Source organism: Falsiroseomonas stagni DSM 19981 (assembly GCF_900114315.1).
GTDB classification, from domain to species: Bacteria; Pseudomonadota; Alphaproteobacteria; order Acetobacterales; family Acetobacteraceae; genus Falsiroseomonas; species Falsiroseomonas stagni.
The window spans coordinates 1-113,069 of record NZ_FOSQ01000001.1 but is presented as its reverse complement, the minus strand read 5'-3'; the positions used below and the strand labels follow the sequence as shown (position 1 = coordinate 113,069).

General features: G+C 71.7%; 100 protein-coding genes and 1 riboswitch (1 of these 101 running past the window's edge). Of the genes, 50 read left to right on the top strand and 50 right to left on the bottom strand.

What is annotated here, in order from left to right; genetic code table 11:
- The 7 genes from BM041_RS00490 to BM041_RS00460 form a co-directional block, all read left to right on the top strand.
- Positions 1 to 1,152: the 3' end of a hypothetical protein gene (locus BM041_RS00490; RefSeq protein WP_092953891.1), read on the top strand. 1,503 nt of this gene lie to the left of the window's left edge; the window shows 1,152 of its 2,655 coding nt (coding positions 1,504–2,655); its start codon lies beyond the left edge, outside the window; the stop codon is at positions 1,150 to 1,152.
- Positions 1,153 to 1,223: 71 nt separating this feature from the next.
- A complete protein-coding gene (locus tag BM041_RS00485; RefSeq protein WP_092953888.1) occupies positions 1,224 to 1,610 on the top strand; it encodes a flagellar basal body rod protein FlgB in 387 nt (128 codons plus the stop codon).
- Between the two features lie 14 nt (positions 1,611 to 1,624).
- Positions 1,625 to 2,035 carry a flagellar basal body rod protein FlgC gene (gene flgC / locus BM041_RS00480; RefSeq protein ID WP_092953885.1) on the top strand — a complete coding sequence of 137 codons (411 nt, stop codon included), beginning with the start codon at positions 1,625 to 1,627 and terminating at the stop codon, positions 2,033 to 2,035.
- Positions 2,032 to 2,343: a flagellar hook-basal body complex protein FliE gene (locus tag BM041_RS00475; RefSeq protein ID WP_092953882.1), complete on the top strand. Its 312-nt coding sequence runs from the start codon at positions 2,032 to 2,034 to the stop codon at positions 2,341 to 2,343. The genes flgC and BM041_RS00475 overlap by 4 nt, the downstream gene beginning before the upstream one ends.
- 44 nt (positions 2,344 to 2,387) lie before the next feature.
- Positions 2,388 to 2,666 (top strand): flagellar biosynthetic protein FliQ, encoded by a 279-nt coding sequence (locus BM041_RS00470; protein WP_092953879.1) that lies wholly within the window; start codon positions 2,388 to 2,390, stop codon positions 2,664 to 2,666.
- 22 nt (positions 2,667 to 2,688) lie between these two features.
- Complete coding sequence (locus BM041_RS00465) at positions 2,689 to 3,456, top strand: flagellar biosynthetic protein FliR (protein WP_092953876.1); 768 nt, start codon at positions 2,689 to 2,691, stop codon at positions 3,454 to 3,456.
- Between the two features lie 3 nt (positions 3,457 to 3,459).
- Positions 3,460 to 4,512: an EscU/YscU/HrcU family type III secretion system export apparatus switch protein gene (locus tag BM041_RS00460; RefSeq protein ID WP_092953873.1), complete on the top strand. Its 1,053-nt coding sequence runs from the start codon at positions 3,460 to 3,462 to the stop codon at positions 4,510 to 4,512.
- A 4-nt stretch (positions 4,513 to 4,516) separates the two neighbouring features.
- Here BM041_RS00460 and BM041_RS00455 read toward each other — a convergent pair whose 3' ends face one another.
- From BM041_RS00455 to BM041_RS00430, 6 genes are read right to left on the bottom strand one after another with little or no spacing between them, the layout of a single operon-like run.
- Positions 4,517 to 4,933 carry a flagellar FliJ family protein gene (locus BM041_RS00455; RefSeq protein WP_092953870.1) on the bottom strand — a complete coding sequence of 139 codons (417 nt, stop codon included), beginning with the start codon at positions 4,931 to 4,933 and terminating at the stop codon, positions 4,517 to 4,519.
- On the bottom strand, positions 4,933 to 6,264 hold the full coding sequence (locus BM041_RS00450; protein WP_092957258.1) for a FliI/YscN family ATPase: 1,332 nt from the start codon (positions 6,262 to 6,264) through the stop codon (positions 4,933 to 4,935). Before BM041_RS00450 ends, BM041_RS00455 begins: the two co-directional genes overlap by 1 nt.
- Positions 6,261 to 7,061 (bottom strand): CheR family methyltransferase, encoded by an 801-nt coding sequence (locus tag BM041_RS00445; RefSeq protein ID WP_092953867.1) that lies wholly within the window; start codon positions 7,059 to 7,061, stop codon positions 6,261 to 6,263. The genes BM041_RS00450 and BM041_RS00445 overlap by 4 nt, the downstream gene beginning before the upstream one ends.
- Positions 7,058 to 8,101, bottom strand: a complete 1,044-nt coding sequence (gene cheB / locus BM041_RS00440) for a chemotaxis-specific protein-glutamate methyltransferase CheB (RefSeq protein WP_092953864.1) — start codon at positions 8,099 to 8,101, stop codon at positions 7,058 to 7,060. Before cheB ends, BM041_RS00445 begins: the two co-directional genes overlap by 4 nt.
- Positions 8,098 to 8,568, bottom strand: a complete 471-nt coding sequence (locus tag BM041_RS00435) for a chemotaxis protein CheW (RefSeq protein ID WP_092953861.1) — start codon at positions 8,566 to 8,568, stop codon at positions 8,098 to 8,100. The genes cheB and BM041_RS00435 overlap by 4 nt, the downstream gene beginning before the upstream one ends.
- Positions 8,565 to 11,090 (bottom strand): hybrid sensor histidine kinase/response regulator, encoded by a 2,526-nt coding sequence (locus tag BM041_RS00430; protein WP_092953858.1) that lies wholly within the window; start codon positions 11,088 to 11,090, stop codon positions 8,565 to 8,567. Before BM041_RS00430 ends, BM041_RS00435 begins: the two co-directional genes overlap by 4 nt.
- A gap of 298 nt (positions 11,091 to 11,388) precedes the next feature.
- Here BM041_RS00430 and BM041_RS00425 point away from each other — a divergent pair, with 298 nt between their 5' ends.
- The 4 genes from BM041_RS00425 to BM041_RS00415 all read left to right on the top strand — a co-directional run bounded on the left by BM041_RS00425 (position 11,389) and on the right by BM041_RS00415 (position 13,976).
- Positions 11,389 to 12,273 (top strand): flagellin, encoded by an 885-nt coding sequence (locus BM041_RS00425; RefSeq protein ID WP_092953855.1) that lies wholly within the window; start codon positions 11,389 to 11,391, stop codon positions 12,271 to 12,273.
- Between the two features lie 103 nt (positions 12,274 to 12,376).
- Complete coding sequence (locus BM041_RS29695) at positions 12,377 to 12,766, top strand: flagellar biosynthesis regulator FlaF (RefSeq protein ID WP_139225917.1); 390 nt, start codon at positions 12,377 to 12,379, stop codon at positions 12,764 to 12,766.
- Complete coding sequence (locus BM041_RS29690; protein WP_139225916.1) at positions 12,763 to 13,197, top strand: flagellar biosynthesis repressor FlbT; 435 nt, start codon at positions 12,763 to 12,765, stop codon at positions 13,195 to 13,197. The genes BM041_RS29695 and BM041_RS29690 overlap by 4 nt, the downstream gene beginning before the upstream one ends.
- A gap of 5 nt (positions 13,198 to 13,202) precedes the next feature.
- Entirely contained in the window at positions 13,203 to 13,976 is a 774-nt protein-coding gene (locus BM041_RS00415; RefSeq protein ID WP_092953850.1) for a DUF1217 domain-containing protein, read from the top strand.
- A gap of 102 nt (positions 13,977 to 14,078) precedes the next feature.
- Here the strand turns inward: BM041_RS00415 and BM041_RS00410 are convergent, their stop codons facing one another.
- The 10 genes from BM041_RS00410 to BM041_RS00365 all read right to left on the bottom strand — a co-directional run bounded on the left by BM041_RS00410 (position 14,079) and on the right by BM041_RS00365 (position 25,242).
- Complete coding sequence (locus BM041_RS00410) at positions 14,079 to 14,822, bottom strand: nucleotide-binding protein (protein ID WP_092953847.1); 744 nt, start codon at positions 14,820 to 14,822, stop codon at positions 14,079 to 14,081.
- Entirely contained in the window at positions 14,819 to 15,787 is a 969-nt protein-coding gene (locus BM041_RS00405; RefSeq protein ID WP_092953844.1) for a flagellar biosynthesis protein FlhF, read from the bottom strand. The genes BM041_RS00410 and BM041_RS00405 overlap by 4 nt, the downstream gene beginning before the upstream one ends.
- Before the next feature lie 4 nt (positions 15,788 to 15,791).
- Positions 15,792 to 17,882 carry a flagellar biosynthesis protein FlhA gene (gene flhA / locus BM041_RS00400; RefSeq protein WP_092953841.1) on the bottom strand — a complete coding sequence of 697 codons (2,091 nt, stop codon included), beginning with the start codon at positions 17,880 to 17,882 and terminating at the stop codon, positions 15,792 to 15,794.
- A 3-nt stretch (positions 17,883 to 17,885) separates the two neighbouring features.
- On the bottom strand, positions 17,886 to 19,226 hold the full coding sequence (locus tag BM041_RS00395) for a sigma-54 interaction domain-containing protein (protein WP_092953837.1): 1,341 nt from the start codon (positions 19,224 to 19,226) through the stop codon (positions 17,886 to 17,888).
- Positions 19,227 to 19,230: 4 nt separating this feature from the next.
- Positions 19,231 to 19,560: a flagellar motor switch protein FliN gene (gene fliN / locus BM041_RS00390; protein ID WP_092953834.1), complete on the bottom strand. Its 330-nt coding sequence runs from the start codon at positions 19,558 to 19,560 to the stop codon at positions 19,231 to 19,233.
- 108 nt (positions 19,561 to 19,668) lie between these two features.
- Entirely contained in the window at positions 19,669 to 20,349 is a 681-nt protein-coding gene (locus BM041_RS00385; RefSeq protein WP_092953831.1) for a FliH/SctL family protein, read from the bottom strand.
- Positions 20,346 to 21,362 (bottom strand): flagellar motor switch protein FliG, encoded by a 1,017-nt coding sequence (fliG, locus tag BM041_RS00380; protein ID WP_092953828.1) that lies wholly within the window; start codon positions 21,360 to 21,362, stop codon positions 20,346 to 20,348. The genes BM041_RS00385 and fliG overlap by 4 nt, the downstream gene beginning before the upstream one ends.
- Before the next feature lie 2 nt (positions 21,363 to 21,364).
- Positions 21,365 to 23,035, bottom strand: a complete 1,671-nt coding sequence (gene fliF / locus BM041_RS00375) for a flagellar basal-body MS-ring/collar protein FliF (protein WP_092953825.1) — start codon at positions 23,033 to 23,035, stop codon at positions 21,365 to 21,367.
- Between the two features lie 235 nt (positions 23,036 to 23,270).
- The gene (locus tag BM041_RS00370; RefSeq protein ID WP_175533643.1) at positions 23,271 to 23,993 is read right to left on the bottom strand and encodes a flagellar hook assembly protein FlgD; all 723 of its coding nucleotides are present in this window, start codon (positions 23,991 to 23,993) and stop codon (positions 23,271 to 23,273) included.
- A gap of 13 nt (positions 23,994 to 24,006) precedes the next feature.
- Complete coding sequence (locus BM041_RS00365; RefSeq protein WP_092953819.1) at positions 24,007 to 25,242, bottom strand: flagellar hook-length control protein FliK; 1,236 nt, start codon at positions 25,240 to 25,242, stop codon at positions 24,007 to 24,009.
- A 317-nt stretch (positions 25,243 to 25,559) separates the two neighbouring features.
- Here BM041_RS00365 and flgE point away from each other — a divergent pair, with 317 nt between their 5' ends.
- The 3 genes from flgE (at position 25,560) to BM041_RS00350 (ending at position 30,576) form a co-directional block, all read left to right on the top strand.
- On the top strand, positions 25,560 to 26,867 hold the full coding sequence (gene flgE, locus BM041_RS00360; RefSeq protein ID WP_092953816.1) for a flagellar hook protein FlgE: 1,308 nt from the start codon (positions 25,560 to 25,562) through the stop codon (positions 26,865 to 26,867).
- A 259-nt stretch (positions 26,868 to 27,126) separates the two neighbouring features.
- Positions 27,127 to 28,728 carry an ABC transporter substrate-binding protein gene (locus tag BM041_RS00355; protein WP_092953813.1) on the top strand — a complete coding sequence of 534 codons (1,602 nt, stop codon included), beginning with the start codon at positions 27,127 to 27,129 and terminating at the stop codon, positions 28,726 to 28,728.
- Between the two features lie 48 nt (positions 28,729 to 28,776).
- Complete coding sequence (locus BM041_RS00350) at positions 28,777 to 30,576, top strand: CocE/NonD family hydrolase (RefSeq protein WP_245761863.1); 1,800 nt, start codon at positions 28,777 to 28,779, stop codon at positions 30,574 to 30,576.
- 11 nt (positions 30,577 to 30,587) lie between these two features.
- On the opposite strand, the gene BM041_RS00345 is transcribed toward BM041_RS00350, so the two are convergent.
- The 4 genes from BM041_RS00345 to BM041_RS00330 all read right to left on the bottom strand — a co-directional run bounded on the left by BM041_RS00345 (position 30,588) and on the right by BM041_RS00330 (position 38,175).
- On the bottom strand, positions 30,588 to 31,556 hold the full coding sequence (locus BM041_RS00345; RefSeq protein WP_092953810.1) for a Bug family tripartite tricarboxylate transporter substrate binding protein: 969 nt from the start codon (positions 31,554 to 31,556) through the stop codon (positions 30,588 to 30,590).
- 53 nt (positions 31,557 to 31,609) lie between these two features.
- Entirely contained in the window at positions 31,610 to 32,890 is a 1,281-nt protein-coding gene (locus BM041_RS00340) for an MFS transporter (RefSeq protein WP_092953807.1), read from the bottom strand.
- On the bottom strand, positions 32,887 to 33,393 hold the full coding sequence (locus BM041_RS00335) for a mismatch-specific DNA-glycosylase (protein WP_092953804.1): 507 nt from the start codon (positions 33,391 to 33,393) through the stop codon (positions 32,887 to 32,889). The genes BM041_RS00340 and BM041_RS00335 overlap by 4 nt, the downstream gene beginning before the upstream one ends.
- Before the next feature lie 93 nt (positions 33,394 to 33,486).
- Positions 33,487 to 38,175 carry an NAD-glutamate dehydrogenase domain-containing protein gene (locus tag BM041_RS00330; RefSeq protein WP_139225914.1) on the bottom strand — a complete coding sequence of 1,563 codons (4,689 nt, stop codon included), beginning with the start codon at positions 38,173 to 38,175 and terminating at the stop codon, positions 33,487 to 33,489.
- A 144-nt stretch (positions 38,176 to 38,319) separates the two neighbouring features.
- On the opposite strand from BM041_RS00330, the gene BM041_RS00325 reads away from it, so the two are divergent.
- The 3 genes from BM041_RS00325 to BM041_RS00315 all read left to right on the top strand — a co-directional run bounded on the left by BM041_RS00325 (position 38,320) and on the right by BM041_RS00315 (position 40,779).
- Complete coding sequence (locus BM041_RS00325) at positions 38,320 to 39,540, top strand: cupin domain-containing protein (protein WP_092953801.1); 1,221 nt, start codon at positions 38,320 to 38,322, stop codon at positions 39,538 to 39,540.
- Positions 39,540 to 39,962 (top strand): OmpA family protein, encoded by a 423-nt coding sequence (locus BM041_RS00320; RefSeq protein WP_092953798.1) that lies wholly within the window; start codon positions 39,540 to 39,542, stop codon positions 39,960 to 39,962. Before BM041_RS00325 ends, BM041_RS00320 begins: the two co-directional genes overlap by 1 nt.
- Before the next feature lie 247 nt (positions 39,963 to 40,209).
- Positions 40,210 to 40,779: a hypothetical protein gene (locus tag BM041_RS00315; protein ID WP_092953795.1), complete on the top strand. Its 570-nt coding sequence runs from the start codon at positions 40,210 to 40,212 to the stop codon at positions 40,777 to 40,779.
- A 73-nt stretch (positions 40,780 to 40,852) separates the two neighbouring features.
- Here the strand turns inward: BM041_RS00315 and BM041_RS00310 are convergent, their stop codons facing one another.
- Complete coding sequence (locus tag BM041_RS00310; protein WP_245761862.1) at positions 40,853 to 41,551, bottom strand: CBS domain-containing protein; 699 nt, start codon at positions 41,549 to 41,551, stop codon at positions 40,853 to 40,855.
- Positions 41,552 to 41,720: 169 nt separating this feature from the next.
- On the opposite strand from BM041_RS00310, the gene BM041_RS00305 reads away from it, so the two are divergent.
- From BM041_RS00305 to BM041_RS00295, 3 genes are all read left to right on the top strand, one after another.
- A complete protein-coding gene (locus tag BM041_RS00305; protein ID WP_245761861.1) occupies positions 41,721 to 42,716 on the top strand; it encodes a TAXI family TRAP transporter solute-binding subunit in 996 nt (331 codons plus the stop codon).
- A 273-nt stretch (positions 42,717 to 42,989) separates the two neighbouring features.
- A complete protein-coding gene (locus tag BM041_RS00300; protein ID WP_092953789.1) occupies positions 42,990 to 45,014 on the top strand; it encodes a TRAP transporter permease in 2,025 nt (674 codons plus the stop codon).
- The gene (locus tag BM041_RS00295; protein ID WP_092953786.1) at positions 45,014 to 45,619 is read left to right on the top strand and encodes a YjbF family lipoprotein; all 606 of its coding nucleotides are present in this window, start codon (positions 45,014 to 45,016) and stop codon (positions 45,617 to 45,619) included. The genes BM041_RS00300 and BM041_RS00295 overlap by 1 nt, the downstream gene beginning before the upstream one ends.
- A 3-nt stretch (positions 45,620 to 45,622) precedes the next feature.
- Here the strand turns inward: BM041_RS00295 and BM041_RS00290 are convergent, their stop codons facing one another.
- From BM041_RS00290 to BM041_RS00270, 5 genes are all read right to left on the bottom strand, one after another.
- A complete protein-coding gene (locus BM041_RS00290) occupies positions 45,623 to 46,675 on the bottom strand; it encodes a glycosyltransferase family 4 protein (RefSeq protein ID WP_092957249.1) in 1,053 nt (350 codons plus the stop codon).
- A gap of 61 nt (positions 46,676 to 46,736) precedes the next feature.
- The gene (locus tag BM041_RS00285) at positions 46,737 to 47,267 is read right to left on the bottom strand and encodes a M23 family metallopeptidase (RefSeq protein ID WP_175533642.1); all 531 of its coding nucleotides are present in this window, start codon (positions 47,265 to 47,267) and stop codon (positions 46,737 to 46,739) included.
- Positions 47,268 to 47,353: 86 nt separating this feature from the next.
- A complete protein-coding gene (locus BM041_RS00280) occupies positions 47,354 to 48,106 on the bottom strand; it encodes an FkbM family methyltransferase (RefSeq protein WP_092953780.1) in 753 nt (250 codons plus the stop codon).
- Positions 48,103 to 48,987, bottom strand: coding sequence for a VOC family protein (locus tag BM041_RS00275; RefSeq protein WP_092953777.1), 885 nt, complete (start codon positions 48,985 to 48,987; stop codon positions 48,103 to 48,105). Before BM041_RS00275 ends, BM041_RS00280 begins: the two co-directional genes overlap by 4 nt.
- Positions 48,987 to 49,646 (bottom strand): glutathione S-transferase family protein, encoded by a 660-nt coding sequence (locus BM041_RS00270; RefSeq protein ID WP_092957246.1) that lies wholly within the window; start codon positions 49,644 to 49,646, stop codon positions 48,987 to 48,989. The genes BM041_RS00275 and BM041_RS00270 overlap by 1 nt, the downstream gene beginning before the upstream one ends.
- Positions 49,647 to 49,952: 306 nt before the next feature.
- On the opposite strand from BM041_RS00270, the gene BM041_RS00265 reads away from it, so the two are divergent.
- Positions 49,953 to 51,890: a polysaccharide biosynthesis protein gene (locus BM041_RS00265; protein WP_092953774.1), complete on the top strand. Its 1,938-nt coding sequence runs from the start codon at positions 49,953 to 49,955 to the stop codon at positions 51,888 to 51,890.
- Positions 51,891 to 51,924: 34 nt separating this feature from the next.
- On the opposite strand, the gene BM041_RS00260 is transcribed toward BM041_RS00265, so the two are convergent.
- The 3 genes from BM041_RS00260 to BM041_RS00250 all read right to left on the bottom strand — a co-directional run bounded on the left by BM041_RS00260 (position 51,925) and on the right by BM041_RS00250 (position 56,508).
- The gene (locus BM041_RS00260; RefSeq protein ID WP_092953771.1) at positions 51,925 to 53,991 is read right to left on the bottom strand and encodes a methyl-accepting chemotaxis protein; all 2,067 of its coding nucleotides are present in this window, start codon (positions 53,989 to 53,991) and stop codon (positions 51,925 to 51,927) included.
- Between the two features lie 60 nt (positions 53,992 to 54,051).
- On the bottom strand, positions 54,052 to 56,121 hold the full coding sequence (locus BM041_RS31710; RefSeq protein WP_092953768.1) for a methyl-accepting chemotaxis protein: 2,070 nt from the start codon (positions 56,119 to 56,121) through the stop codon (positions 54,052 to 54,054).
- A 75-nt stretch (positions 56,122 to 56,196) separates the two neighbouring features.
- Positions 56,197 to 56,508 carry a hypothetical protein gene (locus BM041_RS00250; RefSeq protein ID WP_092953765.1) on the bottom strand — a complete coding sequence of 104 codons (312 nt, stop codon included), beginning with the start codon at positions 56,506 to 56,508 and terminating at the stop codon, positions 56,197 to 56,199.
- Positions 56,509 to 56,768: 260 nt separating this feature from the next.
- On the opposite strand from BM041_RS00250, the gene BM041_RS00245 reads away from it, so the two are divergent.
- Together BM041_RS00245 and BM041_RS00240 are read left to right on the top strand one after the other, a co-directional pair.
- The gene (locus BM041_RS00245; RefSeq protein ID WP_092953762.1) at positions 56,769 to 57,926 is read left to right on the top strand and encodes a DegT/DnrJ/EryC1/StrS family aminotransferase; all 1,158 of its coding nucleotides are present in this window, start codon (positions 56,769 to 56,771) and stop codon (positions 57,924 to 57,926) included.
- 90 nt (positions 57,927 to 58,016) lie between these two features.
- Entirely contained in the window at positions 58,017 to 58,742 is a 726-nt protein-coding gene (locus BM041_RS00240; protein ID WP_092953759.1) for a DUF1194 domain-containing protein, read from the top strand.
- Between the two features lie 69 nt (positions 58,743 to 58,811).
- On the opposite strand, the gene BM041_RS00235 is transcribed toward BM041_RS00240, so the two are convergent.
- A complete protein-coding gene (locus BM041_RS00235) occupies positions 58,812 to 59,225 on the bottom strand; it encodes a DUF3775 domain-containing protein (RefSeq protein WP_092953756.1) in 414 nt (137 codons plus the stop codon).
- Positions 59,226 to 59,361: 136 nt separating this feature from the next.
- Here BM041_RS00235 and BM041_RS00230 point away from each other — a divergent pair, with 136 nt between their 5' ends.
- Positions 59,362 to 59,604, top strand: coding sequence for a hypothetical protein (locus tag BM041_RS00230; protein WP_092953753.1), 243 nt, complete (start codon positions 59,362 to 59,364; stop codon positions 59,602 to 59,604).
- A 7-nt stretch (positions 59,605 to 59,611) separates the two neighbouring features.
- On the opposite strand, the gene BM041_RS00225 is transcribed toward BM041_RS00230, so the two are convergent.
- The 5 genes from BM041_RS00225 to BM041_RS00205 all read right to left on the bottom strand — a co-directional run bounded on the left by BM041_RS00225 (position 59,612) and on the right by BM041_RS00205 (position 65,324).
- Positions 59,612 to 60,433: an aldo/keto reductase gene (locus BM041_RS00225; RefSeq protein ID WP_092953750.1), complete on the bottom strand. Its 822-nt coding sequence runs from the start codon at positions 60,431 to 60,433 to the stop codon at positions 59,612 to 59,614.
- A gap of 14 nt (positions 60,434 to 60,447) precedes the next feature.
- On the bottom strand, positions 60,448 to 61,482 hold the full coding sequence (locus tag BM041_RS00220; protein WP_092953747.1) for a WD40 repeat domain-containing protein: 1,035 nt from the start codon (positions 61,480 to 61,482) through the stop codon (positions 60,448 to 60,450).
- A 68-nt stretch (positions 61,483 to 61,550) separates the two neighbouring features.
- Complete coding sequence (locus tag BM041_RS00215; protein ID WP_092953744.1) at positions 61,551 to 62,534, bottom strand: CobW family GTP-binding protein; 984 nt, start codon at positions 62,532 to 62,534, stop codon at positions 61,551 to 61,553.
- 88 nt (positions 62,535 to 62,622) lie between these two features.
- A complete protein-coding gene (locus BM041_RS00210) occupies positions 62,623 to 63,942 on the bottom strand; it encodes an ATP-binding protein (protein ID WP_092953741.1) in 1,320 nt (439 codons plus the stop codon).
- A gap of 53 nt (positions 63,943 to 63,995) precedes the next feature.
- Positions 63,996 to 65,324, bottom strand: a complete 1,329-nt coding sequence (locus BM041_RS00205; protein WP_092953738.1) for an aspartate aminotransferase family protein — start codon at positions 65,322 to 65,324, stop codon at positions 63,996 to 63,998.
- 99 nt (positions 65,325 to 65,423) lie between these two features.
- Here BM041_RS00205 and tsaB point away from each other — a divergent pair, with 99 nt between their 5' ends.
- Positions 65,424 to 66,077, top strand: a complete 654-nt coding sequence (gene tsaB / locus BM041_RS00200) for a tRNA (adenosine(37)-N6)-threonylcarbamoyltransferase complex dimerization subunit type 1 TsaB (RefSeq protein ID WP_245761860.1) — start codon at positions 65,424 to 65,426, stop codon at positions 66,075 to 66,077.
- Entirely contained in the window at positions 66,074 to 66,502 is a 429-nt protein-coding gene (locus BM041_RS00195; RefSeq protein ID WP_092953732.1) for a GNAT family N-acetyltransferase, read from the top strand. Before tsaB ends, BM041_RS00195 begins: the two co-directional genes overlap by 4 nt.
- Before the next feature lie 6 nt (positions 66,503 to 66,508).
- Here the strand turns inward: BM041_RS00195 and BM041_RS00190 are convergent, their stop codons facing one another.
- A complete protein-coding gene (locus BM041_RS00190) occupies positions 66,509 to 66,694 on the bottom strand; it encodes a sulfurtransferase TusA family protein (protein ID WP_408735391.1) in 186 nt (61 codons plus the stop codon).
- A gap of 36 nt (positions 66,695 to 66,730) precedes the next feature.
- Here BM041_RS00190 and BM041_RS30910 point away from each other — a divergent pair, with 36 nt between their 5' ends.
- The 4 genes from BM041_RS30910 to BM041_RS00175 all read left to right on the top strand — a co-directional run bounded on the left by BM041_RS30910 (position 66,731) and on the right by BM041_RS00175 (position 68,873).
- Positions 66,731 to 66,877, top strand: a complete 147-nt coding sequence (locus BM041_RS30910; protein WP_217648646.1) for a hypothetical protein — start codon at positions 66,731 to 66,733, stop codon at positions 66,875 to 66,877.
- Between the two features lie 54 nt (positions 66,878 to 66,931).
- Entirely contained in the window at positions 66,932 to 67,396 is a 465-nt protein-coding gene (locus BM041_RS00185; protein ID WP_092953729.1) for a MucR family transcriptional regulator, read from the top strand.
- A gap of 113 nt (positions 67,397 to 67,509) precedes the next feature.
- Positions 67,510 to 67,995 (top strand): Fur family transcriptional regulator, encoded by a 486-nt coding sequence (locus BM041_RS00180; RefSeq protein ID WP_092953726.1) that lies wholly within the window; start codon positions 67,510 to 67,512, stop codon positions 67,993 to 67,995.
- A gap of 20 nt (positions 67,996 to 68,015) precedes the next feature.
- Positions 68,016 to 68,873, top strand: a complete 858-nt coding sequence (locus BM041_RS00175; RefSeq protein ID WP_092953723.1) for a GNAT family N-acetyltransferase — start codon at positions 68,016 to 68,018, stop codon at positions 68,871 to 68,873.
- On the opposite strand, the gene BM041_RS00170 is transcribed toward BM041_RS00175, so the two are convergent.
- The gene (locus tag BM041_RS00170) at positions 68,874 to 70,037 is read right to left on the bottom strand and encodes an MFS transporter (RefSeq protein ID WP_092953720.1); all 1,164 of its coding nucleotides are present in this window, start codon (positions 70,035 to 70,037) and stop codon (positions 68,874 to 68,876) included. It abuts the gene before it with no gap.
- A gap of 7 nt (positions 70,038 to 70,044) precedes the next feature.
- Complete coding sequence (locus BM041_RS00165; RefSeq protein ID WP_092953718.1) at positions 70,045 to 71,163, bottom strand: THUMP domain-containing class I SAM-dependent RNA methyltransferase; 1,119 nt, start codon at positions 71,161 to 71,163, stop codon at positions 70,045 to 70,047.
- A 101-nt stretch (positions 71,164 to 71,264) separates the two neighbouring features.
- Positions 71,265 to 71,495: riboswitch (cobalamin riboswitch) on the top strand.
- A gap of 63 nt (positions 71,496 to 71,558) precedes the next feature.
- Here BM041_RS00165 and metE point away from each other — a divergent pair.
- Both metE and BM041_RS00155 read left to right on the top strand, forming a co-directional pair.
- Positions 71,559 to 73,874, top strand: coding sequence for a 5-methyltetrahydropteroyltriglutamate--homocysteine S-methyltransferase (gene metE / locus BM041_RS00160; RefSeq protein ID WP_092953715.1), 2,316 nt, complete (start codon positions 71,559 to 71,561; stop codon positions 73,872 to 73,874).
- A gap of 99 nt (positions 73,875 to 73,973) precedes the next feature.
- The gene (locus BM041_RS00155; protein ID WP_092953712.1) at positions 73,974 to 76,061 is read left to right on the top strand and encodes a xanthine dehydrogenase family protein molybdopterin-binding subunit; all 2,088 of its coding nucleotides are present in this window, start codon (positions 73,974 to 73,976) and stop codon (positions 76,059 to 76,061) included.
- Here the strand turns inward: BM041_RS00155 and BM041_RS00150 are convergent.
- The 8 genes from BM041_RS00150 to BM041_RS00115 form a co-directional block, all read right to left on the bottom strand.
- Positions 76,058 to 77,032 carry a Bug family tripartite tricarboxylate transporter substrate binding protein gene (locus BM041_RS00150; protein WP_175533641.1) on the bottom strand — a complete coding sequence of 325 codons (975 nt, stop codon included), beginning with the start codon at positions 77,030 to 77,032 and terminating at the stop codon, positions 76,058 to 76,060. The two genes, BM041_RS00155 and BM041_RS00150, sit on opposite strands and share 4 nt — an antisense overlap.
- A gap of 4 nt (positions 77,033 to 77,036) precedes the next feature.
- Positions 77,037 to 77,837: an enoyl-CoA hydratase gene (locus tag BM041_RS00145; RefSeq protein WP_092953706.1), complete on the bottom strand. Its 801-nt coding sequence runs from the start codon at positions 77,835 to 77,837 to the stop codon at positions 77,037 to 77,039.
- Entirely contained in the window at positions 77,834 to 79,018 is a 1,185-nt protein-coding gene (locus BM041_RS00140; protein ID WP_092953703.1) for a CaiB/BaiF CoA transferase family protein, read from the bottom strand. The genes BM041_RS00145 and BM041_RS00140 overlap by 4 nt, the downstream gene beginning before the upstream one ends.
- A gap of 10 nt (positions 79,019 to 79,028) precedes the next feature.
- A complete protein-coding gene (locus BM041_RS00135; RefSeq protein ID WP_092953700.1) occupies positions 79,029 to 80,003 on the bottom strand; it encodes a Bug family tripartite tricarboxylate transporter substrate binding protein in 975 nt (324 codons plus the stop codon).
- Positions 80,004 to 80,121: 118 nt separating this feature from the next.
- A complete protein-coding gene (locus BM041_RS00130; protein ID WP_092953697.1) occupies positions 80,122 to 80,541 on the bottom strand; it encodes a helix-turn-helix domain-containing protein in 420 nt (139 codons plus the stop codon).
- Between the two features lie 29 nt (positions 80,542 to 80,570).
- The gene (locus tag BM041_RS00125) at positions 80,571 to 81,299 is read right to left on the bottom strand and encodes a winged helix-turn-helix transcriptional regulator (RefSeq protein WP_092953694.1); all 729 of its coding nucleotides are present in this window, start codon (positions 81,297 to 81,299) and stop codon (positions 80,571 to 80,573) included.
- A 160-nt stretch (positions 81,300 to 81,459) separates the two neighbouring features.
- On the bottom strand, positions 81,460 to 83,241 hold the full coding sequence (locus BM041_RS00120; RefSeq protein WP_092953691.1) for a putative bifunctional diguanylate cyclase/phosphodiesterase: 1,782 nt from the start codon (positions 83,239 to 83,241) through the stop codon (positions 81,460 to 81,462).
- A gap of 204 nt (positions 83,242 to 83,445) precedes the next feature.
- Positions 83,446 to 83,895, bottom strand: a complete 450-nt coding sequence (locus BM041_RS00115; protein ID WP_175533640.1) for a response regulator — start codon at positions 83,893 to 83,895, stop codon at positions 83,446 to 83,448.
- A 264-nt stretch (positions 83,896 to 84,159) separates the two neighbouring features.
- On the opposite strand from BM041_RS00115, the gene BM041_RS00110 reads away from it, so the two are divergent.
- From BM041_RS00110 to BM041_RS00080, 7 genes are all read left to right on the top strand, one after another.
- The gene (locus tag BM041_RS00110; RefSeq protein ID WP_245761948.1) at positions 84,160 to 84,921 is read left to right on the top strand and encodes a response regulator transcription factor; all 762 of its coding nucleotides are present in this window, start codon (positions 84,160 to 84,162) and stop codon (positions 84,919 to 84,921) included.
- Positions 84,922 to 85,102: 181 nt separating this feature from the next.
- Entirely contained in the window at positions 85,103 to 87,262 is a 2,160-nt protein-coding gene (locus BM041_RS00105; RefSeq protein ID WP_175533638.1) for an ATP-binding protein, read from the top strand.
- 299 nt (positions 87,263 to 87,561) lie between these two features.
- The gene (locus tag BM041_RS00100) at positions 87,562 to 88,338 is read left to right on the top strand and encodes a winged helix-turn-helix domain-containing protein (RefSeq protein WP_092953679.1); all 777 of its coding nucleotides are present in this window, start codon (positions 87,562 to 87,564) and stop codon (positions 88,336 to 88,338) included.
- Positions 88,339 to 88,597: 259 nt separating this feature from the next.
- Complete coding sequence (locus BM041_RS00095; RefSeq protein ID WP_245761859.1) at positions 88,598 to 89,818, top strand: glycosyl hydrolase family 8; 1,221 nt, start codon at positions 88,598 to 88,600, stop codon at positions 89,816 to 89,818.
- A 50-nt stretch (positions 89,819 to 89,868) separates the two neighbouring features.
- Entirely contained in the window at positions 89,869 to 92,352 is a 2,484-nt protein-coding gene (locus BM041_RS00090; protein WP_092953673.1) for an ATP-binding protein, read from the top strand.
- 152 nt (positions 92,353 to 92,504) lie between these two features.
- On the top strand, positions 92,505 to 93,989 hold the full coding sequence (locus BM041_RS00085) for a flagellar hook-associated protein FlgK (protein WP_092953670.1): 1,485 nt from the start codon (positions 92,505 to 92,507) through the stop codon (positions 93,987 to 93,989).
- 13 nt (positions 93,990 to 94,002) lie between these two features.
- Positions 94,003 to 95,076 carry a flagellin gene (locus BM041_RS00080; protein WP_175533637.1) on the top strand — a complete coding sequence of 358 codons (1,074 nt, stop codon included), beginning with the start codon at positions 94,003 to 94,005 and terminating at the stop codon, positions 95,074 to 95,076.
- A 233-nt stretch (positions 95,077 to 95,309) separates the two neighbouring features.
- Here the strand turns inward: BM041_RS00080 and BM041_RS00075 are convergent, their stop codons facing one another.
- Positions 95,310 to 96,125: a lytic transglycosylase domain-containing protein gene (locus tag BM041_RS00075; protein ID WP_092953664.1), complete on the bottom strand. Its 816-nt coding sequence runs from the start codon at positions 96,123 to 96,125 to the stop codon at positions 95,310 to 95,312.
- Positions 96,126 to 96,314: 189 nt separating this feature from the next.
- Between BM041_RS00075 and BM041_RS00070 the strand changes: the two genes are divergently transcribed.
- The 5 genes from BM041_RS00070 (at position 96,315) to BM041_RS00050 (ending at position 100,786) form a co-directional block, all read left to right on the top strand.
- Complete coding sequence (locus tag BM041_RS00070; protein ID WP_092953661.1) at positions 96,315 to 96,764, top strand: flagellar assembly protein FliX; 450 nt, start codon at positions 96,315 to 96,317, stop codon at positions 96,762 to 96,764.
- Between the two features lie 78 nt (positions 96,765 to 96,842).
- A complete protein-coding gene (locus BM041_RS00065; RefSeq protein WP_139225912.1) occupies positions 96,843 to 97,619 on the top strand; it encodes a response regulator transcription factor in 777 nt (258 codons plus the stop codon).
- A 26-nt stretch (positions 97,620 to 97,645) separates the two neighbouring features.
- Positions 97,646 to 98,686 (top strand): flagellar motor protein MotB, encoded by a 1,041-nt coding sequence (locus BM041_RS00060; RefSeq protein WP_092953655.1) that lies wholly within the window; start codon positions 97,646 to 97,648, stop codon positions 98,684 to 98,686.
- Complete coding sequence (gene motA, locus BM041_RS00055; protein WP_092953652.1) at positions 98,683 to 99,543, top strand: flagellar motor stator protein MotA; 861 nt, start codon at positions 98,683 to 98,685, stop codon at positions 99,541 to 99,543. Before BM041_RS00060 ends, motA begins: the two co-directional genes overlap by 4 nt.
- Positions 99,544 to 99,610: 67 nt before the next feature.
- Positions 99,611 to 100,786, top strand: a complete 1,176-nt coding sequence (locus tag BM041_RS00050; protein WP_175533636.1) for a cupin domain-containing protein — start codon at positions 99,611 to 99,613, stop codon at positions 100,784 to 100,786.
- A gap of 21 nt (positions 100,787 to 100,807) precedes the next feature.
- Here the strand turns inward: BM041_RS00050 and BM041_RS00045 are convergent, their stop codons facing one another.
- Positions 100,808 to 101,467, bottom strand: a complete 660-nt coding sequence (locus tag BM041_RS00045; RefSeq protein WP_092953646.1) for a LolA family protein — start codon at positions 101,465 to 101,467, stop codon at positions 100,808 to 100,810.
- Positions 101,468 to 101,646: 179 nt separating this feature from the next.
- Between BM041_RS00045 and BM041_RS00040 the strand changes: the two genes are divergently transcribed.
- The 5 genes from BM041_RS00040 to BM041_RS00020 all read left to right on the top strand — a co-directional run bounded on the left by BM041_RS00040 (position 101,647) and on the right by BM041_RS00020 (position 108,201).
- Entirely contained in the window at positions 101,647 to 101,931 is a 285-nt protein-coding gene (locus tag BM041_RS00040; RefSeq protein ID WP_092953643.1) for a hypothetical protein, read from the top strand.
- 80 nt (positions 101,932 to 102,011) lie between these two features.
- Entirely contained in the window at positions 102,012 to 102,800 is a 789-nt protein-coding gene (locus tag BM041_RS00035) for a fumarylacetoacetate hydrolase family protein (RefSeq protein WP_092953640.1), read from the top strand.
- Positions 102,801 to 102,940: 140 nt separating this feature from the next.
- A complete protein-coding gene (locus BM041_RS00030; RefSeq protein WP_092953637.1) occupies positions 102,941 to 105,076 on the top strand; it encodes a peptidase domain-containing ABC transporter in 2,136 nt (711 codons plus the stop codon).
- Positions 105,077 to 105,138: 62 nt separating this feature from the next.
- Positions 105,139 to 106,464, top strand: a complete 1,326-nt coding sequence (locus BM041_RS00025) for an HlyD family type I secretion periplasmic adaptor subunit (RefSeq protein WP_175533635.1) — start codon at positions 105,139 to 105,141, stop codon at positions 106,462 to 106,464.
- Positions 106,465 to 106,494: 30 nt separating this feature from the next.
- Positions 106,495 to 108,201 carry a methyltransferase domain-containing protein gene (locus tag BM041_RS00020; protein WP_092953631.1) on the top strand — a complete coding sequence of 569 codons (1,707 nt, stop codon included), beginning with the start codon at positions 106,495 to 106,497 and terminating at the stop codon, positions 108,199 to 108,201.
- 134 nt (positions 108,202 to 108,335) lie between these two features.
- Here BM041_RS00020 and BM041_RS00015 read toward each other — a convergent pair whose 3' ends face one another.
- Positions 108,336 to 110,156: an O-linked N-acetylglucosamine transferase, SPINDLY family protein gene (locus tag BM041_RS00015; RefSeq protein WP_217648570.1), complete on the bottom strand. Its 1,821-nt coding sequence runs from the start codon at positions 110,154 to 110,156 to the stop codon at positions 108,336 to 108,338.
- Between the two features lie 4 nt (positions 110,157 to 110,160).
- On the bottom strand, positions 110,161 to 112,134 hold the full coding sequence (locus BM041_RS00010; RefSeq protein ID WP_092953628.1) for an O-linked N-acetylglucosamine transferase, SPINDLY family protein: 1,974 nt from the start codon (positions 112,132 to 112,134) through the stop codon (positions 110,161 to 110,163).
- A gap of 239 nt (positions 112,135 to 112,373) precedes the next feature.
- Here BM041_RS00010 and BM041_RS00005 point away from each other — a divergent pair.
- On the top strand, positions 112,374 to 113,069 hold a 696-nt coding region (locus BM041_RS00005), incomplete at its 3' end, for a hypothetical protein (RefSeq protein WP_456303949.1).

Sequence of the window (113,069 nt, the reverse complement as noted above, 5' to 3'; positions counted from 1 at the left end):
CGTGACGCGGCCGCGCTGGTGGAAGCGGGCGGGGAGGCGTCGAACCATCCCCTGGCGCGATTCGCCTGGGCCCGCGTCCTGGAAGCGCGGAACGAGGTGGAGCCCGCGCTGCTCGCCTATTCCATGCTGGCGGACAGCCGGGACCGCGATGCGCGCGCGCGTGCCCTCGGCCGGCTGGCGGAGCTACGCCTGGCAACCGGGCGGATCGATGCGGGCGCGGCGGCGGAGGCGCTGGAAGCCTCCATCCCGGCCTGGCGCGGCGACCGGCGGGAATTGCAGCGCCGCCAGCGGGCGGCCGAGTTGCGCAGCCGCGCCGGGCAGCACGCCCAGGCGCTGGCGCTGATGCAGGATACCGCGGGCGCCTTCCCGGAAGCGGCGGACAGCCTGCGCGCCGCCATGCGTGGCGCCACGGTGGCCGCGCTGGCGGATGCGAACACCGCGCCGCTGGACGCAACCCGCCTGCTGGCGGAACAGCGCGCCAACCTCGTCCCCGATCCCGCGCTGGATGCCGCGGTTGCGCGCATCGCCGAACGGCTGATGGCGATGGAGCTTCCCGCCCAGGCGGCGACGCTGCTGCGGGAAGCCGTGCCGACCAGCACCGATCCCGGCGGGCTTTCCGTGCGCCTGGCGGAGGCACGGCTGGCAGAGGGCGATGCGACGGCGGCGCTGGAGGCGCTGCGGAACAGCGGCGGTGCCGCGCTGCCCGGTGAGATCGGCCTACGCCGCGCCCTTGCCGAAGCCAATGCCCGCCGCCAGACCGGCGACCGCGCCGGCGCGATCGGCGTGCTGCGGGTCCTCGGCCCCGATGGCGCCGCGCCGCTGTCGGAGTTGCTGGCGGAGGCGCAGGACTGGACCGGCGCCGCCACCGCCCTGGCCAGCCACATGGAACGCTCCATGCCGGCAGAAGGCCCGCTGGACGATGCCGCGCGCCGCTACCTGCTGCGCATGGCCGCCTTCCTGGCCCTGGCGGGTGACCAGACGGGCCTTGATGCGCTGCGCGACCGCTACGCCCCGCGGCTGCCCGCCGGCGCCTTCACGGAAGCCTTCGCCGCGCTGGCAACACGCAGCACCGGCGCGCTGAACCTGCCGCGACTGCGGGAGGAGATTGCCGGCGCCCGCGCGCTGCAGAACCAGGCCCGCGCCCTCCGCTGATGCGCCGCCCGGCGGCGCTGATACGCCGCCTGGTTAACAACGCTGAATCACCCAAGCGCGAAGGTCACGGCATGGACAGCAACCGCACATCGCCCATGGCGCTGGCAGAACGGCGCCTGCACTGGCTGGAACAGCGCCAGCGGGTGCTGGCGCACAACATCGCCAATGCCGACACGCCGGGCTTCCGCCCGCGGGACCTGACGCCCTTCGCCCAGGCCGTGAACACGGCACAGCAGGCGCTGGCGCAGACATCGCCGCGCCATCTGACGGGGCCGAATGGCGATGGCCGCGCGCGCCCGGACCGGCGCGCGGTGGAGACCAGCCCGGATGGCAACGGCGTCTCCCTCGACCGGGAAGCGCTGAAGGTCGCCGAGACCGACCAGGCCCATGCGATGGCGCTGGCGCTCCATCGCCGCTGGGCCGGCATGTACCGCACCGCGCTCGGCCGCGGCAGCTGAAGGAACGGGACCGCATGGATCTTGACCGCGCCCTCTCCATCTCCGCCGCCGGCATGGCCGCGCAATCCACGCGGCTGCGCGTGGTGGCGGAGAATCTGGCGAACCGCGACAGCACGGGGCAGACGCCCGGCGCCGATCCCTATCGCCGCCGCACCGTCACCTTCACCAACAACATGGACCGGGCACTCGGCGCGCCGACCCTGCGCGCATCCCGCATCGGCACGGAGCCCGGGGCCTTCCCCGAACGCTACGAACCGCAGCACCCCGCGGCGGATGAGCGCGGCTACGTCAAGACGCCGAACGTCAACAGCCTCATGGAGGTGATGGACATGCGCGAAGCCCAGCGCAGCTACGGCGCCAACCTCTCCGTCATCGAAACCACGCGCGGCATGCTGATGCGCACGATCGAGGCCCTCCGCGGATGATAATCTCCCCGAACAACACGCCGGCGGTTGCCGCCTATCGCGCCACGGCCGGCCTTGGCGGCCCGGAGGCGCCCGGTGGCGCCGGCATCGGCGAAGGCTTCGAAGCGGTGCTCGGCCAGGTGATGCAGCAGGCCGTGGGCAAGGCCCGCGCGGCGGACCAGGCCACGCAGGCGGGGCTGACCGGCCAGATGGGCACCACGGAAGTCGTGATGGCCGTCGGCCGCGCCGAACTGGCCCTGCAGACCGCGGTGGCGGTGCGCGACCGCATGGTCACGGCCTACCAGGATGTGATGCGCATGGCGGTGTAACCCCGCCAAGCGATCCGAACTGAACCGCAGGAGGCGGTTGCACCATGGGTGATGGCGATACCATCGCGCTTGCCGGCCAGCAGGCGCTGTGGACGGCGCTGCTGCTGGGCGGGCCATTGCTGGTCCTGCTGCTCGTCATCGGCATGGCCATCGCGGTGGTGCAGGCGCTGACGCAGATCCAGGAAGCGGCGCTGGCCTTCGTGCCGAAGATGCTCGCTCTCGGCATCGCGCTGCTGCTGGGCGGTTCCGCCGCCGCGGGCATCATGCGCGGCTTCACCACCACGCTGTTCGACCGCATCGTCGCGGTGGGCGGCGCGGGGTGACCATCCACCTCCTCCGCGTGGCATGACCGGCACGCCCGAACTGGCGGAGATCGCTTTCGCCGCCATGCTGCTCGTCGCGCGCCTCGGCGCCTGCGGGTTGCTGCTGCCGGGGCTGGGGGAGATGGACATCCCCGCCCCCTTCCGCCTGGCGCTGGTGCTGGCCCTGGTGCCGCTGCTGCTGCCCGGCCTGATGCCCGGACTGCCGCGCGCCCCGGACGATATCGGCGCCTATGCGCTGCTGATGGGGGGCGAGGTCGCGATCGGCCTCTGGATCGGCATGCTGGCGCGGCTGGTGGCGCTGGCGCTGGTCATGGCGGGGCAGCTCGCCGGCAGCTTCATCGGCCTGTCCAGCATCTTCGCGCCCGACCCCACCATGGGCGCGGGCAGCACCGCGCTGTCCCGCTTCATGGGCCTGGCCGCGGCGGCACTCGTGCTGTGCACCGGCCTCTATGCGCTGCCGCTGCGGGCGCTGGCGGAAAGCTATGCCGTGCTGCCGGCCGGCGCCGTGCTGGATGGCGGCTTCGCGGCCCATGCGATGGTGGAGACCAGCGCGGCCTGCCTCGCGCTCGCCATGCGTCTCGCGGCGCCCCTGCTGCTGCTGGCCGTCATCGCCCAGGCGGCGACCGGCCTGCTGGCCCGCGTCGCCCCGCAGGCGCAGGTCTTCGTCCTTGCCGCGCCGGCGCAGGTGCTGGCGGGCCTCGCCCTCTTCGCGCTGCTGCTGCCGGCGATCTTCGCGCAGTGGACGGATAGCGTCCGTGCCGCCTGGTCGCTCCTCCCGGGTCTCGGCTGAGCCATGTCCGGGGACGACAAGGACGCCGACGACAAGACCGAGGAAGCCACACCGCAGAGGCTGGAAAAGGCGCGGCGCGAAGGCGATGTCCCCCTGTCCCGCGAAACCGTCCACGCCGCCTCCCTCGGCGGTGCGGCCCTCGGCCTCGCGATGATGGGGCCGGAATCCGGGCGCGCGATGATGGAATCCGCCAGCGCCCTTTTCGCCAATGCGCACCAGTTGCAGGCGCGGGAGGCGGCGATCGACCTGCTTCTCGCGGCGGCGCCCGCCATGCTGGGCGTCGGCGGCCTGGCCGCCATCGGCGCCGTCGCCGCGACGCTGCTGCAGACGCAGTTCCTGGTCTCCGGCAAGAGCATGATGCCCCAGTTCTCCCGCATCAACTCGATCGCCGGGGCGAAGCGCATGCTGGGGATGCATGCGCTGGAGGAATTCGCCCGCACGCTGGTGAAGCTCGGCGCCGTCGGCGTCGCGCTCTACTGGCAGGTCGAGGATATCGGATCGCTCGTCGCCGCGCTGGCGGAGGGGCCGGGCGCGCTGACGGGCGTCATCTCCACCCGCCTCGGCAGCCTGTTGTCGGCCACCCTCGTCTCCCTCTGCGGCATCGCCGCGGTGGATCTCCTCTGGGTCCGCATCCGCCACGGCCGCAAGAATCGCATGACGCGGGAGGAGATGAAGGACGAATTCAAGGAAAGCGAGGGCGACCCGCATTTCCGCGCCCACCGCATGGCCAAGATGCGCAGCCGCGGCCGCCGGCGCCAGGTGGCGGAGGTGGCGAACGCCACCGTGCTGGTCACGAACCCCACGCACTACGCCGTGGCGCTGGCCTATGAGCGTGGCAAGGACGCCGCGCCCCGCATCATCGCCCGCGGCGTGGATGAGCTGGCGGCCAAGATGCGCGCGGCGGCGGACAAGCACGGCGTGCCGATCATCCCGAGCCCGCCGCTGGCGCGCGCGCTCTACAAGCTGCCGGAGGATGCGCAGATCCCGGAGGAGCATTTCCGGGCGGTGGCGGAGATCATCGCCCTGGTGTGGCGCCTGAAGCAGCCGCGCCAATAGGCGGCTACAGTGCCCGCAGGCCGCGGCGCTGCGCGGCCTCATCCAGCGCGTTCTGCTCCGCCCGCATCGCCTTGTCCCGCGCATCCTGGGCGCGGCGGTCCAGCAGCCATTCCACGGCGCGTTCCCGTGCACGCTGCTGGGCCAGGGCGGCGCGCGCGGCCTCCACGGCCTGGGCCGCCAGCGCGGCCTCGCCCGCCGCCCTTTCGCGCGCGGCGTGGGCCATGGGCAGCCAGGCGGCCAGGCTGTCGGCGAATTCCCCGGCACCGGCGGCCAGTTCCAGGTCCAGCGCGCTTCGTGCCGCGGCCTCACGCTCCGCCGCCGCGGCGGCGCCGGCCTGGCGGGCCACCAGGTCACGCCGCGCCGTGGCCACTTCCAGCCCGCGCAGCTTCAGCAGGGCGGAAAGCGGATCGCGCCGCGCCATCAGCGCATCGTCTCCGCCAGGCGGGTGAAGGCGTCATCGACGCCGATCCGCGCCTCATCCTTCCGCTGCGCCAGGAAACCCTCGATGCGCGGCGCCAGGCGCAGCGCCTCATCCACCGCGGGGTCGGTGCCGGCGCGATAGGCGCCCAGCCGCACGAGGTCCGCCATCTCCGCCGCGATGGACAGGATGGCGCGCGCGCGCAGCACGACGGGACGCTCCGCTTCCGTCAGGCAGCCCGGCACGGTACGGGACAGGCTGCGCAGCACGTCGATGGCGGGCCAGCGGCCGCGCTCGCCGATTTTGCGGTCCAGCACCACATGCCCGTCGAGGATGCCGCGGACGGCATCGGCCACCGGTTCGTCATGATCGTCGCCCTCCACCAGCACGGTGAAAAGGCCGGTGATGTGCCCACCCTGGTGTTCCAGGCACGGCCCCGCGCGTTCCAGCAGCCGCGGCAGCTCCGCGAAGACGCCCGGCGTGTAGCCGCGCGTGGCCGGAACCTCCCCGGCCGCAAGGCCGATCTCGCGGCAGGCCAGCGCGAAGCGCGTGACGCTGTCCATCATCAGCAACACATGCTTGCCTTCGCGGGCCAGGGATTCCGCGATGGTCATGGCCGCGAAGGCGGCTTCCCGCCGCATCGGCGCCGGCGCGTCGGAGGTCGCGCAGACCACGACGCTGCGCGCCAGGCCTTCCGGGCCCAGATCATCCTCGATGAATTCGCGCAGCTCGCGCCCGCGTTCGCCGACCAGGCAGATCACCGCCGCGTCGCAATCCGCGCCGCGCGCCAGCATCGACATCAGCGTGGACTTGCCGACGCCCGAGGCGGCGAAAAGGCCAAGGCGCTGTCCGCGCCGCATGGTGCAGAACCCGTCCAGCGCCCGCACGCCGAGGTCGAGCCGCGGGCCGAGCCGCGCGCGCAGCGCCGCCTCCGGCGCCTTCACCCGCACCGGCAGCGCCACGGGCCCCTTCGGCAGGGGCCCCTTGCCATCCACCGGGCGCCCCAGCGGATCCACCACGCGGCCGAGCCAGCCGGGCCCCGGGGAGAGGGTCGCCGTGCCCGCGAGGGCCACCGGCGCGCCGAGCCGGATGCCGTCCAGCGGCGCGAAGGCCACCGCCCGCGCGCCCCGCGCGGAAATCGCCACGACCTCCGCCGGCACCTCGCCATCGGGCGAGGCGAGGGACAGGCGCGACCCGACGGCGACGAAGCCGCTCAGCCCCGTCACCTCGACCGACAGCGCATCGATGGAAGCGACCGCGCCCGCGATCCGCTCGCCCGATCCGACGACCCGCAGCGCATCGGCGGCGCGGCGGGCGGATAGCGCGATGCTCATGCGCGCCGCCACACGCCCCGAAGCCCGGGCACCGCCACGAGCGGCGCCTGAAGGCCGAGCAGCGTTTCCGTGGCGCCCAGGCAGATCACACCATCCGGCGCCAGATGCGCGGCGCAGGCGGCGACCACGCGTTCCTTCGTCGGCGGATCGAAGTAGATCAGGACATTGCGCAGCAGCACCACGTCGAAGGTGCCCAAACTGCGCAGATCGCCCAGCAGGTTCAGCACCTCGAACCGGCAAGCGCGGCGCAGCGACTCCGCGATCCGCCAGCCATCGGGTTCCTGCCGGAACCAGCGTGTGCGCTGCACCGCCGACAGCCCGCGCTCCATCTCGAAGGAGGTGTAGAGCCCTGCCCGCGCCCGGTCGACCATCGCGGCCGAGAGGTCCGTGCCGAAGATGTCGAGGCGCCGGCGGAAGCCCGCTTCCTCCGCCGCCATGGCGACGGAATAGGCTTCCTGGCCGGAGGAGCAGGCCGCGGACCAGATGCGGATCGGCGCGCCGGCGGGGCGCGCCGCATCCAGCTCCGGCAGCACCGAATCCGCGATCTGGCGGATCGGCAGCACGTCGCGGAAGAAGCTCGTCTCGTTGGTCGTCGTGGCTTCCGCCATCTCCCGCAACAGGGCAGGCCCGTCCGCCGTCGGCAGGCGGTTCGCCAGGTCCGTCAGGGAGGACAGGCCGCGCTGCTTCATCATCGGCGCGAGGCGCGCCTTCAGCAGGTAGCCCTTGTCGGCGGAGAGGGCGAGGCCGGAGACGGCGCGGATGGCCCGCGCGATCTCCGTGAATCCGGCATCGGTCATGCGGCACCTGCGATTTCGGCAACGCGCCGGGCGAGTTCCTGGATGGGCAGCACTTCCCGCGCCGCCCCGCGTTCGACCACCGCGCCCGGCATGCCCCAGACCACGCTGCTCGCCTGGTCCTGCGCGAGCACGAGGCCACCCGCGCCATTCACTGCCACGGCGCCGGCCCCGCCATCGGAGCCCATGCCCGTGAGCACCACCGCCGCGGCGCGGGCGCCAAAGATGGCGGCGACGCTGCGCAGCATCGGGTCCACCGCCGGGCGGCAGTAATGCTCCGGCGGCGTGGTCGCCAGCGTAACTTCCGGCCCCGCCGCCACCAGCAGATGCGAACCGCCCGGCGCCAGGATCGCCGTGCCGGGCTCCAGCCCCGCATGGTCCCGCGCCACGGTCACCGGCACGGGGCCGAGGCGGGAGAGATGCTCCGCCAGCATCGGGATGAAGGCATCGGGCATGTGCTGCGTCAGCAGGATCGGGATCCGCGGCCTGACGCGAAAGGCGCGGAAGATGGTGGCCAGTGCTTCCGGACCGCCCGTGGAGGCGCCGATGGCCAGCACGGCCGGCCCGCACCCCGGCGCGATCGGCGCGCGCCGCACCGGCGCGGCCGGCGCAGGCGCGGGCTGCGGCGGCACGCCGCGACGGCGCAGCGCGCCATTGCCCTTGATGCGGGCGATCAGTTCCTCCGCAAAGGTCGCATCCTGGCCCGGCGCGGGCTTGCCGAGGCAATCGACCGCGCCCAGCCGCATCGCCTTCATCGCGACTCCCGCACCCTGCGCGCTGAGCGAGGAGACGACCAGCACGCGCAGCCCGGGATCGGCCTGCAGCAGCAGCGGCAGCGCCGTGAGGCCGTCCATCACCGGCATCTCGAGGTCGAGCAGCGCGACATCGATCCCGCCCGCCCGCACGGCCTCCACCGCCTCCCGCCCGTTGCGGGCGCGGGAGACGACGCGGATGCCGGCCTCCCCGTCCAGGATGCGCACCACGGCGGCGCGTGCCACGGCGCTGTCGTCACAGACCAGGACGCGCAGCGGCTCGATGCTCATCGCCGCATGTCGCCACCGCTGCGCGCGCCGAAGGCAAGGATGCGATCGGCATCCAGTTCGATCAGCAGGCCGCCATCCAGCCGGTGGACGGCCACGGCGTGTTCGCGCCAGGGGCCGCGCAGCGTATGCGGCACGTCGTCGCGCGATTCGGGATTCACCGACAGTACCTCCCCGACACCATCGGCGAGCAGGCTGTAGAGTTCGCCGCGTTCCTCCACCACCACGTTCATGCGGGCGGCGTCGGGCGCGGCGGGCGGCAGGCCGAGGCGGTCGCGCAGGTCGACCGCCGTCACGATGCGGCCGCGCAGGTTCAGCAGCCCCGCCACGCCAGGCGGCGCCAGCGGCACCCGGGCGATCCTCTCGCAGCGGATCACGTCACGGATGCGGGAGACGGGAAGGCCGCAGAGCCGGCCGCCGACCTGCAGCGTGAGCAGCAGTTCGGTCCCATGCGAAGCGGTGGCGGTCATGCCCGGTTTTCCTGCCCAATGGCCGCGGACAGCGCGCTCAGCACGCGGTCACGGTCGAATTTCGCGACGAAGTCATGGAAGCCGGCGGCACGGCCCCGGGCCACCTCGGTGGGGCCCGCGCGGCCGGTCAGCGCCACCATCGGCGTGCGCTTCCAGGGACCGTCGCGGCGCACCTCCGCCAGCAATTCGAAGCCGTCCATGCCCGGCATCTCGATGTCGGTCAGCACGGCGTCGAACATGGCACCTTCCGCCCGCAGCTGCAGCGCCTGCACGGCATCCGCCTTGGCGGTCACGTCGTAGCCGGCGGAGGTCAGCGCGGGCACGACGATCTGCCGGAAGAAGCCGCTGTCTTCCACGAGCAGCAGGCGCGGCACCGTCGCATCCGGCTTGCCGAACCAGCTGGGATCGCCCTGGCGCAGCCAGTAGGCGCAGTCCAGCACATCGGTGACGCGGCCGCAGACGATGGCGGAGCCGAGGAAGCCCGCCTGTTCCGCGGAAGGGCGCAGCGCCAGCGATTCCTCGACGACGTCCACGATCTCATCCACCACGAGGCCGAGCTGCCGCGTGCCATCCTGGAAGACCAGCACGGGCTGCATCGCATCCGGCGCCGGGGGCATCCAATGGCCGATCGGCACCAGCGGCATCAGCTGGCCGCGATACTGCGCGGCATGCTTGCCGCCCGCGATCTCGATGCTCTTGCCCGGCAGCGATTCGAGGCGCGCGATGACGCCGAGCGGCACCGCGATGGGCGTCGGCGATCCGCCGGCGCGGAACACCAGCACCTGCGTCAGGTCCACCTCCTCCACCAGGCTGTCATCCACCACGGCGCTGCCGGCACCGACGCCGGCCATCCGGGCGATGCCGGCGGGATCGAGGATCATGATCACGCTGCCGTCGCCGAGGATGGTGTTGCCGGAGAAGCCGGCAAGGTCACGCAGGATCGGCGCGACGGGCTTCACCACGATCTCCTCCGTATCGAAGACGGTATCGACCAGCAGGCCGTAGCGGCCGGCATCGCCCTGCAGGACGGCGACGAAGCCGCCAACCGGCGCACCGCCATCCCGCGCCGCTTCCAGGCCGAGCAGCGGGCCCAGCGCCACCAGGGGCAGCAGCTGGCCCCGCAGCCGCAGCACCGGCGCCGCATCCAGCCATTCCACCGTGGCACCGCCACCGCCGAGGCCCACCAGCTCCACCACCGTCGCCTGCGGCACCGCGAAGCGTTCGCCCGCGGCCTGCACGACGAGGGCCGAGACGATGGCAAGGGTCAGCGGGATGCGGATGGTCAGCGTCGTGCCGCGGCCCGAGAAGGTCTGCAGGTCCACCGTGCCGCCGATGCGTTCGATGTTGCTGCGCACGACATCCATGCCGACGCCCCGGCCCGACACCGCCGTGATCGCCTCGGCGGTCGAGAAACCGGCGTGGAAGACGAAGCGGGCGACATCCTCGTCCCGCATCGCCGCCAGTTCCGCCTCCGTCGCGAGGCCGCGCTGCAAGGCACGGGCGCGGACGCGCACGAGGTCGAGGCCGCGGCCGTCATCCGCGATCTCGATGACGATCCGTCCGCCCTCCTGCCGGGCGGTCAGCGCGATGCGCCCCGTCTCCGGCTTGCCAGCGGCGCGGCGCGCTTCCGGCCCTTCCAGGCCGTGATCGCAGCTGTTGCGCACAATATGGGTCAGCGGATCGCGGATCAGTTCCAGGACCTGGCGATCGAGTTCCGTATCGCCACCGGACATCACCAGGTCGATCCGCTTGCCGAGTTCGGTACCGAGGTCGCGCACGATACGCGGCAGCGGCCCCCAGGCGGCGGAAACCGGCTGCATGCGGGTCTTCATCACCCCCTCCTGCATGTCAGAGGTGATGCGCGACAGGCGGGAGAGCGGCGCGGCGAAGGGGGAGGCTTCCGCCCCGCGCGCGATCTGCAGCAACTGGTTGCGGACCAGCACCAGTTCCGAGGCCAGCGTCATCAATTCATCCAGCACGCCGAGGGAGACGCGGATGCTCTGCGTGGGCAGGGCTGCCGCGGGCGCTGCGACGGCTTCCACCGCCGCGGCGACAGGCGGTTCGGGCGCGCTGGCGACCGGCGCCACCGCTTCCAAGACGGGTTCCGGCTTCTCCGCCACCACGGGAAGGGACACGGGCGGCGCCTCCCCGGTCTGGGCGGCTTCGAGTGCCGCCACCAGCGCCGCATCGTCGCCCGCGGGCTCGGCGCCCGTCTCGGCCAGGCCGGACAGGATCGTGCGGATGGCATCCACCGCGCCGAGGACGGCGGTGACGCCGGCGGGGCTGACGGAGGCCGCGCCATCACGATAAAGGCCGAGCAGATTCTCCGCCGCATGGGCCACGGCACCCAGGCGATGCAGGCCGAGAAAGCCTGCTGCACCCTTCACGCTGTGAACGGTGCGGAAGATCTGGGCAAGCGTCTCCTTGTCCCCGCCCTGGCGCTCCAAGGCGACCAGGGCGGTATCGAGATCCGCGAGAGCTTCGCTTGTCTCTGCGAGAAACTCGGCGAGCAGGTCTTCCATCGCACATCCAGACAATTATGGCAGCGCCTGGATCGCAGGCATTTGGTGCTGCGGTGTTAATCAGGCCCCGTTCCGACCGGCGGCGGACCGGCGACAGGAACGGCGCGTTTCGTCAACACCTGGGCAATAGGTGTGCATCAGTTTCCCCTCACCGCCGCTCCATGAACGAGCGGACCGGATGGTGCCGGGGATGATCCCGTAGGCGACCGTCTTTCCCCAAGGTGCCATGCCCCAGAGTGGGCCGCTGGCACCACGCCCCCGGAAGAGCCGGGGGCGATGTCGCAAGAGGATGACAACCATGGCTGCCAACTCCGTCATGACGAACTACGGCGCGATGGTCGCGCTGCAGTCCCTCAACCGGACAGCCGACGAAATGGCCACGACGCAGAAGCGCGTCTCCACCGGCCTGCGCGTCGCCGACGCGAAGGATGATGGTGCCGCTTTCGCCGTGGCGCAGAAGGTGCGTGGCGACGTGGCGGGCGTGACCAGCGCGAACGAGCAGCTTGGCAATGCCAAGGGCCTGCTCGACACGACGCTGGCGGGTCTGACGCAGATCGGCTCCGCGCTCAAGGACGTGAAGAGCGTCATGATCAAGCTGGCTGACGACAACGTCACCGGCGACGATCGCCTGAACTACATGAAGCAGTACGACCAGCTCGCCAAGCAGATCGGCCAGTATGTCAACGACGCGACGTACAACGGCAAGACCCTGCTGGGCACCTCGGCGAATGCGGACGGCGCCACCGTCGGTGCCGGCACCGACTTCAACGTCGTGCGCAACGAGAAGGGCGACACCTACAGCTTCAGCGGTCAGGCATCCGGCGCGTTCGACCTGACGCTGGCTGACGACGTGGATGCGAACCCGACGGATGCCGCGGCGGCCGCCGCGCTCTGGAAGACCGCTCTCGCCGGCACCGGCGCTGGTGACTTCGGCGGCATCGAGGCGCAGACGAACCTGGCGATGGCGACGTACGGTAACGACAGCCGTGCGATCGACAGCCAGATCGCCTACAACAAGGACAAGCTCGACGCGCTCAGCGGTGGCCTCGGCGCCCTGATCGATGCGGACCTGGCCAAGGAAAGCGCCCGCATGCAGTCCCTGCAGATCCGTCAGCAGCTGGGCACCCAGTCGCTCAGCACGGCGAACCAGGCGCCGCAGGCCCTGATGAAGCTCTTCCAGTAAGCCTAGACGGATATGGGCCGGGGGAAACCCCGGCCCATGACCACCCATCCTTCCTTCTCCCTTCCAGGCGCCCCGCGCGCCCTCGCCGAGGAAGACACCGGCCATGCTGTCCGAGGCCCAAGATGTGCCGCGTACCCACGCCGCCCTGGCCTTCCGTGCCTATGGGGTCGCCAAATCCGGCCGGTCCCAGCGCGAACAGGAGGCGGAGGTCTTCGCGATCCTGGCCGCCCGACTGCGCGCCGCGATCCGCGACCCGGCGCCCATGGCGACGATCCGCGCCGCCGCCGACGCGCACCGCGTCTTCGTCACGGTCGAATCGATCGTGCTCGACCCCGTCTCCACCCTGCCGCGCGACCTGCGCCTGAACATCGCGAGCGTTGCCCGGCGTGCCGTGAAGGAAGCGAACTCGGACAAGCCCGATCTCGACTTCCTGGCGGCGATTGCCGAGGATTTCGCCGCGGGGCTCGGCGCCCGCCTGAGGACCGACCGATGAGCGCCGCGATGAATACCCCAGGCCGCAATAGCCGCCTGGTGCTCGAATTCCGCGCGGGCGACAAGATGCTGGTCAACGGCGCCGCGCTGCAGTTCCAGACGCGCGCTTCCGTCGTCCTGTCGAACCGCGTGCGGTTCCTGTTCGGCAAGCAGATCCTGGCTCCAAACGATGCGAACACCCCCGCGCGCCGGCTCTACTTCGCCATCCAGGCCGCCTATATCTGCGACGATGCGGAGCGTCCGCAGTTCCTGGAACTGGCCCGCGGCCTGGCCGCGGATTACGCGGAGGCCAGCACCTCCCCCACCGTCAAGCGCCTGATCGAACGTGCGACGGAGGAGCTGGAGGAAGGCAAGTGCTGGGAGGCGATGCGCCGCGTCCGGGAATTGTTCCCGCATGACGACGCGATGCTCTCGGCGCCCCCGCAGGAGTAGGCGCCATGCTCTCGGGGTCGCAGCTTTCCACGCTGTTCGGGGCCAATAGCCAGACGGTCACGCTCTCCGCCCCCGAACGCTTCACCTTCTACAAGACCAGCCTCTCCTCGGCGGAGAAGGAGACGGCGCGGCTGAAGAAGGATCCCGCCATCATGCGGGACATGGCGCGGCTCGACCGCGTGCTGGCCAAGGCGAAGACGCCGGCGGATCTGTTCAAGGATACGGAAGCCACGCGCGTCATCCTGCAGGGCCTCGGCCTTGCCGACAACGCACAGAATGTGGGCCTGGCGAGGCGCGTGCTGATGTCCGATCCCTCGGACAAGAAGTCGCTGGCCGCCACCATGCCGGACAAGCGCTGGAAGGCAGCGGCGGAGAAGCTTGGCTTCGCCAGCACCGGCCTTTCCACGCTGCGCCTGCCCTCCACCCGCCAATCCATCCTGGACGGGCTGGTGAACTACAAGCGCCTGACCGCGATCGAGGAGAAGAGCCAGGCGGTCTCCGACGCGCTCTACCTCAGGACCATGTCCACCACGACCAGGACCGGCGTCTATGACGTGCTGGGCGACAAGGTCCTGCGCCGCATCGCCAGCACCATCGCCGGCCTGCCCAAGGAACTCGCGCTGCAGGAGATCGAGGCCCAGGCGCGGACGCTTCAGCGCGGCTTCAAGCTGGATGACCTGACCGACGCCGCGAAGAAGGAGAAGCTCATCCAGCGCTATCTCACCATCGCGGAGGACAAATCCTCCGTCCAGGCGCCGAATTTCGGCTTCAGTATCTGATCGCATCCACATGGTGGTGACGCGAAGGGCCCGGTGCATCGCACCGGGCCCTTTTCGCATGCGGCCCAGGGGGCCACCCTGCCGGTGCCAGTGGCCGCGCCCCTACAGGGCGCGGGCCAGCGCGGTCGCGTCCATTGCCGCCATGGAATTCGGATAGCGCAGCAGCAGCGGCGCCTGCTTGCGGATCGCGTCCGGCACCCGTTCATCGCGCCGCAGGATGCCCGCCACGGGCAGGTTGCGGCGCAGGAAGGTGCGGCAGGCGTGCTGCAGGGCCGCGGCGGTGCGCCGGCCCGCGGCCTCGTCCCGCGCCTGGTTCACCACCAGCCGCGCATCGCCATCCGGCCGGTCGCGGCCATGCAGCTTCAGCACGGCATAGGCATCCGTCAGGCTCGTCGGCTCATCCGTCGTCACCACCAGCAGCGTGTCCGCGACGGCGGCCAGGTGACGGTTGCCCGCCGCCAGCCCGGCGCCGAGATCCAGCACCACCACGTCCCACGCATTGGCGGCGCTGCGCATCAGCAGGCCGACATGCTCGATCGCCTCCGTCGGCAGGTTGGCCATGGCGGTGCCACCGGAACGGCCGGGCAGCACGTCGAACCCGCCCTCCGCATGATGCAGCACGGCGCCGCGGAAGCTGGCGCGGCCGGACAGCACGTTCATCAGGTCGAGCGATGGTTGCAGGCCGAGCTGCACATCGACATTGGCGAGGCCGAAATCGCCATCTGCCAGCAGTACGCGCAGGCCGCGCTGCGCCAGTGCCTGCGCCAGCGTGATGGAAAGCCAGGTCTTGCCCACGCCCCCCTTGCCGGAAGCCACGGCGATGAGGCGGCCGTTTCCAGCACTCATGATCCCACTCCCTCCCAGGCGGAGACTTCGATATGCGAACGCCGCCGCAGGCGCGCGGCCAGCCACGCCGGCTCCATCACCGTGAGCCCATCCGCGGCCTGCGATCCGGTGCCGGCTTCCGCCAGCGCAAGCCCCGCCGTCGCCGCCGCCGCCAGCACCGCGCCGATGCGACGGGAGGCATCGAGCCGCGTCGCCACCAGATGCGTGGCGCCCAGCGCGCCGAAGGCCCGCGCCACATCCGCGGCTTCCGCCGCGTCCATGCTGCCCGGCAGCACCAGCGCGACCGAAGCGCCCGTCACCGCGACCAGGGATGCGATCATGCGCGCCTGGGCGGGGTCGAAGGGATCGCAGCCCGCGGTGTCGATCAGCACGGGCTGGCCGGGGCTGCGCTGTTCCATGGCCAGCGCCACCGCGGCCGGCGTCAGCGCCACCGCCAGCGTCGCGCCCAGCAGCTGCGTGAAGGCCGCCAGCTGTTCGGCGGCGGCGGGGCGTTCGCCATCGGCGCTGATCACCAGCGGCGGTTCCTCGCCTTCCAGCACCCGCCGCGCCGCCAGCTTCGCGCAGGTCAGCGTCTTGCCGGCGCCGGGCGGGCCGGCCAGCAGCAGCGGCCGCGCGACGCCATCCGGCAGCCGCGCGAAGCGCAGGCTGGCTTCCAGCGATGCCTCCAGCGGCGCGGCACAAAGCCGCCGCGCCAGCGCATCCGGGACGCGATGGAAATCGAGGGCGAGCGCCGCATCGTCATCCTGGCGCAGCGAATGGCAGGCCGCCGGCAGCGGCGCGCGGGGACGCGCACCGATCAGGACCGGCAGTTCCTCATCCTCATCGTCCAGGTCGAGGCCGCCCGTCACCTCGACACCGCCATTCACGGGGCGGCTCGACAGCAGCGCCGCATCCGGCCCCAGCTCCTCGCGCAGCCGCGCCATGGCCTCCGGCATGGAGGCCGCCTTCAACACCCGGATGCGCATGGTATCAGACCTGTCCGACGGTGCGGATGCGGGCGCGCGAGTGGATCTCGCCCTGCGCCATCACGGTGGTCATGGGGCGGAAGCGTTCCACCACGGCGCGGACATGCGCCCGGATGGCGCCGGAACAGACAACCACCGGCGTCTCCCCCTGCGCCGCCGCCTGGTCCAGCACGTCGCGCAGCCGGCGGACGAATTCCGTGAGGCGGGAGGGCGCCATGGCGAGTTGCCGATCCTCGGCCGGGCCGACCAGGGCCTCGCCGAAGGCGGCTTCCCATTCGGCGCTCAGCGAGACCAGCGGCACATGCCCGGCCGGGGCGCGCGCGGCATCGGTCAGCTGCCGCGCCAGGCGCAGCCGGACCGTGGCGACGATGGAGGGCACCGCGCGGGCGCCGGCGGAACAGGCTTCCTGCACGCCTTCCAGGATGGTCGGCAGGTCGCGGATCGACACGCGCTCCGCCAGCAGGGTCTGCAGCACCCGCTGCACCGTGCCCATGCTGGCCTGGGCGGGGATCATCTCCTGCACGATGCGGCGCTGTTCGTCCGGCAGGCCGTCCAGCAGCTTGCGCGTGTCCGCATGGGACAGAAGCTCCGCCATGTTCTCGCGCATGATCTCGGTCAGGTGCGTGGCCAGGACGCCGGCGGCATCCACCACGGTGCAGCCGCGCGCGAGCGCTTCCTCCCGCTGCTGCTCCTCGATCCACACGGCCGGCAGGCCGAAGGCGGGTTCGTGGCAGCGTTCGCCGCGCAAGGTGGGCTCCCCGCCGGACGGGTCGATGGCGAGCAGTAGCGAAGCGCGCAGCGTGCCGCGGCCCGCCTCCACTTCCTTGATGCGGATGAGGTACTGGTCGGGCTCCAGCGTCAGATTGTCCTGCACGCGGATCGAGGGCAGCATGAAGCCCATCTCGCCCGCCAGCGTGCGGCGCAGCGCGCGGATCTGGTCCGTCATCCGCGGTGCATCGCCCGCGGCCAGGGACAGCAGGCCGTAGCCGAGTTCCACCCGCACGCCGTCCACGCGCAGCGCTTCCTGTGCCTGGGCTTCCTCCGCCGCCGGGCTGCCGGGCGCGGCGGCCGCGGTGGCGGCTTCCGCCGGCTTCTCCTTGCCATGCGCACGGCCGATCCAGGCGGCACCGCCGGCAGCGCCGGCCAGGGCCAGGAAGGGCAGCATGGGCATGCCGGGCATCAGCGCCATCAGCACCGCGCCACCGGCCGCAATCGCCAGCGGCTTCGGCGCGGAACCCAGCTGCGTGGCCAGCAGCCGGTCCGCACGCCCTTCCGCGCCCGCCTTCGTCACCACGATGCCGGCGGCGACGGAGACGAGCAGGGACGGGATCTGGCTGACAAGGCCGTCGCCGACCGTGAGCAGGGAATAGGACTGCACCGCATCGCCCAGCGGCATGCCGTGGCGGCCAAGGCCGATGGCAAGCCCGCCGAGCAGGTTCACGAAGGTCACGAGGATGCCCGCGATGGCATCGCCGCGCACGAATTTCGCGGCACCGTCCATGGCACCGTAGAAGCTGCTCTCCTGCTCCAGCTCCCGGCGCCGGCGGCGTGATTCAGCCTCTTCGATGATGCCGGCGGACAGGTCGGCATCGATCGCCATCTGCTTGCCGGGCATGGCGTCCAGGCTGAACCGCGCGGCGACTTCCGCGATGCGGCCGGAGCCCTTGGTGACGACCATGAAGTTGACGACCAGCAGGATGGCGAAGATCACCAGGCCCACCAGCACGTCGCCGCCCATCAGGAAGGCGCCGAAGGCGGATACCACCTGCCCCGCCCCCGCCGGGCCTTCATGCCCATGCGTCAGGATGGCGCGGGTGGTCGCGACATTGAGGCCGAGACGCAGCAGCGTGGTCAGCAGCAGCACGGTCGGAAAGCTGGTGAACTCCAGCGGGCGCTGCAGGAACAGCGCCACCATCAGCACGAGGACGGAGGATGTGATGGAGATGGCCAGGCCGAAATCCAGCAGCACCGTCGGCAGCGGCACCAGCATGACAGCGATCAGCGAGATCACGCCGAGGGCGAGCGCGATGTCGCCGCCAGGCGTCGCGTTGGAGACCCACCGGGGAACGGCAAGCCGCGTTGTCGTGGCGCTCATCGATCAATCCACCGCATAGCCGGGGGCCGCAGGCACGGAGAGGCCGGAGGCCCGATAGTCATGGATCTTGTTGCGCAGCGCGCGGATGGAGATGCCGAGGATCTCCGCCGCCCGGGTGCGGTTGCCGAGGCAGTGGGACAGCGTGCCGATGATGAGGTCCCGCTCAACCTCCTCCACCTTGCGTCCCACCAGGCCCTCGACGCCGGCGGGCGCGGGGGAGGCAGCCGGCAGTGGCGCGCAGGGCGCCAGCTCGATCGCCTCCGGCCCGATATCGGCGCCTTCCGCCAGCAGCACCGCGCGGTGCACCGCGTTCTCCAGTTCACGCACATTGCCGGGCCAGGGATGGCGCAGCAGCGCGGCGCGCGCGGCCATCGAGAAGAGGCGGCGGTCGAGGCCGTTCGCATCGGCGTAGCGGCGCGCGAAATGCTCGGCCAGCGGCAGGATATCGGACGGCCGTTCGCGTAGCGGCGGCAGCTTGAGGCGCACGACGTCGAGGCGGAAATACAGGTCATCACGGAAGCGCCCGGCGCGAACCTCGGCAGCCAGGTCGCGGTTGGTCGCGGCCAGGATGCGCACATCGACGCGCACGGGGCGGGTGCCGCCGAGGCGGTCCACTTCCCGCTCCTGGATCGCGCGCAGCAGCTTCGCCTGCAGGCGTGGGTCCATCTCCCCGATCTCGTCCAGCAGCAGCGTGCCGCCATCGGCCTGTTCGAACTTGCCGCGGCGGGCGGCGACGGCACCGCTGAAGGCGCCCTTCTCATGGCCGAACAGCTCGGATTCCAGCAGCGCCTCCGGCAGCGCGGCGCAGTTCAGCGCCACGAAGGGGCCGCGGGCGCGACGGCTGGCGGCGTGGATGTGGCGCGCCAGGACTTCCTTGCCGGTACCGCTTTCGCCGGTGATCAGCACACTGGCATCCGCGCGCGCCACCTGGTTGGCGCGCGCCAGCACTGCCAGCATGGCGGGGTCGCGCGCCACCGGCGCCTGCGTGCCTTCCCCATGCCCGGCGGCGGCTTCGAGCATCGCCGCGATCAAATCCGCATCCGGGGGCAGCGGAAGAAAATCCCTCGCGCCGGCACGGACGGCGGCGATCGCCTCGGCCGCCGATTCCTCCGGCCCGCAGGCGATCACGGGGCAGGCGATGCGTTCCGCCGCCAGGCCGCGCAGCAGGCCGGCGACGTCATGGCCGACATGGCACAGCACCAGGTCCGCGCCGGGCCCGCGCAGATGCGCCAGCGCCGTACCCAGATGGTCCGCCTGCGCGATGGCCGCACCGCGGGACTGCGCCATGCGCGCGGCAACGCCGAGCGGACCGGACAGAGCGCCGAGGATCAGCAGGCGGGACATCCGATCACGCCGCCCTGTCGGTCTTGACGATCTCGGTCATGGTGATGCCGAGGCGATTATCTCCCACCATCACCACTTCGCCGCGGGCGACAAGGCGGTTGTTGACGTAGATATCCACCGCCTCCCCCAGCTTGCGGTCCAGCTCGATCATCGCGCCACGGCCGAGCTTCAGCAGCTGGCTGACCTGCATCGTCGCGCGGCCGAGCACGGCGCTGACCTGCACGGGGATGTCGTAGATGGCACCGAGGTCGCCGCCGCCCTGTGCCGCGCGGCGCAGCGCCGGATCGGCGTCCTTCAGCTCGTCCAGCACCAGGGGATTGCGAATGTCGCTCATGGGTCTCTCCTCAATGTCTTCAAGAAACCGGTCGGATGACGTGATGCCCGCTTGACGAGCTGCACTGCCTACTTCGGGGGTCGAGGGTGGGCATCGTTTCATCCGACCTCACGCGAGGCCGAAGCCGGCGAACGCATCCATCACCACGCGGCGCGCCGCTTCCGCATGCCGCGCCGCTTCGCCGCCACGCCAGGACGCGCGGGCATCGCCCCGCGCCAGTGACGCATCCGCCAGCACCTCCAGCCGCGGCTGGTCCGCGAAGCGGGCGGCGACGGGGGCCACCAGGTCGGGCGCCACACGCAGCGCCACGGTGGATTCGCCGGCCAGGCAGGGCAGCAGCCCCTCGGCGAAGCGGATCACCTCCGCCTCCCCGCATCGCGCCGCCAGGGTCGGCAGCGCGGCCAGCACGGCGGCCAGCGCCGCGCGCGCCACCGCATCGGCCGTCGCCTCCGCGACCTCCCGCGCTTCCGCCACGCCGAGCGAGAGGGCGGAGGCCGCATCGCGCAGCGTCGCGGCGGCCGCGGCCTCGATGCTGCGCATCGCCTCCTCCCGCCCAGCGTCACGGCCGGCGGCGAAGCCCTCGGCGCGCGCCGCTTCCAGCAGCGCGGGCAGCGGATCGGGCTCGGGCTCCGGCGTCGGCTCGGGGTCCGGTGCCGCCACATCCGGCTCCTGTTCGCTGAAATCGTCGAGCGAGAAGGCGTAGGGCGTGCCGGCCAAGGCGGAGGTGCGGGAAAGCGGGCGCGGCAGTGCGGCGAACCAGCCGGCGCCGCCTTCGTCAGGCATGCTCATTCGACCATCATCTCCTGCGCGCCATCGGTCATACGCAGCGCGCCCTGCTGGGCGAGGTCCTTGGCCAGCGCGACGATGATCGCCTGCGCTTCCTCCACATCCTTCAGCCGCACGGGGCCGAGGGCGGCGATGTCGTCGCGCAGCATCCGGCCGGCGCGTTCGGACATGCCACGCAGGAACAGCTCCCGCAGCGCTTCCGATGCGCCCTTCAGCGCGATCGCGAGCTTGTCCTTCTCCACCGCGCGCAGCAGCACCGGGATGCCGTTGGTGTCGAGGCGCTTCAGATCCTCGAAGGTGAACATCAGCTGGCGGATGCGGGACGCGCTGTCATCCGACACGCCTTCCAGCGCCGCCATCATGCGGTTCTCGGTGGAACGATCGAGATTATTGAAGATCTCCGCCATCAGCTCATGCGGATCGCGGCGCGTGGCGCGGGCCAGGTTCGACATGAACTCGGCCTTCAGCGTACGCTCCACGCCTTCCAGCGCCTCCGCCTGCGGGCTTTCCATGCGCAGCATGCGCATGACGACTTCCATGGAGAAGGCCTCGGGCAGCAGCGACAGCACGCGCGCCGCGTGGTCCGGGCGGATGCGCGACAGCACCACGGCGACGGTCTGCGGGTATTCGTTCTTCAGGTAGTTCGCCAGCACGTTCTCATTCACGTTGCCGAGCTTGTCCCACATGGTCCGGCCGGCCGGGCCGCGCAGCTCATCCATGATGAGCGCGACGCGATCCTTCGGCAGCGACCGCAGCAGCAGGCGCTCCGTCGCCTCCCAGCCGCCCATCAGCGACCCGGCATCGCCCAGCGCGTCGCTGAACTCGTTGCAGAGCTGTTCGACAACGGGGGCGGAGACGGGACCGAGCGAGGCCATGGCGGCGGAGACGTCGCGCACCTCGTCGTCATGCATGCGGCCCAGCAGCATCGCCGCCCGCTCCTCGCCCAGCGCCAGCATCAGCACGGCCGCCTTGTGCGGCCCGGAGAGCGACACGGCAGCCGCGGAAGAATAGGTCATGCTCACCTGCGATCCTCCGGGGACAGCCAGCGGCGGATCAGGGCCAGCGCCTCATCCGGATGCTTGTCGACCAGGCCCGAGACGCGGCTCAGCGAGGAGGCGCGGAGCTGGCCCTGCACCATCGCGACATCGACATATTCCTCGGCGGCCGGCACCTCATTCGCGTTGGCGGGACCGGGAAGCGCGCCGACCGCGGCGTTGTCGATGGCACCGCCATCGGCCGCCAGCATCGCGCCACCGCCCGCGGCAAGCGCCGCCTGCGGCTGCATGGAGGCGGTGATGCGCGACACCACGGGCCGGCCCAGCAGCAGCAGCGCCATCAGGGCCACCAGCGCCAGCAGCGCGCTTTCCGTCAGCCGCGTCACCACCGCCGGCGTCAGCAGCGTGGCCAGCAGGCTTGGCACATCCTCCGCCGCCGGGCCGCCCATCGGCTCCGCGAAGCGCAGGCTCGCGACCTCCAGCCGGTCGCCACGGCGTTCGTCGAAGCCGATGGCGCCACGCACCAGGGCGGCGATGCGGTCCAGCTCCTCCCGGTTCCGTTCGCGGAAGCGCGGTGCTGCGGTGCCATCGCCCGGATCCATCACGCCATCCACCAGGACCGCGACGGACAGCCGCTTCAGCACGGGCGCCTGACGGACCACGGTGCGGCTGGTCTGGCCGATCTCGAAGTTCGTCGTTTCCTCCTGCTTGTTCTCGGAGGATTGGGGCCCGCTCGACTGCGTCGTTGGCGCGCCCGGCAGCTGGTTGGCGACGGAGACGTTCTGCGGTTCACCGCTGCGGTTGGATTCGGTGGAGGAGGAGGTGCTGCGCGGCACTTGGTTGTCCGGGTCGAAGCGCTGCTCGGTGATCTGCACGCGGTCGGTATCCAGCTCGACCGTCGCCTCCACGCGCACCCGGCCGGTGCCGAGGGTGCGCTCCAGCATCTCCTCCACCCCGCGGGCAATCCGCATCTCCTGCCCGCGGCGCATCTCCTCGGCGCTCAGCGCCATGCCCTGTTCGGAACCCGGCAGCGCCTGGCCGCCGCGGGCCAGCAATTCGGCGCGGCCATCGACGATGGAGACGTTCTGCGGCTTCAGGCCCGGCACGGCGGCGGAGACCAGGTGCAGCACCGCCTGCACGCCTTCGCGATCCAGCCGCTGGCTGCCGCGCATCTGCAGGACGACGCTCGCCTGCGCCTCGCCACGCTCGCGGGAGAAGGGCTCCCGCCGCGGCATCACCAGGTGCACGCGGGCGGCGGAGACGCCGTGGAGCGTGCGGATGGAACGCGCGATCTCCCCTTCCAGGGCACGCACGCGGTTCAGGTCCTGCTTGAAGGGCGTGGCGGTCAGGCCGCCCTGGCGGTCGAAGATCTCGTAGCCGACGGAACCGCCGGCGGGGATGCCGTCGCGGGCGAGTTGCAGGCGCAGCCGCGCGACCTGTTCGGTCGGCACCATCACCTCCGCGCCATTCTGGCTGATGCGGTGGGGCACGCGGGCGCGTTCCAGCGCCTGCACAACCTGCGCGGCATCGCGCTGGTCGAGATCGCCGTAGAGCAGCGCCATCGGCACATCGGCGCTGCGCAGCGCCAGGAAGCCGATGATACCGAGCGTCGCGAGAGCAACGGAGCCCAGCGCGATCAACCGCGCGGGGCCGAGGCCACGGAGAACCACCAGAAGGTTGCCGAGGCCACCCATTACCGCCCCGCCTTCATGCCCGTTGCCAGCTTGCGCACCATGCGATCTCCCGGGCGGCGTCCTGCCGCGCGGTGGGCATCTTCTGCCGGGCGCCTTTACCTCCTGTTAACCGCGGCTCGTTCCGGTGGCATCACTTACTGAGTCATTTCAACGGGAAACAACGCACTGCAAGCCATTGATTCCGGGGGCGTGGCACCGGCAATCCCTGCCGGGTGCGCCACCAACGGGCCCGTCATCACCGCACGCGGCGCAACGAATCGAAACCGGTTGTCATCGCGCCGACGGCCAGCTGCACGCCATCCTGGTCCTGCGAGATCCCGGTCACGGTGCCCGCCACCACGGCGGACAGCGCGCCGGTGGTGCCGCCGGTGGCATCCACGCCCGTCACGCGCAGCCCGTAGCGGCCATCGGCCAGCCCGCGGCCCTGCGCGTTCCTGCCATCCCAGCTCCAGCCGGTCGCGGCCGCGCCGAGCGGCACCACCGCATCCCGGATCACCGCGCCGGTGCTGTCCGTCAGCGCCACGCGGGCGCGCGTGACGTTGCCGGAGGCTGGCGGCATCCGCACTTCCTGCGCCGTGCCGTTGGAGAGTTGCAGATGGTCGGCGGAGACCTCCACCTCCCGCCCCATCATCGGCGTCGCCGCCACGAGGGCGGAGGTGCGTTGCAGGCCGAGCAGCGCTTCCATGTGCTGGTTGGTGGCGATCTGCTGCTCCACCCCCGCGAATTGCGCCAACTGCTGCGTCAGCTGGTTGGGGTCCATGGGCTGGGTCGGGTCCTGGTGCCGCAGCTGGGTGGTCAGCAGCTTCAGGAAGGTCGTCATGTCGCCGCCGAGCGACCGCGCCGCATTGGCGGCGGCGGAACTTGTCGCCGCATTGGCGGTGGCGGTGCTGGTGGCCGTGGCGGCACCGGTGGTGCTGCGCGTCGCGGTGGCGGCGGCGGCGGTGGTTGCGGTGGTCATCGGGATCCTCCCTTCAGAGAGCAACGTCGAGCAGCCCGCGCGCGACCAGGCGCTGGGGTGCGATAGCAACCATGTCGGCGCCGGCGGCGCCGCGCTGAACCCAGGGCTGGGCCGGGCCGGGCCCATCCTCGGCGCCCTGCCGGCCACTGCCCTGCCCCTGGCCGCCGCGCTGTCCCGGCTCCCCCAGGCTCATGCTGAGCGTGTCGGCTTTGGTATCGATCCCGGCGGCCTGCAGGGCCTGCTCGATCGCGCCTCGGTCGCGCGCCAGCAGCATCAGCGTCTCCGGCCGCTCCACCAGGATGCGCACCTGCGTGGCGCCGTCCCGGCTGGCTTCCACCGCCACCTCCACGCCGCCTAGTTCGGCCGGGCGCAGCTGGACGATGAGGCGGGAGGCGTCGCCGCCCTTGGCGACCTGCGCCAGGATCACCGGCGCCAGCTGCTGCGCGGGCACCGCGGCGGCACGGGCGTAGGGGCGCTGGGCGGCGGCAGGGGCTTCCGGCGGCGGGGCGGCCGCCAGCGCCTGGTGGGGGCTGGCGGCGGGCACGGGCGCGGCATCCTGCTGGGGCCCCGGCTGGAGGTCCGCCAGGCCGGGCTCGGGCGGGGTGTCGGCCATGGCGGCCCTGGTGGCGATGTCAGGCTGGGTGCGGGTCGTGTCGCCGGTCGCGGGCCCCGGGGGCTGCGCGGCCTCCGCGGCGCCGGGCTGGTCGGCCAAGCCCGCGGACGGCTCGGCGCGGGAGGATGCCGCAGCGGCGCCACCGGGCTGCGCGGATGAGGGGATCGTGGGCGCCAGCGTGGCCGCCATCGCCTTGCCCGCCGCCGCATCGCCAGCCGCCACGGGTTGCGCGGGCGGGGCGCCCGGCATCACGGCACCGGGGAGGGCGGCGTCGGCCAGGGCCGCTTCGGGCAGGGCGGCGCGCTCCGCGGTCACACCCGCCTCGGCCGTTCCCTCCGCCCCAGGCTTGCCGGTGCCCTCGACCTCAAGCGGCGTCTCTTCGGCCATGGCGGCCAGGCGGGGCGCGGGGTCTCCATCGGTGGCGGGCGGGGGTTGCACCGGCTCCGCCTGGGCCTGCGGGGATGCCTCGCCCGTCTGGTCCCCGGCTGCCTGGTTCCGGGCCGCCGGTGCCTCCGCCGCGTCGAGCGCAGCCGCGAAGCCACCGCGCCCGGCACCGCGCGCCGGCGTCGCCGCGGCATCGGAGGAGCGGGAGGCAGCAGCGGAGGGGGAAGCCGGGGTCGGGACGGGGGACAGCATGATCGGTGGTGATCCGGGGCAAAGGTGCCGAAGCTGTGAACAGCAATGAACGGGCCACCCGCCCCTTCACGCCCTGCCAAGGATTCCCTCGCGCCTCGGTCGCCCCTTGGGGCGATTCCGGCCCGGCCAAGGATGCCGGGCCGGCATCTATTGCCGGGCGGTTAACGTCGCCTGGCCTCGTAAACCCGGCCTTAAACCTTGCCTCAGGTATTGGCACGGGCCTTGCTCTGTCCCTGGCACCGCCACCCCTCGCCTTCCCGGGCGACAGGACCGGCGATCACCCCTCGGGCGAACCCACAGGAACCAAGGTCAGCCGCATGTCCCTCTTCAATTCCCTCGCCACCGCCGTCTCCGGCATGAATGCCCAGGGCCGGGCCATCGCGAACATCTCGGACAACGTCGCGAACAGCCAGACCACGGGGTACAAGCGCCTCGACACCAATTTCGAGGACATGGTCGTCAACGCCGGCACCGGCCGCTTCACCGGCGGCGTGGTTGCCAACACCGTCGCCACCAATGACGTGCAGGGCACGATCAGCCAGGTGGACAACCCCCTGGCGATGGCGATCAGCGGCCGCGGCTTCTTCAGCGTGGCGCGCCCGATCGCCAGCGCGTCGGGCGAAACCGATTTCGACAGCCGCGCCATGTTCACCCGCGCCGGCGATTTCCGCATGAACAGCGAGGGCTACCTGCAGAATGGCAGCGGCGACGTGCTGCGGGGCTGGTCCGTGGACCCCGCCACCGGCAGGCCGGACGCGACGCGCCTGTCCCCCATCCGGATCGACCGCGCCAGCCTGCCGCCGGCGCCGACCGAGGCCGTGACGCTGTCCGCCAACCTGCCGGCCGGCGCCGCCACCGGCACCAGGGGATCGACCCAGGCGCAGGTCTATGACCAGCTGGGCAACCTTCATCCCCTCGATCTCGGCTGGGCGCGCGGCGCGGATGACAACAGCTGGACGCTGGCGGTGACGCGGCCGGCGCCGGGCGGCGGCCAGGCGGCGGAACTCGGCACCTTCACGGTGAATTTCGGCACCAACGGCGCCCCCGCCGGCACGATCGGGGAAGTGCTGGACGGTGCCGGCAACACGGTCGGCCGCTTCGATCCCGCGAACCCCGCCAATGCCCTGCTGAACGTCACCGGCAATTTCGGCGGCACCGACCAGGCCATCGACATCGACCTCGGCCGCTTCGGTTCCACCCAGGGCGTCACGCAATATGGCGGCGCGGCCTATGAGCTGCGCAGCGTGTCCCGCGATGGCGGCCCGGCCGGCGCCGTCGCCTCCGTCAGCACCCAGGCCGATGGGAAGGTCGTGGTGAACTACGACAATGGCGAAAGCCGCACCGTCGCGCAGGTGCCGGTGGTGAGCTTCGCCGACCCGGACGCGCTGGAACGGCTGGACGGCCAGGCCTTCGCCGCGACGCAGGAGGCCGGCCGCCAGCAGGTCTCCGCCATCGGCGCCAATGGCACCGGCACGCTCCAGGCCGGTGCGGTGGAGGGGGCGAATGTCGACATCGCCGCCGAATTCTCCAAGCTGATCGTCGCCCAGCGCGCCTATTCCGCCAACACCAAGCTGGTGACGACGGCCGATGAGCTGCTGCAGGAAACGGTGAACCTGAAGCGCTGATGCGGCCTGCCTTGCGGGGGTGACCAGGACGGCCACCCCCCATCCCGCGGCAGGATGCCGCGGCGCTGCCCCGGCCACGCGGTCGCCAGGATGGCGGCCGCCCGCGTCGGGAATCATCGCCCGGCCCCTTCCACCGCCATACCAAGCCGGTGGTTGACGCTGGTGCAGGGATGCGGAAACTTGTCCCGGATAATGGGATCTCGGCGTACCAGCCGGCACGGCGGAGGCCCCGACGCAAGAAACCCGGGGAAACTCCAGCATGACACCGCCCAGGCCGCGCCCGACCTCGGTTCTTCTCGCTGCCGCCACGATGGCAGGGCTCGTCGCCACCCTCGCGGCGCCCCCCGCGGCCGCGCGTGACATCACCATGGGCCGGGTGGCAGAGCACGCCGCCATCGACCCGCATTTCAACAATGCGGGCAATGACGCATCGACGATGCGCAACATCTACGACAGCCTGCTGAACTTCGACGTCAACCAGGCGATCGGCCCCTCCCTCGCCGCCTCCTGGCGCGTGCTGGATCCGCTGACCTGGGAGATCCGGCTGAGGGAAGGCGTGCGCTTCCATGACGGATCGCCCTTCACGGCGGAGGATGTCGTCTTTTCCCTGACCCGCGCGAAGGACGTGCCGAACAGCCCGTCGAGCTGGGCGCGCAATGTCGGCGACATCGCGACCATGACGGTCGTCGATCCGCTGACCATCCGCATCACCTCCGCCGTGCCGACGCCGCTGCTGCTGGAACAGATCGGCCAGGTCTACATCGCATCCCGCCGCGCGGCGCAGGGCGCGACGACGGCGGATTTCAACAGCGGCCGGGCCGCGATCGGCACCGGGCCGATGCGCTTCGTCTCCTGGACGCCGGGCGACCAGATGCGGCTCACGCGATTCGATGGCCATTGGCGGGGCCCCAGCGAGTTCGAGCGCGTGACCGTGCGCTTCATCACCAACCCCGCGGCGCGGCTTTCCTCCCTGCTCTCGGGCGGCGTCGACATCATCGATGGCGTGCCGCCCGGCGACGTGGCGCGGCTGGAACGCGAACGCGGCATCCGCGTGACCTCCATCGTCACGCCGCGCATGGCCTACATGGCACTCGACAGCGCGCGGGATGAAAGCCCCTTCGTGACCGATGCCGAGGGACGCCCGATGGCGCGCAACCCGCTGCGCGACCCGCGCGTGCGGCAGGCCATGTCGATGATGATCAACCGGGAAGCGCTGGTGAACACGCTGCTGTCCGGCGGCGGCGTGCCGGCCGGGCAGATCGTGCCGGTGGGCCAGGGCGGCTACGATCCCGCGCTCGCCCCCATGCCCTTCGATGTCGCGCGCGCCCGGGCGCTGCTGGCGGAAGCGGGCTGGCCCAACGGCTTCGGCCTGACCATCCATTCCTCCAACAACCGCTTCCCGCAGGATGCGGCCATGGCGCAGGCGCTGGGGCAGATGCTGGCGCGTGGCGGCATCCGGGTGAACGGCGTCACCACCATGCCGTTCAACGTCTATATCGGCCAGGCGACGGACCAGCGCTTCTCCGCCTTCCTCTTTGCCTATAACAGTGCCTCCCCCCATTCCGCCGACGGGCTTCGCGGGCTGCTGGCCACGCGGGACCTCTCGCGCGGCCTCGGCGGCACCAATCGCGGCCGCTATTCCAACGCGGAATTCGACGCCGCCCTCGCCCGCGCCCTGGCTGCCTTCGATGAGGAGGAGCGCAACCGCCTGCTGGTCGATGCCACGCGCATCGCCATGGCGGACCAGGGCATCATCCCGCTGCTGTGGCAGAAATCCTTCTGGGCATCGCGCGGGGATATCGAGCACGCCGCCAACATGCTCGACGAGACCTCCGTCCGCTTCGCGCGGGTCGTGCGATGAGCACGCACTTGAGTTTCCTGCGATGAGCACGCATCGGAGTATCATCAGGTGAGCACCACGCTGCGCGTGCCGATGCGGGATGGCGCCTCGCTCGCCGCCACGCTGTATCGGCCGGAAGGTGCCGGGCCCTTCCCGGTGGTACTGGAACGCACGCCCTATGGCCGCGATGCGCCCCGGCGCATCGAGGTCACGGCAGCCGACCCGGTGCCGATGGATGGCCCGCGCCTGGCCGCGCATTTCACCCGCGCGGGCTACGCCGTGCTGCTGCAGGACAGCCGCGGCCGCGGCGATTCCGACGGCGTGTTCGAGAAATACCTGAACGAGGGCGCGGACGGCTTCGACAGCTGCGCCTGGATCCTCGGCCAACCCTGGTGCGATGGCCGCATCGCCACCATCGGCATGTCCTATGGCGCCCATTCCGCCGCGGCGCTGGGCTGCCTGGACCCGCCGGGTCTGGTGGCGCAGGTGCTGGATTCCGGCGGCTTCGACAATGCCTGGCGCAATGCCGTCCGCCACAACGGCGCCTTCGAACTCAAGCAGGCGAGCTGGGCCTTCAACGAGGCACGCCGTTCCCCCGAAGCCGCGCGCGACCCCGTGCTGCGCGCGGCGCTGGAGGCGGAGGACCTGGGCGCCTGGTTCACCCGCATGCCCTGGCGCGCCGGCCATTCGCCGCTTCGCCACCACCCCGACTATGAACGCGTGCTGCTGGACCAGTGGCGGGCTGGCGCCTTCGACGCCACCTGGCAGCGCGTCGGCCTCTGGGCGGAGGGATTCCACGACCGCTACAGCCGCGCCACCGTGTTGCACATGTCGTCCTGGTTCGACCCCTATCCCGGGACCGTGACGGCCAACTACAGCGGCCTGAAGCGCGCCGGGCGCGGGCAGCAGCGCCTCATCCTCGGCCCCTGGACGCATGGGGAGCGCAGCCAGCGCGTCTTCGGCGATGTGGATTTCGGCGCCGAGGCACCGATCGATTCCTGGGCCGGGGACTGGAACCGGCAGCGCGTCCGCTTCCTCGACCACGCCGTGCGCGGCATCGCGGATGGGGAGCCGCCGGTGCGCATCTTCGTCATGGGCGGGGGCAGCGGGCGCCGCACGCCGGAGGGGCACCTGGACCATGGCGGGCGCTGGATCACCGCCACGGACTGGCCTCTGCCGGATGCCGCGCCGGCCACCTTCCACCTGCATGGCGATGGCGCGCTGCGCCCGGAGGCGCCGGCCGCCGGCGCCACGCCGGTGAGCTTCCGCTTCGACCCCGCCCATCCCGTGCCCACCATCGGCGGCGCCTTCTCCTCCCTCGAACCCCTCGCGCTGCCGGGCAGCCAGGACCAGACGGAGGGGCCGGGCTTCTACGGCTGCACGCCCCCCTTCCTGCCGCTGGCCTCCCGCCCGGATGTGCTGGTCTTCCAGACCGCGCCGCTGCGTCATGCCGTGCAGGTGGTGGGGCCGGTGGAGGTCGATCTCTTCGTCGCCACCGACGCGCCGGATACCGACTTCACCGTCAAGCTCGTCGATGTCCACCCGGCTTCCGCGGATTATCCCCGCGGCTATGCCATGCTGCTGGGCGATACCATCCTGCGGCTGCGCTACGCCGAGGATCCGTCGCGCCCGCGCCTGGCGGAACCCGGGCAGGTGCGGCGCATCCGCCTGTCGCTGCCGATCGCCAATCTCTTCCTGCCGGGCCATCGCATCCGGCTCGACATCGCCTCCTCCAACTTCCCGCGCTTCGACGTGAACCCGAATACGGGGGAGGCGGAGGGCATGGCGCGCGGCCTGCGCATCGCGACCAACACCGTCTTCGTCGATGGCGGAAGGCCGAGCCGCCTGGTGCTGCCCCTGCTGGATTGAGGCGCGCGCCCTCAATCCAGCCGGATATTCGCGCTCTCCGCGATCGCCTTCCACATCGGCACCTCGGCGCGCATCCGTTCGCCGAGCGGCCCGGGGCCGGAGAGGACGAGTTGCGCGCCGGCCGCTTCCAGCCGCTGCGCCAGGGACGAACCCTGCGCCAGCGGCGCCATCTCCGCCGCCAGCGTGTCCACCACGGCTTGCGGCGTGCCCTTCGGCGCGAACATCGCGTACCAGATGGTCACGCCATAGCCGGGCGCGGCTTCCGCGAGTGAGGGCACGTCGGGCAGCACGGGGCTCCGCTGCGGGGACGTCACGGCGATGGCGCGCAGCCTTCCCTCCCGCACATGCGACATCGTCTCCAGCAGCCCCACGATCAGCAGGTCCGTGTCCCCGGCATAGAGCGCGGTGACGCTCTGCCCCGCACCGCGATAGGGGACATGCAGCAGGTCGATGCCCGCGCGCGCCTTGAACAACTCCCCGCCCATATGCGTGGTGGCGCCATTGCCGGCGGTGGCGAAGGAGATGCTGCCAGGGCGTGCCTTGGCGCGCGCGACCAAGTCGGCCAGGTCCCGGATCGGGCTGTCGGGCCGCACCAGCACGCCCATCGGCGCGTCCAACACGATGGAGACCGGCATGAAATCCGCGATGGGATCGTAGCCGGGGTCGCGCATCACCGCGGGCAGGATGGTGATGGCCGATGTCGTGAACAGGAAATTGTGCGCATCCGGCGTCGCCATCACCGCGCGCGTGCCGAGCAGCCCGCCCGCGCCCGGCCGCGTCTCCACGATGAAGGGCTGGCCGAGGCGACGCTGGAGATGTTCCGCGATGAAGCGCGCGGGAATCTCCACCGGGCCGCCGGGCGCGAAGGGGATGATGAAGCGCACGGGCTTGCTGGGCCAATTCGCCTGCGCCTGCGCCAGCCCCGGCAGCGGCAGCAGCGTGGCGGCGGCACCCATCAGGGCACGGCGGGTGATGCGCATGGCGTTCCTCCAGCTTTCTTGGCCGGAAGCCTACGACGGCGGCGCCCGCCCCGCTACCGCCTGACCGGGTCGCGCACCGTCAGCAGGATCGCGGCGCCGATGCCGAGAAACACCAGCACCGTCGCCATCCCCAGCCGCTGGCTGCCCGTCGCCGTCGTCACCGCCGCCAGCGCCGCGGGGCCGAGGAAGCCCGTGATGCGGCCGGACAGCGCGAACAATCCGAAATGCGCGGCCATCTCCTCCGGCGGCGCCAGCCTTGCCATGAAGGTGCGGCTGGCCGCCTGGGCCGGACCGAAGAACAGGCCGAGCGAGAGCGCCAGCACCCAGAAGCCCGTCTCCGTCGTCGCCAGCAGCAGCCCGGTGCCGAAGACCAGCATCGCCGCCAGCGCCAGCAGCACCATCTGGCGGGACCCGATCCGGTCCTCCACCAGCGCGAAGCCTGCCGCCCCCAGCCCCGCCGTGACATTCATGGCGATGCCGAACAGCAGGATGCGGTCGATCCCCATGCCGAAGACGCCCGCCGCATAGATGGCACCGAAGGCGAACAGCGTGTTCAGCCCATCCGTGTAGAACAGCCGCGCGAGGATGAAGCGCGCCAAGGCCGGGTTGCGGGGCAGGGTGCGGACCAGCGCCACCACCTCTCCCACGCCGCGCCGCGCGGCCTCACCCCATCCCGGCTTCGGCCCGGGCGCATCCGGCACCGCCAGCAGCACCGGCCAGCCGAAGACCAGCAGCCACGCCGCCACCAGCAACGCGGTGGCGCGCACATGCTCCGCCTGCCCGCGGTCGAGCCCGAGGGGCGAGGGGTTGGGCTGGATCAGCAGCACCAGGCAGATGGCCAGGCAGACCAGCCCGCCGGCATAGCCGAGACCCCAGCCGAGGCCGGAGACGCGGCCGATCTGCGCCGGACCAGCGACACTCGGCAGCATCGAATTGTAGAACACCGTGCCGAGTTCGAAGGCGATGGTGGCGAGGCCGACGCAGACCAGCGCATAGACCATGTAGGCGGGGTCGGGCTTCGCGAACCAGATCATCGCCGTGCTGGCCGAGAGCAGCAGCGTGAAGACGCCGAGCATCAGCCGCCGCCGCCCCCCCGCATCCGCCACCGCGCCGAGCAGCGGCGACAGCAGCGCCACGCCGAAGCCCGCGGCCGATTGCATCCAGCCCCATTGCGCCTGGCCCGTCGCCGGATCGGGCGCGATGCCCTGGGCGAAATAGGCGGCGATGACGAAGGTGGAGACGACGGTGGGGAAGGCGCTGTTCGCCCAGTCGTAGAAGGCCCAGGCCCAGATGCGCCTTGTCTCCCCGCGATGGCCGGTCGGGGCGTTCGTCACGCGAACCCCGTGGCGCGTGCGCAATCCCGCCAGTGGTGCCGCAGCTTCGGCCAATGGCCGTTGGCGGCGGAAGGGCTGGGCAGCACGAAGACGGCGGGCTGCCCCGGCGCCACGGGCTGCGCGCCGAAGGCGATGTCCCGCTTGCGCCGCCCCAGGGCGAGCGCGCCGGCCTCCTGGCTCGTGAAGGCGATGGCGCGCGGGGCCCAATGGCGCACGGAGGCCCAGAAACGATCGATGTCGAAATCCCCCGGCGACAAATCGCGATCCATACCGCGCCCGGTCTTGGACAGGTCCGTCAAGCCGATTCGGTATTGCCTCAGTTGCGCATACTCCGCCGGGCGCAGCAGCGCGGGCGTGAACCGGGCTTCGGCCAGCACCGGCCAGAAGGCATTGCGCGGGCCGGCGTAATAGGCGCCGATCCGCGCGGATTCAGGGCCGGCAGCGGTGCCGCAGAAGACGAGGCGGAGACCCCAGGCCAACACATCGGGCAGCACATCCGCCACAGATCACTCCGATCGATGGGGAAGGCGCCGCCTTCCCCATACCCCATCCGCCCGCTCTTGAAGATTCGGGAGGCAGAGCCTCCTGGACCATCATCAATGGGATACAGCGGCAAGGGCGCGCGCCGCCACGCCGATCGCGACCAGGTCGCCAACGCCGGCAGCCTCCCTCGCCAGGCGCGCTGCCTCCGCTGCACCATCGCCGCCATGGCGGCCCGCCAGCCGGGCCAGGGCCAGGCGCGCCTGCACGCCGGCAAGGTCCGCCAGCACCTCCGCCTTCGCCCGCGCCGCGAAGGGGCCGGTGACGCGCGCCGCCTCCGCCGCCGCGCGCAGCGCCTCCAGCGCGAAGCCATCGCCGACCGCCCGCCAGGCGGCAGCGGCATCGGCCGGGGCGGCGCCCGTCTCCGCTGCCAGGCGCACCACCGCGGGCGCCGCCGCCAGCCGGGGCGCGGCGCCCGCCAGCGCGGCGGCCTCGCCAGGGATTCCGGCATCGCGCAGCAGCGCGGCCTCCGCCCCAGGCGCGGCGACCTCCGCCGCCACCAGCGCCGCGACACCGGGGCGCAACGCCGCCAGCGCCGCCTCCAGCGATGCGGCCGCGCCGGCCAGCAGGTCCCGCGCCGCGCCTTCCTGCAAGCGCCGCAGCGCCAGCAGGGCGGCAAGCCGCGTCGCCGCCGGGGCTGGCGCGCCGTCGATGGCCACGTACGCCTCTTCCAGCCCGAACAGCGCCCCCGCCAGCCAGGCCGCGCGCGCCACCGCCGCGCCAGACCCCGCAACCCCCGCCAGCCGCCCCAGCGCCGCCACGCCCAGCCGGTTCACCACCTGGTTGCACAGCGCCGTCGCCAGCAATTCCCGCCGCAGCCGGTGGCGGGGGATCAGGGCCCCGAAACGCTCCCGCAGCGCGGTGGGGAAATACGCCACCAGCAGCGGCGCCAGCGCCGCCTCCTCCGCCAGGCCGCTCGCCTCGATCGCCTCCGCCAGCCAGAGCTTCGCCGCCGGCAGCAGCGCCGCGAGTTCCGGCCGCGTCAGCCCCTCCCCCGCCGCCGCGCGGGCACGGATCGCCGCCGCATCCGGCAGGACGGAGACGGCACGATCGAGGAAGCCCGCCGCTTCCAGCCGCGCCATCAGCGCGGCATGGGCGGACAGATCCTCCACCGCCGTCATCGCCTCCAGGCTCAGCGCGATGGATTGCGCGTGATTGTCGGCGAGGACGAGGTGCCCGACCTCCTCCGTCATCCCCGCCAGCAATTCGTCGCGCTGGCGGCGCGTCAACGAACCCTCGCGCTCCGCCTCCGTCAGCAGGATCTTGATGTTGACCTCATGGTCGGAGGTGCTGACCCCCGCGGAATTGTCGAGCGCATCGGTGTTGATGCGCACGCCCGCGCGCGAAGCCTCGATCCGCCCGGCCTGCGTGACGCCGAGATTGGCACCCTCGCCCACGATCCTCGCGCGCAGGTCGCGCCCATCGACGCGGATCGAATCATTGGCGCGGTCGCCCGCTTCCGCCTGCGTCTCCCCGCTGGATTTCACATAGGTGCCGATGCCGCCGAAATAGAGGAGATCGACGGGCAGCGTCAGGATCGCGCGCAGGATGGCGGCGGGCTCCGCGCGTTCCGCCTCGATGCCCAGCAGCGCGCGCGCTTCCGGCGACAGCGGCAGGGTCTTGGCGTTGCGCGGCAGGATCGCGCCACCCTTCGACAGCAGCCGCACCTCGTAATCGGCCCAGGAGGAGCGCGGCAGCGCGAACAGCCGCTGCCGTTCGGCGAAGGAGACCGCCGGATCGGGATCAGGGTCGATGAAGATATGCCGGTGATCGAAGGCCGCGACGAGCTTCGTCTTCGCCGAGACCAGCAGCCCGTTCCCGAACACGTCGCCAGACATGTCGCCCACGCCGGCACAGGTGAACTCGGCCTCCTGCACACCCGCGCCGCGCGACTCGAAAAAATGGCGGTCGATCATCACCCAGGCGCCGCGCGCGGTGATGCCCATGCCCTTGTGGTCATAGCCCGCGCTGCCACCGCTGGCGAAGGCATCGCCCAGCCAGAAATCGTAGTCGGCGGAAAGCGCGTTGGCGATGTCGCTGAAGGTGGCCGTGCCCTTGTCGGCCGCCGCCACGATGTAGGGGTCGGCGCCGTCGCGCGGCACCACGGCATCCGGCGTCACGACGCTGCCATCCGCGGCGTAGTTGTCGGTCAGGTCCAGCATGCCGCGCACCAGCGTGCGGTAGCAGGCGACGCCCTCCGCCATGAAGGCCTCCCGGTCGCTCGCCGGCGGCGGGTGCTTCAGGATGAAGCCGCCCTTGGCGCCCGTCGGCACGATGACGACGTTCTTCAGCCGCTGCGCCTTCATCAGCCCGAGGACCTCCGTCCGGAAATCCTCCCGCCGGTCGGACCAGCGGATGCCGCCGCGCGCGACGGGGCCCGCGCGCAGATGGCAACCCTCCATCCGCGGCGAATGCACGAAGATCTCCCGCCAGGGCCGCGGCGCCGGCATGTCGCCCGCCCTGGCGCTGTCGATCTTGAACGAGAGGTAGTCCTTCGCCTGGAAGAAATTGGTCCGCAGCATCGAATCCAGCACGGTGCGCAGGCGGGACAGGATGCGGTCCTCATCCGGGTTCGCCACGCCATCCAGCAGCGTGCGCCAGGCATCGTCGAACTTGCTCTCGTCGCGATCGACGACATCCGTTGCGAAGCGTTGATGAAACAGATCGACCAGGATGCGCGCGGCATCGGGATGCGCGGCCAGCGCCGCTTCCACGCTGTCCTGCGCGAAGGGGAAGCCCACCTGCTTCAGCCAGCGATACATCGCCCGCAGCAGCCAGCAATCCTTCCAGGACAGGCCCGCGCGCAGCACCAGGCGATTGAAGCCATCGGCCTCGGCATCGCCGCGCAGCAGGGCGTGCAGGGCGCCGGTCACGTCATGCAACCGGTCCTCCTCCACATCCGCCCGCGCTTCCAGGCGGTAGACATGCAGCACCACCACCGGCCCGCCGCGCGGGTCGAGGCGATAGGGCACCTCCTCGATCGCGCGCAGGTCGAGGCTTTCGAACAGCGGCAGCGCATCGGCCAGCGCCAGCGGCCCGCCCGGGCTCGCCAGGCGGAGCATCAGGCTGCGCGGCCCCGCGCCCGGCGGGCGGGAGAGGATGCCGCGCGGCCGCCCGCCATGGGTCAGTTCATTCGCCAACGCCAGGTCGCCGATCGCGGTTGCCGCCGTCTCCGCCTGGCGATAGGCGGCGGGAAAGGCATCCCGCCAGCGCGCCAGCAGGCCCGCGCCGTACTCAGCACCGGCATCGTGCAGCAGCGCCTCCTCCAGCCGGTCGCGGAAGCCGCGCGTCACCTGCGTGACTGCCGCTTCCAGCGCCGCCTCCTCCACGGCCGGCACGGCGCCCGGCGTGGTGCCGATCACGTAGTGGACGCGCGCCAGCGGCGCATCGCCCAGCAGCGTGTAGAAGGCGGAACGCCGGCCCGCGAAGCTGTCCGCGAGCAGGCTTCCCACCTTCTCCCGCATCTGCGTGTCGAAGGTATCCCGCGGCAGCCAGGCGATGACGGAGACGAAGCGCTCGAACGGATCGCGCCGCACCACCAGCGCCGCGCGCGGCCGTATCTGCAGGTCAAGTGCCCGCCGGCACCCCGCCAGGATCGCGTCCTCCGGCGCCTGGAACAATTCGTCGCGCGGCCAGGTGTCGAGGATGTTGCGCAGCGCGCGCCCGTCATGGCTTTCGGGATCGAGGCCCGCCGCCGCCAGGATGCGCAGCACCTTGGCGCGCAGCAGCGGGATGGATCGCGGGTTGCGGTTGTAGGCGCCGGCGGCGAACAGCCCGAGGAACAGCCGCACCCCCGCGACCCGCCCGGAATCGTCCGTGATGCGCGTCATCACCACATCGGCATGCTGCGGCCGGTGGACCGTCGCGCGCATATTGGCCTTGGCGACGGTCACCGCTTCCAGCCGCTGCAGGTTCGCGCGCACGGCGCCGGGCAGCGCGGCCAGGTCGCGCAGCGCGTCGAAGACCGGGACGGTGGCGTCGCGCAGCAGGCCGAGATCCTCCTCCGCCGCCACGGACAGCCCGCCTTCGGACAGCGCCAGGCGGCGATGGCCGAGCAGGACGAAATTATCCTCCCCCATCCAGCGCAGGAATTCCCGCGCTTCCTCCTCGGCGGGCGGCAATTCCCCCGCCGCGTCGCCCAGCCTGGCGAGCATCGCCGGAAAATCATCGACGGCGAGCCGCACATCCGACATGGCCCGCGCCAGCGCGGCCTCCACGCCCGTCCAATCCCCCGCGACCCCCCCGCCCCCCGCCAGCGGCAGCGTGGCGCCCGGGGCGAGGGCGATGCGCATCATGCTCTCCGCCGTGCCGCCATCGAGGGCCAGCAGCGCGCCCCTCGCATCCCGCGCGACGCGCAGGACGGGGTGCAGCAACTGCCGCACCACCCGCCCCTGCACGGCGAGTGCCGCCAGCACGCTGTCCACCAGGAAGGGCATGTCGTCGGTCACGATCTCCGCCACCGCCAGGGCGCGGCCGGGGCCCGGTGGCAGCAGCCGCACCTTGGTCTGGCGCGGCCGGCGTTCCTGGGCGAAGCCGAAGAGGCTCGCCGCCGCCTCGGCCAGCGCCTCCGGCGGGGTCGCCGCCAGTTCCGCCGTCGGCACCGCGGCGAGGAGGCGCGCGAGCAGCCCCGCCGCCATCGGCGGCAGCCCGGGCGCCAGGCGGCCCAGCGCGGCCACCGCCTCCGCCAGCACCTGCGGCCGCACGCCGTCCGCCCCGGGGGCTTCCTTCCGTGCCGCGTCGTTCATCGCGCCTTCCTCCTGCCGCTGCTGTCACCGGGCCGGGTGCAGGGCGGTCGCTGGAAGGTGGCGTTCCGGCACCGTCCGCCGCAAGGGCCAAGGCCTCCGGATGCCCCGATGACGGATCACGGCCATGTGCGGTAGTCTCCCGCCATGATCGAAGACCTCGCCGCGCTCCTCGCCCCGGTCACGCCGGAAAAATTCTTCGCGGAGCATCATGACAAGGCGCCGCTGCATGTCCGCGGCAACCCGGGAAAATTCGCCCAGGTGCTGTCCTGGCGGCAGATCAACCGCCTGCTGGACATGTCCCATATCTGGACCTCCACCAGCCTGAAGCTGGTGCTGGACAGCCAGGCGATCTCGGCCGAGCAGTTCTGCTCCCGCGCCACCAGCCGCGACAACGCCGCCGTCATGCAGCCCGATGCGAAGCTGGTGCAGGGCTGGATCGCCAAGGGGGCGAGCGTCGTGATGAACGACGTGGACAGCCTGACGCCGGGCCTGGCGGGCATCTCCGCCGCGCTGGAGGGTGCCGGGCTCGGCAAGGCGCAGGCCAATGTCTACATCAGCTGGCAGAGCCACAAGGCCTTCCACACCCACTACGACACGCATGATGTCTGGGCCGTGCAGGTGGAGGGCGAGAAGTCCTGGAACATCTGGGAAGGCCGCGCGGAATACCCCATCCCGCACCCCGCCTTCCGGGGCCAGCCGCAATCCCACCACGACCAGGCACGCGGGAAGCTGCGCGGCACGGTCCATATGAAGCCCGGCGACCTGCTCTACCTGCCCCGCGGCTGGTACCACGATGCGCTGGCGGAGGCGCCTTCCTCCGTCCATGTCGCCTATGGGGTGCATGCGCCGCTAGGCATGGACCTGATGAACATGCTGGCGGAGCGCGTCCTCTATGACGCGGAATTCAGGAAGCCCCTCCCCCGCCAGGATGGCAGCGCGGCGGCACAGTTCGCGTTGACGCAGCGCGCGGGGCTGCTCGGCCAGCGCCTGCAGGAACTGTGCAGGGATCCCAAGGTGATGCAGGTGCTGGCGCAGTTCGTGGCGAATTACCGCTTCAGCCGCGGGGGGTACGACATCCTGGCGGCGCGGGGGCTCGCCACCACCGCCGCTGCCACGGCGGGCGACGCGCCCGGCTGGCGCATCCTGGCGCCCGGCGCGAAGCCCGTGCGCCGCGGCGCCGATTGGGTGGTCAAGGGCGCGCAAGGCGCTGTCACCGTCAGCCCGCCGGAGGCCGAGGCCACCGCCTGGCTGCTGGCGAGGCCGGAGGTTACGCAAGCCGAACTCAGCGCCCAAGCCCCCGGCATCGATGCGGCCGCCCTGCTGGCACGGCTGGAGGCCGCGGGCCTGCTGGCGCGGGCGGCGTGATGCGAGTCCTGCCGCTTCTTCTCCTGCCGCTGCTCATCGGTCCGGCCACGGCGCAGCCGCGCAGCTTCTCCTGCGTCGGTGCGGAAGCGCTGGAGGATGATGTCTTCGCCGTGCCCTTCACCCGCGGCAGCACCACGCTGCGCGACACCGGGCGCAGCGCGATCGCCGCCGCCGCGCAGCTGGCGGAAGGCGACCGTGACCGCAACATCTGCGTCTTTGGCCATGCGGACCGCAGCGCCGGCGCTGGCACCAGCACGCAGATCGCCGCCCAGCGCGCCCGGGCCGTGGCGCTGGCCCTGTCGCAGCAGGGCATCGAGCGTGACCGCATCCGCGCGGAAGCGCGTGTCGGCGCCTACAGTGGCCGGCAGAGCGAACCGGAAGCCCGGGCCGTGACGATCGTGGTGCTGCCCAGCCTGCCTTGAAGGCGCCCTGCCCCGGCGGGGGGCGGCGAAACACGCCGCAATCTTGAAATTTAAGCCATCTGTTACGCTCGGCCTGTAACCTTCGCAGGATATGCGCAAGGATATGTTTTGTGACGCGGCCGACCACAGTCCTGTATCACCACAATCCAGGATCGAACCAGTCGCAACGACCCGATCCCGCGCTTCGCGGATCACCCAAGCCAAAGGCCGATGAAGGCCCACTAGCCAGGACCGAGGAAAGCGCCGGATGACCGACCAACCCGAGGAAAAGCCTCCGCTGCGCCGCCGGCTTTTCGTGCTGCGCCTGGCCGCGCTCGGCGGCGCGGCCCCGGCGCTGGCGGCCTGCGTGCCCCAGCAGCCCGTCTATGTGCAGCAGCCCGTCTACCAGCAGCCGGTGGTGCGCCGCGGCACCGGGATCAGCGACAGCGATCCCACCGACGCCCCCGGCAATGGGCGCGGCGGCCACCGCGGCAGCGGCGTGACGGACAGCGATCCGAATGACAGCCCCGGCTTCGGTCGCGGCGGCTATGCCCGCCGCACCGGCGTCAGCGACAGCGACCCGAACGACCCGCCGGGCGGCGGCCGCGGTGGCGTGCGCCGCACGACGGGGATCACGGACAGCGACCCCTCCGACGGCCCCGGCAATGGCCGCGGCGGCTATCGCGGCGCGCCCGTCCGTCGCACCGGCATCACAGACAGCGACCCGTCCGATGGCCCGGGCAACGGCCGCGGGGGCTATCGCGGCGGCGGCTACCGCACCAACCTGACCGACAGCGACCCCTCCGACGGCCCCGGCCGCGGTCGCCGCGGGTACTGAGAGAGCGCGGAGGCCCCCGCCCGAACCCTCCCCCGCCAGCGCGGGGGAGGGAGGCACCCGGCCCCAGCCGCCGTCAGGCGGCCGCGAACAGATAGGTCGGCATGGGCTGGGTGTTGTCCACCACGCCCTTCACGCCCGGCACATTCTCCGCCAGCACGCGAAGCCCGCGCTGCACCGCCGCGCTGCGGCTGAAGCCGTGGAACTCCACCACCGCATCCTTCACATCCACCAGCGCGTAGAAGGTGTCCGCCCAGGGCTCCTTCTTCATCGCCGCCAGCACCGCGCGGCGGATGCGGTCATCGGACAGGTCGCCCGCCTCCGGCGCCGGTGCCACCAGCGCCCGCAGCAGATCGGCGCGGGAGACAAGGCCCTTCAGCCTTCCATCCTGCGTCACGAGCACGCGGCGGATGCCCTTCTCCTCCATCAGATGCGCGATCACGGAGGCGAGCGTGTCCGGATCGACGGAGACGACGCCCTCCGTCATCACATCCTTCGCCGTGATGCCATGCGTGCGCGCGTAGCGTTCCGCATCCCGCGCGGGATTGGCGAACATGGACGCCAGCCAGCCCGCCGGCTTGTCATCCTCCCCCGCCAGGCGGCGGATGAGGTCCGCCTCCGTCACGATGCCAGCCACGGCGCCATCGGCATCCACCACCGGCACGGCGGAGATCCCCCGCTCCGCCAGCAGCCGCGCGATCGCCAGCACCGGCGTGGCCGGCGGCACGGTCACCACATCAGCCGTCATCAGGTCACGGGCGCGAAGACTGGTCATGGCACAATCCCTCCAACGGTTGGTTCCAGCATGGGGGGAGCCTAGGCCCCGCCCTGCCACCCCGCCTTGACGCAGGTCAATCGCGAAGCGCGACACCCCCCGGCGGCCGGGCTTCCGCCCCGCGCGAAGCCCCTGTATTCCTGGGAGACAAGCAAACGGGAGGGTCCAGATGACGACCAACAGGATTGGCTCCGGCATGATCGGCCGCCGCAGCCTCGCGGCACTCGGCGCCGCCGCCATCGCGGCACCGACCGTCGCCCGCGCCCAGGCGACGCAGATGGCGATCGCCACGGGCACCACCGGCGGCGTCTACTACCCACTCGGCGGCGCGCTCGCGAACTACCTCTCCCGCGGCATCCCCGGCATGTCCGCTACCGTCGAGGTCACCGGCGGCTCCGTCGCCAACTTCCAGCTGCTGGGCGCCGGGCGCGTCGGCATGCTGTTCGGCCAGGTGGACGCCGCGATCGATGGCCTGCGCGGCGCCGGGCCCTTCCGCGGCCGCGCCGTGCCGGCCCGCGCCATCGCCGTGCTCTACACCAACCGCATGCAGGTCGTGACCACGGCCGCCACCGGCATCCGCTCCATCACCGATCTCCGCGGCAAGCGCGTCTCCACCGGCGCGCCCGGCTCCGCCACCGAACTCTTCGCCTTCCGCGTCATCGCCGCCGCCGGCCTGGACCGCGAACGGGATTTCCGCGCCCGCGAACGCCTGAGCCCGGCGGAATCCACCAACGCCATCCGCGACGGCAAGCTCGACGCCTATTTCTTCGTCTCGGGCGTGCCGACCTCCGCCATCACCGACCTCGGCGCCACACCCGGCACGCAGATCCACCTGGTGGACCACGCCGACCTGCACGCCCGCATCGTGCAGGAGAACGGGCCGGTCTACTTCCCGGAAGTCATCCCCGCCGGCACCTACCCCGGCCAGCGCACGGACAACCAGCAACTCTCGGTGGCCAACATCCTCGCGGTGCGCGACGACATGCCGGCCGAGATGGTCACCAACATCCTGCGCGTGACCTGGGAGAACCGGGAAGACTGGGCCCGCGTCCATGCGGAAGCGCGCAACTTCACCCTCGCCGCCCAGAAGACCGCCGCCGCCGGCATCCCCTGGCACCCCGCGGCGGAAGCCTTCTGGCGCTCCGCCGGCGCGACGCTGGCGTGAGGTTGCCGGCGCTGTTGGCGCCAGCAGGGGGGCTCTGCCCCCCTGCACCCCCGGCCAAAGGGCAGCGGCCCTTTGGAAACCCGTTCATTGGGCGGGAGGGAGGAGGGGCATGGCGGCACCGCTGGATAAGCGGTCGCGCGGCGCCCCTCCTCCCTCCCGCCCAGACAATCATGGGTTCAAAGGGGCCGCTGCCCCTTTGCGGGTGGCCTGCGAGGGGCGGCGCCCCTCGCAGGCCACCCGCGCCCACACCCTCTCGCCCAGCAGGTCCCGCCAATGAGTTCCAGCGTCCTACCGCCCGAGGTGCCGAAGGGCGCGTTGGATGATGCCACTGCCGCGAAGGTGGAGGCGCTGATCGAGCAGGAGGAGGGGGCGCAGAATCGCCTGCCCGGGCTGCTCGGCCATGCCGCTGTCGCGGTGGCGCTGGGGATGTCGCTGTTCCATCTCTGGGCGGCCTGGGACATCGTGCCGACGACGACGCTGCGCTACGTGCATGTCGGCTTCGCCATGGTGCTGGGCTTCGCGCTGTTCCCGGTGGGCCGGCGCTTCCGGCACCGGATCATGCCCTGGGACTGGGCGCTGATCGCGGCCGGCATCTACTGCATCTGGTATCTCATCACCGGCGGCGACGACCTCCAGGACCGGTATGTGTTCCCGGAGCCGATGGACATCGTCGTCGGCTGGATGCTGATCGCCCTGGTGCTGGAGGTGACGCGCCGCGCCACCGGCTGGATCATGCCGGCGGTGGCGATCGCCTTCCTGCTCTACGGCTTCTTCGGCAACTACCTGTCCCCGCCCTGGCGGCACCAGGGCTACGACATGGAACGCCTGATCCCCCATGTGACCATCACGCTGGAAGGGATCTTCGGCACCGCGATCGATGTCTCCGCCACGCTGATCGTGCTGTTCACCATCTATGGCGCCATCCTGCAGGCCACGGGCGCGGGCAAGTTCTTCGTCGATTTCTCCTTCAGCCTGACGGGCGGCAAGCCGTCCTCCGCCGGGCGCACGGTGGTGCTTTCGTCCTTCCTGCTGGGTGGGCCTTCGGGGTCGGGGGTCGCCACGACCGTCACGCTCGGCACCGTCGCCTGGCCGATGATGCGCCAAGTCGGCTACCGCGCGGATGATGCGGGCGGGCTGCTGGCGGCTGGCGGGCTGGGGGCCATCCTGTCGCCGCCCGTCATGGGCGCGGCGGCGTTCCTGATCTCAGAATATCTCAAGATCGGCTATCTCGACGTCATCGTCATGGCGATCGTGCCGACCTGCCTCTACTACGCCTCCCTGCTGTTCATGGTGGAACTCGACCAGCGGCGCATCGCGGCGCGGCGGGCGGCCGACCCCAATGCGGTGCCGCCTGTGCCGATGAAGGTCGATCCCGTCGGCAAGCTGTTGCGGGAATATGGCTTCCACTTCTCGACGCTCATCGCCATCGTCGCCTTCATGGCGGTCGGCTATTCCGCGACGCTCAGCGTGCTCTACGCCACCGTCGTCGCCGTGGTGCTGTCCTGGATCAAGCGGGAGACGGCGATCACGCCCCGCAAGCTGATCGACGCGCTGGCCAGCGGCGCGGTGCAGTCGGTCGGCATCGCGGCCACCTGCGCCTGCGCGGGCATCATCGTCGGCGTCATCACGCTGACGGGCCTCGGCCTGAAATTCTCCGACATCGCCATCCAGGCGGCAGGCGGGTCGCTGGTGATCACCGCGATCTACACCGCGCTGATCGTCTGGGTCGTCGGTCTCGCGGTGCCGGTGACCGCCAGCTACATCATCTGCGCGGTCGTCGCCGCGCCGGCGCTGATGAAGCTTGGCGTGCCCGACTACGCCGCGCATATGTTCGTCTTCTACTATGCTGTGCTGTCGGAGGTCTCGCCGCCGACCGCGCTCAGCCCCTTCGCGGCGAGTGCGATCACCGGCGCCGGCCCCTACCGCACCACCCTCCAGGCCTGGAAATACACCCTGCCCGCCTTCGTCCTGCCCTTCGTCTTCGTGACCGACCCGGAAGGCGTGGGCCTGCTGCTGCGCTTCACCGCGACGATGACGTGGGTGGACGTGGCCTGGCAGATCATCCTGGCAACGGCCGGGCTCGCGGCGCTGGCCGCCGCCTGCCAGGGTTTTCTCGTGCGCGCCATGACGGGCTGGGAACGGACGGCGCTGGCCGTGGCGGGGGTGCTGATGATCTTCCCCGCCTCGCTCGATGCGCTGGCACCGGGGGTGGTGCCCTTCCCGCACTGGATCGGCCTTGGCCTGGCGGCGGGGCTGACGCTGTTGCAGATGCGCGCACCCCGGGCCCACCCCGCCTGATGGCCAGGCGCCTTGCCTCGGCCCTGGGCCCGGTCCTGGCGCTGCTGCTCGCGGCCTGCGGCGACACGCCGGTGGCGGAGGCACTCCGCGGCGTGCTGCCCTCCGCGGAGGCACCCGCCCCGCCTTCCCCTGGCGGCCCCGGCCTGCTCCTGACCGGGCCGCGGCAATCCATCGTCTTCACACTGGCGCAGCAGACCGGCAACCGGCGCATCTGGCGTGCCGAGGGCGGCATCGCCGTGGCGACGGATGGTCCGCGCATCATCGCGACCGCGGGCCTCGGCCAGATGCTGACGGCGACGCGGCAGGAGGGGCCGGAACCGCTGGACGATGTCCTGGCCCTGCTGAGCAACCCCGCCAGCACCCGCCGCACGGTGGACCTGGCGGGCGCGAGCCGGGAGCCCGCGACCATGCGTTTCGGCCTGGTCATCGAATGCCGCCTCACCGCCTCCCGCCGCTTCGGGGAGATCCTGGTGCGGGAGGAATGCACCAGCCCCGCCGGCGCCTTCGTCAACCGCTTCTGGGCCGATCCCGAAACCGGCGCCGTGCTGCGCAGCGAGCAATGGGTGGGGAACGAGGCGCCGGCCGTGACGATGGAAATGCGCTGAGGCTCAGCGCCAGCCGAGCCCCGCCACCCGCATCCGCCGCACCACGAAGGCCAGCCACAGGATCTGCCCCGCCAGCGCCGGCACCACCACCAGCGGCTTCAGCGCCGGCGACAGGTGCAGGAAGGCCAGCGCCAGGCCCGCGTGGAACAGGGTGAAGCCCCAATGCACCCCGGCCACCACCCTCACCGGCACGCCCGATCGCTGCGCCAGCTGGTACAGATGCGTCCGGTGCCCCTCCGCCAGGCGTTCGCGCATGATCGCCCGCCGGCCGAGCGTGAAGGCCGCGTCGAAGAGCAGGGAGAAGATCAGCAGCGGCACGATGAGGAAGGAGACCTGCAGCCCATCGAAGCGGGATGCCGCGACCGCCAGCACCGCCAGCATGAACCCCGCGAACTGGCTGCCCACATCCCCCATGAAGATCCGGGCGGGATGCAGGTTGAACGGCAGGAAACCCGCGAAGCCGGCGGCCAGGAACAGCGCGGCGGCATAGACGAACCACCCCCCCTGCAGCGCCGCCACCAGCGCCAGCGCGGCACTCGCCAGCAGCAGGGTGCCGCCCACCAGCCCGTCCAGCCCATCCATGAAGTTCACGGCATTGGTGCAGCCGACGATCCAGACCAGCGTCAGCGCCACGCCGACCCAGCCGAGTTCCACAACGCCGATCCAGGGCAGCGCCAGCTTCTGGACCACGAGCCCGCTGGCCACCGCCACCAGCGCCGCCAGGCATTGCGCGGCCAGGCGCAGCCGGGCGGAGAGGTCCCGCACATCATCCACCAGCGCCACGCCGGCGATCGCCCCGGCCGCCAGGATGACGCCGATGAACTGCCCATCCGCCACCCGGGCGAAGGTCGCGACCTGATAGAGCACCAGCATCCCCGCCATGAAGGCCAGCACCACGCCGACGCCACCGCCCCGCGGCGTCGGCCGCGCATGGGCGCTGCGGGCATTCGGGTGGTCGAGGATCGGGAAGGCGATCATCAGCCGCGCGGCCAGGGCGGAGAACACGGCCAGCGCGCCCGCGAAGGCCAGGTGTTCCAGGAAGGCGGGGATCGTCATGCCGGGCCGGTCAAGCACGCGGGCGGCGGATGCGGCAAGCCGTTCCCGCGCGCGCCGGCCGTCACGCCCAGGCCATGAAATCCCCGCCCATGATCGACTTCAGCGGCCGCCGGCCGCCATCGAAGCGGCCCGAATTCACCAGCGCGTCATCCAGCCAGGCTGTGGGGTCGAGCAGGTCGCTGCGCCGCTGGTAGGGCGGGTTGGAACGGTCCGTCAGCGCCCCCTTGGCCGTGCCCGCATACATCTCGAAATGCAGCATCGAGAGCTTCAGCCCCTTCAGCGCGCCGACCTGGCCGATCTGCGCGCCGGGCAGCACCTGCGCCCCCTTGGCGATGCCGGGGCCGACATCCTTCTTCACCTCGCCGTAGCGCACAATGAAGTCGCCATGATCCACCTCCACCGCCCAGCTGGAGAGATAGAATTCATAGACCGCCAGCACCTCTCCCGCCGCGACGGCGAAGACCGGCGTACCGATCGGCGCATAGAGATCGCAACCCGCATGCAGCCGCGTGCCCTTGGCGCGGGACGCACCAAAGCGGCGCGGCGATTCATGGTAGCTTTCGAGGGGGACGAACTTCAGGGGGAACAGCATCCTGGATGTCTCCGATGCCACCCACGTTCCGAAGCGGCACCGGAACAATCGCACCCCGACACGCATCGGTCGAGGGCTGCGCGGCCCTACCCGCTCAGCCGCCCCGACTCCAGGCTGGCATAGACATCGCCCGAATTCGCCTCATGCGGCAGGGCTGCGATCCACGCCGCCATGGCCGCGGCCCCGATCGGGCCGGCATGGGCGAAGCGCATGCCTTCCCCCAGGCAGGCGTTGAACTGGCGGAACCCTAGCGCCGAGAGCCTTTCCAGGCATTCGGCGGCGACGCCGCGCTGGATGGTGGTGAATTCGAAGGACAGGCTGCGCGGCGCGCGCGTCAGGCCCGCCAGTGCCACCGCCTCATACCCCTCCACGTCGATCTTCACGAAGTCGGGCATGCCATGCGCCGCCGCCAGCGCATCCAGCGTGGTAACGGGCAGGTGGAGTTCGCGGTCCCAGACCTGGCCTTCCCACCCCGCCGCGCCATCGGCGGCCGCGACGAAATCGGCGCTGGCCGTGGCGACGGTCGGGTTGGCGGAATTCACCCGCAGCACCGCCTCGCCCACCGCCTCGCCCACCAGGGATTCCACCAGCACGAAGCCGGCATCCCCGCGGAAGGCGCGGCGCAGGAAGCGCGCCAGCAGGGGCTGCGGCTCCACCGCCACAGCCCGGGCGCCGATCCGGCGGAAACTCGCCGCCCGGTCGCCCACATGGGAACCCACGTCGAAGCCGAGATCCCCCGGCCCCAGGAACCGCGCCTGGAATTCATCCAGCGCCGCCGCCCGCCCGGGCGCCCGCAGATAGGTCCGGATGGAAGCGCGGACCGCAGCGACCGAGGTCACTGGAACACCACCGCCGCGCCGCCGGTGGCTTCCGGCGGCACCATCAGCCCGTCCGGCGCCTCCCGCAGCGGCAGGCCCGCCAGCACGTCGCGCGCGGCGCGGCCCTGGTCGCTGGTCCGGATGACCATCCCGGCCATGAAGGGCAGCGAAGGTGGAACAACCCCCGGCAGCACCCGCCCCAGAGCATCCGGCGGCAGGACCCGCACGACGGTTTCCATGGCTGGGGAGAAGGGGCCCGCGGCGCCCACTGCGCCCGGCAGCCTCAGACGAAAGCCCGCCACCGGATCGGGCTCCGCCGGCCGGCCCGTGAGCCGCGACAGGCGCGCGGTGGTCTCGGCCGGGTCGGCGGCGGCCAGGATGGCCACCGTCAGCGCCTCCGCCCCATTGGTGTGGCCCATCCAGCGGGGGTCCCAGACCAGTTCCGGCGTCATGTGCTGCACCAGCTGCACCCGGCCCTCCGGCGCATCGGGGAAGGGCAGCCGGGCGAAGCGCGCGATCGGCCCGCCTGCTTCCACCGGGCGCTGCAGCCAGGCGATGCCGGGGATCGCCATCCCCCCCGCCCGCAGCCGTGCCAGGTTCCCCTCCGCATCGTCCATCCCGAAGGCGCAGATATGGGTGCCCGCGTAGCGTGCCAGGAATCCGTCCAGCCCGTTGGAGAACAGGGCGGGGTCATGGATGCCCAGCAGCTCCACATAGCCATGCTTCAGGAAGGCGCAGCGGTTGGCGGAACCGAAGGGCTCCACCGGGCCTTCCGGCGTCCGCCGCCCCGATTGCTGCGCGAAGGGGGAGAGCACGAAGCCCATCCTTTCCCACGCCGCCCAGAGCGGCCCGGGGTCCCGCGCGCAGAGGCCGAGATGGTCGAGGACCGTGGCGCTGCTCATCACAGGGCCGGGTTCTCATACTTCTCCAGCAGCCAATCCGCGGGCTCGGCCGCTGCCTCCCGGTACCAGCGATCCACCAGCGGATGCGCCCGCACCGCCGCGACATAGGCGCGGGAGGTTCCGTTGAGCTCCGGCTGCCAGGTGAGGAACCGCGCCACCACCGGCGCATACATCGCGTCCGCCAGGGTGAAGTCCACGCCGGTCAGGAACGGCCCGCCATACTCCCCGATCGCCTCGGCCCAGATCGCCTCGACCCGCGCGATATCCGCCAGGCTGTCGGGGTTGCGCCCGTGGCCCGGGAATTCCCGGCCGAGATTCATCGGCATCGCCATGCGCAGGGCCCGGAAGCCCGCATGCATCTCGGCCGCGATGCTGCGGGCATGGGCGCGCGCGGCGCGCTTGCGCGGCCAGAGGTCCGCCTTGAATTCAGCGCAATACTCGGCGATCGCGATGCTCTCCCACATCCGCGCGCCGCGATGTTCCAGGTAGGGCACCATCCCGTTGGGGGAGATCGCCTTGATGGCCGTGGTCCCGCCGCCACCGGCCAGCGGCACCACCACCTCCTCCACATCCAGCCCCGCCAGCTGCACCATCAGCCAGCCGCGCATGCTCCAGGAGGAGTAGCGCTTGGTCCCGATCACCAGCCTGCCTTCGGCCATGGCCGCGTTCCCCTGATCCGTTTCGCGATTCATGGCACGGTCGGGGGCGGCTGTCCCGAGGGGGGGGTATCGCCCTTCGCCGATGGGGAAGGCGCTGCCTTCCCCATACCCCATCCGCCCCCTCTTGAAGATTCGGGAGGCAGAGCCTCCTGGACCATCGTCAGTCAGAAACCTCGCGGTCCAGGGTCCCGTTGGACCCTGGCCGGGGGTGCAGGGGGGCGGAGCCCCCTTGCGGGGAACCGTTGGTGCGGGGGGCAGAGCCCCCTGCCACTAGCGAGCGCGCACGCGCAGGAGTAGCAAACGAGAATGGCTGCTTCGGCTCGGGACCGCATCCTCCTCAACCTCGCCCTGGATTCGCTGGTGGCCGCCCTCGCGTTGCCCGCCGCGGTCTGGCTGGCCGCGCCCGGCGCCTGGCCACCCGCCCTCTGGTGGGCGGCCACCATTCCCGGCGCCATCGCGGCCCTGATGCTGGTCGGCGTGCCGCTGCGCCTGCCGCAGCAATACTGGCGCTTCGCCTCCCTGCCGGAGGCGCTGTCCACCACCGCCGCCGCGGCCGGCGCGGCGCTGATCACCGCCATCGGCCTGCACTGGTCGGGCGCATGGGCGCCCCCCAATCCGGGCTTCCCCGCCATCCATGCTTTGGTCCTGGCCGCGCTGCTGGCGGCGCCCCGCATCGCGGCGCGCCTGCGCCATGCCGGCCGCGCCGGCCCGCTTTCCGACACGCCGGCCGCCCCCGTCCTGCTGGTCGGCGCCGGGGATGGCGCGGACCTCTTCATCCGCGCCATCGGGCAGGAACGCAGCCCCGCCTACCGCGTCACCGGCATCCTCTCCCTCCGCTCCCGCCAGCTCGGCCGCCGCATCCATGGCCTGCCCATCCTCGGCACGGCGGAGGATGCCGCCGCCATCCTCGACCAGCTGAGGGAGGAAGGGCGCCTGCCCGCGCAGATCATCCTCGCCACCCCCCAGCTGCAGGGCCTGGAACTGCAACGCCTGCTGGATGCCGCGGACCGCCACGGCCTGCCGGTGAAGCGCGCCCCCACCCCCACGGCGCTCGGCCCCGCCAGCCGCCGCCCCGGCGAACGCGCGGAAGCCGAGCCCCGCGTCACGCTAAGGCGCGTGGAGATCGAGGATCTTCTGGACCGCCCCCAGGTCCCGCTGGACCGCGAAGGCATGGCCCGCCTGGTGCAGGGCAAGCGCGTGCTGGTGACGGGCGCGGGCGGCACCATCGGCGGCGAACTCGCCCGCCAGGTCGCCGCACTGGGCCCCGCCAGCCTGACGCTGCTGGATCACGGCGAATACGTCCTCTACGAGATCGACCTGGAACTGCGCGAACGCCACCCCGGCGTGCCCCGCCGCGCGGTGCTGGCCGATGTGCGCGACAGCGCCCGCATGGGCCGGCTGATGGCGGAGATCAGGCCCGAGCTCGTCTTCCACGCCGCCGCCCTGAAGCACGTGCCGATGGTGGAGAACGACCCGCTGGAGGGGCTGCTCACCAACGCGCTCGGCACCCGCATCGTGGCGGACGCGGCGCGCGCGGCGGGCTGTTCACTGATGGTCTTCATCTCCACCGACAAGGCGGTGAACCCGACCAGCGTCATGGGTGCCTCGAAGCGCCTGGCGGAGATGTACTGCCAGGCGCTGGACCGCGGCGCGCGCACCAGCGGCACCGGCATGCGGCTGGTGACGGTGCGCTTCGGCAATGTGCTGGGCTCCACCGGCAGCGTGGTGCCGCTGTTCCGCCGGCAGCTGGAACGGGGCGGCCCGCTGACCGTGACCCACCCCGACATGCGCCGCTATTTCATGACGGTGCGCGAAGCGGTGGGCCTCGTCCTCCAGGCGAGCGTCGTCGGTGCCACGGATCGGCAGGACCAGCCGCCGGAACTGCGGGAGGGCGGCATCTTCGTCCTCGACATGGGCGATCCCGTGAAGATCGTGGACCTCGCCCGCCGCATGATCCGCCTGGCGGGGCTGCGCCCGGAGGAAGACGTGGAAATCCGCTTCACCGGCCTCCGCCCCGGGGAGAAGCTGTTCGAGGAGTTGTTCCACGGCCAGGAACCCCCGAGCCCCACCAATTTCCCAGGCCTCCTCGTCGCCGTGCCGCGCACGACGGATGCCGGGGAGATGGGCCGCGCCATCGATGGCGTCGCCGCGCTGGCGGCGGCCGGGGACCGCAAGGGCGCACTGGCCCGGCTGAACGCCCTGGTGCCGGAATTCGAGCATGAGCTGAACGGCCAGGCGCCGTAGGGAAGGCCGGGGCCGCGGGGCGGCCCCGGGCAGTTCACGCCGCGCGGATCGCCACCAGGAACCCGTCCACCTTTCCGCGCAGCCCTTCCGCCTGCTGCGCCAGTTCGGCGGAGGCGCTGCGCACATCCGCCGCCGCGCTGCCCGTGCGCTGCGCATCGGCGCTGACGCCGGCGGCGTGGTCGGAGGCCTGGCGCGTGCCGGATGCCGCCTGCGCCACCGCCACGCCGATCTCCTGCGTCGCCTGTGCCTGCTGCGCGGCGGTTTCGGCCACCTGCGCGGTGGCGGCGTTCAGCGTCTCGATCGTGCGCGCGATGGCCTGCACCACCTCCACCGTCCGCCCCGTCTCCGTCTGCATCGCCGCGATCTGGGCGCCGATCTCCTCCGTGGCCTTCGCGGTCTGCGCGGCCAGGGTCTTCACCTCGGACGCCACCACCGCGAAGCCCTTGCCGGCCTCCCCGGCCCGGGCGGCCTCGATCGTCGCGTTCAGCGCCAGCAGGTTGGTCTGGCCCGCGATATCGCCGATCAGCCGCACCACGTCGCCGATCCGCGATGCGGCCTCCGACAGGCCGCGCACCGTCGCATCCGTGCGCTCCGCCGCCGCCGTCGCCTCCCGCGCCGCGCCCGCGCTCTGCTCGATCTGGCGCACGACCTCGGCGATGGAGGCCGAGAGTTCCTCCGTCGCCGCCGCCACGCTGCCGACATTGGCGCTGGCCATGGCGGTGCTGTCCGCCACCGCCGCGGCGCGGGCGGAACCGTCCTTCGCCGTCGCCGCCATGCCGGTCGCCGTCGCGTCGAGTTCCGTCGCGGCGGAGGCGACGGCGCGCAGCACGCCGGCCGTCTCCTCCCCGAACTCCGCCAGCAGCGCGTCGACGCGCTTCGCCCGCGCGGCCTGCGCCTCCCGCTCCGCCGCCTGCGCCGCCTCCAGCGCGTTCCGCTCGGCGGAGGCCGCGCGCAGCTGGTCCACCGCCAGCGCCACCTCCCCCAGCTCATCCGCCCTGGCGCTGCCGGGCACGACCAGCGTCAGCTCCCCGCCGCCGATCCGCCGCACCACGCGCGCCAGGTCGCCGAGCGGGGAGACCAGGCGCCGCAGCAGCAGCACCAGCGCGGCGCCCATCACCAGCAGCGTGGCGAGTGCCATGGCGCCGATGATCGCCAGATCCTGCCAGCCCTGCGCGACCATGGCCTCGCCCTGCGCGATCGCTTCCTCCAGCGCCGCGTCGCGCACGCCGACCAGCTGCGTCAGCGCGCCGGTCGAAAAGCGGCGATGCGCCGTGGGGTCGTTCGGCCAGGCTTCCGTGCCGCCGGCCTGCCGCAGGCCGCCGATGCGGACCAGGTTGCGGAAGCCGGGCTCCCCGGTCACCAGGTAGCCCTGGCGGATGGAGCTTTCATGCGCCCGCGCCAGGGTGGCGGAACCGCTCGCCTCCACCAGCCGCTCCAGCGTCGCCAGGATCTCCTCCACCCGGCCGGTCAACTGCTGCGCGGTGGCCAGCGCCTCCGGCGTGATGGTGCCGCCGCCGACCCAGCCATTCAGCAGCAGGCCGCGCCGGCCCGCGATGTCCCGCAGCTGTCCGCCCTGCATCGCGGTTTCCAGCAGCGGCGCCAGCGCCGGCGCCAGGCGGGACAATTCGCGCGCCCCTTGCCGCGCCATGCCGCTCAGCCGGTTGCCATGGTCGTTGCGCACCTGGGCCAGGTCCCGCACCACGCCGGCATCCCGGGCCGCCGGCGGCTGCGATGCCGCGGCCAGCGTGCGTTCGGTCAGCGCCGTCATCGCCCGCAGCGCGTCGCGTGCCGGCGCGGGGTCCAGCCCCACCGCGCGCGCATTCGCCTCCGCCGCGGACAGCAGCCGCTGCATCTCCTCCTGCCCCGCGCGCAGATCGGCCAGGTCCGGCTGCGCCACTACCATCGCCGTGCTGATGCGCGCGGATTGCAGCGCGAAGGCGGTCTGGCCCCGCAGGACGTCGCTGATCAGGCGCGTGGAGATCACCACCCGTTCGGTCTGCCGCACCTCCCGCCAGGCTTCATTAGCCTGCCAGGCCAGGGCGACCAGGCCCGGGAGTGCAACCAGGGTGAAGCACAGCAGCAGCAACTGTCGAACGCGCATCCTGCTCAGTCCTTGTCCAGGCCCAGCAGCGGGCCGCCTTGGTACCAGGGGTCAGGCACGTCACGCCGCGCGGATGGCGCCCAGGAACTGGTCCACGCGCCCGCGCAGCCCTTCAGCCTGGCGCGCCAGCTCCGCCGATGCGGCGCGCACCTCCGCCGCCGATTGCCCGGTCTGCTCCGCGTCCTGGCTCACGCCCGTCGCATGGCGCGACGCCTCCTGCGTGCCCTGCGCCGCGGCCGCCGCCGCGCGGCCGATCTCCTGCGTCGCCTCCGCCTGCTGCGATGCCGCTTCCGCCACCTGCGCCGTGTTGCGGTTCAGCGCCTCGATCGTGCCGGCGATCGCGCGCACCACCTCCACCGTCCGCCCGGTCTCGGTCTGCATCGCCGCGATCTGCGCGCCGATCTCCTCCGTCGCCTTCGCCGTCTGTGCCGCCAGTGCCTTCACCTCCTGCGCCACCACCGCGAAGCCCTTGCCGGCATCGCCTGCCCGCGCCGCCTCGATCGTCGCATTCAGCGCCAGCAAATTCGTCTGGCCCGCGATGTCGCCGATCAGCTTCACCACATCGCCGATCCGCGCCGCCGCTTCCGACAGCCCGCGCACCGTCGTGTCGGTCCGCTCCGCCGCCTCCGTCGCCTCCTGCGCCGTCGCGGCGCTGATCTGCACCTGGCGCATCACCTCGCTGATCGAGGCCGAAAGCTCTTCCGTCGCCGCCGCCACGCTGCCCACGCTGCCCGACGCCTCCGCCGAGGATCGCGCCACCGCGCTGGCGCGCTGCGTGCCATCTGCCGCCGTCGTCGCCATGCTGGTGGCTGTCGCATCCAGCTCCGTCGCCGCGGAGGCCACGGTCCGCAGCACATCGGCCGTCTCGGCCTCGAATTCCTCCAGCAGCGCGTCGATGCGCTGGGCGCGTTCCAGCTGCGCTGCCGCTTCGGCCTTCTGCGCGGCCTCCAGCGCCTCCCGCTCCAGCGACGCCAGCCGCAGCTGGTCGACGGCGCGCGCCATCTCGCCCAGCTCATCCGGCCGGTCCCGCGCCGGCACGGCCAGCGTCAGCTCCCCCGCCCCGATGCGGCGGACCGTGCCCGTCAGCTGGCCAAGCGGCGCCACCATGCCACGCAGCAGCAGGATCAGCGCCGCCGCCATCACCGCACCCGTCACCGTCATCCCCGCGATGGAGACCGCCAGCTGCAGCCGCGCAGCGGCATCATCCGCCGACGCGCGTTCCAGCGCCTCGTCCAGCGCCGCGTCGCGCATGTCGAGCAGCCGCGCCAGGGTCTGGATGGTGTAGCGGGAATAGGTCGCCGTATCCTGCGGCCAGGGCGTTTCCGCCGTGGCCGGCTGCAGCCGGGCGCGTGCCACCCGCAGGAAGCTGCGCCAGTAGGGGTCGGCCTCCTGCGCGAACAGGCGCTTCAGCTCCGCCTGCGCGCGCACCAGGCGCGGCGCCCCGGAGGCTTCCACCAGCCGCTCGATATTCGCCATGGCATCGGTCAGGCGGCCGCTCAGCTCCACCAGACCCTCCAGCGCTTCCGCCTGGATGGGTGCGCCACCGATCCAGGGCGAGACGCCCAGCGCCCGCCGTCCCGCCACTTCCCGCAGCGTCATGGCGTGCAGCGCCACCTCGATGAAGGGCGCCACCGATGGCGCGGTGGTGGTGATGACACGCGCCGCATCCCCGCCGACGGCGCTCATCCGCGTGCTGAGATCGGCCCGCTTCGCCAGCACCTCCGCCAGTAGCGCGGGATCGCGCGCCGGAACCGGCTGCGCAGAGGCTGCCGTCACGCGGCGCATCAGGTCCTCCAGCGTCGCGGAGGCCTCCCGCACCACCGCGGCATCGCTGCCCGCGGTCGCCATGCTGCGGGCCGCGGCCGCCAGCCCCTGCATCGCGGCCTCATGCGTCTGGCGCATCCCCGCGAGATCCGGCGTCGCCGCGCGCAGGGCGACGGTCAGGTTGCCGGTCTGAACCGCGAAGCTGGATTGCGCGCGACCGATGTCGCTGAACACCTGCGTCGCCTGGATGGCCCGCTCGGCCCGGGCAGAATCCCGCCACGCCGCGCTGGCGAACCAGGCCGATAGCGCCAGCCCGGGTGCGGCAATCGCGATGAACCCGAGAAGGAAGCGGGATTGGATGCGCATGCGAGTCCCGGACAGGCCAATGTGCCCGGAGGATATGCGGCAGCGCCTTGCTGCCTCCTTAACCGGCGCCGGTCCTCAAGCCGCGCGGATGGCGCCCAGGAAGTGGTCAACTCGCCCGCGCAGCCCTTCCGCCACACGCTCCATCGCCGCCGCCTGGGCGGCCATGCGACCGCCCATATCCATCGCCGGTGCAACGGCCTCCGCAGTGACCAGCGTGCCGTCGATCCAGCCGGCGGTCGTCAGCGCCCGCGGGCCGGAAGCATCGCGTAGCGCCATGGACTGCAACGCCAGTTCCACCAGCGAGGATGCGTCCGGCGTCAGGATCACCAACTCCCCCGCCACGGCGAGCGCGGAGCCACCGATGCTCGCGAGCAGCGATGGCCACAAAGCCTAGGAGAAAGCACGAACGTATACGACCCCCTGATGCAGGGCGGGCCCGGGTTGGCGGGAGCAGTTTCATGGCGCTTCAAGCCCGAACCACCGTGGCGCCGAAGAACCGGCCCACCCGCCCCGGCAGGGCGCCAATCCTGCGCCCTGCTTGCATCCCGGACGCCATCCCACCCTTCCCCGGCAACGCCCCGAAACCCCCGGTGATTTGGCCGACGCGGCACCGCGGCGCTATGGGTGCCCGGCAGACCGGATAACGGATGACCATGACCACCCTCCCCCCCATCGCCCTGTTCGACATGAAGGCCCAGCAGGCCCTGATCCGGGCGGAGATCGACCGCCGCCTCGCCTCGGTGCTCGACAGCGGCCGCTTCATCAACGGGCCGGAGGTGCAGGAGCTGGAGCAGAAGCTGGCCGAATTCGCGGGCTGCGCCCATGCCGTCGGCGTCTCCTCCGGCACCGATGCGCTGCAGATCGCCATGATGGGGGCCGGCATCGGCCGCGGCGACGCCGTCTTCCTGCCCGCCTTCACCTACACCGCGACGGCGGAAGTTCCCCTCGTGCTCGGCGCGACGCCCATCTTCGTGGACGTCCATCCCGGCACCTACAACATCGACATCGATGACCTGAAGCGCCGCATCGCGCTGGTGGAAAGCGAGGGGCGGCTCCGCCCCGCCGCCATCGTCGGCGTCGATCTCTTCGGCCTGCCCGCCGACTGGCCCGCGATCGAGGCGATCTGCGCGGAGAAGGGCATGTTCGCGCTGGACGATGCCGCCCAGGCCTTCGGCGCGGCGCTGCATGGCAAGCGGCTCGGCCGCTGGGGCCATGCGACGGCGCTCAGCTTCTATCCCACCAAGACGCTGGGCTGCTACGGCGATGGCGGCGCGCTGCTGACCGATGACGCGGATCGCGCGGAGCTCTGGCGCAGCCTCCGCACCCATGGCGAGGGCAAGACCCGCTACGAGGTGGAGCGCACCGGCATGAACGGGCGGCTCGACACCATGCAGGCCGCGATCCTGCTGCCGAAGCTCGGGCTGCTGGGGGACGAGCTCGCCGCCCGGACCCGCATCGCGGCGGCCTACAACCAGGGCCTGGCCGGCAAGGTCCAGACCCCCGTCACGACGGAGGGCGCCGAGCACGCCTGGGGCCTCTATTCCATCCTGGTCGAGGATGAGGCCGCCCGTGCCCGGGTGCAGGAAGCCTGCAAGGCCGCCGGCGTGCCGACCGCCATCTACTACCCGAAGTCGCTGCACCGGCAGCCCGCCTACGCGGCCGCCCATGCGGAGGGCATCAGCAACGCGCCCGAACTGCCGGTAGCGGAGATGCTCTGCCGCCGCATCATGTCCCTGCCCATGCACCCCTATCTGACGGAGGCGGAGGTCGCGCGCGTGGTGGCGGCGGTGGCCGGCGCCGTCTGAACCTTGCCCGCGTGAAAATCTTTATTGAGGCTTGAACCGGCGGCATCGCTTGCTGTTGCATGACGGGACCCACAGACGCGGAGGCCGCCGATGCGCCGCAGGTCCCTGATTGCCGCCGCGGGCGCGGCCGGCTTCGGCCGCATCGCGCCGGCAAGGGCCGATGAGCCGGTCGACGTCGCCCTCGTCCTCGCCGTCGATGTCAGCCGTTCCATCGACGAGGATGAGGCAAGGCTGCAACGCGAAGGCTACCGCAGCGCCATCACCGACCCGAAGGTGGTGGAAGCCATCCGCGGCGGCATGCTCGGCTCCGTCTCCCTCTGCTACATCGAATGGGCCGGCATCGAGTACCAGCGCACCGTCATCCCCTGGACACGCATCGCGACACAGGGGGATGCGGATGGCTGGGCCGCCACCCTCGCCCAGGCACCCCGCGCCTCCCTCTCCTGGACCTCCATCTCCGGCGCCATCGAGGCATCGCGCCGCGCCATGGGCGAATGCCCGCATGAGGCGACGCGCAAGGTCATCGACGTCTCCGGCGACGGCGTGAACAATTCCGGCCCACCGGCCGAAATGGCGCGGGACCGCGCGGTGGCGGACGGCATCACCATCAACGGCCTGCCCATCCTGAACGACCGCCCGACCTTCGGCCGCGCGCCGCCCGTGCCGCTCGACATCTACTACCGCGACAGCGTCATCGGCGGGCAGGGCGCCTTCATGATCGCGGCCGAGGATTTCGAGGCCTTCGGAAACGCGGTGCGGCGGAAGCTGATCCGGGAGATCGCGGGGTTGCCAGGACCGACAATCAACTACGCCTGACCGTGGGGAAGGCTTTGCCTTCCCCACACCCCATCCACCAGGGCCGAACCGGCCCTGAACCGTCTCGAGTCAGCGTTCGATTTCTTCCAGCGACAGGCCGAAGGCGGCGACGCCCTCGCTCAGCAAATCGCCGAGATTGTCGATGCCAAGCAGATAATCGGCGGCATCGCGGCCGTCATTGCGCTCCGCGGCCAGGCCCACGGCCTCGTCCCACTCGCCGGCCTCATAATCGCCACGGCCCACCCAGCACAGCGCGATCAGCGCGGCCTGCTCATCCTCGTTCAACTCGGTGATGTAGGCGCGCAGGCTGTCCTCCGTGATGTCGTCGGGGCCCGCCACGTCGGTGTCGTCGCCGCCATCATCGGCCGCGGCACCAAGCTCCGCCTCCTCATCGCCCTGCACGGCACGGGCCTGGTCCACGATGGTCGCGACGGTCTCCAGGCTGATGCCCAGGTCGATCTCGTCGTCGGATGCTGCCGCCATGGGAATCCCCCCTCCTGCCTGCGCGCCCATTACAAAGCAGCGGGGCGTCACAGTTCCAGACGGGGGACAAAAAAATCGCGTGGCAACGCTGGCCGGCATCGCCGCGTTGAGCCGCGCATCACAGGAAGATCCAGCCATGCGCGCCTGGCCGATGCTTGCCCTGGTCGCGTTGCTGGCCCTGCCCGCGGCCGCGGATGGCTTGCCGGAGATCGCGCAGATGCGTGGCCCCGGCTTCGGCTGCGCCGCCCCGTTCCTGCTGCACCCGGCGGGCGGGACCCCTCGCGAGGTGATGGCGGAGGACCCGCCACCCTTCCGCCGCGCCATGCTGACCTGCCTGGCGGAGCCCGGGAACCGCAAGCGGCCGCTTCGCCAGACCTGACCGGCCGCTACCCGTTCACCCAATCCGGCGCCATGCCGGGGTTCACGTATCGCCTGTCCTTCGGCAGCGCCTCGATCGCCGCCAGGTCTTCCGCATCCAGCCGCACATCCAGCGCCGCCAGGTTCTCCGCCTGCCGCGCCGGGCTCGCCGCCTTCGGCACGGCGGAGACGCCGGGCATGGTCATCAGCCAGGCCAACGCCACCTGCGCCGCCGTCACGCCATGCTTCCGCCCGATGCCCTGCAGCACGGGGTCGGAGGGTGCATTCCCCTTGCCCAGGGGCGAATAGCTGGTCAGCACCATCCCGTTCGCCGCGCAGATCGCGCGAAGCGCCGACTGGTCCAGCAGCGCATGGTGTTCCACCTGCAGGCAGGCGAGGCCGACCCCCTGGTCGATCGCGCGCTGCAGGAGCTTCGGCGGGAAGTTAGAGACGCCGATCGCCTTGGCCCGTCCCTCCGCCCGGATCGCCGCGAGCGCGCGCAGCGCATCCGGCAGGTCGAGCTCCGGCGAGGGCCAATGGATCAGGAACAGGTCCACATGGGGCGTCGCGAGCCGCGCCAGGCTGGCATCGAAGGCGCGGCGGATGGCATCGCCCTTCGGCTTGTCGTTCCAGACCTTGGTGGTCAGGAAGATCTCGCCCCGCGCCACGCCGGACCGCGCGATGCCGGCGCCGACCGCTTCCTCATTGCCGTACATCTCCGCCGTGTCGATGTGGCGGTAGCCCATGCCGAGGGCGGAGAGCACGGCCGCCGTGCACTCCTCCCCCTTCATCGGCCAGGTACCGAGGCCGAGGCGCGGCATCCGCAGATGCGCCGTCTCCAGGATTTCCATGGGCTCGCTTCCCTCTACCGCTTCGACAGATCGACGACGCCGCAGAGCCCGGCTTCCGTCCCGAAGGCGAGATGCGTCCCCGCGGCATTCCAGGCCAGGGTGGACACCGCGCTGCCCTTCGGCGGCGCCACCGGCACCACCTTGCCGCTGGCCACTTCCGCCATCAGCACCAGCCCATCCCCGAAGCCGGCGGCCACCACCTCATGCTGCGGATGGCAGGCGACGGCGCTGCAAAGCACCTCGTCGCCGCCGGCCAGTTCCGTCGGCGCCTTGCCCATCGGCCCGCCGCCGAAGAAGGGCCAGAGCACCACGCTCTCCGCCCCGCTCGTCGCCAGCCAGCGGCCGCGGGAGGAGAAGTGGATGCTGCGCGTCTTCCCGGGATAGCCGGACATGCGCATGTGCTGCCCATCCGCCAGCCGCCAGCCATGCAGCGCCGGTTCCTGCATGGCGGTGACCACATGCGTGCCGTCCGGGCTGAACAGGATGGCGTGATGGCTGCCCTTCCATTCCAGGACCTTGGGCTTGTCTTCCTTGGACCCCACGAACCACAGCGACGCGCCGCCGTAATGGCTGGCCGCGATCCGCTTGCCCTTGGCGTCGATGGCGATGCCGCCGACCGTCGTCGGATGCGGCAGCGCCTTCAGGATCTGCCCCGCGCCATCCAGCACATGCACCACCTTGCCGACCGAGGCCGCGCGCACGCCGCCCTCATGCGCCGCCACGTGATCGACCCATTTCGACCCGAAGCGCGCGACCTCGGCGACCACGCCATCCGGCGTCACCTGCACCAGCCGCCCGTCATCGCCGCCGGAGAGCACGCCGGCGCGGCAATCCGCGACGGCAGAGAGCACGGCGCCGTCATGCGCCTCCACCCGCTGCCAATCCGCCGCCGGGGCGCCGACCGGCATGATATGGACGGTGCCATCGGCCAGCGCGAAGGACAGGCTCCGCCCCTCCCGCCCGAACACGGCCGCCACGGCCCAGGCGCCGAGGTCGCGCGCCACGCCCCGGCTCGCCAGCAGGAAATCGGCTTCCGTCACTTCGGCCATGTCGTCGTCCCGCCCATCATGCCGCCCGCCTTCGTCGCGCGGGCGGCGCCTGTCAACCCAGGCCCGGCTCAGGCCGGGACCTGGCAGGCCTCGAAGCCGCGGCGCAGCTGCGGGCGGTTCAGGTTGCGGCCGATGAAGACGATCTTGGACTTTCGCTCGTCACCATCCTTCACCGGGCCGATGTAGTCGCCATCGGCGATCATGTGCACGGCCTGGAAGGCGAAGCGGCGATCGTCATTGGCATAGTAGAGGATGCCCTTGGTCCGCAGCAGGTCCTGGCCCTTGGACTGCAGCAATTCCCCGATCCAGACGTTGAACTTCTCGGCGTCGATCGGGCGCGACACCTGGAAGGACATCGAGTTCACCTCGCTGTCATGCTCATGGTGGTCCTCGCCGGAGAGGAATTCCGGCTCCCGCTCCAGGATCCGCGCCAGGTTGAAGGCGTCCCGCCCCACTACGCTCTCGATCGGCACGTCGGACTTGGTGCTGCGGCGGATCTCGGCATAGGGGTTGATGCCGCGGATCAGGCGCTCGACCTCCGCCGCCTCGTCCTCATTCACCAGGTCCATCTTGTTCAGCACGATGATGTCGGCGAAGGCGATCTGCTCCTGCGCCTCCGCGCTGTCCTTCAGCCGGGCGGGCAGGTGCTTGGCGTCCACCACGGTGACGATGGCGTCGAGCTTCGTGGCCCGCTTCACATCCTCATCCGCGAAGAAGGTCTGCGCCACGGGGGCGGGGTCGGCGAGGCCCGTCGTCTCCACGATGATGCCGTCGAACTTGCCGCGGCGCTTCATCAGCCCCCCGATGATGCGGATCAGGTCGCCGCGCACCGTGCAGCAGATGCAGCCATTGTTCATCTCGAACACTTCCTCGTCCGCATCGACGACGAGGTCGTTGTCCACGCCGAGCTCCCCGAACTCGTTGATCACCACCGCGTACTTCTTGCCGTGGTTCTCGCTCAGGATGCGGTTCAGCAGCGTGGTCTTGCCGGCGCCGAGGTAGCCGGTCAGCACGGTCACGGGAACGGGGGCAACGGTATCGGTCGCGCTCATGGATCGGGGGCCTCTCGGGGCAGTCGGACAGCGTTCAGGCGCTTATATGGGGATGCGGGGCTGATTCCAGGCCCTGGGTCCACAGACGCTAAAGCGGCGTCCCGCCCGCCTGCTTCGCCCGGTTGGCCAGGGCGCGGGTGATGACGGCGGTCAGGTCCGCGGCCGAGACGGGCTTCACCAGGAAGGCGTCCATCCCCGCGGCCTCGGCCTGGGCGCGCACATCCTCCCCCCCCTGCGCCGTCACGGCGATGACGGGCAGGCGGCCGGCGGGGCCGGACAGGGCGCGCAGCCGGCGCGTCGCCTCCAGCCCATCGACCTCCGGCATCTGCAGGTCCATCAGCACCGCGGCATAGGGGCGGGACTGCACCAGGGTCAGCGCGGTCGCCGCATCCCCGGCTTCCTCATGCCCCCAGCCCGCGCGGTCCAGCACATGGCCGAGCAGCCGGCGGTTCACCGGCACGTCATCCACCACCAGCACAGGCGGTCCCGGCCTGCGGGCCGGGCTCGGCAGGGTGGGCACGGGGGCGGCGTGTTCGGGCGGCACCACCTCCTCATCCGCCACCCGCAGCAGCGGCAGGGTCACGGTGAACAGGCTGCCACGCCCGGGCGCGCTGGTGACGGCGATGCCGCCCCCCATCCGCGCCGCCAGGTCCCGGCAGATGGAAAGGCCGAGCCCCGTGCCCTGTTCGCTGCGCTGGAAACGGTCGAACAGGGTCGCCATCCGGTCGGTGGCGATGCCCGCCCCGGTATCGCTGACCGAGAGTTGCAGCAGCCCCGCCGCCGTCTCCCGCGCCTCGATCCGCACCTCCCCGCCCTCGGTGAAGCGGATGGCGTTGGCGGCCAAATTGGTCAGGATCTGCCGGATGCGCGCCGCGTCGCCCCGCCAGGCCGGGTGCGTGCCCGTGGCGATGGCGACGGCCAGGCGGTTGCCATGCGCCGCCGCCCGGGCGCGGAGCAGCGCCACCACCTGGTCCATCGTCTCATCGATCCGGAAGGGATCGCTGGCCAGCGGCGCCTTCACCTCCCCCGGCACCTCGATCAGGTCGCGCAGCAGCAGCATCAGGTCGGATGCCGCCTGCCGGGCCGCCATGGCATCCGCCCGCGCGGCGCGGGACAGGCCCGTGCCCCCCAGCACCAGGTCCAGCAGGCCGAGCACTCCGCCCAGCGGCGTCCGGATCTCATGCGCGGCCGTCGCCAGCATGTCGGCGTGCAGCTTGGCGGCGTGCTGTTCCGTCTCCGCCTTCGCGACCGCGGCGCGGGAAGCGGCCTCCGTCTCCGCCCGCGCCACCTCGCCCCGCCACAGCACCGCCGCGACCAGCGCGACGCCCGCCAGGATGATGACGAGCGTCAGCAGAGGCCACTGCGCGCGCTCCGCCGGCAGATGGGACAGCACCGCCGCCCCCAGCACTCCGGCCAGCGCCAGGATGACGAGCAGCAGCGGCGCCAGTCGGCGGGGGCGTGTCAGGCTGGCACGGCCCGGATGGCGTCGGCCAGCGTGCCGAACAGCCGGTCGATATGCGGCTTTTCCACGATCAGCGGCGGCGAGAGTGCCACGATATCGCCCGTCACCCGCGTCAGCACGCCCTTGTCGAAGCAGGTCTTGAAGACATCCATGGCCCGCGCCGTCGGCTTGCCCGCCCGCGGCGCCAGCTCGATCCCCGCCACCAGGCCCATGTTGCGCACATCGATCACGCCGGGGACATCGCGCATCGAATGCGCCGCATCCTCGAAATAGGGCTCCATGGCGCGGGCCCGGCCGGGCAGGTCCTCCGCCCGGTGCAGTTCCAGCGTCGCGATCGCGGCGGCGGCGGCCAGGGGATGGCCAGAATAGGTGTAGCCGTGGAACAGCTCGATCCCTGCCGGCACGCCGTTGACGATGGTGTCATAGACCTGGTTGCTGGTGGCGACCGCGCCCATCGGCACCGCGGCGTTGGTCAGCCCCTTCGCCATGGTCATGATATCGGGCGTGACGCCCAGGCGTTCGGCGCCGAAATTCGCCCCGATGCGGCCGAAGCCGGTGATGACCTCATCGAAGATCAGCAGGATGCCGTGCTTCGTGCAGATCTCCCGCAGCTTCTGCAGGTAGCCCTTCGGCGGCACCAGCACGCCGGTGGACCCCGCCAGCGGCTCCACCATCACCGCCGCGATGGTGTCGCCATGCAGCGCCACCAGGTTTTCGAGCACCTCCGCCAGGTTCGCCCCGTTCTCCGGCTGGCCCTTGGCGAAAAGATTGCCCGGCACGCCATGGGTGTGCGGCAGGTGGTCGACATAGGGAAGCTGCGCGCCGAACTGCTTGCGGTTGCCGCCGATGCCGCCCACCGACATGCCGCCGAAGCCCACGCCGTGATAGCCGCGTTCGCGCCCGACGAGGCGCACCCGCTGGCTGTCGCCCCGCGCCTTGTGCCAGGCCAGCGCGATCTTCAGCGCGGTATCCGCGGCCTCCGACCCCGAATTCACGAAGAAAACGCGGTCCATCCCCTCCGGCGTCATCTCCGCCACGCGGGCGGCGGCTTCGAAGGCGATGGGGTGGCCCATCTGGAAGGTCGGCGCGAAATCCATGATCGCGGCCTGCTTCTGGATCGCTTCCACGATCTCCCGCCGCCCATGGCCGGCGTTGCAGCACCAGAGGCCGGCGGTGCCGTCCAGGATCTCCCGCCCCTCCGGCGTGAAGTAGGACATGCCTTCCGCCCGCGCCAACATGCGCGGCTTGTCCTTGAAGGACTTGTTGTCGGTATATGGCATCCAGAACGCGTCGAGGTTGTTCGGACGCGGTACGCTGATCTCGTTCATGGGGCGACGATCCTTCTGCGCGGCCACCAAAGCAAGCCGCCGATTGCGCTGCAAGGTCAACCGATGGACGGAACAAGACGCGCGCCTTACAGCAATGGCATGCGCCTGCTCGTCCTTGATGGTTCGCTGGCCCGCTGCTCCGCCGCCCTGCTGCAGGATGGCGCGCTGGTCGCCCATGCCTTCCACGCCGGCGCCCGCGGCCAGCCCACCGCGCTGCCGCCCCTAGCCGAGCAGGTGCTGGCGGGCGCCCGCCCCGATGCCGTGGCCGTCGTCGTCGGCCCCGGCGGCTTCACGGGGCTGCGCACCGCCATCGCGCTGGCGGAGGGGATCGCGCTGGCCACCGGCGCACGCCTGGTCGGCGTCACGACCGGGGAGGCCCTGGCCGCTGCCCTGCCCGAGGGGGTGCGCGACACACGCGCCGTCTGGGCCGCCATCGACACGAAGCGCGGCCGCTTCCTGCTGGAACGCCTGACGCCGGGCGCCTGGCACGCCGCGACGCCGCCCGAGCCGATGGCGGAGCGCGACATCCCCGCCCCCTCCGGCCCCGTCGTCCTGGTTGGCGACGCCGCCCCCCTGGCCGCCGCCCGGCTGCTGGCGCGCGGCTTCGATGCGACGCTGACCGACAGCCGCCTGCCCGATGCCGCCGCCGCCGGCCTTGTCGCGCTGCGGCGCCTGGCCGGCGACATCCCCTGGCGGGACGCGACGCCCCTCTATGTCGAACCCCCCGCCGTCCGCCTGCCCGCCGCGGGATGAGCGGCTTCGACATCGCCGAGGCCGCCCGCCTGCACGCCCTGGCCTTTCCAGCGGCCGAAGCCTGGGGCACCGACGCCATCCGCCTGATGCTGGAGATGCCCGGCACCTTCGGCGTGCTGCGGCCCGGCGCCGGCTTCGTCCTGGCCCGCGTCGCGGCGGATGAGGCGGAGATCCTGACCCTCGCCGTGGCGCCGTCGGCGCGCCGGCAGGGGACCGGGGGCACCCTGCTGGCGGCGGCGATGGCCGGCGCGGTGGCGCGCGGGGCGGGGGCGATGTTCCTGGAAGTCAGCGACCGGAACACGCCGGCGCGGGCACTGTATGGGGCAGCGGGATTCGAAGAAGTGGGGCGAAGGCGCCGGTACTACGGGGATGGGGCGGATGCGCTGGTGTTGAGAAGGGGGCTGGAGCCGGGCTCGCGCGCCTGAGCCCCCTCACTTCCGCCTCACCCACACCTCGAGCACCCCCTCCCCCGCCTCCCTTACCCCCAGCACCCCATGCCCCTGCTCCGCCGCCGTCCGCGGCACGTTCTTCCGCGGCTCGTCCCCCTTCATCCGCACCAGCAGCACCTGGCCCGGCTGCATCCGGTCCAGCGCGAGGCGCGTGCGCACGAAGGTCATCGGGCAAGTCTCCGCAGTGATATCCAGGGCCACATCGTGACTCTGTTCTTGCAGCACGGGGTGATTCATCACGAAACGGCCCTTCTGATCACCAAACGTCATTGCGAAACGGCGATTCACGGCAATATGGTGGCAACGGCGCGTCGCGGCACCGGGCATGGCGCCCGTCCGCCGGAGAAATGAGCGGGCATCAGCGGCCCGACGACGCGGACAGGACAAGAAGCCAGGACAAGACGCATGGCCGATACCACGGCATACCCCGGGGGGAATCCCGATCTGCTTGGCCTGACGGCGGAAATCGTCTCGGCCCATGTCTCCAACAACTCCGTCGCCGTCGCGGACCTGCCGAGCCTCATCCAGGACGTCTACCGCACCCTCGCCTCCATCGGCCTGCCGGCAGCGGAAACGCCCGAACGCCCACAGCCCGCCGTGCCCGTGAAGAAGTCGATCACCCCCGAATACCTGATCTGCCTGGAGGACGGGAAGAAGCTCAAGATGCTGAAGCGGCATCTCAAGACCTCGTTCAACCTGACGCCCGACCAGTATCGCGAACGGTGGAACCTGCCCTCCGACTATCCGATGGTGGCGCCCAACTACACCAAGCACCGCTCCTCCCTCGCCAAGCGCATCGGCCTCGGCACCAAGCCCCGCGGCCGCACCCCCGGGCGTGGCCGCGCGGCAGCGCCGGGCCGGGACGCCTGAAGGCCATCCGCGGGGCGAAGGCCCTGGGTGGTGGCGTGCCGCCACAGGCGCTATTGATGCGCTCGCCCCGGCCGGGCTGAACCCGGCCGACCGCAGGACATCCCGCCCGCCGCATGCACAGCCACGACCGCCACGCCGAGACAGCCCGCCCCGATCCGTCCCGGATCGAACGTCTCTGCGTGGAGCGCGGCCTGAAGATGACCGGCCAGCGCCGCCTCATCGCCCGCGTGCTGAGCGAGGCGGAGGACCATCCGGATGTCGAGGAACTCTACCGCCGCGCCGCCGCCCTCGATGACCGCATCTCGGTCGCGACGGTCTACCGCACCGTCCGGCTGCTGGAGGAGAAGGGCATCCTGGAACGCCGCGACTTCGGCGGCGGCCGCGCCCGCTACGACCCGACCGATCGCGGCCATCACCATCACCTGATCGACGTGGACACAGGCCGCGTCATCGAGTTCGAGGATGCGGAGTTCGAGAAGGTGGCCCGCGCCATCGCCGAACGCCTCGGCTTCAGCCTGGTCGGCCAGCGCCTGGAACTCTTCGGTCGCAAGGGCGCGCCGGCGCCCGCCCCCCGTGGCCGCACCAAGCCCAAGGCCTGACCCGACATGAGCGTTGCCCGATGAGCGTCGATGGGCCCCTGCCCGAGGATGCCCCCCTCCCGGCCGACCCGCCCCGCGCGGCGCCGCGCGCCGAGGGGTTCGAGGAGCTGCGCGCCGGCAATCTCGGCCTGCGCATCGCGGAAAGCGCGGCGGAGATCGATGCCGCCCAGGCGCTGCGCTTCAAGGTCTTCTATGAGGAGATGGGCGCCAATGCCGATGCCGCGACGCTGGCCGCGAAGCGCGACGGCGACGAATTCGACGCGGTGGCGGACCACCTGCTGGTGCTGGACCATGACCTCGGCAACGGCCCGGAAGCGGTCATCGGCACCTACCGCCTGATCCGCCGCGCCGCCGCCGATCGCCTCGGCCGCTTCTACTCCGCCGGCGAATACGACATCGGCCCGCTGCTGGCCTTCCCGGGTGAGGTGCTGGAACTCGGCCGGTCCTGCGTCGCCGCCCCCTATCGCACGCGGGGCACGCTGCAATTGCTGTGGCGCGGCATCGCCGCCTTCGTCTTCCGGCACAAGATCGACCTGATGTTCGGCTGCGCCTCCCTGCCGGGGACGGACCTCGATGCCCTGGCCGCGCAACTCTCCTACCTCCATGCCAACCACCTGGCACCGCCGGCGCTGCGGCCGCGTGCCGTGCCGGACCGCCATGTGGCGATGGACCGCATCCCGCCGGGCGACCTCGACATGCGCGCCGCCATGGTGGCGCTGCCGCCGCTGGTGAAGGGTTACCTCCGGCTCGGCGGCTTCGTCGGCGATGGCGCGGTGATCGACCACCAGTTCAACACCACCGATGTCTGCATCGTGGTGAAGACGGACCTCATCACCGACAAATACTACCGGCACTACGAACGCACCGCCGGCGGGTAGCTACCGCCGCAGCACGAACAGCCCCACCACCAGCGTCACCCCCGCCAGCACCAGGTAGGGCACCAGGTAGCCCCCCGTCAGGCCGATGAGCCCCCCGAAGAGGGAAGGCCCGAAGACCGACCCCAGCGGCGTCAGCACCATGAAGACGCCCATTGCCGCGCCGATCTGCGCCCGCGGCGCCGCGGTGGCCGCCGCCCCCTGCGCCACGCCCGCGAAGCCCGCGATGGTCATGCCGAGGGCGAGCGCCGCTGCCGCGGCCGCCGGCGCCCCCAGCCCCGCCGCCAGCGCCAGCCCGACGAAGCCGAGGCAGGAGGCGAAGGCGATGATGCGCAGCACCCGCGGCCCATCCCCCCGCCAGACCCGGTCCGCCAGCAGCCCCCACAGGATGCGCGCGATGGCGGAGACGACATGCGTCGCGCCGAAGATCAGCGCCGCCACCGCCGGCGACAGCCCCGCCGGCCCCACCATGTACAGCACCAGATAGGCGTAGAAGGCCCCCTGCGCGGTGTTCAGCAGGAAGGTCGTCAGGCAGACCCGCATCAGCGCCCGGTTCCGCAGCACCGTCAGCAGCCCCGCCACCACCGGCCCCCGCGCCACGGCAGGCGCCCCGCCCCCCGGCGTCACCACCGCCAGCACCGCCACCAGCGCCGCCGCCACCGCGACGGCGCCTGCGGAGACCCGCCAGGCATCCGGCCCCGCCAGCCCCGCGATGATGGCCGCGATCAGCCCGCCCGCCGGCACGCCGGCCTGCTTCACACTCATCATCGTGGACCGCCAATCCGGCGGAAACCAGGTGACGACGCCGACGCTCGTCGCCGGGTTCACCAGGGAATAGGCGATGCCCGCCAGGATCAGCAGCGACGCCGCCATGGCGCCCCCGGCGGAGACCGCGAAGAACCCCGCGCTGATGCTCACCCCGGCCATGGAGAGGGCGAGCGCGGCGCGGACCCCGATCCGGTCCACCAGCCACCCGCCCGGCAGCGCCACCAGCGGCTGCGCGCCGTAATAGGCCGCGACCAGCAGCCCGAAGGTCGCGGTATCCAGGCCGAGGTCCCGCTGGATGGCCGGGGCGAAGGCCATCACGCCCATGATGTTGATGGTGCCGACGCAATGCGCCGCGAACAGCAGGAAGAGCCGGACGCCCCCCGAAAGCCTTACCCCCACTGGGCCGCTACCCCAGCGGCGCCGTGCGGAACAGCGTCACCCGCATCCCGCCATGGGGCACGGGCGGGCCCGGCGGCAGGAAGGGCAGGCGCGTCTCCCGCGCCAGCGCCGGCTCTGCCGCCACCAGGCCGACGCGCCAGCCGGCGAAGCGGCTCATCAGCACCTGGCCCAGCGCGCGATACAACGGGCCGAGTGATTTCCGGTCCCCGATCCGGCTGCCATAGGGCGGATTGACGATGACAAGGCCCGGCGCGCCATCGGGCCGCTGCAAATCGCTGATCGTTCCCTGCGCGAAGCGCGTCCCCGCCGCCACGCCCGCGCGTTCGGCATTGGCGATGCTCATCGCGACCGCCCCCGCATCGCGATCGAAGCCGAGGCAGGTCACCCCCTCCACCCCCGCCCGCGCCACGGTGCGCATCCGCGCCCAGGCCTCCGCATCGAAGTTCTTCAAATTCTCGAACGCGAAGTCGCGGGCACGGCCGGGATTGAGGCGCGCGGCCATCTCGGCCGCCTCGATGACGAAGGTGCCCGCGCCGCACATCGGGTCGAGCAGCGTCTCCGTGCCCTCATACCCGCACTGCATGAGGAACAGCGCCGCCATCGTCTCCCGCATCGGGGCGGGGTTCACCGCCTGCTTGAAGCCCCGCTTGTGCAGCAGGTCGCCGGAGGTATCGACGCTGATCGTGCAGAGGTCCTTTTCCATCCGCGCCCGGATCACCACCGGCGCGTCATCGGCCTCCTTCACGCCGACGCTCTCCCGGATCGCCGTCGCGACACGCTGCGCCACCGCCCCGGAATGCCAGAGCTTCGAGGCGGCGCAGGACGCCTCCACCCGGAAGGCCACGTCCGGCCGGAGAAGGCCCTTCCAGTCCACCGCGCGCGCCCGGTCATCCAACTGCGCGAAATGGACCGCCCGGAACTGGTCGATCCGCGCCAGCACCTTGCTCGCCCCGCGCAGCCAGAGATTGGCCCGCCACACAGCCGGCCAGCCACCCATGGTCGCGACACCGCCTGGCACGACCTTCGGCTGCCGGAACCCCTTTCTCGAGATCTCGGCGGCCAGCGTCTCCTCCAGCCCCGGTGGGGCCGCCAGGAAGATCTCAAATTTCACTTCGACGCCGGTCATGGAAGGGTCTTTGTCGGGGACATGTCCCCGGGCTGTAACACCGGGGCGCGGGGGTGGCGATGGCGGTGCGGCAGCCCCCTTGAGTGCGACATCGCATAAAGATATGTTGATATTGCGTTGGTCCCGCGCGAGCGGGTGAAAAGGGAAGTCCGTGCGGGCGGGGAAACCCCCCAAGTCGGACGCTGCCCCAGCAACTGTCGGCGGGAAGCCGCCGGCCCGATTTCCCCCGAAAGGGGGGACGCCACTGCGCAAGCGGGAAGGCAGGGCCGGTGGCGAGGGGCGCAAGCCCGGCACCCGCGAGCCAGGAGACCTGCCCGCGCCGTGCACCCCGGAGATACGGGGGCGCGCCACCCCCACGGCCGGGCTGGGTGCACCGGGCGACGGAGACGACTGCGATGACCATCGCCGCCAATCTCGGCTACCCGCGTATCGGCCCCCGCCGTGAACTCAAGACGGCCCTTGAAGCCTTCTGGGCCGGCAGGACCGGGGAAGCCGATCTGCAATCCACCGCCGCCGCGCTGCGCGCCGGCGCCCGCGCGCTGCAGCAGGGCAGCGGGATCAGCCATGTGCCCTCGGCCGATTTCGCGCTCTATGACCACGTCCTGGAAACCGCCTGCGCCTTCGGCCTGATCCCGCGCGGCTATGGCTGGGGGGGCGAGGGACCGGCGTCGCTCGCCACCCTCTTCGCGCTCGCCCGGGGCGCGCGAGGCAGCGAGGCCGCACGCGCCGCCGGCATCCCCGGCGATGCCGTGCCGCTGGAGATGACCAAGTGGTTCGACACCAACTACCACTACATGGTCCCCCGCCTGTCCGCCGCCACGCGGCCCCGCCTGGTGGACAACCGATGGGCCCGCGCGCTGCGGGAGGGGATGCAGCACGGCGTCCGCACCCGGCCCGTGCTGCTCGGCCCCGTCTCCCTGCTGCTGCTCTCCAAGGCGGAGGACGGCACGCGGCCGCTGGACCTGCTGCCGGCGCTGCTGCCCGCCTATGCCGATGCGCTGCGCTTCCTGGCCGAGGCCGGCGCCACCTGGGTGCAGATCGATGAGCCCTGCCTGGTGACGGACCTGCCCGCCGGCGCGGCGGAGGCCTACCGCACCGCCTTCCGCGCTTTGGCCGATGCCGCGCCCGGCCTCGACCTGATGCTGGCGACCTATTTCGAGGGGCTGCGCGACAATCTTCCCCTCGCCACATCCCTCCCCGTTGCCGGGCTGCATGTGGATCTGGTCCGGGCGCCGGGGCAGCTGGCGGCGGTGCTGGAGGCATGGAAGCGGGACCGGTGGCTCTCGCTCGGCCTCGTGGATGGGCGGAATGTCTGGCGCACGGATCTCCGCCAGGCACTCGGCCAGGTGCAGCAGGCGCAGCAGGCGGGCTTCGCGCGGCGGCTGATGGTCGCGCCCTCCTGCTCCCTGCTCCACGTTCCGCACAGCCTGGCGATGGAAACGGCGCTGGACCCGGCCCTGGCCCGTCGCCTCGCCTTCGCGAATGAGAAGCTGAAGGAAGTCGCGGCGCTCGCCCGCGCGGCGGATGAGGGGGAGAAGGCCGTCGCGAGTGCCTTCGCCGACAGCGACCGCGCGCTGGCCGAGGCGCGCGCCGATGCGCGACTGCATGATCCCGCCGTCGCGGCACACCTGGCCGGCGTGACGCCCGCCATGGAACGCCGCGCCAGCCCCTACGCCCAGCGCGCGGTGACGCAGCAGTCACGCCTGAACCTGCCCGACCTGCCCGTGACCGCCATCGGGTCCTGGCCGCAGACGGCGGAGGTCCGGACCCTGCGCGCCCGCCTCGCCCGTGGCGAGATCGGCCAGGCCGCGCATGACGAGGCGATGCGGGCGCTGATCGCGGATTCCGTCCGCTGGCAGGATGAGGTCGGCGTGGACGTCCCCGTCCATGGCGAGTTCGAACGCAACGACATGGTGAAGCACTTCGCCGAACAGCTCGCCGGCTATGCCTTCACGAAGCATGGCTGGGTGCAGAGCTATGGCAGCCGCTGCGTCGCGCCGCCGATCATCTGGGCCGATGTGTCACGCCCCGCGCCCATGACGGTCCGCTGGTCCGCCTTCGCGCAATCGCTGACCGCCAGGCCGATGAAGGGGATGCTGACGGGGCCCGTCACCATGCTCCAATGGTCCTTCCCCCGTACAGACATCGCGCGGGACGTGGTTTGCCGCCAGATCGCCCTGGCGATCCGGGAGGAGGTCGCGGATCTCGAAGCCGCCGGGATCCCCATCATCCAGATCGACGAGCCCGCCTTCCGCGAGGGCCTGCCGTTGCGCCAGGCGGACCGCGCCGACTACCTGCGCTGGGCCGTGGCCTGCTTCCGCCTCTCCGCCAGCGCGGTGCGGGACGAGACGCAGATCCACACCCACATGTGCTACAGCGAGTTCAACGACATCATCGACAGCATCGCCGCGATGGATGCCGACGTGATCTCGATCGAGACCGCGCGCAGCGACATGGACCTGCTGGAAGCCTTCGCCGCCTTCGACTACCCGAACGCCATCGGCCCGGGGGTCTGGGACATCCACGCACCGCGCGTGCCGGGGGCGGAGGAGATGGTGCGGCTGGCCCAGCGCGCGGCCCAGCGCATCCCGCGCGGCCGGCTCTGGCTCAACCCGGATTGCGGCTGCAAGACCCGCGGCTGGGCGGAGGTGAAGCCGGCCATGGAGAACCTGGTGGCCGCGGCACGCCGGCTGCGGGCGGAGGCCGTGTAGCCCAACCGGTGCCCCGCCCCGCGGCGGGGCACCATCCGCTTTCGCTTCCGCACCGAAGCCCGGCGCCCTACGCTTCTCCGCAAAAGGCGGGGACAGGCCATGGCAGCGGGATTCGGCAGGCGGGTGGCGATGCGGGCCGTGGCGGGCGCGGGCCTGCTGACGCTGCGCTTCGCCATCCCAGCATCAGCCCAGGCTGACACGGCATCCGGCGGCACGTTGAACGCCTTCCTCCGCATCGACGCCGCGGGCGTCGTGACCGTGCAGGTCCCCCACCTGGAGATGGGGCAGGGCGTGGCGACCTCGCTGCCGATGCTGGTGGCGGAGGAGCTGGATGCCGAGTGGCAGCAGGTCCGCTTCGCCCTGGCCCCGGCCGGGGAGGCCTTCAAGCGCCCCGGCGGCAAGCGGCAGATGACGGGCGCGGCGCTGTCCATCACAGAACGCTTCCTGCCAATGCGCCAGGCCGGTGCCGCGGCAAGGGACATGCTGATGCGCGCCGCCGCCACGCGCTGGGGCGTGCCACCGACAGATTGCACGACGGAGCCCGGTGCGGTGATCCACGCCGCCAGCGGTCGCCGCCTGGCCTATGGCGCGCTGGCAGCGGAAGCCGGGCGCCTCACCCCGCCAGCCGATCCGCCGCTGAAGGATTCCGCCAGTTTCCGGCTGATCGGGCGATCAGTGCGCAGCCTGGATGCCGCGATCAAGGTGAATGGCAGCGCGACCTACGGCATGGATCTCCGCCTGCCCGGGATGCTCTGCGCCGCGGTGAAGCGCTGCCCCGCGCATGGCGGCCGCGCCGTGCTGCCAGCCGGGGCGTTGCCGCCCGGCGTGCACGCCATCCTCCCCATCCCGAACGGCGTCGCGGTGGTGGCGGACCGGCACTGGGTGGCGAAGCGCGCGCTCACCGCGCTCGACATCGTCTGGGAAGGCGGCGCGATCTTCGACGATGCGGGGCTGGAGGCACAGCTGCGCGCGGGGCTCGACCGGCCAGGCGTGGAGATGCGCAGCCAGGGCGATGCCAGCGCACATGCGGGCGCCACCGTCACCGCCGATTTCTACGCCCCCCTGCTGCACCACGCCTGCATGGAGGTGCCGAACTGCACCGCGCGCATCGTCGATGGCCAGTGCGAGGTCTGGATCGGCACGCAGGAAAAGACCTATGCGCAGGCGCTGGCGGCGGAGGTCGCGGGCCTGCCGGAGGACAAGGTCACCATCCACACCATGCTGGCCGGCGGTGGCTTCGGGCGGCGGTATGAGCGTGATGAGATCGTGCAGGCCGTGACGCTGGCCAAGGCGCTGGGCCGGCCCGTGCAGGTGCTGTGGTCGCGGGAGGAGGATTTCGCCCAGGGCTACTACCGGCCCGCCGCCGCCACGCGGCTTTCCGCGACGCTCGATGCGCAGGGCTATCCGGTGTCGCTGCTCGCGCGCACCTGCACCGCATCCCTGTTGCAGCGGGCCTTCCCGCAATTCTTCCATAACGGCAAGGACGGCACCTCCACCTACGGGCTGAAGGAGATCGCCTATGCCATCCCGAATCTCCGCGTGGAGTTCGTGCTGGCGGAGGCGCCGCGCCCCGTCGGCTTCATGCGGGCTGTCAGCTACCAGAACAATGTCGCGGCGGTCGAATTGTTCATCGACCGTCTCTCGGCGCGCGCGGGCCGCGATCCCGTCGCCTATCGCCGCCATCTGCTGCGCGACCAGCCTCGGCTGCTGGCGGTGCTGGATCGCGTGGTGGCGATGAGCGGCTGGGGCGGCGCCGTGCCGGAGGGCCGGGCGCGCGGTGTCGCCGTGCATGAATGCGACGGGGCGCATGTCGCGCAGGTGGCGGAGGTCTCGCGCGGTGCGCAGGGGGTGGTCGTGCATCGCGTCTGGGCCGCGGTGGATTGCGGCCGCATCATCCATCCCGATCATGCGCGGGCGCAGATGGAGGGGGCGATCATCTTCGGCCTGTCGAACGCGCTGCGGGAGGTGATCACGGTGCGTGGGGGTGCCGTGGTGGAGACGAATTTCGACGCCTATCCGCTGCTGCGCCTGGCGGATGCGCCGGCGATCGAGGTCGCGCTGATCGACAGTGCCGAGCATCCCGTCGGCCTGGGCGAGGCCGGCGTCCCCGGCGTGGGCGCCGCCGTTGCGAATGCCCATGCCGCCCTTACCGGCCAGGACGTCACGCGGATGCCGCTTGCTGGCTAATCGACGGTCACGCCCAGCGCCGGCATCACGCGCTGCCAGCGATCGCGTTCGCGGGCCAGCATCGCCGCCGCGGCCTCCGCGCTGCCGCCGACAGGCTCGGCACCGAGGTCACGCATCCAGGCCACAAGCTCCGGCGTGTGGATGACGCGGTTCAATTCCGCGTTCAGGCGCGCGACGACGGCCGGCGGCATGCGCGCCGGGCCCACCACCACCTGCCAGGAGGAGATGGTGACCTCGGTCAGGCCAAGCTCCGCCAGGGAAGGCACATCCGGCAGGGCGGCCGAACGCGCCTCGGTCGTGACGGCGATGGCGCGCACCCGCCCGGCGCGGGCCAGCGGGATCGTCCCCGCCAGGCTGTCCATGTAGAGCCTGATCTCCCCCGCCATGATCGCCGTCAACGCGGCGGGGGACCCGCGATACGCGACGTGCTCCATCCGCAGCCCCAGCGTCCGGGACAGAAGTGCGCCTGTCAGATGCTGGGAGGATCCGGGACCGACGGAGGCGTAGTGTTCATCCGGCCGCGACCGGAGCCAGACCAGGAAGTCGGGCCAGGCGGCGGGCACGTCGAGGCCTGCGACAATCACATTGGGCTGGTCCCAGACATGCACCAGCGCGGTGAAGTCCCGCCCGGCATCGAAGGGCATGCGGGCCGGCATCAAGGCCGGGTTCACCGCCAGCGGGCCCATGGGGGACAGCGCGATGACGTGGCCGTCCGGCACCGCCTTGGCCACCGCATCCAGGGCCAGGTGAGCATTGGCGCCGGGCCGGTTTTCCACCACCACGGGTTGGCCGAGGCCATGGGCAAGGCCATCGGCCAGGCGCCGCGCCAACAGGTCCGCCGCGCCGCCGGGCGGGAAGCCCACCAGCAGACGCACGGGGCGGGTCGGCGTCCAGGCAGGCTGACCGCGGGCGCCCGTGGGGAACGCCGCGGCACCGGCCAGCAGGGAGATCAGGCTGCGGCGCTTCGGCACGGCGCTATCGTCCCTGGAACACAGGGCGCCGCTTCTCCCTGAACGCCGCCTGTCCTTCCTTCAAATCCTCGCTCTCGGCGCATGCCCGCCCCAGCGCCGCGATGCGTGTGGCATCGCGCAGTGCCGGGTCGCCGCTGACCTGGTCGATGGTGATTTTCGCGGCCCGCATGGAGAGTGGCGCGTTGCGGGCGATGATCCGCGCGTAGTCCAGCACCGTGGCTTCAAGGTCGGCTGCCGGCACCACCCGGTTCAGCAGCCCGCGGGCGAAGGCGATGTCGGCGGGGTAGTTGGTGCCGGTGAACAGCATCTCCTTCGCGAAGCCCGGCCCGACGAGCGCCGTCAGCCGTTCCAGGCTCCAGGTCGCGTAGGCGATGCCGAGCTTCGCGGCGGGCACGCCGAAGACGCTGTCGTCGGAGGCCACGCGCAGGTCGGCGCGGAGTGCCAGGGCAAGCCCGCCGCCAATACAGTGCCCCTGGATCATCGCGATCAGCGGTTTTTCCAGTGTGTCGAGCACGGCACGCGCGGCGGTGGCGCGGGCGGTGTATTCCGCCGCCCGACCTTCCGCGCGCATGCGTTCCATCTCCCCGATATCGGCGCCAGCCGCGAAGGATTTTTCGCCGGCGCCGCTCATCACCACCAGGCGCACGGCATCGTCGGCCATGAAGTCCGTGACGGCGGCCGCCATCGCGTCCCACATCGCCAGCGTGATGGCGTTCCGCTTGGCGGCGTTGTTCAGCGTGATCCAGCCGATGCCGTCGGCCTTCCGCGCCAGCACCAGGTCGGTGGGCAGGGTGAGGTCCGTCACACCACGCCCTTCTCGCGCAGGCCGGCGATGGCGGCATCGTCATAGCCGAGTGACGCGAGAACCTCCGCCGTATGCTGCCCATGGCTCGGCGTCGGCAGGCGGATGCCTTCCTCGACGCCCGCCATGTTGATGGCCGTGCCCACGATATGCTGCTCGCCAAGCCGCGGATGCGTGACGGGCTGCGCCATCCTCAGATGTTGCACCTGTGGATCGGCGAAGACCTGGTCCACGGTGTTGATCGGCCCGCAGGGAATCCCCGCTTCCTCCAGCAGCGATATCCAATGCGCGGAAGGCTGCGTGGCGGTGACGGAGGAGATCGCCTCATTGATCGCCGCGCGGTCCTTCGACCGTCCCGTCATGGTCTGCCATTCCGGGTGCTGCAGCCATTCCGGCCGGCCCACCACCTCGCAGAACCGCGTCCAATGGCGGGCGGAGGAGGCGGCGATGGTGATGGGCCGATCCACCGTCGGGAACACGCCGGTCGGGATGCCCGTGGGATGGTCGTTCCCCGCCTGCCCCGGCACCTCCCCCGCCATCAGCCAGCGGGAGGCCTGGAAGTCGAGCATGAAGATCATCGCTTCCAGCAGGCTGGTCTGCACCCACTTGCCGCGGCCCGTCGCCTCCCGCTCATACAGCGCCATCATGATGCCGAGGGCGAGGAGATTGCCCGCGGTGAGGTCCGCGATGGGGATACCGACCCGCACCGGCCCCTGCCCCGGCAGGCCGGTGATGGACATCAGCCCGCCCATCCCCTGCACGATCTGGTCGAGCCCCGCGCGATGGGCATATGGCCCGTCCTGCCCGAAGCCGGAGATGGAGCCATAGACGATGCGCGGGTTCAGCGCGCTCAGCGTCTCGTAATCCACCTTCAGCTTATACTTGACCGGCGCGCGCATGTTCTCGACCACCACATCGGCATCGGCGGCCAGGCGGCGGAAGATCGCCTGGCCTTCCTCCGTCTTCAGGTCGAGCGTCATGCAGCGCTTGTTGCGGTGCAGGTTCTGGTGGTCGAAGCCATCCTGCTTGCCGGTGATCTCACCCGCCGCGGATCCCGGCGGCTCGATCCGCAGCACATCGGCGCCCCAGTCGCCGAGGTGGCGGACGCAGGTGGGGCCGGATCGCGCCAGCGTCAGGTCGAGGACCTTGATGCGGCCCAGCGGGAGGGTGGCGGCGTCGATCACGGTATCATCCTCATTCCTGCAGGCTCATGGCGCCGAGCACGGCGCGGAAGCGCGCCTCCCTCTCCCGCATCCCCGCCAGCGCCGTGGCGCCATCAAGGTCGACAGGCGTGAGTTCGGCGGCCAGCAGCCGGTCGCGCAGCGTCGTGCCGTATTTCTCCATCACCGCCCGATGCGCGGCCAGCAGCCGCGCGGTCACGGCCGGCGGCAACCCGCGCGGCCCCGCCACGGTATTGGTGAAGCCGAGTTCCACATCATGCCCCAGCTCCCGCATCGTGGGCACCTGCGGCGCATAGGCGAGCCGTTGCGGCGCGGAGGTCGCCAGCACACGCACACGGCTGGCATCGCTGCTGCCGCCGAGCGACCCGGTGATGCCGATATCCACCTGCCGGCCCAGCAGCGCGACATTCGCCTCCGCCGTGGAGCGATAGGGAATGTGGCCGACATCGACGCCGAGTGCCCGCCACAGCATGGTGCCGCCGAAATGCGCCAGGCTCGCGATGCCGTAGCTGGCATAGGTCAGCTTCCCCGGCTCCCGCCGCGCGGCCTCCGCCACATCGGCCAGCGACTGGTAGGGCGAGGCCGCATGTACCGCGACGAAGAGCGATCCGACACCGTAGGAGAACAGCATGGTGAAGCTGTCGAGCGTGTAGCCCGTGTCGTTGCGCGTCAGCGGCACCGTGACGAAGGAGGAATCGCTGGCCACCAGCAGCGTGTAGCCATCCGGCGCCGCCTGCGCGACGGCGCGCGTGCCGATGGCGGAAGCGCCGCCCGCACGGTTCTGGATCACCACGGGCTGGCCGAGGAATTCGCTCCAGAGCGGTGCCAGCATGCGCGACGACAGGTCGAGCGTTCCACCCGGGGAGGTCGGCACGATCAGCTGGATCGGCCTGACGGGATAATCCTGCGCCGCGGCGGGTCGCGGCGCGACGAATCCCGCCAGCAGCGCGACCAGGGGCGCCATGAAGCGCAGCGGGGAAAGGGGCATGGACGTCCTCCCTGGCCTGCAGCGCGATCAGCGCGCCATGGGCCGGGGAAGACGACCGGATGCGGGTGGCCGTGTCAATCGGAGGCGAGGGCCGCAACGCGGCCGTCGCCAACAGGCATCACATCTCCGCCGCGCCGGCCTCCGCCGCGAAGGCCTTCACGATCGACAGCAGCCGGTGCCGCGAGTGCGGGTGGCGCATGGCGACGAAGGCGGAAACGAGCTCCGCCGTCTCGCGCTCATCCGGCCCCGACTGGGGCGGCATGGCGGGGGCATCCTGCCCCTGGACGCCGGCCAGCAGCAATTCGGTGTCCACGCCCAGCATCCGCGCCAGCGTGGGCAGCATGCGGGCCGGCAGGCGCGTCTTGCCCGTCTCGTATTTCTGCACCTGCTGGTAGGTCACGCCGAGCGCCTGGGCGACATCGGCCTGGGAGAGGCCGCGCAGCCGACGCAGCTGGCGGACGCGGACGCCAAGCCGGGCGTCCGATGTGTCGGCGGCCCGGCTGCTCGCCGGACGTTCCTCGATGGTCTGGACCTGCATGGTGGCAATCTTCCTGAAGACGTCCGCGGTCAGATCGCGGCGCCGAAGGCGTTCACGGGGTTGCCGATGCCGGGGCGGGCGCCGCTGGACGGCGCCTCCACGCGGTAGCCCACGCCCCAGACGGTGCGGATGATGTCATCCGCGCCGGCCTCGGCCAGCTTGCGGCGCAGGCGGCAGACGAAGACGCGCAGCACGCCGGGGGCGGCATCGCCTTCCCCCTCCCGCAGCGCGTCGCAGATGCGTTCCTTGCCCAGCACGCCGCCGCGCGCGCCCATCAGCATGTCGAGCACGCGAAGCTCGCAGGGCGTCACCTCCACGGGGTGGCCCGCCACGCTCAGCAGGCCGCTGTCGCGATCGATGCTGACATTGCCGCAGCGGATGCCGGCGACCTTGCGGGTGGGGGCGCGGCGGCGGATCGCCTCGATCCGCGCCATCAGCGTGGCGGCGGGCGCGGTGCGGGGCATCACGGCGTCGGCGCCGAGGTTGAAGGCCTCGGCCTCCGTGCGCGGCGATGCGGCGGCCAGCAGCAGCAGCGGCAGCTTGTGGCCGGCATCGCGGAAGCGGCGCAGCAGCGGGAAGGCCATGCCGGCCAGGTCGCCGGTATCGATCACGACGCCATCGATGCCGTCATCCAGCGCCTGCTCGGCCTCCGCGATGCCGCCGGGCGTGGTCACGCGCGTCTCGACATGCGCCGCCGCCAGCTTTTCGGCGAGGCGGTTCGACCCGTGCGCTGCGTCGGCAATGATGAGAACCTGCATGACCCTGCCCCGTTCCTGCCACCCGCACCGCTCAACTCACGGGCGAGTGATCATTCTCTAGCGCCATGAATGTCGCGGCGCCTGTCGGGCTTCGTCATGAATTCTCGTCGGCGGGGGACCGATCCGGCGGCGCGGGCCGCCAGGGTGCGAGGGGGGCTTTTCAGCCCTCCGCCAGCACCAGCGCCGTGGCGGCCGCCGCCGTCAGCGGGCGGCCGAGCAGGTAGCCTTGCGCGGCCTCGCAGCCGGCCTGGCGCACAACCTGAAGCTGACCGTCCGTCTCGATCCCCTCCGCCACCACCTTCAGGCCCAGCGCATGGATGGTGGCGACCAGGCCGGTCAGCAGCCGGCGTTCGCGCGTATCCGTCACGACACGCATCACCAGCGCGCGGTCGAGCTTGACGGTATCGACCGACAGGCCCCCGAGCACGCCGAGGGAGGAATAGCCTGCGCCGAAATCATCCAGCGCGACGCGGACGCCGAGGGCACGGATCGCCTCCACCACCTCCCCGGCCTTGGGGCCGAGGGCCACGGTCTCCGTCACCTCCGCCACCAGGGCCTTGGCCGGCAGGTTCTCGGCCTCCAGCGCCGCCTTGAACATGCCGGCGACATCAACCTCCGCGATCTGGCGGCCGGAAAGGTTGACGGTGATGTAGAGGTCCCGCGTGGTCCCCGCGCCCCATTGGGACGCCTGCGCCGCGGCCACGCGCAGCGCCCAGGCCCCGAGGTCGAGGATGACGCGCCCCTCCTCCGCGATGGCGATGAACTCGCCAGGCGAGATGAAGCCGAGCGTCGGGTGCCGCCAGCGCATCAGCGCCTCGAACCCCAGCAGGCGGCGATCGGCGATGTTGAAGATGGGCTGGTAGTATATGGCGGTTTCCTGCCGCGCGACGGCATGGGGCAGGTCGCGCACCACGGTCAGGCGGCGTTCGGCGGCTTCCTGCATGGCGGGCGTGAACAGCACGCAGCGGCTGCCGCCTTCGCGCCGCGCCACGCTGCCCGCCACCAGCGCGGCATCGTCGAGCGCCACGCGATCCGCCGTGGCGCGGTGGGCCACGCCGATGCTGGCGGTCAGGCGGAGCGCCCCGGTGGGCTGGGGCACCGGCTCCTCGATGGCGGCGCGGATCCGCTCCGCCACCGCCAGCGCATCCGCCTGGCTGGCGCAGGCGGCGGAGGCGACGGCGAATTCGTCGCTGCCGATGCGGGCGACGATCCATTCAGGCCCCGTCGCCTGTCGCAGCCGCGCGCCGATGGTCTGGAGGATGACATCGCCGACCGCGCTGCCGCCGGCCTCGTTCAGTGCGGCGAAGCCATCCAGGTCGAGCGCGATGACCGCCATCCCGCTGCCGTCGCGCGCCGCATTCACCGTCATCTCGGCCAGGCGGGCGCTGAACGCCGCGCGGTTGGGCAGGCCCGTCAGGGGGTCCCGCGCCCGCGCTTCCTCCCGTTCCGCCTCCGCCGCGGCCAGGCGGCGGCTTTCCTGCGCGCGGTTGCGCGCTTCCTGCCGCTTCGTCGCGGCGCGCGCGCGCGCGGCAGCCACCACGGCGATCATCTCGTCCAGCGTGAAGGGCTTGCGGACGAAGTCGAAGGCGCCCGCGCGCACCGCGGCCACCGCATCCTCGATCGTCGCATGGCCGGTCATGACCACCGTCTCGATCGCCTCCGTCTCCGGCCGGTTCATCACCAGGCGCCGGACGAGCGACAGGCCATCCTCCCCGGGCATCCGGATGTCGGTGACAACCACGCCGATATCGTTGGTTTCCGCCAGCGCGGCCTGGGCCGTGACGGCGGAGGTGGCGATCTTCACCGCCATCCCCGCTTCCTCGAGGCCGAGTGCCAGCTCCTCCGCGATCCAGACCTCGTCATCCACCACGAGGACGACCAGCTTGGCCTCCTCGTTCGGCGTCCCATCCCCGGGCGCGGGCTGGGTCTCGTTGGCGAACATGCCTTGTTATCCTTGGCAATCTGGCTTCGGCAGCCGCAACCATCGCTGGGGCGCCGCTGCGGGTCGGCGCCACATAAAGCAGCTTCATATTAGCAACTGCTGAAGCAGCCGCCACCGGGACAAGGGTGGAGGGACCACAACGCTCCGTGTCGATTTTGGTCGACGATGCCGGTATACGCGCGAGGGCCGTGCTGCGGCCCTCGATCAACCCGGCGCTGGATCGCGGGACGCATCCCGCACCGACAGCGCCGCCCGTCGCGCACGCGCGAGGTCGAGGCCCTGGTCCACCGCCCGCGCCAGGTCATCCCAGGCGAAGGGCTTGTTCAGCACCGCCAGCGCGCCGGCCATCCGGGCCGCCCGCTTCTCGGCGTCGGAGGCATGGCCGCTCATCATGACGATTTCCGGTGCGGCAAGGCCGTGCGCGGGGTCTCGCAGCAGGCGGATCAGGCCGAGCCCATCCATGCCCGGCATCCGCAGGTCGGTCACCACGACGGCAATGCGACCGCCATCCCGGTCCAGCAGCGCAAGCACCTGCTCGGCGGACGCGGCCACCATGGTCTGGAACCCATCGGCGGCGAGGCCTTCGGCGATCTCCCGGGCGATGTCCGGTTCGTCGTCAACCACCACCACCATGGTGCAATCGGTGGATGACACGGCCCCAATGTCCATTGCCTGGTCTCGCTGAACCCCCTGCGGGTCCTATGCCGAAGGGGAGCGGATCCGTGGTGCGGGACACCCCGCGACGCTGTTCACGCCGCCCGCCTTCATGGCGGCCGGATATTGGCGGAAGAGAGGGCTTTGAGTTTGTCGGGAAGTGTCGGATTTTCTGTCCTGTTGTCCCGAAGATACCCAGACGCGATGGATTCGGGGCATCATTGTCGCGACGCGGGCTACGGATCGGGAGCTTTGGTGTTGTCAATGTCGTCAGGCACGGAACTAGGCGCCGAGGAGGCGGGCCCGGCGCCCAACGTCCTGATCGTCGAGGACGACGAGGCGCTGGCCGAGGAAATGGCGCTCACCCTCTCCGACTACGGGATGCGACCCACCACGGCTGCAACCTGGGAAGCCGCCATCGCGGCGGTGGAGGCGGCGCCACCCGACCTCGTGGTGCTCGACCAGCGGCTGGGCCGCGTGGATACCCTGCCGCGGATCGGCATGCTCCGCAGCCTGACCGACGCGCCCGTCCTGATCCTGACCGGCAACCGGGTGGAGACGGACCGGATCGTGGCGCTGGAGATCGGCGCCGACGACTTCCTGCTGAAGCCCATCTCCGGCCGCGAACTGGTCGCCCGCATCCGCGCCCATCTCCGCCGCGTCCAGCAGACCCGCCCGCCGGAGAAGGAGCGGGAGAAGGAGCCGGATCAGGCCCAGGCCCAGTCCCAGGCCGGCACCTGGACCCTGCTGACGGTGGAGCGGGAGTTGCGCCGCGGCGATGGCTCCGTCGTGCCGCTCACCGGCGCGGAGTTCGACCTGCTGGCCGTCCTCGCCGAAGCCCCGGGCCACCCGGTGGACCGGGAGACGCTGACCAAGCGCGTGCTGCGCCGTCCCTGGCGGCCGGATGACCGCGCGCTCGACAATCTCGTCATGCATCTCCGCCGCAAGCTCGGCCCCGGCGGCGACCGCGCCATCACCGCCATCCGCAGCCAGGGCTACGTCTTCACAGGTTTCCCGAGGGGTTAGCGCCGGTGAATAAGGGAGGCAGCCCGGCTTCCCTGCGGAGCCCCCGCGCCAGCCCGGCGTCCGCGCACGCCGGCTGCGCGCCCCCATGCGCCGGCGCGCGCGCCGGCCGCCACACTTCGGCAACACAAGCCCGCCAAGGTGCCGCCGGCTGCACCCCACCAGGCCCTACCGCATTCCCCCCATGCCCCTCGCGACCCGTCTCATGAACGTCCGCGTCGCATCCGCGCGGGGCGCGCCACGGCGCTGGCTGGCCTGGACCGCCGCGCTGTGCATCGCCGCCGCCCTGCTGTTCGCCGGGGAAGCGCTGATCGCCCGCCTGTCCCGGGACGCGACGGAAAGCGCGCGGGTGGAAGCGGAGGCCGCCGCCGATGTCGTGCACCAGGTGCTGCTCCGCCGCCTGGAAGCGGTGGAGGTGCTGCACCGCCTGACCCAGTCATGGCTGGTGCTGCGCGAATCCGGCAACGACCAGGGCCGTTCGGCGATCGAGACCGAACTGGCCAGCACCGTGAATGCCGGCCAGTTCGGCTTCGTCCAGGTCGCCATCATCGGCGGCGACGGCTGGATGCTGTGGTCCTCCATCCCCGGCTCCGGCGCGCCCGTCCATCTCGGTGACCGGGAACATTTCCAGGTCCATGCCCGCGGCCTGCGCAGCCTGTTCGTCAGCATCCCCCTGGTAGGCCGCGTCAGCCAGCGCTGGACGGTGCAGCTGACCCGCCCGCTGCTGGCCTCCGACGGCGGCTTCTCCGGCGTCGCCGTCGTCTCGATGGACCTGCACGACCTGTCCGATGCGCTGGCGGACATCCAGTTCCGGCCGCAGGACAGCGCGATGATCCTGCGCGGCACGCTGCGCGCCGCCCATAGCCGCCTGCCCGGCACCGCCATCGGCACGGAACTGTCGGCGGATGACCCGCTGCGGCGCGCCCAGCCGGACCAGATGACGGGATCCACCCTCCGCAACACACCGGAAGGGCAGGCCAGCATCACCGCCTGGCGCCGGGTCGCGGGCACGCCGCTGACGGTCGCCTACATCCAGGACTATGCCGCCAGCCAGGCCGGCGTCGCCAACCTGGCCCTGCTGGTCCGCCTGACCGCCGGGGCCGGTGGTGCCATGACCCTGATGATGGTCTGGGTCGGCCTGTCGCTGCGCGCCCGCGCCGTGGCCCGGCGGGCAGCGGAGACGGCGGATATCGAACGGTCCCTGGCCCAGGCCGCCAGCATGACCTATGCGCGCCGGATCGCCGGCCTGCCGGGCCTCATCTATGGTGGGGACATCCGCCCCGATGGCAGCTTCACCCTGACCCATGCCAGCGAAAGCGCCGAACGCGTCATCGGCTGGACCGCGTCCCACCTTCTCGACATGCCTGATCCGCATGACCTGATGGAACCGGACGATGCCGCGCGCCAGGCGGATTTCTACGCCGGCGTGGCCCTGCACGGGGAAGGCCAGCGCGAATTCCGCATCCGCCGCGCCGATGGCCAGTGGATCTGGGCGCGGGATTCGGCCCGCGTCGTCGACCGCCGCGCCGACGGATCGGTCGAGATGGTGGGCTACATCGCCGATATCTCCGATGAACGCGCCATCCAGGCGAAGCTGCAGAATGCCGGCCGCCTGACAACGCTGGGCGAGATGGCGACCGGCCTGGCGCATGAACTGAACCAGCCCCTCGCCGTGATGTCGCTGGCCGCCGACAATGCCTCCCGCGCCCTGCAGCGCCGCGGCGGCGCCGCGCTGCCGGACATCCAGGAACGGTTGTCACGCATCGGCCAGCAGGCGCAGCGCGCCCGCGACATCGTGGACCACCTGCGCGTCTTCGGCCGGTCGGATGAAGGGGAACCGGGGCCGCTTCCCCTGGCCCGGGCCGTGGAAGGCGCCTCGGTCCTCACCAATGGCGCGCTGCATGCCGCCGGCATCGATCTCGCGATCGACCTGCCGGCCGACCTGCCGCCGGTGATGGCGCGGCTGGTGCCGCTGGAACAGGCCATCGTGAACCTGCTGATGAACGCCCGGGACGCGATCGAGGAACACCGTCCCGATCGGGAGGCCCAAGGCTGGATCAGGATCGCCGCCGCGGTCGAAGGGCCAGTGGTCACCATGACCATCGCCGACAGCGGCGGCGGCATCCCCGCCAGCCACCTGGACCGGCTGTTCGAGCCCTTCTTCACCACCAAGGCCCCGGGCAAGGGCACCGGGCTCGGCCTGCCGCTGGTCCATGCCGCCATGAAGGCCTTCGGCGGTTCCATCTCCGCCACCAATGGGCCCGACGGCGCGGTGATGACGCTGACCTTCCCCATCGCCGGCACGGTCGCCTCGAAAGTCGACGACCCGGCACGACAGGCCTGACGCACGCCAGCCTGGCGCAGATTGGCCTGATGCAACTCGGCCTGGGGCATCTCCCCGGCAGCGCCTTCCCCACGCCGCGACCGGCATGGCCACGGACACAGGGCTGACAGTTCGGGCCGCGGTACCGGACATTTCCTGACAGAGTCGACCAAACACATGAACGAGAGTCCGCGGCGGTGACCAACCCTTAAGAAAGCCGACTCGATCCTGAGACCCCCTGCGGCGACAGTGATGTCGTTACGGATCGAGGGCGGACGAACATCGTTCGCTGCCGGGCGAAGATCGCGAGGGATACCGACATGCGCATTCTGGTTGTCGCTTCCACCCTGCCGGCGGGACACAGGCTGAAGGTTGCCCTGGGGCACGAAGGCCTGATGGTGGATACCGTCGCGCTGGATGATGATCCCGGCGCCGTCGCCGCCCAGACCGGGCCCTACGACGCCATCCTGATCGAGGCCGCCGGCCTCAGCCACGCCGTCATCGCCGGCATCCGCGCGGTGGCGCGGCAGCGGCTCGGCGTTCCCGTCGTGGTGCTGGTGGCGTCCGCGACGCCGGAGAGCGAGTCGGAGGCCCTGGATGCCGGCGCCGACGATGTGCTGATGGCGCCGATGGCGATCACCACCCTCGTCGTCCGCCTGCGCGCCCTGCAGCGCCGCATGCTCGGCCACCTCTCCGCCTGGATCACCATCGGCAACACCACGCTGGACCAGGCGAAACTCGCCCTCACCGTCGATGGCCGCGATGTCCGCATCACCCGCCGCGAATTCGACGTGCTGGAGATGCTGTTCCTGCGCCGCGGCAGCCTGGTGACGAAGGCCGACTTCCTGCAGCGCCTCTACGGGTCGGATGAAGGCCCGGACAGCCGCACCCTCGATGTCTTCATCTGCAAGGTGCGCCGCAAGCTGGCCGCGGCCGGCGCCGCGGAATTCATCCGCACCGCCTGGGGCCGCGGCTACATGGCGGAGGAACCGCCGCTGTCCGCCATCGCCGCCGCCCGGTCGCGCTTCGCCGATGGCCATCTGCGCCGCCCGAACCGCCTGACCAGCCCGGCCAAGGCGTGGGCAGAGGCCGCCTGACGGCGGCGGGGGCCGAAGCCCCCGGCAACCCTTAACAATCCAGACCAGGACCCACCCGGATGGCTTCTCCGGGCGGGTTTTGCCGTTCCGGGCGCCGCACGAAACACGCTGAATTTTCCCCGGCGTTTTCCGATGCTTGCGGCCCGTCTCTGAACCTTCACGACCGAACCCGACGCGCATTTCACGACGCAATGCGGCAACGATGTGCCAAGCCCGTCATGCCCCAGGAGGGGAGCCCTGGACGGTGCGGAGGAGTACCGTGGCCATCACTGAAGCGTCCTGCACGCCGCCAGCGCCCGCGCAACCCGCGCGGCCTGGTGCCGTGCTGCCCGGGCGGCGTGCCCTGCTGACCCTCGGCCTCGGCGCCGCGGCAAGCCTGACGCTCCGCCCGCGCACCGTCGCCGCCCCGGCGGCGAATCCCGGCATCCTGCACCTCCCCCCCGCGCCCCCGCTCGCCTCCAGCGCCGACAGCCGCGACATCGCGGAATGGCGCGAATTCCGCGACCGCTTTGTGACCCGCGATGGCCGCGTGATCGACAGCGGCAATGGCGGCGTCTCCCATTCCGAAGGCCAGGGCTTCGCGATGCTGCTCGCCGAATGGTGCGGCGACCGCGTCAGCTTCGAACGCATCCTCGGTTGGACGCGCACCAATCTCGCCCGGCCCCGCGACAATCTCTTCGCCTGGTCATGGCGGCCGCACCAGGCGATTGCCGTACCCGACAACAACAATGCCACCGACGGCGACATCGCCATCGCCTGGGCGCTGCAGCGCGCCGCCGAGCGCTGGTCCGTGCCGGCCTGGGAAGACCTGGCCGCCGCCATCACGCAGGACATCGTGAAGCTCTGCACGCGCGACATCGCCGGCCGCACCGTGCTGCTGCCGGGCGCCTATGGCTTCACGCGCCCCAATGCCTGCGTGGTCAATCCGTCCTACTACAACCTGCCCGCCATCCGCTCCCTCGCCGCCCTGGTGCCGGGGACGGAGATCCGCCGGCTGGAAGCCGATGGCCGCCACATCCTGGCCGCCGGCCGCTTCGGCGCCTGGCGCCTGCCGCCGGACTGGCTGCACATCGATGCCGCGACCGGGCGCATGACACCCGCCACGGGCTGGCCGCCCCGCTTCTCCTGGGATGCCATCCGCGTGCCGCTCTACCTGGCCTGGGCCGGGCTGCATGAGGCGGAGGCGGTGCGCGCCGCGGCGACCTTCTGGGAAGCCGCGCGGCCGGACACGCTGCCGGCCTGGACCGATCTGCACACCGGCGCGCTGTCCCCCTATCCCGGGCATGAGGGGGTGCGCGCCGTGGCCGCGCTGACCCTGGCCGCGCGCCAGGCCGGCGGCATCGTCCGGCCGGCATTCCCGCCCGTCGCCACGGCGACGGACTATTACGCCGCGGCCCTGATCATGCTGGCGCGCATGGCGTCCATGGAAGCGGGGCGTGATGCCGCAGCCGGCTGGGTGCCGGCCGAAGGCGCCGCCTGATCGGGCGGAAGAACGTTTCCACGCCGGCCCGGATGGGGCTATGGGCAATCATGGGACTTCGCGCCGGTCTCCTCGGCAAGGACAGCAGAAGCGGCAACGGCGCGACGCGTACCGTGCTCGTCGTCCTCGTCCTGCTCGTCGCCTTGCCCGCCTGGCTGGTGGCGGAGGCGGTGATCGACCGGGCGGAGAAGCTCAGCGCGCAGGACGCCTATCTCCGCGCCGGTGCCGCCGCCGCCGCGGTCGGGCACGTCGCCTCCCATGTCGTGGACGATGCCAGTTTCGCCGCCGTGCTGGCGCGCCGCTGGATGGCGCACCGCCTCAGCGGCGACGACAGCGCGCGGCGGGAGACGGAGCAGATGATGCGCGCCATCATCAGCGAAGCCGCGGCGGGTCGCACCACACTCGCCAACATCATCATCGCCGGCCCGGCCGGGGAGACGGTGTGGCATTCGGATCCGGAGATCCGCCCCTTCTCCGTCGCCGACCGCCCCTATTTCATGGAGGCCGCTTCCGGCCAGCAGGGCCTGCCCGTCAGCGCGCCCTTCGCCGGCCGCGCCACCACCCAGCCGCTTTTCGCCGCCGTCGCGCGGCTGGAGGATGAGGCCGGGCGCTTCGCCGGTATCGTGATCGCCTCCATCAGCCCGCGCGACGTCTCCGCCCGCCTCGCGCAGATGACGCCGCGGTCGAACGACGTCGTCGCCATCCTGCGGCAGGAAGGCGAATTGCTGGCGCGGAGCCATGATGTCGCCTCGCTCCTCGGCCTCATCATCCCGTTGCCGGCCGAGGCGGTCGCCTCGCTGCGGCGCGGCGGGAGCTTCACCTTCCGGCAGGCCAATCAGGTCAGCGGCCGCGACCAGTTCATGGCCGTGCAGGCGGTGGACGACACCAACCTGATCGCCTTCGCCGCCGTGGATGCGGAAGCGGAGATGGAGGCGATGCCGATGCTGCGGGGCGCGGCGCGCGCCGCGGTCCTCGCCCTCTCGGCCGGCGTGCTGCTGGCGCTGCTCTTCGGTCGCGTCGCGCGGCGCAACATGGCGCTGGCCGACATGGCCGCGGTGCTGCGCCAGGGGCGCGAACAGGTGGAACGGCTGCATGCCGGGCTGCCCGTCGGCCTCTTCCTCCTCGATGTCACGGCAGATGGCACGGCCCGCCTGCTCTACCGCGCCGGCGGCGCGCAGGACCCCCCGGAGGACGCGCTGCGTGCCGCGCTGCTGGAGGCGCTGGCCACGGGCACGGCCGGCTTCGAATGGGTGGCGCCATCCGCCTTCGCGCCCCGCCCCACCCTGGCCACCAGCCTCCATCGCCTGTCGATCCGCGCCGATGGCGGGGGAGAGGTCGTGGGCTACAGCCGGGACGTGACGGCGGAGCGGGAGGCAGCGGCACAGGTGGAAGCCGCGCGGCGGGAGTTGGACCGCACGCTGGAAGCGGCGCCCATCGTGGTCTTCCGCGTGACCATCGCGCCCAATGGCCGCGGGACCAAGACCTATGTCAGCCGCTCCATCGAACGCTTGACCGGCTGGCCCTACGACCGGATCAACGCCCCCGGCGGGCTGCGCGCGATCTTCGATCCGCCGCAGGCCGGCTATACCGGGGACCGCACGCTGTTCGCCGGCGCCGATGAATGGTCGAAGGATCTGCGGATACGCTGCGCCGATGGCCGGCTGCTGGCGGTGAAGGTGACGCTGACCGTCATCGCGCGCCTGCCCGATGGCAGCGCGGATGCCGTCGGCTACATCGCCGATGTCACCGCCGAACGCGCCGCCGATGCCCGCGCCATCGCCGCCGCGCGCCTGGCTTCGCTGGGGGAGATGTCGGCCGGCCTGGCGCATGAACTGAAGCAGCCGCTGCAGGCCATCGCGCTGGCCGCCAACAATGCCCGCACCGCCATGCGGCGCGACCGCGTGGATGTCGCGGAACAGCGGCTGGACCGCATCGCCGGCTACACCCAGCGCGCCGCCGCGCTGATCGAGCATCTGCGCCGCTTCGCCCGCGGCGTGGACGAGCATGCGCCACCCCAGCCCGTGCCGCTGGCCGAAGCGGTGGAAGGCGCCATGGCGCTGACCGGCGGCACGCTGCGCGAAGCGGGGATCGAGGTCCGCTGCACGCTCGGCGACCCATCGCCCGTCGTCATGGGCCACCTGGTCGCGCTGGAACAGGTGCTGGCCAACCTCCTCGCCAATGCCGGGGACGTGCTGGCCGCCCTGCCGCCGGAAGCCCCGCGCTGGATCAGCCTTGCCGCGAAGCCGGCGGCCGATGGCTTCACCGAATTGCGCGTAGCCGACAGCGGCGGCGGCCTGCCCGGCCTGGTGCTGGACCGGATGTTCGAACCCTTCGTCACGACCAAGGGCCCCGATCGCGGTACCGGGCTCGGCCTGTCCATCTGCCATGGCCTGGTGGTGGCGATGGGCGGGCGCATCGCGGCGGAGAACGGGCCGGACGGCGCCATCTTCACCATCCACCTGCCAGACGCGCCAGCGGCGGCGCCCGCCGACCTTCCCGCCTCCTCCCCTGCCGCCGAAGGCGGCAACGGTTAATCCAGGGGTCACATCCCGGGCGTCTCCTCCCTCGGTCGGAGTGCCGCCCTGGCGGCCTTCCGGCTTGGAAGACCCAGACAGGCCGGGAACATCCTGGCGGAGGATGAAGCGGTGGCCGGGATGGAAGCCTGCAAGGCAGAGGGATCGCCGTCATGAGCCTGGAATCCGCGCTGCTGCGGGCCACGGCCGGCATCCGCGTCACCTCCCGCCAGATGGAGGCCACATCCCAGAACGTCGCGAATGCGGGGGTGGAGGGCTACACCCGCAAGACCGTGCGCGGCGAACAATCGGATGCCGGCGTCCGCAGCTCCACGCCCCAGCGCGACGTGGACCGCGCGCTGCGCAGCGAAGCCCGTGGCGCGCGCGGTGAAGCCGCGGCCGCGGCGCTGCGCGCCGGCGTGCTCGGCCCGCTCGCGGAACTCGAAGGCGCGCCCGCCGACGGCGCCAGCATCGGCGGCCGCATCGGGGCGCTGCGTGACCGGCTGACGGAACTGCGCGCGAACCCGAACGACACCGCCGCGCAGGGTGAGGCGCTGGGCGTCGCGGAGGATGTCGCGACGCAGCTGAACGACCTCTCGGCCGCGGTGACCCGTGCGCGGCAATCGGTGCAGGACGGCATCCGCGCCGATGTCGATACCGCCAACAGCCTGCTGCGCAACGTCGCCGCGCTGGACCAGCAGGCGCGCGGGATGCGCAGCGCCGGCCTGGATGACAGCGGCCTGCTGGATCGCCGCGACGCCGCGATCGGCCAGCTTTCCGACCTCATCGGCGTGACGCCGGCGGAAGGCCAGGACGGGACGCTGACGCTGATCCTGCAGGGCGGCGCCGTGCTGCCGCTGGATGAGAAGGGGAGCCCCCTCGGCATCGCCGATACCGTCGTCGCCCCCGGTTCCTATCACGGCGCCCCCGACGGCACCCTACCGGGGCTGACGCTGAACGGCGTGCCGCTGTCCGACGTGCCGCGCGGCGGCCGCATCGGCGCCGGCCTGGAATTGCGGGACGAGACGCTGCCGCGCATGACGGCGGAACTCGACACGCTGGCCGCCACCATGGCCGGGCGGCTGCGCGAACAGGGCCTGACGCTCTTCACCGACAGCAACGGCGCCGCGCCGCCCGCTTCCGGCAGCGCGCAATCCGTCGGCTTCGCGCAGCGCATGATGGTGAACCCCGACGTGAAGGCAGCGCCCGCGCTGCTGCGCGACGGCACCAGCGACGTGCCCGCCTTCCCGCCCAACCCGAACGGGCAGGCCGGCTACACGAAGCTACTCGACCGCGTGCTGGACTTCGCCTTCGGCAACCAGCGCGCCGCGGGGGTGCCGCATACCCCGATCCCGGGCACCGGCCTCGGCCCCGGCGGCACGCTCGCCTCCTCCTTCTCGCCCCCCCGCGCGCTGCTGGACTACGCCGCGGCCCTCACCTCCGCCCATGCGACGGAAGCCGGCGAGGCGACCGCGGAGGAAACCACCACCGCCACCCTCGCCACCCAGATCAATGCGCTGGTGCAGAAGCGGGAAGGTGTCGACGTGGATGCTGAGATGGCGTCGATGGTGACGCTGCAGAATGCCTATACCGCCAATGCGCGCGTGATCTCCGCCATCCAGTCGATGTGGGACGCGCTCATGGGCATGGTGCGCTGAGGGAGTCATGGCCATGACCATTTCCGGCTTCGCGGCCATCGATCGCGCCTCCGAAGCCGCCAGCCAGCTGCGTGCGCGGCTCGCGGACCAGACGCGGCAGACCTCGGGCGGCCAGCGCGCCGCCACCTATGCGGGCCTCGGCGGCGATGCGCGCCGCGCGATCGACCTCCGCTCCGAAGTCGCGCGCCACGAATCCCTCGCCCGCGCCGCGGAACGGGGGGAGGCACGCGCCGCCGTCACGCAATCCGCGCTGTCGCGCCTTTCCACCATCACCACCGACATGGTCGCCACCGCCACCGCGCTGCTGAGTGGCGGCGCCACGCAGGTCAGCGCCGCCGCCATCGGCGCGCGGTCCGCGCTGCGGGAGGTGACCGGCATGATCAACGAACGCTACCAGGGGGAGAGCCTGTTCGGCGGCGCCGACCTGGATGGCACGCCCATCCCCGGCCGGGTGGAGGACGGCAACCTGTTCGCCGCCATCCGCGATGCCATGAAGGGCATGGCGAGCGGCGGCGGCGGCGCGCTGCGCGCCACGATGCGCGACCTGGGCGCCAGCAACGACCCGGCCATCACGCCCTTCTCCGCCTATGCCACCGCCGCCGCGAATGGCGAGGTGGAGGACAGCCTGGCCTCTGTCCCGGTCAGCGAAGGCGGCGCCGTGGAGATCGGCCTCTACCCCAACCGCAACGCCGGCGCGATGCCGTCCAGGGATGCCGACAGCACCGGATCCTGGGCGCGGGACCTGATCTACAGCCTCTCCGTCATCGCCAATCTCGACCAGCTCGGCACCACCGGCGGCGCGGACTACCAGCAGGTGGTCACCGGGGCGCTCGGCGCGCTGCGCGCCGGCCTCTCGGGCGTGAGCGACGAGGCCGCGGGCCTCGGCACCGCGGAGCAGCGGCTGTCGGATTCCCGTGTCCGCCACAGCGACCTCGCGACGCAGCTGGAAGGCCAGCTCTCCGAGGTCGAGGGCGTGGACCTGGCGGAGGCCATCAGCCGCGCCCAGGCCACCCAGACGCAGCTGGAGGCCAGCTACCGGTCGCTGGCCATGCTGTCCAACCTGTCGTTGACCAAGTTCCTGGGCTGATCCCGGGCGCCATCGCCGGGCTGGGGAAGCCGCGCCGTCCCGCAGGGGGTGGCGCGGTTTTTCGTTGTCTGGACTGGAGAGTTGGGGAAGGCGCTGCCTTCCCCAAACCCCATCCGCCAGGGGCCAGCGGGCCCCTGTACCCCAGGCCTGAATGAACGGGGATCGAAGGGGCCGCTGCCCCTTCGCAGGGGGTTGCAGGGGGACGGCGTCCCCCTGCGCTCAACCACCGTCGCTCAGAACAGCCGCCGGTTCCCGATCCCGCCCAGCCCGACCTCCGCCACCACATGCGGCGCCCGCGTGGCGGCCACCTGCACCGGCGCGGCACCCGATGCCGGGTTGGCCGCCGGGGCCGGTAGATTCTGCCCACGTCCCGCCACCGGGATCGGCGCAGCGCGATAGGCATCCAGCGCCCCGCGCGCGGGCGGCGCGGCGGCCTGGATCCCCACGCCGCCGGGCGCCACGGGTGCCACGGGCGCGGCCGCCAGGCGGGGCACGGCGGCCGGCTCCGGCGTCGGCGAACGACGCTCATTCGCCATCACCGCCGCCAGGCGCGCACGGTAGCGTTCCGCGAATTCGGGCGTCTGCGAATGGTAATGCCCCGCCGCCACCGTCCAGTCCCCCGCGCGCTGCTGCAGCGTCGTCAGGAAGCGCGCGGCGTAGCGCGCATTCGCCTGCGGGTCGAAGGCTTCCTCGAGGCTGGCAAAGGCATTCGGGTGGTGGCGCAGGTTGATCTGCATGCAGCCCACATCGATGGACCGCATGCCGGAAGCCTGCAGCGCGCGCACCGCCTCCATCGCCGCCTCCCGCGATGGGAAGAAACTGCCGCGCCCCTCCGCATTGATCACCCAGGGCCAGGGGTCGAAGCTGCCGGTCTGCGGATCGCGCCGCCCGCTTTCCACGCGCCCGATGCCAAGCAGCAGGCGGTCGGGAATGGCGAACTCGGCCTCCGCCGCCGTGATCGCGGCGCGGCACAGCGCGACCTGCGCGCGCGCAGGCGCGCCAGCCAGGACCAGGGACAGCAGCAGCAGGGAAGCCAGGATGCGGATCATGCGCGATGCGTCGCAACGCCCATGCCAGCACCGCTACCACCTCTGAACAGCTGCGATCATCCCGAGGCGCGCGGTCACGAAGACCGGCGTGGCTGAAGGCCGGGACGGCGCCGACCGTACTGTTCACACCGCAGAAATCGACGGCGCGCAAACGGGCAATCGAGAAATCCAGAAGGGGTAGCCCTGCCCATGTTGCGCGTCGCCACCACCGCCGCCCCGCCGCCGCCGATCGCGGCATCGCGGCTGCGCGCGATGCGCGGCGATTTCGGCGCGTTGCTCGGCGCCCATGGATTCAACGGCGGCGAAGCCGATGGCGGCGTCATGGCCAGCACGGGTCCGCAATGCGCCACCGGGCTGCTGGCGATCCAGGGGCATGACGATCCGCCGCCACGCCGCCGGCGCCCTTCCCCCCAGGATGCGGCGACGCAGGGCCTGGCGCTGCTGCGCGACATGCAGCGCCGCCTGCTGGCCGAAGAACCGCCCGCGATGGAGGTGCTGGAAGCCGCCGCGGCGGAAGCCGAAGCGCTGGCGGCGGAGGGTGCCGAGGCGCGACGCGTCTGCGCCCCCGTGGCGCTTCGCCTGCGCATCGAGATCGCCAAGCGGCTGCCCCCCGACCTCATCACCAGCGGCCACGCGTAAGGCGCGGTGGACATGTCCTTCTTCAGCGTCGTCCCGGCGCCGCCCACACACCCTGCGAAAAACGCGAGGCAAAGACCGATGAGAATCCTGCTCGGCGTCACGGCTGACGATCACGCGCCGCTGCGCCGGGCTCTGGCGGGTTCCGGGCGCTTCGTCGAACAGGCGGATGATCTCGACGGCATCGGCGCCACGACGGCGGAAAGCGGTCCCTTCGATGCCGTCGTCCTCAGCGTGGCGGATCTGTCGCGGGAAGCGCTGCCGGTGCTGCGGGACATCCGCCGCCACGGCGTCCAGGCGCCCATCCTGGTCATCGCCGGCCCGATGACGCCGGCGGAGGAAGCGACCGCGCTGAACCATGGCGCCGATGACCTGGTGGCGCGCCCAGTGGCCAGCCCCGTCGTCGTCGCGCGCGTGCAGGCGATGGTGCGGCGCACCGCAGCGCATGCGCCCTCCCTCCTCCTCTGCGGCAATGTCGCGCTGGACCGGGACCGCCAATCCGTCACCGTCGATGGCCGCCCCGTCACCATCACGGGCCGGGAGTTCGAGGTGCTGGAGACGCTGCTGCTCCGCCGCTCCGCGCTGCTGAGCAAGGAGCGTTTCATGAGCCGCCTCTACGGCGATGAGGAAGGCCCCGACCAGCGCATCATCGACGTCTTCGTCTGCAAGCTGCGGCGCAAGCTGGCGGCGGCCGGCGCGGCGGAGATCGTCCGCACCGTCTGGGGCCTGGGCTATGTGGCGGAAGACCCCGGCCCGGCCGCCGTCGCTGCCGCGCGGGACCGTTTCGCCGCCGGCCAGCCCCGCATGCGCCGCGCCCATCTGGTGCCCGCCGCCGGCTTCGGCCTGGCCGGCGCCTGACCGCGGCAAGGGCAGGAGAAACCCCGATGCCGAAGCCCGGTGGCAAGGGCAACATCGCCCCGATCGTGATCAAGCGGATCGAGGAAGGCGAGCACGCCCATCACGGCGGCGCGTGGAAGATCGCCTATGCCGACTTCGTCACGGCGATGATGGCCTTCTTCCTGCTGATGTGGCTGGTGAACGCGACGACGGAAGCGCAGCGCCGCGGCATCGCCGACTATTTCGCGCAGCCCAACGACCTGGCGCGCGGGCCCAGCGGCTCGGGCCAGCCCTTCGGCGGCCGAAGCCTCTACAGCGATGGTCCCCTCATCGCCGACGCGCCGCTGGTGCCGATGATGCGCACCGCCCAGCCCGGCCTGGATTCGGAGGAGGAGGAGGAAGGCCCGGAGATCCGCCTGCCCCGCCCCTCCGCCCGCCAGCAGACGCCGCCCGCCCAGGCCGTGCCGGAAGGCGATGCCATGGCGGATGCCGCCCGCCGCGCGGGAGAGCTGGAAGCCGCGCTGCGCGGATCGGACAATGCCGCCCGTCGCGGCTCCGTGGACAACGAGGCGCTCCGCCGCGCCGCCGAAGCCGCGCGCCAGGAATTGCTGACCCGCGCGGCGGAGGAGATCCGCCAGGCCGTCCGCAACGACCCCGCCTTGGCCTCACTCGGCCGGCAATTGATCGTGGAGGAAGTGCCGGAGGGCCTGCGCATCCAGCTGGTGGATGCCGAAGGCCAGCCGGTCTTCGAAACCGGCCGCGCCGCGCCCAATGAACGCGGCCGCGCGCTGCTGCTGCGCGTGGCGCAGGTGCTGGCCCGCCTGCCCCATCCCATCGAGGTCACGGGCCACACCGATGCCGCACCCTTCCGCAGCGGCGGCGAACGATCGAACTGGGACCTTTCCGCCGAACGCGCCAATGCCACGCGCCGCCTGCTGGTCGATGCCGGCATCACGGACCGCCGCATGCGCAGCGTGACCGGCCGCGCCGAACGCGAACTGCTTGTCCCCGCCAATCCGCTTGATGCCGCGAACCGACGGGTCGCGGTGCTGATGCTGCTGCCCGCCCAAGGAGTGACTGCGCCATGATCCTGATCGCTGGCCTCGCCATCCTTCTGGCCTGCGTCTTCGGCGGCTACATGGTCGCGGGCGGCCAGATGGGGCCGATCCTCCACGCCCTGCCCTTCGAGATGCTGATCATCGGCGGCGCCGCCGTCGGCAGCTTCCTCATGTCCAACTCGATGTCCGACGTGAAGCACACGATGGGCGGCATCGGGAAGGCCATCAAGGGCAGCCGGTACAAGACGCAGGACTACCTCGACCTCGGCGTGCTGCTGCACAAGCTGCTGAAGGTCGCGCAGTCCAAGGGTGCCGCGGGGCTGGAGCCGCATATCGAGAAGCCGACGGAAAGCCCGATCTTCCTGGCCTACCCCCGCATCATGGCGGATCATCACGCGACCTACCTGATCTGCGACTACCTGCGCATGGTCGGCATGAACGCCGACGATCCGCACCAGATCGAGGACATCATGGCGAGCGAGCTGAAGAAGGTGCGGAACGAGGAGCTGCACGCCGCGCATGCCCTGCAGAACATGGCGGATGCGCTGCCCGCGCTCGGCATCGTCGCCGCCGTGCTCGGCGTCATCAAGACCATGGGCTCCATCGACAAGCCGCCGGCGGTGCTGGGCGCGATGATCGGATCGGCGCTGGTTGGCACCTTCCTCGGCGTGCTGCTCGCCTATGGCCTGGTCGGCCCCATCGCCGTCCGCCTGAAGGGCGTGGTGGAGGAGGATGCGCGGTTCCTGGAGGTGATCCGCGCCGTGCTGGTCGCGCATCTGCATGGCAACGCGCCGCAGGTCGCGATCGAGGTCGGCCGCAAGACCATCCCCTCCGGCCTCATGCCCAATTTCGCCGCGATGGAAACGGCGCTGCAGGAGGCGAAGTAGCGCCCCCTTCCCTGGATCACGCTCCCCGCCGATGATGCACCATCGATCGGCGGGGGGAATGACGGGCATGGCTGGGATGGCGGAGGAAGCCTGGGCGCTGGGCTTCGGCGATATGTCGGTCGAGGATGGTTTCGCACTGCGGGAGAGCACGGATTGGCGCCACTTTCCCGCCAGTGACCCCGCCCGCTACGCGCCCCTGCTCTCCATCGCGGACCTCGATGCCTTCCTGGCGACGGATGCCGCGCGGCGGCCCCGCATCTCCATGGCCGATGGCAACCGCCAGGGCGGCGCGGGGGTGCCGGAGGATGAGTATGCCACGGCCGATGGCGCGGCCGACCTGCCCCGCCTGTTCCACGCCTTCGACCGCGGGGCGACGCTCGTCATCTCCCAGTTTCATGAACTGCACCCGGCGCTGGGGCGCTTCTGCCGGGGGCTGGAACAGGTCTTCCTGCATGCGGTGCAGGCGAACATCTACCTGACGCCCCCCGGCGCCCAGGGCTTCCGCATGCATTACGACACGCATGACGTGCTGGTCCTGCAGGTGCAGGGGGAGAAGCACTGGCGCATCTGGCCGGGCCAGCCCTTCCCGGCCCCCACCCGCCGCACCCCCTGGGTCGGCGGCGTGGAACCGCTGGCGGAGGCGGTGGAGATCACCATGCGCCCGGGCGATGCCCTCTATGTCCCCCGTGGCGTGCTGCACGATGCCGCTGCGCAGGATGGCGCGGCGCCGTCGCTGCATGTCACGGTGGGCTTCATGGAACCCTCCTTCGCCAGCGTGCTGCGCATGGCGGTGGACCTGCTGGAGGAGGCGGAACCCGCGCTCCGTGCCGCCTTTCCCACCTGGCGCCTGGCGGATGGCCCGGGCGCGCTGGCGCCCCTCGCCCAGCCGCTGGCGGCCATGCTGGCGCAGCCTGCGTCCCTGGAACGCACCGCCCTCGCGCTGCTGGACCGCCTGGCGATGGACCGCGCGCCCATGCTCGGCCGCGGCCTGTTCCCCCGGATGCCGGGCGGCACCACGCGGCTGCGCCTGGCGGGCGGGCTGTTGCACGCCCTCATCCCCGATGAGGAAACCGGCGGCGCCTGGCTGCGCTGGGCCGGGGACCCGCTGGCACTGACGCCGGCGGAGGCCGGATGGATCGGCGCGCTGGCGGAAGGCACCACGCCCGATGCGCTGGGCGACGGCGCCCTCGCCTTTTGCCACCGCCTCACCCGGCTGGGATTGCTGGAGGAGGATGGCGACTGATGCGCCCCCCCGCGTCGGCGATCACCCCCCCCGCCTCAGCCCTTCCTGCTCCATGAAGGTCGGATCGTTGAAGTCGAACAGCTTGTTGTCGAGGCGCACCCCCGTCTCGACCTCATAGAGCGTCACCCGCGTCTCCCGCCCCTGCGCGTCCAGCACCGTCCATTGCCGCAGCTCCATCGGCTGTTCCTGGAAGGCCAGCGTCAGCCGCCCCTCCTGCGGTGCGCCGGTGCGGTGCAGGCCGATGCGGAGGAAGCCGCCCGTCCGCTCCGTCCCGGTCACCGTGATGTCGCCGGAGAGCCGGATCTCCTGCCGCAGCAGCAGGCCGAGCGGGGTGGAGGAAGCGGGCACGGTGCTGGGTTGCCGCAGTTCCCGGTCATACATCATCACCTGCCCACCGGAGGCCACGAGCAGCATCGGCTCCGGCGGGTTGTAGTCGAAGCGCATGCGGCCGGGCCGGCTGATCAGCGCCGTGCCCTCCGCCGAGGCGCCGTTCTGCGCCACCTGCAGGAAGCGCGCCTTCAGCGTCCGCAGCCCGTTGAGATAGGCCTCCACCCGCGCCACCGCCGCGCGGTCGATGGCCGCCGCGGCGGGCGGCGGCGGTGGCGCGGTGGGCCGGGATTGCTGCGCCAGCGCCGGCGGGGCGAGGATCAGGGCGGCGGCGATCAGGGTGCGTCGTTGCATGGCTGGCAGATGGCCCATCCGCGGTCCTGCGGAAAGTCCCCGCGGGATTTACCCGTCGTCAACCCTCGGTGCGCTTTATTGCCCCCACGCGAACCGGGCCAGAACGCCCGGGGGCCAGAAAGGCCGGCACCACCCGAGGAGCGGGATCCCCTACCACGATCCCGGTCACGGAGCTTCCCATGCCCTTCGATTTCGCCCCCGCCTCCTTCGCCGCCAACACCCTGATGCCGATCGATGCCGGCACCATCCATGGCGTGCCGCGCCACGAGCTGGTGGCCCATGCGATGGAGCAGCTGGCCCCCGGCCTGCGCGGCCAGGTCGCGGAGATCGAGCTGACCGCCGGCGGCCAGTTCTTCCACATGGGGATGGTGTTCGACCAGGTCTCCTGGCGCGCCGTCTGGCGCCGCCCCGGCCTGCCCGTCGCCTCCGGCAGCTTCCCGGTGTGGAACGGCGCCCCCGTCTGACGCCTGCCGGTTTGACGCGACGCGCGCAACGCCCCTAGCGTCCCCGGCCCGCGACCTGCGGGACTCAGGGAGACGCCTTCATGTTCGATGCCCCGCAGACGCGCGACGCGCGCATCGCCGGCGCCGCCGCCCTGCTGGCGGATATCCGCCGCGGCCGGCGCGACAAGCCGGAAGGCCTGCCCGCGGTGCTCTGCCCGCTCGACCAGGCGGAAGCGGAAGCCGTGCAGATCGCGACCTACGCCGCGCTGGGCTGGTCCATCGCGGGGTGGAAGGTGGGCCGCGCCAATGCGCATGTCTTCGCCGCCCCCCTGCCCGATGCCGCCCTCGCCCCCGTCTCCGACAAGCCGCTCCGCCTGCCGCTGCACAGCGGGATGGAGCTGGAAGTGGCGCTCCGCCTCACCCGCGCGCTGTCCGCCGCCGACCTCGCCACCCTCACCCCCGCCGCCATGCCGGACATGGCGGAGATGGTGATGCTCTTCGAACTGGTGGAAAGCCGCTACGCGCCGGGGGCGAAGCCCTCGGACCTCGAGAAGATCGCCGACGTCGTCTCCAATGGCTGCTGCGTCGTCGGCCCCTCCGTGGGCCGCTGGACCTGGCCGGATGTGGAGAATGCGGCCATGCGCCTGACTGTCGATGGCATCGAGGTCGCGAAGCACGAAGGCACGCATCGCGCCATGCCGATCGCCGCCTTGATCGAGGCCTGGCGCGACCGCTGCCTCGTCATCGGCCATGCACCGACGGCAGGCGAGGTCGTCACGCTGGGCAGCCTCACCGGCATGCTGCCAGTCCCCGCGGCGGGCGGCGTGCTGCATGGCGAATTCGCGGGCCGCGGGACCCTGACCATCACCGTGGGACCGCTTGGCGCCTGAAGGGCGCTAACCCCCCGTCAAGCCTCCCCGCGCTATCCCCCAGGGCCGGTAATACGCCGGTTGAGGGGGAGAAGCCCATGACCTACGCCGACCCGCAGGATCGAACGGCCCGGCCCGCAGGCTGAACGCGCGCGCGCATCATGCCTCCCGCCCTCACGGCGATCCGCTGCGTCTTCCTCGTCGCCCTCCATCACGGGCTGCGCCTGCGGCCGGACCAGCTGCCGGCCATGGCGGAGGGCGACATGCTCGCCCCCGTGCTGCGCGCGCTGCGCGACGCCGGGCTGAAGACGCGCGCGCTGCGGGGCTGCGGCTGGGACAAGGCCGCCTCCCTCGGCACCGCCTATCCCGCCCTGCTGCTGAAGCGCGACGGGTCCTGGTCCGTCCTCGTGCAGATGGTGCCGGGGCCGGAGGGCACGGGCATGGCCGCCGTGCTCGACCCCGCCGCCGAACATCTGGGCGTCCAGCTCATCGCCCCCGACCGCTTCATGGCGGAATGGGGCGGCACGCTGCTGCTGGTGAAGCGCGTGCATCGGCTGACGGAGGATGACCAGCCCTTCGGCTTCCGCTGGTTCCTGCCGGAGATCATCCGCCACCGGCGCCTCTTCGCCGGTGTCGCCGTCGCCGCCATCGTCGCCAACCTCATCAGCTTCGCCACGCCGCTGCTGATGCAGGTGCTGATCGACAAGGTCATCACCCACCAGGCCTACCAGACCCTGGTCGCCGTGGTGGCGGTGTTCCTGCTGCTGACCGTCTTCGACAGCGCCTTCAGCTACCTCCGCCAGCAATTGATGCTGCTGGCCAGCAACAAGATCGACGCGAAGCTCAATTCCCGCACCTTCCGCCACCTGATGGGCCTGCCGCTGCATTTCTTCGAATCGCACCCCGCGGGGGTCCTGGTGCGGCACATGCAGCAGACCGAGAAGACGCGCCACTTCCTCACGGGCCGTCTCTTCCAGGTGATGCTGGATGCGCTGCTGCTGCCGGTGCTGCTGGTGTTCCTGGCGCTCTACAGCGGGGTGCTGACGGCCGTGGTGCTCGGCTTTTCCCTGGCCATCGCCGCCGTCATCGGGGCCATGGTGCCGTCCTTCCGCCGGCGCCTCGATGCCCTGTATCAGCAGGAAGGCGCACGCCAGGCCTACCTGGTGGAAACGCTGCACAACATGCGCGCGGTGAAGTCGCTCGTGCTGGAACCCGCGCGCCAGAAGGTTTGGGACGACCGCATCGCCGGCGCCGCGCGCCAGCACGCCGCGGTCGGCCGCATCTCCGCCGCCGGCAACGTCATCACCTCCACGCTGGAGAAGCTGATGCAGATCGGCGTGCTCGCCATCGGCGCGCTGCTGGTCTTCGACGGGTCGCTCACCATCGGCGCGCTGGTCGCCTTCACCATGCTGTCCAACCGCGTCACCGGGCCGCTGGTGCAGATGGTCGCCCTGATCAACGAATACCAGGAAGCCGCGCTGTCCATCTCCATGCTCGGCACGGTGATGAATACGCCGCCCGAGCGCGGCGCGCATGACCGGACCGCGCGCCCCACCATCACCGGCGCCCTGCGGTTCGAGAATGTGGTCTTCCGCTACCCCGGCGCCGCCACCCCGGCGCTGGACCGCGTGACCTTCGCCGTCGGCGAAGGCCAGGCCATCGGCGTCGTCGGGCGGTCGGGCTCCGGCAAGACCACCGTCACGCGGCTGATCCAGGCCATCCACGCGCCGCAGGACGGCCTCATCCAGTTCGACGGCGTCGACATCCGGCACATCGACCTCGACCATCTCCGCCGCTCCGTCGGCATCGTGCTGCAGGACAATTTGCTGTTCCACGGCACGATCCGGGACAACATCGCCGCCGCCCGCCCCGACGCCACGCTCGATGAGATCATCGAGGTCGCGCGCCTGGCGGGGGCGGAGGAATTCATCCGGCGCCTGCCGCTGTCCTACGACACGATGGTGGAGGAAGGCGCGACCAACTTCTCCGGCGGCCAGCGCCAGCGCATCGCCATCGCCCGCGCCCTGCTGACCCGCCCGCGCCTGCTGATCTTCGATGAGGCGACCAGCGCCCTCGATCCGGATAGCGAGGCGATCATCCAGCGGAACCTGGCGGAGATCGGGCGCGGCCGCACCATGATCATCGTCTCCCACCGCCTGTCATCGCTGGTGCAGGCGGATGCGATCCTGGTGCTGGACCAGGGCAAGCTCATCGACTGCGCACCGCACGCCGTGCTGCTCGAACGCTGCGACATCTACAGGCACCTATGGCAGCAGCAGACACAGCACCTGCACTAGCGCCGGCAGCGCCCCCGGCGGCGGCACCGGTCGCCCTCGCGCGCATCGGCAGCAGCAGGCGCGTGCGGGGAAAACCGCCGCGGCTGGCGCCGGAAGCGATCGAGTTCCAGGACGACCTGGACCGGCTGATCGAGGAACCGCCACCCCCCTCGCTCCGCTTCTGGCCCTGGGTGCTGGCGGCGCTGCTCGGCGGTCTCGTCACGCTGGCCAGCGTGGCGGAGGTGGATGTGGTGGTCACCGGCAGCGGGCGGCTGGCCGCGGATGCGCCGCCGCTGGTGGTGCAGCCGATGGAACGCGCCGTCATCCAGGAAATCCGCGTCCGTCCCGGCCAGGTGGTGGTGCAGGGCCAGATCCTGGCGTTGATGGACCCGACCTTCGCGGAAGCCGATCGCCTTTCGCTGGTCGCGCAGCGCCGCAGCCTGGCCGCACAGATGGAACGGGTGGAAGCAGAACTTGCGGGCCAGCCCACGCCCATGCCGCTGACCGCGGATGGCACGCTGCAATCCCTGCTGCTGGCGCAGCGCGCCTCGCTCTACGCCGCGCGCATGGCCGGCTACGCCGCGGATATCCGCGCGCTCGAATCCTCCATCGCGGCGCTGCGCGATGGCGATGCCATCCGCGCCGAACAGACCGCCATCGCGGCGGAGGTCGAATCCATGCGCGGCCGGCTGCTGGCCAGCCAGGTCGGCTCCCGCCTCAACGCCCTCGCCGCCCGGTCGGACCGGCTGCGTGCGGAGCAGGACCAGCGCCAGGCGCGCCACCGGGCGGAGGAACTGACAGGCGTGCTCGCCGCCAAGAAGGCCGAACGCGACGCCTTCCGTGACGATTGGCGCCGCCAACTGCTGGAGGAACTGGTGCGCCTGCGCGGCGAATTGCAGCGCACGGAGGACCAGCTGGCGAAGGCGGAGCGCCTGGCGGCGATGAGTGTCCTCGTCGCGCCGGAGGATGGCGTGGTGCTGGACATCGCCCGCCGCTCCGCCGGTTCCGTGCTGAGGGAGGCCGAGGCGCTGGTCACGCTGGTGCCGATCAACGCGCCGCTGGTGGCGGAGATCACGCTGCGCTCCAGCGATATCGGCCGGCTGCGCGGGGAGGATCCGACGGTGGTGAAGGTGGACGCCTTCCCCTTCCAGCGCAACGGCGTGCTGCAGGGCCGGCTGCAAAGCCTGGCCCCCGATTCCCAGCCCCGCGAAGGCGAGGCACCGGGCCCGCCCGTCCACCGCGCCCGCATCACCTTCGACACGCCCAGCCTGCCCGATGCGCCCCCGGGCTCGCGCCTCATCCCCGGCATGACCGTCACGGCGGAAATCCAGGTCGGCGCGCGCCGCGTCATCGCCTTCTTCATCGAACCGCTCCTGCGCGGCTTCCGGGAAAGCATCCGGGAACCGTGACCCCCCTTCCTCCAGAACGGAGACTCTGCCGTGTCCCACGATGATGGCTTCGTCTACGGGTCGGACGCCAATCCGGACCTGCTGTCCCGCATCCCCCGCGATGCCGCGACGATCCTCGATGTCGGCTGCGGCGCCGGGGCGCTGGGCGCCGCCTTCCGCCGCATCAACCCGAAGACGCGCGTGATCGGCATCGAACCCGATCCCGCCCTGGCGGCGCGCGCGCGGACCCACCTGGCGGAAGTGCTGTCCCTGGACATCGAGGCGACCCGCCCGCCGCTGGAGGACGGTTCGCTGGACGCGATGATCTTCGGCGACGTGCTGGAACATCTCCGCGATCCCTGGGCGGTGCTGAAGCGCGACGCATCGCTGCTGTCGGACCAGGGTGTGCTGCTGGTCTGCATCCCCAATCTGGAACACTGGTCCTTCGCGGCGCGGCTGCTGGCCGGCGCCTGGAACTACGAGGATCACGGCCTCTATGACCGCACGCATCTCCGCTGGTTCACGCCACGCATGATGCAGCAGGCGCTGTCGGATGCCGGGCTGGTGCCGATCGAGGTCGCGCCCCGCATCTTCCTGCCCGAACAGGCAGAAGCCTTCGCCGCCGCCCTGGCGCCGGCGCTGCGCACGCTCGGCATCGACCAGGCGGGGTGGCTCGATCGCAGCAGGCCGCTGCAATATGTCTGGCGCGCCACGCGCCGCGCGCCCCGCACCATGATCGTGGGCGCCCGCACCCTGGCCGATCCCGTCGCCGCGATGGCGGAGGTCCGTGTGCTTCAACCGATGCGTGACATCGCGACCGCGCCCGGCATCGGCACCATCGCCTCCGCCGACCTGCCCATGCCGCCGGGCGGCGCGGAGATCGACCGCGTGATGGTGCTGCAACGGCTGTTCCTGCGGCCGGGCGCGGAATCCCTCGGCTACATCCAGGGCCTGCGCGGCAGCGGCGCCGTCATCGTGCAGGAATTCGACGATGATCCCGAACGCTGGCCGGACATCGCCGCGGCGAATGACATGACCTTCCGCGCCGTCCACGCCGTCCAGACCTCGACACCGCGCCTGGCGCGCCTGCTGCGGCAATGGAACGCGGAGGTGGAGGTCTTCCCCAACAGCGTGGAGACGCTGCCCATCCCGCGCAATTTCCGGGATCCCGGGCAGCTCACGATCTTTTTCGGCGCGCTCAACCGCGAAGCGGATATCGCGCCCTTCCTGCCCGTGCTGGACCAGGCGATGGCGGAGGCCGATGGCCGCCTGCGGATCGAGGTGGTGCACGACCGCGCCAGCTTCGACGCGCTGGCCACGCCGCACAAGCGCTTCACGCCATCCTGCGACTACGCGACCTATCGCGGCATCATGGCGGGGTGCGAACTGGCCTTCCTGCCGCTGGCCCGGACGCGCTTCAACAGCATGAAGTCTGACATCAAGGCGGTGGAGGCCGCGTCGCATCGCCTCTGCTGCCTGGCCAGCCCGACGGTCTATGAGGACAGCATCCGGGATGGGGAGACCGGCGTGATCCTGCCCGACCCCGCCGCGCTGCTGGCCGCGCTGCGCGGCTTCATCGCCAACCCCGATGCCGCGCGCGCCATGGCGGAAGCGGCGCATGGCTGGGTCAGGGATGAACGGATGGCGGCCTATCAGATGCGGCGGCGGATCGACTGGTACCGGTCGCTGTGCGACCGGCGCGTGGCGCTGGATGCGGCGCTGGAGGCGCGGCTGGCGACACTCGCGCGGGCGGCTTGAAGGGGGAGCGCTGCTCCCCCTTCACCCCCTCGCCAAGGGCCAGCGGGCCCTTGAAACCCAGGCCATTGACGATGGTCCAGGGGGGTCTCCCCCTTGGCGGATAGGGTCCGGGAAAGGCGGCGCCTTTCCCGGAATCACCCGCGCAGCATCACCCCGCGCAGGCTCGCCTCCAGCCGCGTCGTGAAGGTCGCCGTATCCCCCAGCGTCCGCATCCACGCATCCCCCGCCAGCGCCGCCTTCGCCCGCGCCTGCATCGCCGGCTGCGTCGCCAGCGCCACTGCCCGCGCGATGTAGTCCGCGCGGCTGGTCACGATCCCCTCCGGCAACCCGATCGCCGCCAGCAGGCTGCCCGCCATGCGCGATGCGAAGGCCTGGCCCGACAGCGTCAGGATCGGCAGCCCCATGCGCAGCGCATCGGACGCCACCGTGCCGGCATTGTAGGGCGTGGTGTCGAGGAACAGATCACCCAGCGCCAGCCTCGCGCGATACCGCGCGGGATCGACGCGCGCCGCGAAGACCAGCCGCTCAGCCCCGATCCCTGCTTCCGCCGCGCGCGCCAGCAGGTTGCGCCTGCCCGGCGGATTGTCGTCCACCAGCCACAGCACGCTGCGCGGCACCTGGCGCAGGACCTCCATCCAGGCGCCCCACATCTCCTCCGTGATCTTGTAGTAGTGCGAGAAGTTGCAGAAGACGAAGGCATCCGCCGGCAGCCCTTCCTCGGCGCGGGAGACCTCGGGCAGCGCGATCGGCTGCGCGTCATTCGCCTGGTAGAGGCCCGGCAGCGGCAGCGGCGCGGGCGCATAGAGGCCCGCCGTCTCCGCGGGGATGGTCCGCCCGTCGCAGATCAGCCAATCCAGCTCCGGCACCGGCACCGGCCCGATATAGCCGAGCCAGGTCGCCATCACCGGCGCCGGCTTCCAGCGCAGCGCGCCGAGCCTGGCGCCGCGCGTGAGGCCATTGAGGTCGATCAGGATGTCGATCTCATCCGCCCGGATGCGCCGCGCCACATCCTCCTCCGACAGCGCGCCGACGGGGATGTGGTGGTCCAGCGCGGCGATCACGCGCGCGCGGATGTCGCTGCCATCCTCGGGGGAGGAGCAGTAGCCGAAGACCTCGAACTGCGCGCGGTCATGCCGTTCCAGCACTTCCGCGATCAGGAAGCTCATGGCATGGCGGCAGAAATCGGAGGAGAGGTAGCCCAGCCGGATCCGATCGTGCCGGTAGCCGCCCTCCGGCGCCAGGCGCTCCGCCGCCGCCGGCACCTTGCGCGCCACCCATCCGGCGGCGATGCGGTTCTGCAAGGCCACGTCGTCGAACAGCGCCAGCGCGCCGAGCGGCCCGGCATTCAGGCACAGTTCCTCAAGCCCCAGGCCGGGGATGTCGGGCTCCAGGATCGGCCAGGCGCAGATGCGCTGGCGGAGATGCGTGAAGTGCTGCAGCACATCGGGCTGGTGCGGATCGATCAGCAGGCTGGACCGCAGCGCCGCCACCGCTTCCTCCAGCGCGCCGCGCAACTCCAGCAGCCGGCCGCGATGGTTCAGCAGCGTGATCCGCGCATCATCCGGCTGCAGCGCCTGCTGCCACGCCGCCAGCGCGGCGTCCGCCTGGCCGGTGGCTTCCAGCGCCAGGCCCAGATTGACGGCCGCCTGGTGCAGGTCGGGCTTCAGCAGCAGCGCGTTGCGATAGGCGGTGATGGCATTGCCATGGTCGCCCGCCTGCGCGAATTCGACGCCGAGGTTGAACCAGGCGGCGAAGCCCTGCGGCGCCCCCGCATTGGCCCCGATCCAGGCGCGATAGCCCGCGATGGCGATGTCCCGCCGCCCCCGCGCCACCGCCGCCTCCGCCCGCGGCAGCACCGCTTCCAGGCCGAGCCCGGCGAAGCGTGGATCGTCAAGGGTTGCGCCGGCGCCGGCAAAGAACTCATCGAGCCAGGTGGGATGGATGCTGTCGAGCATGGCCTCACGCCGCCTCCGCCTGGGTGGCCGCGCCGGGCCAGAACCGTCGATCCGCCGCCAGGGGGCTGAAGGCGTCCCGCCGCGCCAGCGCATCCCGCCACCGCGCCGCCAGCGCCGCGCCATCCGCCGGCGCCGCGCCATCCAGCGCGAAGTCGGACCCGATCTCGAGGTACTCGGCCAGGTTCGTCAGGTCCGGCCGCGGCAGCCGGCCGCCAGTCACATCCCGCCACATGCCGCGAAACAGCCCTTCCAGCGCGCGCACGAGCGCTTCCGTGTCGAACAGCACCGAGGTCATCCGCCCCGCCAGCAGGCGCGCCCGCGCCTCGGCCAGGGGCGCGGGATCCGTGGCGAGCGCGATCGCGCGCCGCACATACTCGTCCCAGTCCTGGCAGAGGAAGTCGCCCATCCCCGCCGCCCTCACCAGGCTGCCGCAGACGCGTGACGCGAAGCTCTGCCCCGGCACGGTCAGGATCGGCGTGCCCATCCACAGGCAGTCCGATGCCGTGGTGTGCGCGCCATAGGGCCAGGTATCCAGGAACAGGTCGGCCGCGGCATAGCGCGCCACGTGGTCGGCGTTGCGAAGCGGCGGCGCGAAGATCAGCCGCGCGGGGTCGATTCCCGCCGCGGCCGCGTGGCCACGCAACGCCGCCTCCGCCGCCGCGCCGCCCTGGATCAGCCACAGCACGCTGCCCGGCGTGGCGCGCAGGATCGTCATCCAGCGATCGAAGACGAAGCGCGTGATCTTCTGCATCCCGTTGAAGCAGCAGAACACGAAGCCCGCCTCCGGCAGGCCGAGCACGCTGCGCGGCGGCGTCGCGCTCACCAGGCGGTGGCGGTCATTCGGCTGGTAGCAGGGCAGGCGCCGCACCGCCTCGCTGTAGAAATGCTCCCGCTCCGGCGGGATGATCGCCTCATCGGCGATGATGTAGTGGTGGAAGGGGCTGCCCATGGTGCCGGCGAAGCCCAGCCAGTTGACGATCACCGGCGCCGGCCGCCGCGCCAGCAGCCCCAGCCTGCCACCGCGCGTATGGCCGTTGAGATCGACCAGGATGTCGATCCCATCGTCGCGCATCAGCCGTAGCGCCGTGTCGTCGTCCAGCGCGATGATGTCCCGCCAATGCTCGACGGAAGCGCGGATGCGCGCCTTCGTCGCATCCTCCCGCGCGATGCCGCAATCATAGACGAAGACCTCGAAGGACTGGCGGTCATGGTGGCGGAACAGGTCGGCCGTCAGGTGCCCGACGGCATGATCCCGGAGGTCGGAGGACAGGTAGCCGATCCGTCGCCGGCCGCGTCGCTGGAACTGCGCGGCGAAATCGGCCGTCACCTGGAAGTCCGCCGGCACCGGCGCTTCGCGACGGGTGCAGGCGGCGGCGTGCGCCAGCAGCAGCATCGCGTCGTCGGTCATGTTCGCCAGCGTCAGCGGCGCCGCGTCCCGCAGCAGCGCGGCCTTCGCCATGCCGGCCGGCGGTTCCAGCAACGGCCAGGCACAGCGGCGCTGGCGCAGGCTGAGCCAGCGCTGCAGCACGTCGCGCTGCGCGGGATCGAACTCCAGCACCTGGCGCAGCCCCTCCTCCGCCGCCTCGAAGGCGCTCAGGTCCTCCTGCAGCCGGGCCATCTGCTTCATCGCACTGCCGCGGTTGGCGATGCCGTCGCGCGTCACTGCCTGCAGGGCATTGGCCACGTATTGCCAATGCTCCAGCGCCTGCACCACCTCCCCCCGCCGTTCATGGGCAAGGCCGATGCTGATGAAGGGTGGCAGGAAGCCCGGGTTGCGCTGCGCGGCGAGGCGATGGGCTTCCGCCGCCTCGTCATGCCGGCCTTCCCGTTCCAGCAGCACCGCCAGGTTGAAGGCGGCGGCGTAGAGCAGCGGATCCCCGCCCTGCGCGGCGATCCAGCCCCGATAGGCCATGATGGCATCGGCCGCCGGCATGGACTGCGTGGCGGCGATGAGGTCGGCGATCCTGGCCTGATGCATGCTCCGTTCCTGGCGCAGCGCTGGAGGTCCTCCGCTACGCCGCCAGGGCTGAACAAGCGGTTAGCAATTTTCCGGATCGGGATCGCATCGGCTTTCACGAAGCGGAAACCCATCGGCAGCTACGGTCGCGGCGAGCCGGGAAGACAAGATGTCCCCCCCGCGTCGGCGCCTGTGATCCGCCCTTCAGGGACGGACGGTGCTGGCTTCGCGATTGCGATCCTCCGAATTGGAGCGGGCCGATGTCGATCCTTGCTGGCTTCACGACGACCCAGATTCAGGGTCTCACCACCACGACCATCGGTGTCCTCTCCACGACCGACATGCGCGCGCTGGTCTCCACCCAGCTTGCCGCGCTGACGACGACCCAGGTTGCGGTGCTCAGCAGCACGCAGCTCGCGGCCCTGACCAGCACGCAGATGGCGGCGCTGGAGACCACCGACCTCGGCGTGCTGACCACGACCCAGTTGCGGGGCTTCGGATCGACGCAGCTCGTCGGGCTCACCACCACCCAGCTCGGCGCCCTGACGACCACGCAGTTGGGTGGCCTCACCTCCACCCAGGTCAGCGGCCTCACCACCACCCAGGTCGCCGCGCTCACCACCACCCAGGTCGAGGGCTTCGGGACGACCCAGATCGCCGGCCTCACCTCCGGCCAGGTCGCCGCCCTCTCCACCACCCAGGTCGGCGCCCTGAACACGACGCAGATCGGTGCCCTCTCCACCGCCCAGATCCGCGGCATGGAGACCACTGACCTCGCCGCCCTCACCACCACCCAGGTCGGCGGCCTGACCTCCACCCAGCTCGGTGCCCTCAGCAGCGTCCAGGCCGCGGCGCTGGAGACCACTGATCTCGGCGTCCTCACCACCACCCAGTTCGCCGGCCTGCGCTCCACCCAGCTCGGTGCGCTCACCACCACCCAGATCGGCGCGCTGACG

What these genes read in the sequence shown, in the direction of transcription:
- BM041_RS00395 (WP_092953837.1), bottom strand. Translation starts at nt 19,226, where the DNA reads ATGTCCCGCCTGCTGATCCTCGGCGCTCTGTCCGGTCCGCTCGGCGTT.
- BM041_RS00180 (WP_092953726.1), top strand. Translation starts at nt 67,510, where the DNA reads ATGCACAGCCACGACCGCCACGCCGAGACAGCCCGCCCCGATCCGTCC.
- BM041_RS00450 (WP_092957258.1), bottom strand. Translation starts at nt 6,264, where the DNA reads ATGAGCATCGCGCTATCCGCCCGCCGCGCCGCCGATGCGCTGCGGGTC.
- BM041_RS00100 (WP_092953679.1), top strand. Translation starts at nt 87,562, where the DNA reads ATGCGCATTCTGGTTGTCGCTTCCACCCTGCCGGCGGGACACAGGCTG.
- BM041_RS00080 (WP_175533637.1), top strand. Translation starts at nt 94,003, where the DNA reads ATGACCATTTCCGGCTTCGCGGCCATCGATCGCGCCTCCGAAGCCGCC.
- metE (WP_092953715.1), top strand. Translation starts at nt 71,559, where the DNA reads ATGACCATCGCCGCCAATCTCGGCTACCCGCGTATCGGCCCCCGCCGT.
- BM041_RS00225 (WP_092953750.1), bottom strand. Translation starts at nt 60,433, where the DNA reads ATGGAAATCCTGGAGACGGCGCATCTGCGGATGCCGCGCCTCGGCCTC.
- BM041_RS00305 (WP_245761861.1), top strand. Translation starts at nt 41,721, where the DNA reads ATGACGACCAACAGGATTGGCTCCGGCATGATCGGCCGCCGCAGCCTC.
- BM041_RS00185 (WP_092953729.1), top strand. Translation starts at nt 66,932, where the DNA reads ATGGCCGATACCACGGCATACCCCGGGGGGAATCCCGATCTGCTTGGC.
- BM041_RS00485 (WP_092953888.1), top strand. Translation starts at nt 1,224, where the DNA reads ATGGACAGCAACCGCACATCGCCCATGGCGCTGGCAGAACGGCGCCTG.
- fliG (WP_092953828.1), bottom strand. Translation starts at nt 21,362, where the DNA reads ATGACCTATTCTTCCGCGGCTGCCGTGTCGCTCTCCGGGCCGCACAAG.
- BM041_RS00310 (WP_245761862.1), bottom strand. Translation starts at nt 41,551, where the DNA reads ATGACCAGTCTTCGCGCCCGTGACCTGATGACGGCTGATGTGGTGACC.
- tsaB (WP_245761860.1), top strand. Translation starts at nt 65,424, where the DNA reads ATGCGCCTGCTCGTCCTTGATGGTTCGCTGGCCCGCTGCTCCGCCGCC.
- BM041_RS00195 (WP_092953732.1), top strand. Translation starts at nt 66,074, where the DNA reads ATGAGCGGCTTCGACATCGCCGAGGCCGCCCGCCTGCACGCCCTGGCC.
- BM041_RS00230 (WP_092953753.1), top strand. Translation starts at nt 59,362, where the DNA reads ATGCGCGCCTGGCCGATGCTTGCCCTGGTCGCGTTGCTGGCCCTGCCC.
- BM041_RS00300 (WP_092953789.1), top strand. Translation starts at nt 42,990, where the DNA reads ATGAGTTCCAGCGTCCTACCGCCCGAGGTGCCGAAGGGCGCGTTGGAT.
- BM041_RS00030 (WP_092953637.1), top strand. Translation starts at nt 102,941, where the DNA reads ATGCCTCCCGCCCTCACGGCGATCCGCTGCGTCTTCCTCGTCGCCCTC.
- BM041_RS00045 (WP_092953646.1), bottom strand. Translation starts at nt 101,467, where the DNA reads ATGCAACGACGCACCCTGATCGCCGCCGCCCTGATCCTCGCCCCGCCG.
- BM041_RS00260 (WP_092953771.1), bottom strand. Translation starts at nt 53,991, where the DNA reads ATGCGCGTTCGACAGTTGCTGCTGCTGTGCTTCACCCTGGTTGCACTC.
- BM041_RS00060 (WP_092953655.1), top strand. Translation starts at nt 97,646, where the DNA reads ATGCCGAAGCCCGGTGGCAAGGGCAACATCGCCCCGATCGTGATCAAG.
- BM041_RS00315 (WP_092953795.1), top strand. Translation starts at nt 40,210, where the DNA reads ATGACCGACCAACCCGAGGAAAAGCCTCCGCTGCGCCGCCGGCTTTTC.
- BM041_RS00190 (WP_408735391.1), bottom strand. Translation starts at nt 66,694, where the DNA reads ATGACCTTCGTGCGCACGCGCCTCGCGCTGGACCGGATGCAGCCGGGC.
- BM041_RS00410 (WP_092953847.1), bottom strand. Translation starts at nt 14,822, where the DNA reads ATGAGTGCTGGAAACGGCCGCCTCATCGCCGTGGCTTCCGGCAAGGGG.
- BM041_RS00285 (WP_175533642.1), bottom strand. Translation starts at nt 47,267, where the DNA reads ATGCTGTTCCCCCTGAAGTTCGTCCCCCTCGAAAGCTACCATGAATCG.
- motA (WP_092953652.1), top strand. Translation starts at nt 98,683, where the DNA reads ATGATCCTGATCGCTGGCCTCGCCATCCTTCTGGCCTGCGTCTTCGGC.
- BM041_RS00295 (WP_092953786.1), top strand. Translation starts at nt 45,014, where the DNA reads ATGGCCAGGCGCCTTGCCTCGGCCCTGGGCCCGGTCCTGGCGCTGCTG.
- BM041_RS00050 (WP_175533636.1), top strand. Translation starts at nt 99,611, where the DNA reads ATGGCTGGGATGGCGGAGGAAGCCTGGGCGCTGGGCTTCGGCGATATG.
- BM041_RS00455 (WP_092953870.1), bottom strand. Translation starts at nt 4,933, where the DNA reads ATGGCGCGGCGCGATCCGCTTTCCGCCCTGCTGAAGCTGCGCGGGCTG.
- BM041_RS00175 (WP_092953723.1), top strand. Translation starts at nt 68,016, where the DNA reads ATGAGCGTCGATGGGCCCCTGCCCGAGGATGCCCCCCTCCCGGCCGAC.
- BM041_RS00370 (WP_175533643.1), bottom strand. Translation starts at nt 23,993, where the DNA reads ATGACCACCGCAACCACCGCCGCCGCCGCCACCGCGACGCGCAGCACC.
- BM041_RS00155 (WP_092953712.1), top strand. Translation starts at nt 73,974, where the DNA reads ATGGCAGCGGGATTCGGCAGGCGGGTGGCGATGCGGGCCGTGGCGGGC.
- BM041_RS00090 (WP_092953673.1), top strand. Translation starts at nt 89,869, where the DNA reads ATGGGACTTCGCGCCGGTCTCCTCGGCAAGGACAGCAGAAGCGGCAAC.
- BM041_RS00110 (WP_245761948.1), top strand. Translation starts at nt 84,160, where the DNA reads ATGTCGTCAGGCACGGAACTAGGCGCCGAGGAGGCGGGCCCGGCGCCC.
- BM041_RS31710 (WP_092953768.1), bottom strand. Translation starts at nt 56,121, where the DNA reads ATGCGCATCCAATCCCGCTTCCTTCTCGGGTTCATCGCGATTGCCGCA.
- BM041_RS00215 (WP_092953744.1), bottom strand. Translation starts at nt 62,534, where the DNA reads ATGAGCGCGACCGATACCGTTGCCCCCGTTCCCGTGACCGTGCTGACC.
- BM041_RS00330 (WP_139225914.1), bottom strand. Translation starts at nt 38,175, where the DNA reads ATGAACGACGCGGCACGGAAGGAAGCCCCCGGGGCGGACGGCGTGCGG.
- BM041_RS00465 (WP_092953876.1), top strand. Translation starts at nt 2,689, where the DNA reads ATGACCGGCACGCCCGAACTGGCGGAGATCGCTTTCGCCGCCATGCTG.
- BM041_RS00290 (WP_092957249.1), bottom strand. Translation starts at nt 46,675, where the DNA reads ATGACGATCCCCGCCTTCCTGGAACACCTGGCCTTCGCGGGCGCGCTG.
- fliF (WP_092953825.1), bottom strand. Translation starts at nt 23,035, where the DNA reads ATGGGTGGCCTCGGCAACCTTCTGGTGGTTCTCCGTGGCCTCGGCCCC.
- BM041_RS00430 (WP_092953858.1), bottom strand. Translation starts at nt 11,090, where the DNA reads ATGGAAGACCTGCTCGCCGAGTTTCTCGCAGAGACAAGCGAAGCTCTC.
- BM041_RS00040 (WP_092953643.1), top strand. Translation starts at nt 101,647, where the DNA reads ATGCCCTTCGATTTCGCCCCCGCCTCCTTCGCCGCCAACACCCTGATG.
- cheB (WP_092953864.1), bottom strand. Translation starts at nt 8,101, where the DNA reads ATGAGCATCGAGCCGCTGCGCGTCCTGGTCTGTGACGACAGCGCCGTG.
- BM041_RS00460 (WP_092953873.1), top strand. Translation starts at nt 3,460, where the DNA reads ATGTCCGGGGACGACAAGGACGCCGACGACAAGACCGAGGAAGCCACA.
- BM041_RS00445 (WP_092953867.1), bottom strand. Translation starts at nt 7,061, where the DNA reads ATGACCGATGCCGGATTCACGGAGATCGCGCGGGCCATCCGCGCCGTC.
- BM041_RS00125 (WP_092953694.1), bottom strand. Translation starts at nt 81,299, where the DNA reads ATGCAGGTTCTCATCATTGCCGACGCAGCGCACGGGTCGAACCGCCTC.
- BM041_RS00165 (WP_092953718.1), bottom strand. Translation starts at nt 71,163, where the DNA reads ATGACCGGCGTCGAAGTGAAATTTGAGATCTTCCTGGCGGCCCCACCG.
- BM041_RS00120 (WP_092953691.1), bottom strand. Translation starts at nt 83,241, where the DNA reads ATGTTCGCCAACGAGACCCAGCCCGCGCCCGGGGATGGGACGCCGAAC.
- BM041_RS00345 (WP_092953810.1), bottom strand. Translation starts at nt 31,556, where the DNA reads ATGCGCATCACCCGCCGTGCCCTGATGGGTGCCGCCGCCACGCTGCTG.
- BM041_RS00240 (WP_092953759.1), top strand. Translation starts at nt 58,017, where the DNA reads ATGCGCCGCAGGTCCCTGATTGCCGCCGCGGGCGCGGCCGGCTTCGGC.
- BM041_RS00245 (WP_092953762.1), top strand. Translation starts at nt 56,769, where the DNA reads ATGACCATGACCACCCTCCCCCCCATCGCCCTGTTCGACATGAAGGCC.
- BM041_RS00015 (WP_217648570.1), bottom strand. Translation starts at nt 110,156, where the DNA reads ATGCTCGACAGCATCCATCCCACCTGGCTCGATGAGTTCTTTGCCGGC.
- BM041_RS00475 (WP_092953882.1), top strand. Translation starts at nt 2,032, where the DNA reads ATGATAATCTCCCCGAACAACACGCCGGCGGTTGCCGCCTATCGCGCC.
- BM041_RS00270 (WP_092957246.1), bottom strand. Translation starts at nt 49,646, where the DNA reads ATGGCCGAAGGCAGGCTGGTGATCGGGACCAAGCGCTACTCCTCCTGG.
- BM041_RS00205 (WP_092953738.1), bottom strand. Translation starts at nt 65,324, where the DNA reads ATGAACGAGATCAGCGTACCGCGTCCGAACAACCTCGACGCGTTCTGG.
- BM041_RS29690 (WP_139225916.1), top strand. Translation starts at nt 12,763, where the DNA reads ATGAGCGCCGCGATGAATACCCCAGGCCGCAATAGCCGCCTGGTGCTC.
- BM041_RS00130 (WP_092953697.1), bottom strand. Translation starts at nt 80,541, where the DNA reads ATGCAGGTCCAGACCATCGAGGAACGTCCGGCGAGCAGCCGGGCCGCC.
- BM041_RS00010 (WP_092953628.1), bottom strand. Translation starts at nt 112,134, where the DNA reads ATGCATCAGGCCAGGATCGCCGACCTCATCGCCGCCACGCAGTCCATG.
- BM041_RS00135 (WP_092953700.1), bottom strand. Translation starts at nt 80,003, where the DNA reads ATGCCCCTTTCCCCGCTGCGCTTCATGGCGCCCCTGGTCGCGCTGCTG.
- BM041_RS00415 (WP_092953850.1), top strand. Translation starts at nt 13,203, where the DNA reads ATGCTCTCGGGGTCGCAGCTTTCCACGCTGTTCGGGGCCAATAGCCAG.
- BM041_RS00075 (WP_092953664.1), bottom strand. Translation starts at nt 96,125, where the DNA reads ATGATCCGCATCCTGGCTTCCCTGCTGCTGCTGTCCCTGGTCCTGGCT.
- BM041_RS00105 (WP_175533638.1), top strand. Translation starts at nt 85,103, where the DNA reads ATGCCCCTCGCGACCCGTCTCATGAACGTCCGCGTCGCATCCGCGCGG.
- BM041_RS00235 (WP_092953756.1), bottom strand. Translation starts at nt 59,225, where the DNA reads ATGGCGGCAGCATCCGACGACGAGATCGACCTGGGCATCAGCCTGGAG.
- BM041_RS29695 (WP_139225917.1), top strand. Translation starts at nt 12,377, where the DNA reads ATGCTGTCCGAGGCCCAAGATGTGCCGCGTACCCACGCCGCCCTGGCC.
- BM041_RS00435 (WP_092953861.1), bottom strand. Translation starts at nt 8,568, where the DNA reads ATGACCGCCACCGCTTCGCATGGGACCGAACTGCTGCTCACGCTGCAG.
- BM041_RS00035 (WP_092953640.1), top strand. Translation starts at nt 102,012, where the DNA reads ATGTTCGATGCCCCGCAGACGCGCGACGCGCGCATCGCCGGCGCCGCC.
- BM041_RS00070 (WP_092953661.1), top strand. Translation starts at nt 96,315, where the DNA reads ATGTTGCGCGTCGCCACCACCGCCGCCCCGCCGCCGCCGATCGCGGCA.
- BM041_RS00265 (WP_092953774.1), top strand. Translation starts at nt 49,953, where the DNA reads ATGGCTGCTTCGGCTCGGGACCGCATCCTCCTCAACCTCGCCCTGGAT.
- BM041_RS00325 (WP_092953801.1), top strand. Translation starts at nt 38,320, where the DNA reads ATGATCGAAGACCTCGCCGCGCTCCTCGCCCCGGTCACGCCGGAAAAA.
- BM041_RS00425 (WP_092953855.1), top strand. Translation starts at nt 11,389, where the DNA reads ATGGCTGCCAACTCCGTCATGACGAACTACGGCGCGATGGTCGCGCTG.
- BM041_RS00405 (WP_092953844.1), bottom strand. Translation starts at nt 15,787, where the DNA reads ATGCGCATCCGGGTGTTGAAGGCGGCCTCCATGCCGGAGGCCATGGCG.
- flgC (WP_092953885.1), top strand. Translation starts at nt 1,625, where the DNA reads ATGGATCTTGACCGCGCCCTCTCCATCTCCGCCGCCGGCATGGCCGCG.
- flgE (WP_092953816.1), top strand. Translation starts at nt 25,560, where the DNA reads ATGTCCCTCTTCAATTCCCTCGCCACCGCCGTCTCCGGCATGAATGCC.
- BM041_RS00355 (WP_092953813.1), top strand. Translation starts at nt 27,127, where the DNA reads ATGACACCGCCCAGGCCGCGCCCGACCTCGGTTCTTCTCGCTGCCGCC.
- BM041_RS00365 (WP_092953819.1), bottom strand. Translation starts at nt 25,242, where the DNA reads ATGCTGTCCCCCGTCCCGACCCCGGCTTCCCCCTCCGCTGCTGCCTCC.
- BM041_RS00275 (WP_092953777.1), bottom strand. Translation starts at nt 48,987, where the DNA reads ATGAGCAGCGCCACGGTCCTCGACCATCTCGGCCTCTGCGCGCGGGAC.
- BM041_RS00220 (WP_092953747.1), bottom strand. Translation starts at nt 61,482, where the DNA reads ATGGCCGAAGTGACGGAAGCCGATTTCCTGCTGGCGAGCCGGGGCGTG.
- BM041_RS00085 (WP_092953670.1), top strand. Translation starts at nt 92,505, where the DNA reads ATGAGCCTGGAATCCGCGCTGCTGCGGGCCACGGCCGGCATCCGCGTC.
- BM041_RS00320 (WP_092953798.1), top strand. Translation starts at nt 39,540, where the DNA reads ATGCGAGTCCTGCCGCTTCTTCTCCTGCCGCTGCTCATCGGTCCGGCC.
- flhA (WP_092953841.1), bottom strand. Translation starts at nt 17,882, where the DNA reads ATGAGCGCCACGACAACGCGGCTTGCCGTTCCCCGGTGGGTCTCCAAC.
- BM041_RS00065 (WP_139225912.1), top strand. Translation starts at nt 96,843, where the DNA reads ATGAGAATCCTGCTCGGCGTCACGGCTGACGATCACGCGCCGCTGCGC.
- BM041_RS00385 (WP_092953831.1), bottom strand. Translation starts at nt 20,349, where the DNA reads ATGAGCATGCCTGACGAAGGCGGCGCCGGCTGGTTCGCCGCACTGCCG.
- fliN (WP_092953834.1), bottom strand. Translation starts at nt 19,560, where the DNA reads ATGAGCGACATTCGCAATCCCCTGGTGCTGGACGAGCTGAAGGACGCC.
- BM041_RS00470 (WP_092953879.1), top strand. Translation starts at nt 2,388, where the DNA reads ATGGGTGATGGCGATACCATCGCGCTTGCCGGCCAGCAGGCGCTGTGG.